The 88,676-nt window shown below is 62.8% G+C and carries 88 protein-coding genes, 1 tRNA gene and 1 pseudogene; 51 read left to right on the top strand and 39 right to left on the bottom strand.

Going from position 1 to position 88,676, the window contains the following annotated elements; genetic code table 11:
- The first annotated feature begins 332 nt into the window (after positions 1–332).
- From FJ418_RS26610 to FJ418_RS26585, 6 genes are all read left to right on the top strand, one after another.
- A complete protein-coding gene (locus FJ418_RS26610) occupies positions 333–1,553 on the top strand; it encodes a glycosyltransferase family 2 protein (protein WP_140870750.1) in 1,221 nt (406 codons plus the stop codon).
- Between the two features lie 95 nt (positions 1,554–1,648).
- The gene (locus FJ418_RS26605; RefSeq protein ID WP_140870747.1) at positions 1,649–2,338 is read left to right on the top strand and encodes a methyltransferase domain-containing protein; all 690 of its coding nucleotides are present in this window, start codon (positions 1,649–1,651) and stop codon (positions 2,336–2,338) included.
- Positions 2,335–2,724 carry a GtrA family protein gene (locus FJ418_RS26600; protein ID WP_140870744.1) on the top strand — a complete coding sequence of 130 codons (390 nt, stop codon included), beginning with the start codon at positions 2,335–2,337 and terminating at the stop codon, positions 2,722–2,724. Before FJ418_RS26605 ends, FJ418_RS26600 begins: the two co-directional genes overlap by 4 nt.
- Entirely contained in the window at positions 2,724–3,392 is a 669-nt protein-coding gene (locus FJ418_RS26595; RefSeq protein WP_181167097.1) for a class I SAM-dependent methyltransferase, read from the top strand. Before FJ418_RS26600 ends, FJ418_RS26595 begins: the two co-directional genes overlap by 1 nt.
- A gap of 12 nt (positions 3,393–3,404) precedes the next feature.
- On the top strand, positions 3,405–4,538 hold the full coding sequence (locus FJ418_RS26590; protein WP_140870736.1) for a glycosyltransferase family 4 protein: 1,134 nt from the start codon (positions 3,405–3,407) through the stop codon (positions 4,536–4,538).
- Between the two features lie 149 nt (positions 4,539–4,687).
- Entirely contained in the window at positions 4,688–6,379 is a 1,692-nt protein-coding gene (locus FJ418_RS26585; protein ID WP_140870733.1) for a glycosyltransferase family 39 protein, read from the top strand.
- 102 nt (positions 6,380–6,481) lie between these two features.
- Here the strand turns inward: FJ418_RS26585 and FJ418_RS26580 are convergent, their stop codons facing one another.
- Entirely contained in the window at positions 6,482–7,363 is an 882-nt protein-coding gene (locus tag FJ418_RS26580; protein WP_140870728.1) for a DMT family transporter, read from the bottom strand.
- 175 nt (positions 7,364–7,538) lie between these two features.
- On the opposite strand from FJ418_RS26580, the gene FJ418_RS26575 reads away from it, so the two are divergent.
- The gene (locus tag FJ418_RS26575) at positions 7,539–8,042 is read left to right on the top strand and encodes a hypothetical protein (protein ID WP_140646187.1); all 504 of its coding nucleotides are present in this window, start codon (positions 7,539–7,541) and stop codon (positions 8,040–8,042) included.
- Between the two features lie 4 nt (positions 8,043–8,046).
- On the opposite strand, the gene FJ418_RS26570 is transcribed toward FJ418_RS26575, so the two are convergent.
- Entirely contained in the window at positions 8,047–9,375 is a 1,329-nt protein-coding gene (locus FJ418_RS26570) for a DNA polymerase IV (RefSeq protein WP_140870723.1), read from the bottom strand.
- A gap of 65 nt (positions 9,376–9,440) precedes the next feature.
- Between FJ418_RS26570 and FJ418_RS26565 the strand changes: the two genes are divergently transcribed.
- From FJ418_RS26565 to FJ418_RS26550, 4 genes are all read left to right on the top strand, one after another.
- Positions 9,441–10,016 (top strand): GNAT family N-acetyltransferase, encoded by a 576-nt coding sequence (locus FJ418_RS26565; RefSeq protein WP_140870720.1) that lies wholly within the window; start codon positions 9,441–9,443, stop codon positions 10,014–10,016.
- Positions 10,017–10,110: 94 nt separating this feature from the next.
- Complete coding sequence (locus tag FJ418_RS26560) at positions 10,111–11,691, top strand: hypothetical protein (protein WP_140870717.1); 1,581 nt, start codon at positions 10,111–10,113, stop codon at positions 11,689–11,691.
- 55 nt (positions 11,692–11,746) lie between these two features.
- Positions 11,747–12,940 (top strand): hypothetical protein, encoded by a 1,194-nt coding sequence (locus FJ418_RS26555; RefSeq protein ID WP_140870714.1) that lies wholly within the window; start codon positions 11,747–11,749, stop codon positions 12,938–12,940.
- The gene (locus tag FJ418_RS26550; protein WP_181167096.1) at positions 12,925–13,275 is read left to right on the top strand and encodes a hypothetical protein; all 351 of its coding nucleotides are present in this window, start codon (positions 12,925–12,927) and stop codon (positions 13,273–13,275) included. Before FJ418_RS26555 ends, FJ418_RS26550 begins: the two co-directional genes overlap by 16 nt.
- 9 nt (positions 13,276–13,284) lie before the next feature.
- On the opposite strand, the gene FJ418_RS26545 is transcribed toward FJ418_RS26550, so the two are convergent.
- Complete coding sequence (locus FJ418_RS26545; RefSeq protein WP_140709619.1) at positions 13,285–13,938, bottom strand: hypothetical protein; 654 nt, start codon at positions 13,936–13,938, stop codon at positions 13,285–13,287.
- Complete coding sequence (locus tag FJ418_RS26540; protein ID WP_140709621.1) at positions 13,935–14,234, bottom strand: DUF3572 domain-containing protein; 300 nt, start codon at positions 14,232–14,234, stop codon at positions 13,935–13,937. Before FJ418_RS26540 ends, FJ418_RS26545 begins: the two co-directional genes overlap by 4 nt.
- Positions 14,235–14,476: 242 nt before the next feature.
- Between FJ418_RS26540 and FJ418_RS26535 the strand changes: the two genes are divergently transcribed.
- The gene (locus tag FJ418_RS26535; RefSeq protein ID WP_027166515.1) at positions 14,477–14,848 is read left to right on the top strand and encodes a response regulator; all 372 of its coding nucleotides are present in this window, start codon (positions 14,477–14,479) and stop codon (positions 14,846–14,848) included.
- A 33-nt stretch (positions 14,849–14,881) separates the two neighbouring features.
- Positions 14,882–16,255: a PleD family two-component system response regulator gene (locus FJ418_RS26530; protein WP_140783235.1), complete on the top strand. Its 1,374-nt coding sequence runs from the start codon at positions 14,882–14,884 to the stop codon at positions 16,253–16,255.
- Positions 16,256–16,937: 682 nt separating this feature from the next.
- On the opposite strand, the gene rpmG is transcribed toward FJ418_RS26530, so the two are convergent.
- The 8 genes from rpmG to FJ418_RS26480 all read right to left on the bottom strand — a co-directional run bounded on the left by rpmG (position 16,938) and on the right by FJ418_RS26480 (position 25,821).
- Positions 16,938–17,105: a 50S ribosomal protein L33 gene (gene rpmG / locus FJ418_RS26515; protein ID WP_006201775.1), complete on the bottom strand. Its 168-nt coding sequence runs from the start codon at positions 17,103–17,105 to the stop codon at positions 16,938–16,940.
- A 156-nt stretch (positions 17,106–17,261) separates the two neighbouring features.
- The gene (locus tag FJ418_RS26510; RefSeq protein WP_140858905.1) at positions 17,262–17,720 is read right to left on the bottom strand and encodes a hypothetical protein; all 459 of its coding nucleotides are present in this window, start codon (positions 17,718–17,720) and stop codon (positions 17,262–17,264) included.
- 93 nt (positions 17,721–17,813) lie between these two features.
- Positions 17,814–18,989, bottom strand: a complete 1,176-nt coding sequence (locus FJ418_RS26505; protein ID WP_140651175.1) for an MFS transporter — start codon at positions 18,987–18,989, stop codon at positions 17,814–17,816.
- A 20-nt stretch (positions 18,990–19,009) separates the two neighbouring features.
- On the bottom strand, positions 19,010–19,750 hold the full coding sequence (locus tag FJ418_RS26500) for an NUDIX hydrolase (protein WP_140870705.1): 741 nt from the start codon (positions 19,748–19,750) through the stop codon (positions 19,010–19,012).
- 91 nt (positions 19,751–19,841) lie between these two features.
- A complete protein-coding gene (locus FJ418_RS26495; RefSeq protein ID WP_140646176.1) occupies positions 19,842–20,285 on the bottom strand; it encodes a DUF983 domain-containing protein in 444 nt (147 codons plus the stop codon).
- Positions 20,285–22,591, bottom strand: a complete 2,307-nt coding sequence (rnr, locus tag FJ418_RS26490; protein WP_140870702.1) for a ribonuclease R — start codon at positions 22,589–22,591, stop codon at positions 20,285–20,287. Before rnr ends, FJ418_RS26495 begins: the two co-directional genes overlap by 1 nt.
- Positions 22,592–22,597: 6 nt before the next feature.
- Entirely contained in the window at positions 22,598–25,165 is a 2,568-nt protein-coding gene (gene topA / locus FJ418_RS26485; RefSeq protein ID WP_140870700.1) for a type I DNA topoisomerase, read from the bottom strand.
- 278 nt (positions 25,166–25,443) lie between these two features.
- Complete coding sequence (locus tag FJ418_RS26480) at positions 25,444–25,821, bottom strand: hypothetical protein (protein WP_140870697.1); 378 nt, start codon at positions 25,819–25,821, stop codon at positions 25,444–25,446.
- Positions 25,822–25,986: 165 nt separating this feature from the next.
- Between FJ418_RS26480 and FJ418_RS26475 the strand changes: the two genes are divergently transcribed.
- Positions 25,987–26,733 carry a cytochrome c biogenesis CcdA family protein gene (locus FJ418_RS26475; RefSeq protein ID WP_140651167.1) on the top strand — a complete coding sequence of 249 codons (747 nt, stop codon included), beginning with the start codon at positions 25,987–25,989 and terminating at the stop codon, positions 26,731–26,733.
- Positions 26,734–26,759: 26 nt separating this feature from the next.
- Here the strand turns inward: FJ418_RS26475 and FJ418_RS26470 are convergent, their stop codons facing one another.
- On the bottom strand, positions 26,760–28,139 hold the full coding sequence (locus tag FJ418_RS26470; RefSeq protein ID WP_140870693.1) for a hypothetical protein: 1,380 nt from the start codon (positions 28,137–28,139) through the stop codon (positions 26,760–26,762).
- On the opposite strand from FJ418_RS26470, the gene FJ418_RS26465 reads away from it, so the two are divergent.
- The 6 genes and pseudogenes from FJ418_RS26465 (at position 28,116) to FJ418_RS26440 (ending at position 33,956) form a co-directional block, all read left to right on the top strand.
- Entirely contained in the window at positions 28,116–28,553 is a 438-nt protein-coding gene (locus FJ418_RS26465; protein WP_140646170.1) for a nuclear transport factor 2 family protein, read from the top strand. The genes FJ418_RS26470 and FJ418_RS26465 overlap by 24 nt on opposite strands.
- 145 nt (positions 28,554–28,698) lie before the next feature.
- The gene (gene glmU, locus FJ418_RS26460; protein WP_140870690.1) at positions 28,699–30,066 is read left to right on the top strand and encodes a bifunctional UDP-N-acetylglucosamine diphosphorylase/glucosamine-1-phosphate N-acetyltransferase GlmU; all 1,368 of its coding nucleotides are present in this window, start codon (positions 28,699–28,701) and stop codon (positions 30,064–30,066) included.
- Between the two features lie 234 nt (positions 30,067–30,300).
- Positions 30,301–32,124 carry a glutamine--fructose-6-phosphate transaminase (isomerizing) gene (glmS, locus tag FJ418_RS26455; RefSeq protein WP_140870686.1) on the top strand — a complete coding sequence of 608 codons (1,824 nt, stop codon included), beginning with the start codon at positions 30,301–30,303 and terminating at the stop codon, positions 32,122–32,124.
- A gap of 171 nt (positions 32,125–32,295) precedes the next feature.
- Positions 32,296–32,588 (top strand): annotated as a pseudogene (locus tag FJ418_RS26450) (GIY-YIG nuclease family protein).
- Between the two features lie 231 nt (positions 32,589–32,819).
- Entirely contained in the window at positions 32,820–33,119 is a 300-nt protein-coding gene (locus tag FJ418_RS26445; protein ID WP_140709641.1) for a HigA family addiction module antitoxin, read from the top strand.
- Between the two features lie 84 nt (positions 33,120–33,203).
- Complete coding sequence (locus FJ418_RS26440) at positions 33,204–33,956, top strand: DUF502 domain-containing protein (RefSeq protein ID WP_140870682.1); 753 nt, start codon at positions 33,204–33,206, stop codon at positions 33,954–33,956.
- On the opposite strand, the gene recG is transcribed toward FJ418_RS26440, so the two are convergent.
- A complete protein-coding gene (recG, locus tag FJ418_RS26435; protein WP_140870679.1) occupies positions 33,908–36,016 on the bottom strand; it encodes an ATP-dependent DNA helicase RecG in 2,109 nt (702 codons plus the stop codon). The two genes, FJ418_RS26440 and recG, sit on opposite strands and share 49 nt — an antisense overlap.
- Positions 36,017–36,109: 93 nt before the next feature.
- Here recG and FJ418_RS26430 point away from each other — a divergent pair, with 93 nt between their 5' ends.
- The 4 genes from FJ418_RS26430 to FJ418_RS26415 all read left to right on the top strand — a co-directional run bounded on the left by FJ418_RS26430 (position 36,110) and on the right by FJ418_RS26415 (position 42,417).
- Positions 36,110–36,397, top strand: a complete 288-nt coding sequence (locus tag FJ418_RS26430; protein ID WP_140830531.1) for a succinate dehydrogenase assembly factor 2 — start codon at positions 36,110–36,112, stop codon at positions 36,395–36,397.
- 13 nt (positions 36,398–36,410) lie between these two features.
- Positions 36,411–39,908 carry a transcription-repair coupling factor gene (mfd, locus tag FJ418_RS26425; RefSeq protein WP_140870675.1) on the top strand — a complete coding sequence of 1,166 codons (3,498 nt, stop codon included), beginning with the start codon at positions 36,411–36,413 and terminating at the stop codon, positions 39,906–39,908.
- Between the two features lie 156 nt (positions 39,909–40,064).
- Positions 40,065–40,850: a DUF3995 domain-containing protein gene (locus FJ418_RS26420; RefSeq protein WP_140870672.1), complete on the top strand. Its 786-nt coding sequence runs from the start codon at positions 40,065–40,067 to the stop codon at positions 40,848–40,850.
- Positions 40,851–41,043: 193 nt separating this feature from the next.
- Positions 41,044–42,417, top strand: coding sequence for a 3-deoxy-7-phosphoheptulonate synthase class II (locus FJ418_RS26415; protein WP_140646160.1), 1,374 nt, complete (start codon positions 41,044–41,046; stop codon positions 42,415–42,417).
- Positions 42,418–42,518: 101 nt separating this feature from the next.
- Here the strand turns inward: FJ418_RS26415 and FJ418_RS26410 are convergent, their stop codons facing one another.
- Positions 42,519–44,099, bottom strand: a complete 1,581-nt coding sequence (locus FJ418_RS26410) for a glycosyltransferase family 39 protein (RefSeq protein ID WP_140870669.1) — start codon at positions 44,097–44,099, stop codon at positions 42,519–42,521.
- A gap of 193 nt (positions 44,100–44,292) precedes the next feature.
- On the opposite strand from FJ418_RS26410, the gene FJ418_RS26405 reads away from it, so the two are divergent.
- Positions 44,293–44,997, top strand: coding sequence for a hypothetical protein (locus FJ418_RS26405; protein WP_140646158.1), 705 nt, complete (start codon positions 44,293–44,295; stop codon positions 44,995–44,997).
- Between the two features lie 8 nt (positions 44,998–45,005).
- Here the strand turns inward: FJ418_RS26405 and FJ418_RS26400 are convergent, their stop codons facing one another.
- From FJ418_RS26400 to FJ418_RS26390, 3 genes are all read right to left on the bottom strand, one after another.
- Positions 45,006–45,770: an RES family NAD+ phosphorylase gene (locus FJ418_RS26400; protein WP_140870664.1), complete on the bottom strand. Its 765-nt coding sequence runs from the start codon at positions 45,768–45,770 to the stop codon at positions 45,006–45,008.
- Positions 45,730–46,107, bottom strand: a complete 378-nt coding sequence (locus tag FJ418_RS26395; protein ID WP_140646156.1) for an MbcA/ParS/Xre antitoxin family protein — start codon at positions 46,105–46,107, stop codon at positions 45,730–45,732. The genes FJ418_RS26400 and FJ418_RS26395 overlap by 41 nt, the downstream gene beginning before the upstream one ends.
- Before the next feature lie 64 nt (positions 46,108–46,171).
- Positions 46,172–47,242: a diguanylate cyclase gene (locus tag FJ418_RS26390; RefSeq protein WP_140870661.1), complete on the bottom strand. Its 1,071-nt coding sequence runs from the start codon at positions 47,240–47,242 to the stop codon at positions 46,172–46,174.
- Positions 47,243–47,565: 323 nt separating this feature from the next.
- Between FJ418_RS26390 and FJ418_RS26385 the strand changes: the two genes are divergently transcribed.
- Both FJ418_RS26385 and FJ418_RS26380 read left to right on the top strand, forming a co-directional pair.
- Positions 47,566–47,985, top strand: coding sequence for a GFA family protein (locus FJ418_RS26385; protein WP_140783251.1), 420 nt, complete (start codon positions 47,566–47,568; stop codon positions 47,983–47,985).
- A 78-nt stretch (positions 47,986–48,063) separates the two neighbouring features.
- Complete coding sequence (locus FJ418_RS26380; protein ID WP_140627450.1) at positions 48,064–48,423, top strand: diacylglycerol kinase; 360 nt, start codon at positions 48,064–48,066, stop codon at positions 48,421–48,423.
- Between the two features lie 14 nt (positions 48,424–48,437).
- On the opposite strand, the gene FJ418_RS26375 is transcribed toward FJ418_RS26380, so the two are convergent.
- Positions 48,438–49,037 carry a DedA family protein gene (locus tag FJ418_RS26375; RefSeq protein WP_140870657.1) on the bottom strand — a complete coding sequence of 200 codons (600 nt, stop codon included), beginning with the start codon at positions 49,035–49,037 and terminating at the stop codon, positions 48,438–48,440.
- On the bottom strand, positions 49,034–49,597 hold the full coding sequence (locus FJ418_RS26370; protein WP_140870654.1) for a DUF1003 domain-containing protein: 564 nt from the start codon (positions 49,595–49,597) through the stop codon (positions 49,034–49,036). The genes FJ418_RS26375 and FJ418_RS26370 overlap by 4 nt, the downstream gene beginning before the upstream one ends.
- 91 nt (positions 49,598–49,688) lie before the next feature.
- On the opposite strand from FJ418_RS26370, the gene FJ418_RS26365 reads away from it, so the two are divergent.
- The 5 genes from FJ418_RS26365 to FJ418_RS26345 all read left to right on the top strand — a co-directional run bounded on the left by FJ418_RS26365 (position 49,689) and on the right by FJ418_RS26345 (position 56,229).
- Positions 49,689–50,402 carry a DNA-3-methyladenine glycosylase I gene (locus tag FJ418_RS26365; protein WP_140870652.1) on the top strand — a complete coding sequence of 238 codons (714 nt, stop codon included), beginning with the start codon at positions 49,689–49,691 and terminating at the stop codon, positions 50,400–50,402.
- Positions 50,403–50,483: 81 nt separating this feature from the next.
- Positions 50,484–52,163 (top strand): NAD+ synthase, encoded by a 1,680-nt coding sequence (locus FJ418_RS26360; RefSeq protein WP_140870649.1) that lies wholly within the window; start codon positions 50,484–50,486, stop codon positions 52,161–52,163.
- Between the two features lie 20 nt (positions 52,164–52,183).
- Positions 52,184–52,591, top strand: a complete 408-nt coding sequence (locus tag FJ418_RS26355) for a GNAT family N-acetyltransferase (RefSeq protein WP_140783256.1) — start codon at positions 52,184–52,186, stop codon at positions 52,589–52,591.
- 369 nt (positions 52,592–52,960) lie between these two features.
- Positions 52,961–54,766, top strand: coding sequence for an ABC transporter ATP-binding protein (locus tag FJ418_RS26350; RefSeq protein WP_140870646.1), 1,806 nt, complete (start codon positions 52,961–52,963; stop codon positions 54,764–54,766).
- A 311-nt stretch (positions 54,767–55,077) separates the two neighbouring features.
- On the top strand, positions 55,078–56,229 hold the full coding sequence (locus FJ418_RS26345; protein ID WP_140870753.1) for a hypothetical protein: 1,152 nt from the start codon (positions 55,078–55,080) through the stop codon (positions 56,227–56,229).
- Between the two features lie 319 nt (positions 56,230–56,548).
- On the opposite strand, the gene FJ418_RS26340 is transcribed toward FJ418_RS26345, so the two are convergent.
- The 4 genes from FJ418_RS26340 to FJ418_RS26325 all read right to left on the bottom strand — a co-directional run bounded on the left by FJ418_RS26340 (position 56,549) and on the right by FJ418_RS26325 (position 59,523).
- A complete protein-coding gene (locus FJ418_RS26340; RefSeq protein WP_140646146.1) occupies positions 56,549–57,037 on the bottom strand; it encodes an NUDIX hydrolase in 489 nt (162 codons plus the stop codon).
- 199 nt (positions 57,038–57,236) lie between these two features.
- Entirely contained in the window at positions 57,237–57,737 is a 501-nt protein-coding gene (gene gpt / locus FJ418_RS26335) for a xanthine phosphoribosyltransferase (protein ID WP_095765134.1), read from the bottom strand.
- A gap of 124 nt (positions 57,738–57,861) precedes the next feature.
- A complete protein-coding gene (locus FJ418_RS26330) occupies positions 57,862–58,695 on the bottom strand; it encodes a universal stress protein (RefSeq protein WP_140651130.1) in 834 nt (277 codons plus the stop codon).
- A gap of 87 nt (positions 58,696–58,782) precedes the next feature.
- Positions 58,783–59,523, bottom strand: coding sequence for a competence/damage-inducible protein A (locus FJ418_RS26325; RefSeq protein WP_140870643.1), 741 nt, complete (start codon positions 59,521–59,523; stop codon positions 58,783–58,785).
- Between the two features lie 488 nt (positions 59,524–60,011).
- On the opposite strand from FJ418_RS26325, the gene FJ418_RS32455 reads away from it, so the two are divergent.
- The gene (locus tag FJ418_RS32455) at positions 60,012–60,176 is read left to right on the top strand and encodes a hypothetical protein (RefSeq protein ID WP_246683218.1); all 165 of its coding nucleotides are present in this window, start codon (positions 60,012–60,014) and stop codon (positions 60,174–60,176) included.
- A 181-nt stretch (positions 60,177–60,357) separates the two neighbouring features.
- The gene (locus FJ418_RS26315; RefSeq protein ID WP_140651124.1) at positions 60,358–60,630 is read left to right on the top strand and encodes a hypothetical protein; all 273 of its coding nucleotides are present in this window, start codon (positions 60,358–60,360) and stop codon (positions 60,628–60,630) included.
- 68 nt (positions 60,631–60,698) lie between these two features.
- Here the strand turns inward: FJ418_RS26315 and FJ418_RS26310 are convergent, their stop codons facing one another.
- The 3 genes from FJ418_RS26310 to FJ418_RS26300 form a co-directional block, all read right to left on the bottom strand.
- Positions 60,699–60,938, bottom strand: a complete 240-nt coding sequence (locus FJ418_RS26310; RefSeq protein ID WP_095765137.1) for a DUF2188 domain-containing protein — start codon at positions 60,936–60,938, stop codon at positions 60,699–60,701.
- A gap of 25 nt (positions 60,939–60,963) precedes the next feature.
- Positions 60,964–61,242 carry a DUF982 domain-containing protein gene (locus FJ418_RS26305; RefSeq protein WP_140646141.1) on the bottom strand — a complete coding sequence of 93 codons (279 nt, stop codon included), beginning with the start codon at positions 61,240–61,242 and terminating at the stop codon, positions 60,964–60,966.
- A 166-nt stretch (positions 61,243–61,408) separates the two neighbouring features.
- The gene (locus FJ418_RS26300) at positions 61,409–62,512 is read right to left on the bottom strand and encodes an NADH:flavin oxidoreductase/NADH oxidase (protein WP_140651118.1); all 1,104 of its coding nucleotides are present in this window, start codon (positions 62,510–62,512) and stop codon (positions 61,409–61,411) included.
- Between the two features lie 155 nt (positions 62,513–62,667).
- Here FJ418_RS26300 and FJ418_RS26295 point away from each other — a divergent pair, with 155 nt between their 5' ends.
- Positions 62,668–63,246: an NUDIX domain-containing protein gene (locus FJ418_RS26295; RefSeq protein WP_140870641.1), complete on the top strand. Its 579-nt coding sequence runs from the start codon at positions 62,668–62,670 to the stop codon at positions 63,244–63,246.
- Positions 63,247–63,311: 65 nt separating this feature from the next.
- Here the strand turns inward: FJ418_RS26295 and FJ418_RS26290 are convergent.
- Positions 63,312–63,397 (bottom strand) — tRNA-Leu (locus FJ418_RS26290).
- A gap of 156 nt (positions 63,398–63,553) precedes the next feature.
- Between FJ418_RS26290 and FJ418_RS26285 the strand changes: the two genes are divergently transcribed.
- Positions 63,554–63,805 carry a hypothetical protein gene (locus FJ418_RS26285; RefSeq protein WP_246683216.1) on the top strand — a complete coding sequence of 84 codons (252 nt, stop codon included), beginning with the start codon at positions 63,554–63,556 and terminating at the stop codon, positions 63,803–63,805.
- Between the two features lie 244 nt (positions 63,806–64,049).
- Here FJ418_RS26285 and FJ418_RS26280 read toward each other — a convergent pair whose 3' ends face one another.
- Positions 64,050–64,718, bottom strand: coding sequence for an outer membrane protein (locus tag FJ418_RS26280; RefSeq protein ID WP_140870638.1), 669 nt, complete (start codon positions 64,716–64,718; stop codon positions 64,050–64,052).
- A gap of 158 nt (positions 64,719–64,876) precedes the next feature.
- Between FJ418_RS26280 and ade the strand changes: the two genes are divergently transcribed.
- Complete coding sequence (gene ade, locus FJ418_RS26275; RefSeq protein ID WP_140870635.1) at positions 64,877–66,694, top strand: adenine deaminase; 1,818 nt, start codon at positions 64,877–64,879, stop codon at positions 66,692–66,694.
- 6 nt (positions 66,695–66,700) lie between these two features.
- Here ade and FJ418_RS26270 read toward each other — a convergent pair whose 3' ends face one another.
- Together FJ418_RS26270 and FJ418_RS26265 are read right to left on the bottom strand one after the other, a co-directional pair.
- Entirely contained in the window at positions 66,701–67,864 is a 1,164-nt protein-coding gene (locus FJ418_RS26270) for an alpha/beta hydrolase (protein WP_140870633.1), read from the bottom strand.
- Positions 67,865–67,970: 106 nt separating this feature from the next.
- Entirely contained in the window at positions 67,971–69,047 is a 1,077-nt protein-coding gene (locus FJ418_RS26265) for an alpha/beta hydrolase (RefSeq protein ID WP_140646134.1), read from the bottom strand.
- Between the two features lie 232 nt (positions 69,048–69,279).
- Here FJ418_RS26265 and ilvA point away from each other — a divergent pair, with 232 nt between their 5' ends.
- Positions 69,280–70,536 (top strand): threonine ammonia-lyase IlvA, encoded by a 1,257-nt coding sequence (gene ilvA, locus FJ418_RS26260; RefSeq protein WP_140870630.1) that lies wholly within the window; start codon positions 69,280–69,282, stop codon positions 70,534–70,536.
- Positions 70,533–71,093: a DUF1697 domain-containing protein gene (locus tag FJ418_RS26255; RefSeq protein ID WP_140870627.1), complete on the top strand. Its 561-nt coding sequence runs from the start codon at positions 70,533–70,535 to the stop codon at positions 71,091–71,093. Before ilvA ends, FJ418_RS26255 begins: the two co-directional genes overlap by 4 nt.
- Before the next feature lie 89 nt (positions 71,094–71,182).
- On the opposite strand, the gene FJ418_RS26250 is transcribed toward FJ418_RS26255, so the two are convergent.
- Together FJ418_RS26250 and gloA are read right to left on the bottom strand one after the other, a co-directional pair.
- Positions 71,183–71,470 (bottom strand): DUF2218 domain-containing protein, encoded by a 288-nt coding sequence (locus tag FJ418_RS26250; RefSeq protein WP_140870625.1) that lies wholly within the window; start codon positions 71,468–71,470, stop codon positions 71,183–71,185.
- 123 nt (positions 71,471–71,593) lie between these two features.
- Positions 71,594–72,034 carry a lactoylglutathione lyase gene (gene gloA, locus FJ418_RS26245; protein ID WP_140870622.1) on the bottom strand — a complete coding sequence of 147 codons (441 nt, stop codon included), beginning with the start codon at positions 72,032–72,034 and terminating at the stop codon, positions 71,594–71,596.
- A gap of 259 nt (positions 72,035–72,293) precedes the next feature.
- Here gloA and FJ418_RS26240 point away from each other — a divergent pair, with 259 nt between their 5' ends.
- From FJ418_RS26240 to FJ418_RS26225, 4 genes are all read left to right on the top strand, one after another.
- Positions 72,294–72,887 carry a cold-shock protein gene (locus tag FJ418_RS26240; protein WP_140646193.1) on the top strand — a complete coding sequence of 198 codons (594 nt, stop codon included), beginning with the start codon at positions 72,294–72,296 and terminating at the stop codon, positions 72,885–72,887.
- Positions 72,888–73,001: 114 nt separating this feature from the next.
- Complete coding sequence (locus FJ418_RS26235) at positions 73,002–73,496, top strand: DUF192 domain-containing protein (protein ID WP_140650966.1); 495 nt, start codon at positions 73,002–73,004, stop codon at positions 73,494–73,496.
- Positions 73,497–73,512: 16 nt separating this feature from the next.
- A complete protein-coding gene (locus FJ418_RS26230; protein ID WP_140650963.1) occupies positions 73,513–74,280 on the top strand; it encodes an alpha/beta hydrolase in 768 nt (255 codons plus the stop codon).
- A gap of 23 nt (positions 74,281–74,303) precedes the next feature.
- Complete coding sequence (locus FJ418_RS26225; protein ID WP_140650960.1) at positions 74,304–74,468, top strand: hypothetical protein; 165 nt, start codon at positions 74,304–74,306, stop codon at positions 74,466–74,468.
- Between the two features lie 34 nt (positions 74,469–74,502).
- On the opposite strand, the gene speB is transcribed toward FJ418_RS26225, so the two are convergent.
- Both speB and FJ418_RS26215 read right to left on the bottom strand, forming a co-directional pair.
- Positions 74,503–75,468, bottom strand: coding sequence for an agmatinase (speB, locus tag FJ418_RS26220; RefSeq protein ID WP_140783270.1), 966 nt, complete (start codon positions 75,466–75,468; stop codon positions 74,503–74,505).
- A gap of 94 nt (positions 75,469–75,562) precedes the next feature.
- Positions 75,563–76,168 (bottom strand): hypothetical protein, encoded by a 606-nt coding sequence (locus tag FJ418_RS26215; protein ID WP_140870619.1) that lies wholly within the window; start codon positions 76,166–76,168, stop codon positions 75,563–75,565.
- 121 nt (positions 76,169–76,289) lie between these two features.
- Between FJ418_RS26215 and cysE the strand changes: the two genes are divergently transcribed.
- Entirely contained in the window at positions 76,290–77,138 is an 849-nt protein-coding gene (cysE, locus tag FJ418_RS26210; protein ID WP_140870617.1) for a serine O-acetyltransferase, read from the top strand.
- Positions 77,139–77,288: 150 nt separating this feature from the next.
- Positions 77,289–77,492 carry a DUF3126 family protein gene (locus tag FJ418_RS26205; protein WP_027166457.1) on the top strand — a complete coding sequence of 68 codons (204 nt, stop codon included), beginning with the start codon at positions 77,289–77,291 and terminating at the stop codon, positions 77,490–77,492.
- 134 nt (positions 77,493–77,626) lie between these two features.
- Here the strand turns inward: FJ418_RS26205 and FJ418_RS26200 are convergent, their stop codons facing one another.
- Positions 77,627–78,214: a hypothetical protein gene (locus FJ418_RS26200; protein WP_140870614.1), complete on the bottom strand. Its 588-nt coding sequence runs from the start codon at positions 78,212–78,214 to the stop codon at positions 77,627–77,629.
- A gap of 344 nt (positions 78,215–78,558) precedes the next feature.
- Between FJ418_RS26200 and clpP the strand changes: the two genes are divergently transcribed.
- The 4 genes from clpP (at position 78,559) to hupB (ending at position 83,916) form a co-directional block, all read left to right on the top strand.
- Positions 78,559–79,194, top strand: a complete 636-nt coding sequence (gene clpP / locus FJ418_RS26195; protein WP_140646123.1) for an ATP-dependent Clp endopeptidase proteolytic subunit ClpP — start codon at positions 78,559–78,561, stop codon at positions 79,192–79,194.
- A gap of 291 nt (positions 79,195–79,485) precedes the next feature.
- Positions 79,486–80,760, top strand: a complete 1,275-nt coding sequence (gene clpX, locus FJ418_RS26190; RefSeq protein ID WP_140646122.1) for an ATP-dependent Clp protease ATP-binding subunit ClpX — start codon at positions 79,486–79,488, stop codon at positions 80,758–80,760.
- 275 nt (positions 80,761–81,035) lie between these two features.
- Entirely contained in the window at positions 81,036–83,447 is a 2,412-nt protein-coding gene (gene lon, locus FJ418_RS26185; protein ID WP_140646121.1) for an endopeptidase La, read from the top strand.
- Positions 83,448–83,643: 196 nt separating this feature from the next.
- A complete protein-coding gene (gene hupB / locus FJ418_RS26180; RefSeq protein WP_027166452.1) occupies positions 83,644–83,916 on the top strand; it encodes a DNA-binding protein HupB in 273 nt (90 codons plus the stop codon).
- Positions 83,917–83,985: 69 nt separating this feature from the next.
- Here the strand turns inward: hupB and FJ418_RS26175 are convergent, their stop codons facing one another.
- On the bottom strand, positions 83,986–85,008 hold the full coding sequence (locus tag FJ418_RS26175; RefSeq protein ID WP_140857107.1) for an aldo/keto reductase: 1,023 nt from the start codon (positions 85,006–85,008) through the stop codon (positions 83,986–83,988).
- Positions 85,009–85,184: 176 nt separating this feature from the next.
- On the opposite strand from FJ418_RS26175, the gene FJ418_RS26170 reads away from it, so the two are divergent.
- Together FJ418_RS26170 and FJ418_RS26165 are read left to right on the top strand one after the other, a co-directional pair.
- The gene (locus FJ418_RS26170) at positions 85,185–85,751 is read left to right on the top strand and encodes an SIS domain-containing protein (RefSeq protein WP_140870612.1); all 567 of its coding nucleotides are present in this window, start codon (positions 85,185–85,187) and stop codon (positions 85,749–85,751) included.
- A 3-nt stretch (positions 85,752–85,754) separates the two neighbouring features.
- Positions 85,755–86,498 (top strand): creatininase family protein, encoded by a 744-nt coding sequence (locus tag FJ418_RS26165; protein ID WP_140709720.1) that lies wholly within the window; start codon positions 85,755–85,757, stop codon positions 86,496–86,498.
- A gap of 47 nt (positions 86,499–86,545) precedes the next feature.
- On the opposite strand, the gene FJ418_RS26160 is transcribed toward FJ418_RS26165, so the two are convergent.
- Both FJ418_RS26160 and FJ418_RS26155 read right to left on the bottom strand, forming a co-directional pair.
- Entirely contained in the window at positions 86,546–87,463 is a 918-nt protein-coding gene (locus FJ418_RS26160) for a carbohydrate ABC transporter permease (RefSeq protein ID WP_140857105.1), read from the bottom strand.
- A 9-nt stretch (positions 87,464–87,472) separates the two neighbouring features.
- The gene (locus FJ418_RS26155; protein WP_140646116.1) at positions 87,473–88,588 is read right to left on the bottom strand and encodes a sugar ABC transporter permease; all 1,116 of its coding nucleotides are present in this window, start codon (positions 88,586–88,588) and stop codon (positions 87,473–87,475) included.
- Between the last annotated feature and the right edge of the window lie 88 nt (positions 88,589–88,676).

Here is an 88,676-nt window from a genome sequence, read left to right as displayed (position 1 = left end):
TCAGCACGAATCGTTCCATCAAAAGCTTGAATCACGACCAAGCCAAGATGGGAATCCTGAATATCAACAAACCTTAGCTCGCACTCGATTTTGTCATAGGCCGTCCCTTCCTTGGCGAAAGCGACCTGTCGATCTCACCGCCATCAGCGACTGGCCACGTTGGCATATCCTGATATGCCGCTCTACAACTGAAAACACCCAATTCGCTCCACGGCGCTTAACTATCATATATCATTGACTAACTTGTTCTTGCTAATGTTGCAGGACAGGCAGCGCAAACGCGGGGCATGCCTAAGTGGTCCTAAGACGACTGGGCTGGAGCGGGGGGCACGATGGTTGACAGGCCAGATTTTGCGACAATCGAGGTCGATCCGGATAGCTTGCACGCCGATGATGCGGGGACTCCCGTTGTGTCGGCCATCATCCCCTGCCTGAACGAAGAGCGCACGCTCGGCATCTGCATCCGCAAGGCCCTTGATGCCTTTGCGAGGCGGGGTATCAAGGGTGAGGTAGTCGTTGGGGACAACGGATCAAGCGATCGGTCGGTTGAGATTGCCGAAGCCCTCGGTGCGCGTGTCGTGCACCAGCGGGTCAAAGGATACGGCGCGGCGATCAGTGCGGCCGCTGAATCCGCACAAGGCAAATACCTTATCATGGCAGATGCGGACGACTCCTATGATTGGAGCAACATCGGTCACTTCATTGACGCACTGGACGATGGTGCCGAACTGGTCATGGGCGATCGTTTTGCGGGCGGCATCGAGCCTGGCGCCATGCCTGCGCTGCATCGATATCTCGGCAATCCGGTGCTTTCAACGATTGCCCGCTGGCTTCACCATTCTCCGGTACACGATTTTCATTGTGGCATGCGAGGCTTCACCCGGGATGCATTCCGCAGGATAGGCGCGCGCTCGCCTGGCATGGAATTCGCCTCGGAGATGGTCATCAACGCGCATCGCGCAGGCCTCTTGATCCGTGAGGTGCCGATAAAGCTCTATCCGGACAAGCGTGACCGTCCCCCCCATCTGCGTTCATTCCGCGACGGTTGGCGGCACCTGCGGCTGATCATAGCCCACGCACCGGATACCATGTACCTTATACCGGGAATGACCTTGCTGGTGGTTGGCATTGCTGGCCTTGCAATACTTGCTGCGGGACCTGTCCGGATTGGCGGGTGGTATTTCGGAATTCACTTCGTCGCGCTCTCCGCAACGGCGACACTGATTGGCCTTTCGGCGATCCTTTTCGGCATGTTGGCCAAGGTGGCGATCGCTATTTATCAACCGGTCCACCGAGGCCGTATAGTGCCCTGGCTGATGCGCGGCCGCCCGTTGGAATGGCTGGTCCTTTCCGGCGGCGTGCTTGCGGTGGCCGGCTTTGTCGCGGACGTTTTGCTGGCGCTGCATTGGATTTTTGTCGGCGGGCCAATGGAGCAGTCAGTGCACCTAACCTTTGTGATCACCACCGCCTGCGTGGCAGGCATGTCCATGGTGTTATCCAGTTTCGTGCTCAAGTTGCTGCTTGATACTTTGGACGACAGGCGTTTGTTTTGACTGTTCGCTTTCCGACATCGGTGAGGCCCTCGGCGTTCCGGAAAAGAGGGTAGTGTAGGACACGGCAGGTCGAGGTACCATTGAGAGCTGGCGGTATGAGGGAAAGCAGGGCCGTTCCGCGTATCTGGGATACGGACTGGCTGGTTTTGCGCGGGTTGGCGCGACTGTTGCGAGACGAGGCGCTGGCGCATGTCCGCCCTGGCACGCTGATGGTCGATCTCGGCTGCGGTGACATGCCCTACGCCGAGATGATGCTCCAGATGAAGATCGATTATCGCGGCGCCGATATTGGCGAAGGCAGCTTCCTGAAAATAGACGAACAGGGCCGTGTGCCGCTGTCTGATGGCGCCGCAGGAGCGGTGCTTTCAGTACAAGTGCTGGAGCATGTGCGCGACCTTGACACCTATTGCGCTGAGATCCGGAGACTGCTGCGCGACGACGGTGTGCTGCTGTTGTCGACTCACGGCACCTGGCTATACCATCCCCACCCCGAAGATCATCGCCGCTGGACACGCACAGGACTTGTCGTAGATCTTGCTGATCGCGGCCTCAAAGTCGAAGAGGTGCATGCGATCGCCGGGCCTTTGGCAACCACTACGCTGATCCGGCTGACGGGCTTTGCTTTCTTCCTTCGCCGTCTGCCGGTCATAGGCACAATTTCGGCATCGCTGCTTGCCCTGTTGATGAACCTGCGCGCTCAATTGGAGGACCGCATTACGCCCGCCCAAATACGCGATGACAATGCCTGTGTTTTCCTGGTCCGGGCTCGCAAGGCAGCGATATGAGCGTGCGCACGCCCTTGGCCTATGTCCTGATCGCCGGTATCTGCATTGCACTGCACAACGCCGTGATTATTTTGGCTGACAGGGCCGGGATACCGTTATGGCTGGCCGTGCTGTTGTCTTTCTGTGTCGTGGCGGGCACGGGATATGTGCTTCATAGCGTGTTCACTTTTCGCCGGCCATTAGCTTCCACGGCCTTGGTGCGTTACGTCGTTGCGATGCTCGCCAACATACCATTGGCTTTTGTCACCATATGGTTCTGGCATCAGCAGGTCGGCCTGCCGATGGTGTTCGCCTCGCCACTTGCCTCGGTCTGTATGCTGGCGCTGAACTTCCTGCTTGGTCGATGGGCCATTGCCTCGCCAAACCGTTGGATGACGAGGGGCTGATGACCTTGGCCACGGCAGTGCCCCCGATCGATCCAAGACTTCTGCAGAGCATCCTGTCGCGTCACCTCGCCATTTATCGGAACAAGGTGCCGACCTATCAGGCGGTCATGCTCGACAGTTTACGTGAGCTGTGGGACGATCACCATCGCAGCCTGCTCGATGTCGGCGGCGGCACTGGGGTGATCGCCCAAGCCATGGCTGAACTCTTTCCGGTAGATGAAGTACAGACAGTGGACATGGTTGACCGTTTCTGCTCCTCGCTAAGCGTGCCGACCAGACAGTACGACGGCAAAACCCTACCTTTTGCGGACCGCACTTTTGATGCAGCGACGCTTAACAATGTAGTGCATCATGTGCCAGTCGCAGCACGTATGGACTTGCTGCGAGAAATCCGGCGCGTCGTCGATGGTCCGCTCTACATAAAGGATCACGAAAGCCGCGGAATGCTGGACAACCTGCGTCTCATTGCAATGGACGCCATAGGCAATATCCCATTTGGCGGGATGATCTGGGCGCGCTATCTGACACGCACAGAATGGGAGAGGCTAGCAGCCGAAAGCGGCTACCGCATTGCCCGTCGCGCCGTGCCAAAGCGATATCGGAAAGGCATCCATCGACTGTTGTTTCCCAACAGACTCGAGGTGACGATGTGCTTCGAACCAGCTTGATGGACCAGCCCATTGCGTATTCTGACGGTCAGCCATTTCTATGAAGCTCACGGCGGCGGCATAGAGCGTGTGGCCGGGCATTTGTGCCGACAATTCAGATATCTAGGCGTTCAGGCAGCTTGGGCGGCCAGCGATGCCGATCCACCGCCAGTGGCCGACGTCGAACCGCTGCCGCTCGCCTGCATCAATCCCACAGAGAGGGTCATGGGCCTGCCAATGCCGCTGCCTGGCGCGCGGGCGATCCGCGCGCTGGCCCGCGAAGTGCGTCGCAGCGATGCGGTGGTGGTGCACGACGCTTTATACGTCACTTCGATCCTGGCAGTGCTGATGGCGAAGGCGTATCGCAAGCGCGTCGTTCTGATCCAGCACATCGCCGATATCCCCTTTTCTTCGCGCATGCTCCGCTCGTTGATGGCGCTGGCAAACATCGTCGTTACTCGCCCTATGCTGCAGGCGGCTGATGCACTTGTGTTCATTAGCGACACCGTGCGCCATGAGCTTGTGGGCACCCCGGCGCGCATTCCCCATCAGTTGCTGTTCAATGGCATCGACAGTGCAATTTTTCACCCCGCCGGAGGCATGTCTTCCGTGCCGGAAGCTCTGGCAGGGATCGCAATTCCGCCGGATTTTCGCCGAGTTCTTTTTGTCGGTCGCTACGTAGAGAAGAAGGGATTGGCGGTGCTGCGCGCTTTGGCTGCGTCCCGACGGGATATCGTGTTTCTATTGGTCGGTAGCGGTCCGATCCACCCACGCAAATGGGGGCTCGGCAATGTTTATGATCTTGGCGCCCAGAGCCCTCAGGCTCTGGCCGAACTTTACCGAGGTGCTGACCTCCTGCTGTTGCCGAGTGTGGGAGAGGGCTTTCCGCTCGTCATACAAGAGGCAATGGCTTGCGGGTTACCTGTCGTGTGTGGAGAGCCAAGCAACCGCGCGGACCCTGGCGCCACCGAATGGTTGTGCGGCATTGCCATCGATCTCACCGATCCCGAAGGCTCGGCCAGGCGTTGCAGCGATGCTATCGACAGCCTCGCCTTCACCTCCGCGGAGCGCGCCGCCATGGCTCGCTATGCGTTAGCTCAATATGAATGGGGCAAAATCGCGCGCGGTGTGCTGACTTTAGCGCGGGGAGGAGCGGACCAACTCTGATCCAGTTCGCTATCGTCAATGCGTGTCGTATCTGCATCCGGCCAGGCTGGGTCTCTGGCTACAGGCATCGAATAGGGACCCAGTCGCGTAACTTAGCCAATTTTTTTAATTAGCGTCGCTTATATCTGAGGTTCATTAAGGGCGTTTGAATGCAATCAGAAGCAGGTTTAGCTGATCTACTCGGTGGGGGATCGCACCGCCTAACGGTCTTTCTTTGCGCCTTGATCGCAGTGAAAATCGTCTTGTTGTTTGTGCTGGCTTGGAATTGCCGTTTCGTCATGGACGAATTCGGCCAGCTTGGATATGCGAAGTATCTGTTTAATGGCTTGTTCGCCGCAGTGCAGCCAAGCAAGGCGGTCGGTTCCACCGCCTTTTACAAGCTGGCTCACCTGATCGGCTGGGATGCCACGTCCATACTTCTTGTCGGCCGCATACAGACCGCACTGATAGGGTGTGCGATCGTCACCATGGTCTACGCTTGCGCCCGCGCGCTTGGAGAGGACCGGATCCGTGCCTTGATCATCGCCCTCGTCCTCCTGTGCTTCTCGAATTTCATGGAACGGGCCTTTCGCACAATCGCCGAACCGCTGGCTGTGTTCTTCGCGGCGGCATCGCTGCTGGTCGTGCTGCGGGCACGTGAGTTGAGGGGAGGGCAGCTTGTCGCCGCCGGCCTCTTGAGCGGCCTGTCATTTCTCACGACACAGAAATCAATCTACTTCAATCTTGCGCTTGGGCTTGGCCTGGTCGCCGACGCTGCTTTGATGAGGCGCTACGCCGAAGGCATTGCCCGCGGCACATGGTTCGTGTTGGGATGGACTGTTTCCATAATTGTTTATTGCTTCATCTTCGGCGGCGTCGACCCTGTTCCGATTGCCAAGAGCCTCTTTTTTGGCCCTGTCGAGCTTGCGACGCGTGGGGGCGATGAATACGGAGGCTTGAGGCAGTTCGTGTTGCAGACGCTCGGGCGGAACTATGTTCTCTATGTCGCCTGTTTCTCCGGCATGGCCCTGTCTCTGACGCAGATCATGACACTCTATGAACGGAGGCGAATTGCCCTTATCTTCTCCGTCGTTATCACGGTCCTGGTCTTCCTCCACAATCAGCCGTGGCCTTACGTTTTCATCATGGCGTTGCCATTCATGTCGCTATGGTCGTTGACATTGCTCGACGGCCTAGCAACTCGCATTCTTTACCAGCGCCTTGCTTGGATAGCGCTGGTCACGGCCATGGTCATAAGCTTCGTTGCCAATCTGCTCTACCTTCGCATCGACAACGCAGCCCAACTTGAACTGGTGGCGCGTGCAGAGTCTTTGCTTGCACCGAGCGAGCGGTATTTCGATGGCATAGGAATGCTGCCCAATCGGATGGAGCCGTCAACCTTGTGGCTCGATAAGCACTATGTGCTCAAGACCTTGCGGGAAAGCGGCCACTCCGAAGCGTACAGTGTCTTGAGCAAGTCTCCGCCAAAGCTGATCCTCTGGTCGTACAGGATGGACTATATCTACCCGGTGGTCGCGCCTCTGATCTTGAACAGTTACGTCCGTGTTGCGCCAAACCTTAGGATCGCCGGTTTCCGCCTTTATCCTGGTGAGCGAAAGATTTTCGAGGTTCCGATTGCTGAAAACTATGCCCTATATGGCGCCGATGGAACACCCTTGCCGGGCCAGGTCGAAATCGACGGCACCGTGGCTGATCCACCGTTTCACCTCACGACCGGGCCAAAAACCGTAGCATTGCGAAAAGTTGCAGGCGAAGCATTGCTGCTGCCGACGGGCTCGTATGCCGGACATTTCAAGGCCGGCAGCGACAACGACTCTCTATTTGGTGATGTCTATAATTGAGCGCCGCTCTTACTGACGGACGAGTGACCGTTGTCGTATCGAAGTCAGCCGCCGGGTCGTACCCGGCCGAACCAGGTAGCCGACCAACGAATAGCCTGATAGCTATGATGCCGCGACTTCGGCCACTTGTGGCGTCTTCTTCTGCAAATTGAGCAAGTTGCCGGCGAGGATCAGGGCGGCGCCGCCGGCGGTGAAGACGTCGATCTGCTCGTGATAGAGCAGCCAGCCGACCAGCGCCGACAGCGGCACGCGCAAAAAATCCATCGGCGAGATGATCGTGGCGTCAGCGTGGGTGAGAGCGCGGGCCAGGCAGAAATGCGACGACATGCCGGTGAAGGCGATGACGAAGATCCACGGCCAGAGCCCTGGCGAAGGGTTGTGCCAGCTATAGAGAGCGGGGATCAAGCCAACCACCGACTGGATGATCAGCATCCAGAAGATGATGCGCACCACGCTTTCGGTTTTGGTCATCGACTTCACCAGCACCATCGAGATGCCGAAGCAGACTGCGGCGCCCAGGACGACGACGTGGCCGGGGTCCATCGAACCGGCGCTTGGGCGCACGATGACGACCACGCCGATCAGACCAAGCACGATCGCCGTGAGCTTCGACCGGGACAGTCTTTCCCCCAGAAAGCTGACGGCGAGGATCGCTGTCCAGATCGGCGTGGTGAACTCGATCGAGATCAGCACGGCGAGCGGAATGAGCGTCAGCGCGTAGAGCCAGGCGGCCTGGCCGGTATAGTGGATCATGTTGCGGGCGACATGGGCGAACGGACGCTCGGTGCGCATCGCGGCAAAACCGCCGCTCATCATCACCAGCGGCAAAAGGATGAAGAAACCGATCACCGAGCGCAGCTCCAGCACCTGGAAGACGTTGAGCTCGGCTGTCGTTTCGCGACCGGCAACCGACATCGCCAGCATCGAGGCGATTGACAGAGCCATCCAGAACGCGGCTTTTGGGATCGAGGAAGCGGGCGCCATTTGGGGCCCTATCGCAAACCCGGACCCCGGCCGCAACCGTTAGCGGCGTCATTCCACTGGGCCAGCGGATCGGGTGTGAAAAAAACCGTCATCGCCGCGGCGGAACCTGGCGCCTGGGCACCAGTTAAGTCCACGCTTCCATCGGAAGGCTATGATCGCAAGAGGGGACGTCTTGATGAAATCGACTGCTGCTTTGCTGGCCGCCGCCTGTCTTTTCTGCTCGACGGGCGCGCATGCAGACGAGGCGGCTTTCCTGCGCTCGCTGCAGGGAAAGTTCTCCGGCAAGGGAACGGTCAGGATCAGGACGAACACGCCGGTGATGAACATCAATTGCACCTTCACCTCGGACGCGACGGCGGACTCGCTGTCGCTTGACGGCACCTGCCGCGCGCTGCTGATCATGTCGCGGGAAATCCGCGCCGACCTGAAGGTCAGCGGGGAGAGCTACACCGGCAGCTATATCGGCTCGCGCAGCGGGCCTGCCGGGCTCAGCGGAAGCCGCAAGGGCGATGCGATCAACCTCGACATCCATTGGGCGAAAATCGTCAATGGCGACCGCGACGCGGAGCTGACGGTCGAGAAGATCGGGCCGGACAATATGCGCATGACGGTGACCGACATGGATCCGGCAACCGGCAAGATGGTGGTGACGAGCCGGATCGACCTCAAGCGGACCTGACCCCTCAATCCTCCAGCGGCTCGGGCGGATTGGCGGCGCGGCCCTTGCCGAATGTGTAGCCGGTCTCGACGGCTTTCCTGCCGAACTTGTCGCGCAGCGTGTCCATCGCGCCTTCCGCCAGCGCGCGCTTGCGCGACTGCATGTCGACCAGGTCCGGCGGATCGGCCTTTTCGTCGTCAGAGAGGTCGCTGACGCCGATGCCGAGCAGGCGGAATTTTGTTCCGTCGGCCTCGCGGCGCAACAGATCGAGGCCGGTCTGGAAAATGCGGTCGGCCAGGCGGGTCGGGTCGCCGAGCTGGCGGTTGCGGGTGCGGAGCTTGAAATCCTGCGTCTTCAGCTTCAGCACCACGGTGCGCCCGGCAATGCCTGATTTCTTCAACCGCGCCGAGACCTTTTCCGACAGGCCGCGAAGCACCGGCACCAGTTCCGCCAAGGCGGCGATATCGGCGTCGAAGGTGGTTTCGGCAGAGACGCTCTTGGCATCGCCGCCGGGGTCGACCGGGCGATCGTCCTCGCCACGCGACAGGCGATAGAGCCGGTCGCCCATCACGCCGTAGCGGCGCATCAGGTCGCCGCGCTCCATGCGCTGCAGTTGCGCTATCATGCGGATCCCGTCGCGCTCCAGCGTCGCAGCAAGCGCCTTGCCGACGCCCCAGATCATCGTCACCGGCTGCGCGGCGAGGAAGCTTGGCGCCTCGGCTTCGCCGATCACCGAAAAACCGCGCGGCTTGCGGAAATCCGAGGCGATCTTGGCCAGGAACTTGCAGTAGGAGAGGCCGGCCGAAACGGTGATGCCAAGCTCCTTTTCCACCGTCTGCGCGAAGCGCGCCAGCACCAGCGCCGGCGGCATGCCGTGCAGCCGCTCGGTGCCGGCCAGGTCGAGAAAGGCCTCGTCGATCGACAGCGGCTCGACCTGCGGCGTCAGCGCCAGCATCAACGCGCGGACCTCGCGCCCGACGCCGACATATTTTTCCATGTCGGGCGGGATCACCACCGCTTCGGGGCACAGTTCGAGCGCCTTGAACATCGGCATGGCCGAGCGCACGCCCTGGATGCGGGCGATGTAGCAGGCAGTGGAGACGACGCCGCGCCGGCCGCCGCCGACGATCACTGGCCTGTCCTTCAGTGCCGGGTTGTCGCGCTTTTCGATCGCCGCGTAGAAGGCGTCGCAGTCGATATGGGCGATCTTGAGCCGGTAGAGCTCGGCGTGGCGGACAAGGCGCGGGCTGCCGCAGCGATCGCAGCGACGCGTCTCGGAGCGCTGGAAAGCCAGGCAGTCACGGCAAAAACCGTGTTCGGGATTGTTGACAGGAGCCGCCATCGCTGCGAACATAAAGAGAACAGATGCAATGGTACGACAGCGCAAGGCTGGCAACAAGCTTGGCCTGGGGAGAACGCATGAGCACGACCATAGCACCGCTGACCCCCGAGCGCTGGCCCGATTTCGAGGACCTCTTCGGCAAGCAGGGCGCCTGTTACGGCTGCTGGTGCACGCATTTCCGGCTGGCGCCGGCGCAACGGCGCGCCAGCGACAAAGAGCGCAACAAGGATCTCATCAAGGCGCGAATCGAAACGGGCCCACCGCCGGGGCTTTTGGCGCTCGAGGACGGCAAGGCCATCGGCTGGATGCAGATCGGGCCGCGCGCCGACGTGCCCGAATGGAACAATCAGGGCAGGGGCTCGGCGCCGGTCGATCCGGCCGATGCCGGCGATCCGGACGTGTGGGCGATCTCGTGCTTCTTCATTCGCGTCAAGGCAAGGGGAAGGGGTGTCACGCATCGTCTCGTCGAGGGCGGCATCGCCTTCGCGCGCGAGAACGGCGCGCGGCTGCTGGAAGCCTGCCCGATCGACCTGTCGCGCGATTCGCGCTCGATCGGGCTTTTCGTCGGCTCGTCACGGGTGTTCGAGAAGGCCGGCTTCCAGAGGCTTGTCGAACGCAAGCCCGGCCGGCCGCTGATGCGGCTGGTGCTTTAGCCGGATGCGCTTTTGGCTTACAGTCGGAGTCTTGCGGCTGTAACGCTTCTTGCCTACCAGAAGCACAATCCTTCCGAGATCACGGAGAACCGACGTGAAGCGTATTTTGCCACTTGCCTTTGCCCTTGCGCTCAGCGCGCCGGCTTTTGCCCAGACTGTCGACAATCAGGGCGCCAAGGAGCTGTCCGACAATCTGGCGCGTTATTTCGGCAAGCAGGCGTTCGACAAGGGCGTGCTCAAGGTTTCGGTCGAGGGCGACGCCTACAAGATCGCGTTTGACGTCAAGTCGCTCGTCAATGCGCTGCCGGAGCAGAAGCTCCTCAAATTCGACATGGCGCCATATGCCTTGATGGTGAAGCCGCGCAGCGACGGGTCCTGGGACGTCTCGTCGAATTTCTCCCAGGGTGCGTCCTTCGAGTTCGATGGACCGGAAGGCCGTCAGAGCATGGAATTCACGATCAAGGACGGTAAGCTGACCAGCGTCTATGATCCGGCGCTTGCCGCCTTCACCAACGCCACCAGCTCGTTGGCCGGGATGACCATGATGTCCCGGGAAGCCAAGCAGCAGGCCGATGTCTCGACCGGCGCCGGCACCGCCACCGTCACGGCGACCAAATCCGCCAATGGCGGCGTCGACTTCACGGCCACCCAGAAAGTTTCGGACTTCGTCGAGAAGATCAAGATCGACGATCCCAACAGCGGAATGAATTTCCCGCTCACCTTGAAAACGCCGGAACTTTCGGTGGATGCAAATGGCAAAGGCGTGCGGACGAAGCCACTGCTCGACCTGCTTGCCTTTGCCGTGGCCAACGAGGACGAAGCCAAACTCAAGGCGAACCAGGCTGAGCTCAAATCGCTCATGCTGGCCGCGCTGCCCATCTGGGAAAGGGTCGACGGCAACTACGGCTTCAAGGATTTCGAGGTGGAGAGCCCTGTCGGCAAGTTCGGGGCCGCGCAATTCAGCACCGCATTCGGCATGGACGGCGTCTCCCAGAACGGCAAGGTCGACTACAAGATCAAGGCTGCCGGCCTGACAATTCCGCGGCAGACCCTGCCGGAATGGACCGTCCCATTGCTGCCAACCGACATCGATCTGAACTTCGGCGGCGCCAATATCGATCTCGATACGATGGCGAAAAAGGCGATCGAAGCCTTTGATCTCAATAAGAATCCGCCGCTGTCGGATGAATTCGGCAGGGCTCTGGTCGCCGATTTCAAGGCCAAGAATCCGAAGGTCGTGATCGGGCACAGCACGGTGAAGAACGGCGATATCGAGGTCGCGCTGGAGGGTGAGATGACTTTTCCCGGCGAGAAGCCCGACGCGACCGTGACCATCGACGTCGCCCGCTACGACAAGATCGTCGATGCCCTGAAGGAAGCGGCCAAGAGCGATGAGCAGATGGCGCAAGCCTTCCCATTTGCGCTGGCCATCAAGGGATTTGGCAAGACACTGCCGGATGGCCGCCTGGAGTGGGTGATCGACACGAAAGCCGACGGTTCGGTCAAGGTGAACGGCGCCATGCTGAAAGGCCCGGATGCCGCCCAGGGCGATAGCGGCGAGCAGAATGACGGTGCCGACATGAACGACAATTCGAGCGGCGATGACAACGCAACCAGCGATGACGACTCGGACGGAGGCGATAATGGCGGGCCGGGCGCGAAGCTGCAGCCTTAGCGGGGCGTTAGGCCCTCACCGCGCGGGACCCTGATCTCATCAAGAGGAGAATATTGTGAGCCGTGCGTTGTCACTCGCCCTGCTGCTTGCGTTGAGCGCGCCGGCTTTCGGCCAGACCGTCGACAGTCAGGGGGCAAAGCAGCTTTCAGACAATCTGGCGCGCTACATCGGCAGAGCGGCGATCGACGAAGGCATCCTGAAGGTTTCTGTCGACGGCGATGCCTACAGGATCGGCTTTGACTTCGGCGCATTGCTCAAGAAGAACCACAGCAACGATCCGCTGACGTTCAATCTTGAGCCTTTTGCTCTGCTGGTGAGGCCACGCAGCGACGGAACCTGGAGCCTGTCATCCGATATCACGCCTGATGCGTTTCTCGATGTCGGAGGCCCCGGCGGGGCGCGCCTGTCGGTTTCCGGCGCCACATTCAGCGCCGTCTACGACCCGGCATTGGTGGCCTTCACCAGCGGGGCAAGTTCGATTGCCGACACGAAGCTGGTATCGAGGGATCCAAAAGACCCTGTCGATCTAAGCATCGGCGCCTTTACCTCTAGCTTGAATGCCAGCAAAGCTGCGGCCGGCGGCATTGATTTTACGATGAATCAGACGGCCGCTGACTTCGTCGAACACTTCACTTACGACGCGGATGAGATCGGCGTGAAGGTCCCGGGCACGCTCAGTTCGCCGAAAGTGTCGGCGGAGATTAGCGGCAAGGGGGTGCACTCGAAGGCGCTTCTCGAGCTTTTGGACTTCGCCCTCGCCAATCGCGATGATGCATCGCTGAAGATCAAGCAAGGGGAACTGAAGAAGCTTTTGACCAATGCGTTGCCGTTGTGGGACCGATTGGAGGAAAGCTACCGTTTCCACGGTTTTACCGGCGAAAGTCCGGTCGGCAAATTCACTGTGGCGGACCTCAGCGCACGGACCGGCATTGACGGGATTTCGAAAAATGGGAAGGTAGACTACACCATCAAGATGGCAGGCTTGACGCTGCCCGAGCGGTCTTTGCCAAGCTGGAGCGTGGCCTTGCTGCCCACCGATGCCGAATTGCAGTCAGCGGCGTCAACATCGACCTCGACAGCCTCGCAAGGAAAACAATCGAGGCCTTTGATCTTGCCAAGGATCCACCTCTGTCCGATGAATTTGGCGAAGCCCTGGCCGCCGATTTCATGGCCAAGACCCCCAAGATCGTGCTTGACCATAGTACAATCAAGAACGACAGCGTCGAAGTCGCTATGGAAGGCGAGGTGACGTTCCCGGGAATGAAACCGCAGGCCAGCGTAATTGTCGATATAGCGGGTTATGACAAGATCGTGCAGGCTGTTCAGGAAGGCGCCGAGACTGATCCGCAAGCTGCGCAAGCCTTCCCTGGCTTGCTCGCCATCAAGGGTTTTGCAAAGACGCTGCCGGATGGTCGCTTTGAATGGGTGGTCGACGCCAAGGCTGACGGCTCGGTCATTGTCAACGGCGCGATGTTGAAGCCGGCCGATGCTGTTCAGGATAACCCCATTATCGACCCAAGCGATGCTACCGTCCCGGACAATGACCCGGACGGCGGTGACAATGGCGCGAAGCTCCAGCCCTGAGCGTCTGAGCTAAAGCCCGAGAGCGCTGGCGATTTTTGGCGCCGCATCCCGCCAGTCCTCGACCGAGATGATGTCTTCCGGCGTTGGCGGCAAGAAGGCGCGCAGCGCGTTGTCGGCCATCAAATGGAAGAGGTGGGCATCCGCGACGGAATTGCGCGCCGAGATCAGGTTGGAGGGCTGGTCGTCGACGAAGGCGACGGACCGGCCCTTGACGCCGCGCAGCTTCGCGATTGCCGGTCCCTTGGCCATTTCCGTCGTCAGCAGCGGATAATTGAGCCCCAGCGCATCGAGATGCGCGCGGCGCACGTCGCGGTGCTTGTGCGGCATGGCGGTCAGCATGACGATCTCGGCGCTTCGGCCGAGCATCGCCAGGGCATCCGCGGCGCCGTCGGCGATGCTTTGCCAATCCGCCTGGGCATCGAAGAATTCGCCCAGGAGCGCCGTCACCTCGGGTTGCTCGATCAGCCGGCCGGTTGCCGTCTCGGCGATGTTGCCGGTCAATCGGAAGGAAGCGAGCGTCAGGCCGAAACCGCGCGACTTCAGGTAGTGCGGAAACGGCCGGATGAATTCCAGCACGACGTCGTCGACGTCGAGCACCAGCAGCGGCCGGTCATCGGCGGCAAGTTCTTCGATCTGCCGCGCCGTCTCGGGATCATCGCTCATGTCGAACGCTCGTGGTCGTCGTTGCCGAGCGGGAGCGCGCGCAGCGCCTTGCCGACGGCGGCTGGCGGGGTACCGGTCTCGTCGGCGAAGCGCAGCAGCGTCGGCTCGTGGGCGAGGATGAACTGCAGGACGCCGGCGAGGAAGCCGGGCTCGGCTGCGGCCCTCCGGATCGAGTTCGCCTCGATGCCTGTGATCGCCAGGAAGCGGGGCAGAAGTTCGGGATCGGCGGCGACGAAGCCCAGAGCCCTGACGGCAATGGTTTCCGCTTCCTCGCGCATTGACGCTGCGTTCGCCATCATTACCTTTGGAATGGTGGATTTTTTTTCGAGTCTCCTTCCGCAGTAACGGCAAGCGTCGCTTGCGGCAAGCCTCCGCTCTTTCCCGTACAACGTCCGAAGGTGGAATTGGTGCAGCTTTCCAACCTCCGGTTTCCGTTTCGTCAATCATATTGGGCTAGAGTGGAAAAGGGTTGGGTGCGGTCCGAAGGGGACGCATTGCGACGGCCTTCGGTTTCGAGGGCGGTCGGGACGGGAAACTGATGGCTAAGAAGGTCATGATCGTCGAGGACAATGAGCTTAACATGAAGCTCTTTCGGGACCTCATCGAAGCCAGCGGTTACGAGACGGTTCGCACGCGTAACGGGCTGGAGGCGCTGGATCTCGCGCGCCAGCATCGGCCGGACCTGATTCTGATGGACATCCAGTTGCCCGAAGTCTCCGGCCTGGAAGTGACGAAATGGCTTAAGGAAGACGACGAGTTGCATTCGATCCCGGTCATCGCCGTCACCGCCTTCGCCATGAAGGGCGATGAGGAGCGCATCCGCCAGGGCGGCTGCGAGGCCTATATCTCCAAGCCGATCTCGGTGCCGCGCTTCATCGAGACGATCAAATCCTATCTGGGCGACGCCTGATGCCCGAGACCAGCAGAGCCGGAGTTTGTTGAGATGACCGCGCGGATCCTCGTCGTCGACGATATCCCCGCCAATGTGCGGCTGCTGGAGGTTCGGCTGCTTGCCGAGTATTTCGAGGTGCTGACGGCCAGCAACGGCCTGGATGCGATCGAGACCTGCGAGAACGGCAAGGTCGACGTGGTGCTGCTCGATGTCATGATGCCGGACATGGACGGGTTCGAGGTCTGCAAGCGCCTGAAGAGCGATCCGGCGACCTCGCATATCCCCGTCGTCATGATCACCGCGCTCGACCAGGTGTCGGACCGGGTGCGCGGCCTCGAGGCGGGCGCGGACGATTTCCTGACCAAGCCGGTCAACGACCTGCAACTGATGACGCGCGTGAAGAGCCTGGTCAGGCTGAAGTCGCTGACCGACGAATTACGGCTGCGCGCCTCGACGACGCGCAATATCGGCATCGAAGAGCTTCTGAGCCGCGATTTCGCGACCGAGGACGCCAAGCCGAGGGTGCTGCTTGTCGACGAGCGCAAATCTTCCGTCGAACGCATCCAGAAGATGCTGCGCAACAGCGCCGAGCTGGATGTCGCGACCGATCCGAATGCCGGGTTCTTCCAGGCGGCCGAGGCGGCGTATGAATGTGTGCTGGTGTCGACCGCCTTCTCAAATTTCGATGCGCTGAGGCTCTGCTCGCAGCTGCGTTCGCTCGACCGCACCCGCTTCCTGCCGATCATGCTGCTCGCCGACGAGGGCGAGGAGGGCCGCATCCTGCGCGGGCTGGAACTCGGCATCAACGACTACCTGATCCGGCCGATCGACCAGCACGAGCTGACAGCGAGGCTGCGCACGCAGGTGCGGCGCAAGCGCTACAACGACCAATTGCGGGCCAGCGTCGCCCAGACGATCGAGATGGCGGTGATCGACGGGCTGACCGGGCTGCACAACCGGCGCTACCTCGACAGCCATCTGCAGACGCTGTTCGACCGCGCCGTGGCGCGGCGGCGGCCACTGTCGGTGATGATCACCGATCTCGATCGCTTCAAGTCGATCAACGACACCCATGGCCATGACGGCGGTGACGACGTGCTGCGCGAGTTCGCCCGGCGGCTGCGCAAGAATGTGCGCGGCATCGATCTCGCCTGCCGCTTCGGCGGCGAGGAGTTCGTCGTGGTGATGCCGGACACCGACGGCGCGGTCGCCGAGAAGGTCGCCGAGCGCATCCGCGCCGAGATCGCGCAGGCGCCTTTCGCGATCGGCAACGACGGCAAGATGATCGAGGTCACGGTCAGCGTCGGGGTGTCGTCGGTCCTGAAAGGGACGGACAGCGTCGCCGCGCTGATGAAGCGCGCCGACCTGGCGCTCTACGAGGCCAAAAGCGGCGGCCGCAACCGGGTGGTCGCCAAGGCTGCCTAGGCTGTGTTGATATTCAGGTGATGCCGGCCTGCGAACGATGGTTTCCTGCGCTTCCGGTGCTCACGTACTTTAAGTAAAGTACGCTCCGCTCCGGTTCGCGGAAACCAACGTTCTCGGCTCGGCCTGACCTGAATCTCAACACATCCCAAAAACGCGTCGCGATCTTTCACACCCAGCACGCGCCTGTCTTTGTCCCGAAACCGGTTTCCACTCTCGGGAGACATGCTCGGCAAAAAGGCGAACGATTCTCGGCCGTCCCAACAGGGTTACGAATTTACCTTAACCCAAGCGATTCGCGAGCGGTGGTTAAGAAATGGTTGATTTTTATAAGGTCTTGCGCAAATCTGCGATGCATAGACAGAAGCCGAGGCCGGCGCGAGGGTAGACGAGCCGGCTCGATCCAAAAAATACCCCATGATGCTCAGGTCCGCCGCATCTCCTGGGTCCGTGGGGTCGGCCGGCCGGCGCTGGCGCATAGTGGCCTCCTCGTACCGCTGCCAAACGCCGACCGGCCCCCTTTTCTCAAAAACCGACATCGGAAGCTTGCGCAGACAGTCGTGCAGGCTCCCCAGCCGTTCGGTCTTTCCGTCTGCCGGGAAACCGTGTCGGACTTTTCCTGGAATTGCTCCAAAACAAAAACGCCGCCCGAGGGGCGGCGTTTTGATTTCTCGGGATAACCAGATTACTTGATCTTGGTTTCCTTGAACTCGACGTGCTTCTTGGCGACCGGGTCGTACTTGCGGAACGAGAGCTTGTCCGTCTTGGTACGGCTGTTCTTGCTGGTGACGTAGAAGAACCCGGTGTCGGCGGTCGACAGAAGCTTGATCTTGATGTTTGCGGCTTTGGCCATGATTTTCGTCCGTTAATGTTCGTGGAGTTTTGGCCGCTGGAGCACGGGGAAAACACCCGGACGCGGGAAACTTGGCGCGACACATAAAGAACGCGCCCGGAAAGTCAAGCCCGGGCGCCTTCCCTGCCCCATTTGGACATGGCCGATCTCGCCGCTTCAGGCGTTCTCGCCGACCCGCTGAGCCGTTTTTTTCCAGTCGCCCGTGGTGTTCCACCAACGGTTGGGATTGGCATGGTCGTCAAGACCCTTGGAACGGCTGGCGAGCAGCGGTTGGATGCGGATGACGGGCTCCTGATAGGAGTGGGCCTGGAATATCGCCTCGACGACACGAGCGGCGAGCGGCTGGTCGTCGGCGATCTCGAACGACACTTCAACGGTGCCGGGCCGCCGGCGCAATTCCGTCTCGGCGCCCGCGGCGGCGCCCTCGAGCGGCCGATAGCGCTCGACGCCTTGCGCCGACTGATAGGCGTTGCTGTCATATTTGCCCATGCGCAGCGGCGTGATCGCCACCACCGCCTCCATGATGCGCTCGACATCGGCGGCCGGCGCCTGGAATGTGACGAGCAGAAGCAGTTCCATCCTGAGGGATTTGGTTTCAAAGCCGCTGTCGATCATCGCAATTCTCCTACTTCGCGCTGGAGACAGGGTATAGCAGGGGTGCTGCTGACACGGTGATGTCAGGATGCCCGACGCTTCAGCGGCATTTGCCTACAGAATCTTGCGCACCAGTCTGACCAGGATCAGAGCCATGTAGGCAGCGAAGAAAAAGGCCAGAGACCAGCCGAAGCCGGATGGACCGAAGGCATCCATGCCGATGCCGATCGCCTGCGGACCCAGCACCATGCCGACACCATAGCAAAGCACGAAGGCAGCATTGGCGGATGCCAGTTCATGGCCGGACAGCTGCGAGCCGAGATGGGCAAGGCCGATCGTGTACATGGCGGCGACGACGCCGCCCCAGACGAACAGGAGGGCCGCCATCAGATGCCAGTTCTGTGCGAAGAACGGCATGAAAACCGTGCCGATGAGGCCGACCGTGGCGCAGGCCAGCAGCAGGTAGCGCCGGTCGGAAACGCGGTCGCTGATCATGCCGATCGGGATCTGCAGAAGCACATTGCCGAGCCCGATCATTGTCAGGAGCAGCGCGGCGTCGGCTTCCGAATAGCCGATACGGCTGCCATAGACGGGGAAGAGCGAGAAACCGCCGGTCTCGACGGCGCCGAAAACAAGCACGGCGAAGGTCGCGGTCGGCACCAGCCAGATATAGCGCAGGAAGTGGCTGGTCTCGCTGTCGGCGACGATGGTCGGACTCTCGTTGCGGGCCGCCAGCACCGGAATAGCGGCAAGCGTCACCAGCACTATGGTGACGCCGAACGGCAGGAAGCCCGTGCTGCCGAGATGGGCGAACAGCCAGGGTCCGGCGGCAAAGCCGAGCGACAGCACGGTGGCGTAGATGCCAAGCACAAGGCCGCGCCGGTTCGGCGGGGCGGAGGTGCTGATCCAGAATTCCGACAGGATGAACAGCACCGTCAGCGAGATGTGCAGGGCGACGCGGAGCGGAAACCACATCCAGAAATCCGGCGCGAAATGGAAGCCGACAAAGGCGAGCGCGCCGATGGCAATCATCAACAGCATGGTCCAGGCGACGCCGAGCCGCATGGCAAGCGGGGTGGCGAGTGGCGCGCCGGCAATCGAGGCGAGACCGGCGACGGCCGTGTTGAGGCCGATCATCGAAGCGGAATGGCCGCGGCTTTCCAGAATGACGCTGAGCAGCGGCATGCCGAGGCCGATGGCGATGCCGACGACGCTGATCGAGGAGATCGCCGCGATCATCGGCAGCCAGTGTACGCGTTCGTCGCCCTGTTCTTGGGTATCGACCGTCATGGGATCAAAATGCTCTGCTTCTAAAGGACTTCGCGGACAAAGCGGTTGCGGACGAGCCGGAAGAACGGCACGGCGCCCCCCGGCCGCAGCAAGGGATCGTCGGCAAGCCGACCTTCCAGTTCTTCCAGGATCATGCCGGTGATGTCGGGGATGTCGGCCTTGCGGGCATCGGCAAGCGGCAGCCAGACGAGTTCTTCGAGCTCGTTGGTCGGACCGCCGCCGGGCAATTCCACGGCAACGTCGTGGCGCCAGGCGCTGAAGAAACGCGTATCGAAACGGCGTACGCGATTGGGCGGGGTGATGGCGCGGGCGATGAAGCGGAGCACGTCCAGCGAGGGGACCACGCCATGTTCGGCGAAACCCTGCCAGTCGCGCTTTGCGGTCGAGAAGGCGCCCTTGCGGCCGATCAGCAGGCCGGCTTCCTCATAGGTCTCGCGAATCGCCGACAGGGCGATTGCGCGCGCCCGCGTCGCGCTCGCGCGGCCAGGGCCTGAGACCAACCTACTTTCTTCCTCATCGGGCAGAGGGGCGGCGACGGGAATGCGGCTGTCGGCGGGATCGGTGCGGCCGCCGGGGAAGACGAATTTCCCGGGCATGAAGGCGTGCCCGGCATGGCGCCGGCCCATCAGCACCAGAACGTCCTTGCCCCGGCGATCGAGCAGAATGAGGGTCGCGGCATCGCGCGGACGCAGTGCCCGGCCGTTGCGCACGGCCAGGCCCTTATCGAGCTTGTCGACATCCGCCTTGGTCATTCGTTCCATGCGCTCGACCTAGCGGAAACTTCCCGGATGCGAAAGTGGCTTGCGCGTCGCGGCCTTTGCACCAGGGCCGGCAGCGGCGCGACCTGGCTTATCAATGGCTCTCGAATTCGTCTTTCTCGTCGCCGAAGCCGTGCATATAAAGCGCCCATTGCAGGCCGATGACGGCGCCCTTGACCGGCTGCAACAGCACGAGCGCGAGAATGATGGTCAACGGCACCCAGATCAGCGCGTGCTGCCAGGTCGAGAGCGTGGTGGCGGCCTCCACCGCCATGAACGAGCCAACCACGATATGGCCGACGATGACGATGACCAGATAGGCAGGCAGGTCGTCCGCGCGATGGTGGTGCAGTTCCTCGCCGCAGACCTCGCACTTGTCCACGGGCTTCACGAAAGCGTGGAACAGCTTTCCCTTGCCGCAATGCGGGCAACGGCCGAGCATCCCGCGCTTGATCGCCGTCCACAGCGGACGCGCGACGCGGCCTGAGTGGTGCTCGCCGCCGAAAACCTGTTCTTCCACCCGCAAATCGCCTGGCATCATCTTCTCCTGCCGCGCGGACCGACGCGCGATTGCGACGCGCGGGCGCGGCCTTTGGCCTTGTGGAACGACCGCTTTGAGCCGGGCAGGGGCTTCGGGTCGGTCAGCATCTCGAAACGCATCGCACCGGCCATCGGCGCGACCTCGATCAACCGGACTTCGACGCGGTCGGCAAGCTGATAGCCTTTGCCGGTGCGTTCCCCGAACAGCGATCGGGCGGTTTCGTCATAGATATAGTAGTCGCCGCCCAGAGTTGACACCGGAATAAAGCCGTCGGCGCCGTACTGCGGCAATTGGACAAAGAGCCCCGCCTTGGTGACGCCGGAGATGCGCGCGTCGAACGTGTCGTTGACGCGCTCGGCGAGATAGGCGGCGATCAGCCGGTCGACCGTATCGCGCTCGGCGGCCATGGCGCGGCGTTCCGTGGCCGAGATCAGCGCGGCGGCCTCTTCCAGCCTGTCCGCCTCCTGCTGCGTCAAGCCGCCGGGACCCAGATCAAGCGCCGCGATCAATCCGCGGTGCACGATCAGATCGGCATAGCGGCGGATCGGCGAGGTGAAATGCGCGTAGCGCCTGAGGTTGAGGCCGAAATGGCCGATATTCTTCGGCGAATACTCGGCCTGGCTCTGCGAGCGCAGCACCACTTCGTTGACCAGCGCCTCGTTGTCGGCGCCGCGCACCCGCTCCAGGATGCCGTTGAATTGGCTAGGCCGCATCTGCGCGCCGCGCGCCAAGGACAGGCTGAGCGTTTGCAGGAACTCGCGCAGCGATTCCTGCTTGGCGAGCGACGGCGCGTCATGGATGCGATAGACGAGCGGCTCTTTCCTGCCCTCCAGGGTTTCGGCGGCGGCAACATTGGCCTGGATCATGAACTCTTCGATCAGCTTATGCGCATCGAGTCGCTCCGGCACGGTGACCCGGTCAACCGTGCCGTCGGGCTTCAACAGGATCTTGCGCTCCGGCAGGTCGAGCTCCAGCGGCTGGCGGGCGTCGCGGCCGCGCTTTAGCACCGCGTAGGCGTCCCAGAGCGGCTTCAGCACGCCATCGAGGATCGGCCGCGTCTTGTCGTCGGGTACCCCGTCGATCGCGGCCTGCGCCTGCGGGTAGGAGAGCTTGGCGGCCGACTTCATCATGACGCGGTGGAAGGAGTGCCTGAGCTTGCGGCCTTCCGAGGAGAAGGTCATGCGCACGGCGATGGCCGGCCTGTCCTCGCCTTCGCGCAGCGAGCAGAGATCGTTGGAGATGCGTTCGGGCAGCATCGGCACGACGCGGTCCGGAAAATAGACCGAATTGCCGCGCTTCAAGGCTTCGCGGTCGAGCGGCGTGCCATAGCGCACATAGGCGGCGACATCGGCGATCGCCACCGTGACGACGACGCCTCCGGGATTCTTCTCGTCCGCGTCGGGCGTGGCGAAGACGGCGTCGTCATGGTCCTTCGCGTCGGCCGGATCGATGGTCACCAGCGGCAGGTTGCGCCAATCCTCGCGGTGATCGAGCGTCGCCGGCTTCACCGCTTCGGCCTCGGCAATCACGTCCGCCGGAAAGACATGGGGAATGTCGTGGGCGTGGATGGCGATCATCGAGACAGCCTTCTCGCTGCTCAGCGATCCCAGCACCGCCAACACTTTCGCCCTGGGCAGTCCGTAACGGGATGCGCGCGCCGGCTCGACCTCGACGAGGTCGCCGTTCCTGGCGCCGTTCTGGAATTCCTTGTCGACGATCAGCTCTGGCTGGCGCCGTTCGACCGGCTCGATGCGCAACGTGCCATCCTTCAGTACGCGGAAGACGCCGAGCACCGCATCGCTGCGCTTCTCGAAGATCTTCATCACCCGCCCGGTATAGGCGGGGCCTGAGGGATCGTCGGTCGGGAAGGTTTTTGCGAGCACACGATCGCCGATGCCGGGCACCGGGCCGTTGGCGCCGCGCGAAATGCGAATGGCGATGACCGGCGGCGAGCCGTTGCCAGTGTATTCGTTCGGATGCGCCAGAAGCATGCCGTCGTCGTCGCGGCCGAAAATGTCGAGCACCGCGACATGAGGCACGGCGCCCGCGCGGGTGAGGCGCTTGCGCTCCTTGTTAAGGAGGCCCTCGTCCTGCAGGTCGCGCAACAGGTCTTTCAGCCAGATGCGGTCCTCGCCACGCAGCGCGAAGGCCTTGGCGATCTCGCGCTTGCCGGAGCGGTCGGGATTTTCGGCGATGTAGCGCAGGATTTCGTCGCGAGAAGGTCGATAGTCGTCTTTGACCTTGGCCCTGGTGTCGGCGTGGCGCGGATCGCCGTGGCTTCTTCCGGAGATCCTGCGCGCCACGTCCCGCTACCCCTTCTTCGCCGCCCTGCGGAAGAGCTTTTTGCCGCCTCCGCCCTTGGCCTCTCTTTCGGCAATCAGGGTGAGCGCCTCTTCCATCGTCACCGATTGCGGATCCTTGCCCTTGGGCAGCGTCGCATTGACCTTGCCGTAGTTGACATAGGGCCCGTATTTGCCGTCGCGCACGACGATCTTGCCGCCGCCATCGGGATGGTCGCCAAGCTCCTTGAGCGCCGCGGCGGTGCCGCCATTGCGGCCGCCCTTGCCCTTCTGCTGTTTCTCGGCGATTACCGAGACGGCGCGGTTGAGGCCGATCGAGAACACGTCCTCGATGCTTTCCAGATTGGCATAGGTGCCGTCATGCAGCACGAACGGGCCGTAGCGTCCGAGACCGGCCGAGATCATCTTGCCAGATTCGGGATGTTTTCCGACGTCACGCGGCAGGGCCAGCAGCGCCAGCGCCTTTTCGTGGTCGATCGACTCGGGCGTCCAGCCCTTGGGCAGGCTCGAGCGCTTGGCCTCCTTGCCTTCGCCGCGCTGGATATAGGGGCCGAAACGGCCGCTCCTCAGCGTGATTTCCTCGGCGGTGTAAGGATCCTTGCCGAGCAGCTTGACGCCGTCCTCCCCATTGCCGTTCTCGCCGTTGGGATTGGCGGCGTCGCCGAGCTGGCGGGTGTAGGAACACTCCGGATAGTTCGAGCAACCGACGAAGGCGCCGAATTTGCCGAGTTTCAGCGAGAGGTTGCCTGAGCCGCATTTCGGGCAAATGCGCGGGTTGGAGCCGTCCTCGCGTTCCGGGAAGACAAGCGGCGCCAGTTCTTCGTTGAGCGCATCGAGCACGTCCGTGACGCGCAGTTCCTTGATGTCGTCCACCGCGCCGGAGAAATCCTTCCAGAAGTCGCGCAGCACGTCCTTCCAGGCGAGCTTGCCGTCGGAAATCTCGTCGAGCTTTTCCTCGAGCGAAGCGGTGAAATCATACTCGACATAACGCTCGAAGAAGCTTTCGAGGAAGGCAGAGAGCAGCCGGCCCTTGGCCTGCGGCACCAGCCGGCGCCGGTCGATGGTGACGTAGTCGCGATCCTCGAGCGTCTTCAGAATCGCGGTGTAGGTCGACGGCCGGCCGATGCCGAGCTCTTCCAGCTTCTTGATCAGCGACGCCTCGGAGTAGCGCGGCGGCGGCTCGGTGGTGTGCTGGGTGGCGTTGATCGCCTGGCGGGCGAGCTGCTCGCCGGAGCGGATCTCGGGCAGACGGCGGCTCTCCTCGTCCTCCGCGTCCTCGTCCTTCTGGTCGGTATAGGCGGCGATGAAGCCGTCGAAGCGGATAACCGAACCGACGGCGCGAAGCTCGGCAGTGCGAGCGCCGTTGACCGCCTCGATCTCGACCGTGGTGCGTTCGATCTCGGCCGGCTGCATCTGGCTGGCGATGGCGCGCTTCCAGATCAGCTCATAGAGGCGGGCCTGGTCGGCATCGAGATACTGCCTGACCGATTGAGGCGTGCGGTTGAAATCGGTCGGGCGGATCGCCTCGTGCGCTTCCTGGGCGTTCTTGGCCTTGGTGGTGTAGTAACGCGGCTTTTCCGGCAGGTATTTCGCGCCGAACTCGCTGACGATGGCGCTGCGGGCAGCCTCGATCGCCTCGGGCGCCATCTGCACGCCGTCGGTTCGCATATAGGTGATGAGGCCGGCGGTCTCGCCGCCGACATCCATGCCTTCATAGAGCTTTTGCGCCACCTGCATGGTGCGCGTGGCCGAGAAGCCGAGCCCGGAGGAGGCGGCCTGCTGCAGCGTCGAGGTGGTGAAGGGCGGGCCGGGATTGCGTTTTGTCGGCTTGGCCTCGACCGACAGCGCCTTGAAGGTCGCGCCTTCCAGCATCGCCTTGATGTCGTCGGCCTGAGCCTTGTTGGCGATGTCGAGCTTCTGCAGCCTCTTGCCGGCAAAGGCGGTCAGCCGCGCTTCGAAACTGTCCTTGCGCGGCGTGTCGAGGATGGCAGCGATCTGCCAGTATTCCTCGCGGATGAAGCGTTCGATCTCGGATTCGCGGTCGCAAACCAGGCGCAGCGCCACCGACTGGACGCGGCCGGCCGAGCGGGCGCCCGGCAGCTTGCGCCACAGCACCGGCGAGAGCGTGAAGCCGACGAGATAATCGAGCGCACGGCGGGCGAGATAGGCGTCGACCAGCGGCGCGTCGATCTGGCGCGGATTGGCCATGGCATCGAGCACCGAGGCCTTGGTGATGGCGTTGAAGACGACGCGGCTGACCGGCTTGTCCTTCAGCGCGCGCTTCTGCTTCAGGACTTCCAGCACATGCCAGGAAATCGCTTCGCCCTCGCGATCCGGGTCGGTGGCGAGGATCAGCCCATCGGCATCCTTGACCGCCTTGGCGATGTCGGCGAGGCGCTTGCCGGACGCGGTGTCGACCGACCAGGACATGGCGAAGTCCTCGTCGGGCCGCACCGAGCCGTCCTTGGCCGGCAGATCGCGGACATGGCCGAAGGAGGCCAGGACCTTATAGTTCTTGCCGAGATATTTGTTGATTGTCTTCGCCTTGGCCGGCGATTCGACGACGACGACGTCCATGAGGTCTCTTAATCAGCTGTGAGGTGGCGGAAGAACTCCGCGACGCACGACGAAATCCCACTCTTTTCGTCGCTCACATGGCCGTGCTTTTGCAATCGGTCAAGGGGAGGCGGCCAATTTGGGAAGCGGCCGCCGGCAATACACTCTAAGAGTGTATGGCAAAGATCACATTTTTGGGGATGGATGCATGCACGCCTCAAACCGGGCGGGCGACCGGTAAAAGAGGACCGGCTGCCGGATCAAGGGAGCCGGCAACCGGAGCATTCAACAGCGTTGCCTCAATCTGCCTTGACGACGTGCCAGGCGCCGGCAACGCCTTCGCCGGTCATGTCGCCGGCCTTCTTGTCCTTGACGAAGGTATAGACCGGCTTGCCGTCATAGGCCCACATCTTGCTGCCGTCGGTGCGGTCGACGATCGTCCATTCATCGTCGGTCTTGGCGCCGGCCTCGGCCTTCAGCGGCGGCCAGTTGGCGGCGCATTTGTCGTAGCAGCTGGATTTGCCCTTCTTGTCCTTGTCGAACGTGTAAAGCGTCATGCCTTTGGCGTCGGTATAGATCTTCTTGCCGCCGACTTCAGCTTCCTTCCATGCTTCGGCGGCATGGGACGCTGCGGTGCCGAGCAGAAGGGCGGCAAACCCGAGTGCGATCGATTTCATGACAATCTCCCTGAGAACGAGCGCACGGCAATCGCACGCCTATTCCGACAACGCATTGGCGCGGCTATTTCTTCCTTGGCGAAGCGGCGACGTGCCACACAATGGTGATTGGCAGGCGCGCGCCTGCATCGCTATATCGACGCCAGCACAATCGGGACTCATTGGATGGCATTGGACATCGGCTATGTCAGCGCGGTCGGAGCAGGGGCGATCTCTTTCCTGTCGCCTTGTGTGCTGCCGCTGGTGCCGCCCTATCTCTGCTACATGGCCGGCGTTTCGGTCGACGATTTCCGCGGCAACCAAAGCGTGACGGCAAAGGAAGGCGCGCGTGGCGCGCTGCTCTACGCTTCGCTCGCCTTCGTGCTCGGCTTTTCCTCCGTCTTCGTGGCGCTCGGGGCCGGCGCCTCGACCATCGGCCGCCTGCTGCGCGTCTGGCAGGAGCCGCTGGCGATGGCGGCGGGCGTGCTGATCATCATCATGGGCCTCAACTTCCTCGGCATCCTGCGCATTCCGCTCCTGTCGCGCGAGGCGCGCTTCCAGTCGCAGGGCAAGCCTGCCAGCATGATCGCGGCCTATGTCATGGGGCTGGCCTTCGCCTTCGGCTGGACGCCTTGCATCGGCCCGGTGCTGGGGCCGATCCTGACTTTGGCCGGCGGGCGCGAGACCGTTGGCGAGGGCGCGCTGCTGCTTGCCGCCTATTCGCTGGGTCTAGGCATCCCGTTCCTGATCGCAGCGCTGTTTTCCGGTGCCTTCATGCGTTTCCTCGGCAAATTCCGCGTCCATCTCGGCCGTGTGGAAAAGGCGATCGGCGCGCTGCTGGTCGTCGCCGGCGTGTTCTTCCTGACCGGCGGCGTGCAGAGCGCGTCGTATTGGCTGCTGGAGAATTTTCCGGTGCTGGGACGGCTGGGGTAGCGGTCCGGCGCCCGTTTTGTGAGTCGTCAGAAATGAGGCTCGACACGCTGGAAAACGCAAATGGTCTTGAACCCATCAGCAAGCGGCCGGACGAGGACAGCGGTGGGGCGCTGGTCCCGGTTGGAAGGTTGGGCCAGCAAGTAAAGCCGTCCATCGATCCGCTGCGTATCGAAGTGCACGTAGCGCCGGCTTACATTCGGGTAGAGGCGGGGGAGTTGGCCTGATATGACGCTCCATCCCGAGGGCAATTCGTCCGAAAACGTGTCGCCGTCGTCAAGCATACTCTCTTTCAGGACTGTCGATGGATCAGCTGCGAGCGGCGCCAAGAGCATGACATCGCCGTCGAAATAATGATTGGTTCCACTCCAGCGGACAAGCTTGCGACGCACGCCGGGCGAGACCTCGATCGTCGCCACCTTGATGTCGAGATCTTGCTGCGCGGTGTCCGTGGGAAAGACGTTGGCGTTGTCGTTCGTGGAGGTGCTGACGTTCTCAAATCCTCCCTGTCGAAGATGCAGGAATTTTCGACAAAGACGCAGCTCAGTCGTTCCATGCGCCAGCAATATGGTGCCAACTGGTGGCCGGCGACCCGGCGGCGCATATTCGACGCGATCGACCTTGTACCGGTTCAGTTGGAAAGGCTCATCCAGGCAGACAATGGGTCCCTTGTCCGGCGCCTCGTCTCCGGCGACATGACAATAGCTAAGCCGATCCGGCCTGATCACCATCCCGATCAGCCAGCGCTTTTTGTCCGTCGCGTAGCCAGGCTTCCACTCTTTGCGCGAAAAAATCTTTCGCTTCGCAATCCAAAGGCTGAAGAAGGCTGGCGGATCGGCGCCGCCCTGACCATACCCAAAAGCCTGGTCTTGCCCATCACGGAGGCGGATCGTCCAGCCATTGACCATGGTGCAATTCGATCGACCCGTGGTAGGCGTCGCCGATAATCCCTGATCGACGCTGGTGGGCAGTCGGCGATACCCGACCGGATCTTCGTCAATCGTCAGCGTAAAGCGGATCAGCGCGACGTTACCGCCGGGTTGGCAAACAACCTCGACATGCGGAGTGGTGTAATCGGCCCGAGCCGTGCCCGCACAGATCGATATGAAAATGAAAAATATAAACACGGCGAAAGCTTCAAAGCCGTGGCTCAACATCTGAAGCCTTTCCTTCAGTGCACGCCGGCGCCATAAACGGGGCGGCCAGATGATGATGACGACGGTATCTAACACAAACTTTTTCCCGAAATTTCTGCAATACCAAGGACCACTGAGAAACTGTTGGAAAATTTTGTGCGTGGGCGGTTGGCTTGATACCCAGATCGGAACGATGCCGAAAAGCCGACGCTGCCGAATCGCAAGCACAACACCGATAGCGAGGCGATAATGGTAGCCAAGGCGGACGTGCAAAAGTTCTTCAAGACCTACGAGAAGGTCTACAACGACGCGATCGCCGGCAATGTCGACATGGACGATTTTGGAGCGATGTATTCGACCGGATTTGTCTCGGTCACCCCGGCTGGCGTCATGGTCGGCGAGAACGGCAAGAAATTTCAAGATACGATGAGGAAGGGTTTTGAAGCCTATCGGGCGATGGGCAGCAAGACGATGACCTGCAAGGATGTCTCGGTGACGGCCATCGATCAGGACCGTTGCGTGGCCAAGGTAGAATGGTCGGGCGAATACGAACGCAAGGACAAAAGGCTCGTGACCATCGATTTCGAAGTCGATTATCTCGTCGAAAGGCGCGAAGGCAGCCTGAAGGTGTTTGGCTGGATCGCCGGTGACGAGCAGGCGGAATTCAACAAGCACGGGCTGTTGTAAGCTCTGCCCGTCGGATTTGGTCGTGGACCAGCTGATTAAGAGTCAGCCGCTCCACCATCTCACCGGAATTTAACCGCATTGGTGCAGCATAGCGCCAATGCTAAATGTGCCTTGATTCCAAACCTTTTCATACGGTTGCCCCTACATGAGCCAGAGATCCTGCCTGTCCGTCATCCTCGCCGCCGGCGAAGGCACCCGCATGAAAAGCGCTACGCCCAAGGTGCTGCATGCGATTGCAGGGCTGCCGATGGTGGCTCACGTGGTGAGGGCCGCCGAAGGGGCTGGCGCGACCGCCGTGGCGCTGGTGATCGGCCACGGCGCCGACGAGATGCGCAAGGCGGCGCAGCAATTCGCGCCCAAGGCGGAAACGTTCGTGCAGGAGAAGCGGCTCGGCACCGCGCATGCCGTGCTTGCTGCTCGCGAAGCGATATCAAAGGGTTATGACGATATTCTCGTCATGTTCGGCGACACGCCGTTGATCGATGCGCACGCGCTGGCGGCTGCGCGGCAGAAGTTGGCGGAGGGCGCTGCCGTCGCCGTCATCGGCTTTCGTCCGCCAAGCCCGACCGGCTACGGCCGTTTGATCGAAAAGGGCGGCAAGCTCGTCGCCATCCGCGAGGAGAAGGACTGTTCCGAGGCGGAAAAGAAGATCGGCTTCTGCAATGCCGGCATGATGGCGGTGGCGGGCAAGCATGCGCTGCGGCTGCTCGACAAGGTTGGCAACAAGAACGCCAAGGGCGAGTTCTACCTCACCGACATCGTCGAGATCGCCAGCGCGGAAGGCCTCGATGTGGTGGCGACGGAAGCCAGCTTCGAAAGCGCGCTCGGCATCAACAACCGGGCCGAGCTTGCCGAGGCGGAATCGATCTGGCAGGCGCGCCGGCGGCGCGAGGCCATGCTTTCCGGCGTTACGCTGATCGCGCCCGAAACTGTCTATTTCTCGCACGATACCGAAATCGGCGCCGACACGATCGTCGAGCCGAATGTCTGGTTCGGCCCAGGCGTCAGGATCGCGTCGGGCGCCAAGATCCACGCTTTCAGCCATATCGAGGGCGCGACGATCGCCTCGAACTGCGATGTCGGGCCGTTTGCGCGGCTCAGGCCCGGCGCCGATCTTCGAAACAAGGCAAAGGTCGGTAATTTCTGCGAGGTCAAGCAGGCGACGATCGAGGAGGGCGCCAAGGTCAACCACCTGACCTATATCGGCGACGCGCGCGTGGGTGCCGCGGCCAACATCGGCGCGGGCACCATCACCTGCAATTATGACGGCTACTCGAAATTCTTCACCGACATCGGCGAGGGGGCCTTTGTCGGCTCGAATTCCTCGCTGGTGGCGCCTGTCACGATCGGCAAGGGCGGCTATATTGCCTCCGGCAGCGTGATCACCGAGAGCGTGCCGGACGACGCGCTGGCCTTCGGTCGCGCCCGCCAGAAGACGATCCCCGGCAAGGGCAAGGAGCTGCGCGAGCGCTTCGCCTCGGCCGCCGCGGCGAGGAAGAAGGCGGCGGAATGATTTTCAGCGCTTCCTTGCGGAGGCGGTTGCAACTCGGTCAGATATGAACGAGTGGAAACCAGGGCCCTGAAAACCCGAGCGGTTCAGGTAACCGGATTGCAAGCGCAGTCTGGCATTGTGCACTGGCAAAGAACCGTTCCGCTGACACGGAACGAAACGCAAAGTGACTTTCGCGGCAAGCCGGCAGTCCCTAGATAACGCCGGGTTTTCCGCTCGGAATCGGGGGCAATCGCCATGTGCGGTATCGTTGGAATCGTCGGCCGAAGCCAAGTCGCGCCGCTCATCGTCGATGCGCTGAAGCGGCTTGAATATCGCGGCTACGACTCGGCCGGTGTCGCCACCATCGAGAAGGGCGAGCTCGGCCGCCGCCGCGCCGAAGGCAAACTGATCAACCTCGAACGCCGGCTGAAGGACGAACCGCTCGACGGCACGATCGGCATCGGCCACACGCGCTGGGCGACGCATGGCGTGCCCAACGAGACCAACGCGCATCCGCATTTTTCCGAAGGCGTCGCCATCGTCCACAACGGCATCATCGAGAATTTCGCCGAGCTGCGCGACGAGCTCACGCGCGACGGCTACAGCTTCGCCTCGCAGACCGACACGGAGGTCGTCGCGCATCTGGTGGCGCGCGAGCTCGCCAAGGGGCTGAAGCCCGTGGAAGCCGCGTATGCGGCGCTGAAGCGGCTCTCCGGCGCGTTCGCGCTGGCGATCATGTTCAAGGGCGACGAGGACCTGATCGTCGGCGCCCGCAATGGTCCGCCTCTGGCCGTCGGCCATGGCGATGGCGAGATGTTTTTGGGCTCGGACGCGATCGCGCTGGCGCCCTTCACCAACTCGATCACCTATCTCGAGGACGGCGACTGGGCGGTGGTGCGCCGCGAAAGCGTTGCGATCTACGACATCGACGGCAACAAGGTCGACCGCAAGCGCCAGCAATCGCTGTCGACCAGCTTCATGGTCGACAAGGGAAACCGCCGGCATTTCATGGAAAAGGAAATCCATGAGCAGCCGGAGGTGATCTCGCACACGCTGGCGCATTACGTGGATTTCGTCTCGGGCGTGTCGAAGCCGCTCGACCTACCGTTCGACTTCGCCAAAATCGGCCGCCTGGCGCTCTCGGCCTGCGGCACCGCCTATCTCGCCGGGCTGATCTCGAAATACTGGTTCGAGCGCTATGCACGGCTGCCGATCGATATCGATGTCGCCTCGGAATTCCGCTATCGCGAGATGCCGCTGTCGGCCAACGACGCGGCCTTCTTCATCTCGCAGTCTGGTGAGACGGCCGACACGCTGGCCTCGCTGCGCTATTGCCGCCAGGCCGGCATGAAGATCGGCGCGGTGGTCAATGTGCGCGAATCGACCATGGCTCGCGAATCCGACGTCGTGCTGCCGACACTTGCCGGGCCGGAGATCGGCGTCGCCTCGACCAAGGCTTTCACCTGCCAGCTATCCGTCTTGGCTGCGCTCGCGGTCCGCGCGGGCGTGGCGCGCGGCACGATCTCGCGCGACGAGGAAAAGCGGCTGGTGCGCGAGCTTTCCGAAGCGCCGCGCTTCGCCACCCAGGTGCTGAAGCTCGACGAGCAGATCGAGCGGATCTCGCGCGAGCTCTCGCGCTACAAGGACGTACTCTATCTCGGCCGCGACACCAATTTCCCGCTGGCGATGGAAGGCGCGCTGAAGCTGAAGGAGATTTCCTACATCCACGCCGAAGGCTATGCCGGCGGCGAACTGAAGCATGGGCCGATCGCGCTGATCGACGAGAACATGCCGGTGATCGTCATTGCGCCGCATGACCGCATCTTCGAAAAGACGGTCTCGAACATGCAGGAAGTGGCGGCGCGCGGCGGCAAGATCATCCTGATCACCGACAAAAACGGCGCGGCGCAGGCGGGCATCAAGACGATGGAGACGATCATCCTGCCCGAGGTCCCGGAGATCATCTCGCCGATTATCTACGCCCTGCCGATCCAGATGCTGGCCTATTTCACCGCCGTCTTCATGGGTACCGACGTCGACCAGCCGCGCAATCTGGCGAAGTCGGTGACGGTGGAGTAGGTTTCGCTACCGTTGCAAGTTGCGGATGACGCCAACGGCCCCACTTCGTCATCCACGGGCGGAGCAGGAGCGAAGCTCCTGCGCAGACCCGAGGATCCATTCCGTGACGCAAGCCAAAGAATGCAACCCATCAGAATGGTCGCGTGATCATCCATCCGTTATCCTTCATGCATGACGGGTTATGTTTATATGACTGCGAGCAAGAAGCGCGGCACCATCTACATCGGGGTCACAAACGATCTTAGCCGTCGGATGCCGGAGCACAGACCGGCGAAGGCTCGCGCTTTACCGGGCGCTATGGTGTGCAACGCCTGGTCTGGTACGAGGAATATTTCGACATCCGAGACGCCATCCAACGCGAGACATCGCTGAAACGCTGGCCGCGCCAATGGAAGATCGAACTAATCGAGAAGGCTAATCCAGAGTGGTTCGAGCTTTTCCGCGGCACGGGTGGTAGCGCCTAATTCTGCAATGATTTGATCCGCCGCAAACGTCACGGAATGGATCCTCGGGTCTACGCGCGTCGCTTCGCTCCTTGCTCCGCCCGTGGATGACGAAGGAAAGGATGTTTCGGCTAATCGTGAACGGAAGCAGCTTCCGTTTGGAACGTAAAGAGCTGTGATCTTGGCTCTCTATCATAGCATGGTACATGTCGCGAGGAGGGCCGCCCGCCTAACCTTTGAGGATACTGGGTTATGCTCAAGTTTGCACGCCCCATCCACCCCGGAGAATTCCTGCGCGAGGAGTATCTGGTGCCGCTCGGCATGAGTGCCGGCGTGCTTGCGAAGAAGCTTAATCTTCCGCGCACCCGGATCGAGCGCATCGTCAAGGAGGAGGTCGGTCTTACTCCGGATACGGCGCTTCGCTTCGCCAAGTTCTTCAACACCACGCCCGAGTTCTGGATGAACTTCCAGAAGGCCTACGAGTCGGAGATCGAAGCGAGCAAAATAGCATCGGAACTCGAGAAGATCGTGCCGCTGGATACAGCGGCGTGACCAGCGCTCTTTAAAAACTTCGCAGTTCCAAACCGGCTCGCGGTTCACTAATCTCAGCGTTGCAACCTGCGCCGCGGTGAACCCATGTCCGACGCCCTGAAGACCTCTGGCATGACCCGGCTGAGGAACTATTTCCTGACCGGCTTCGTGGTCTGCGCGCCGCTGGCGATCACGGCCTACATCGCCTGGTCGCTGATCGGTTGGGTCGATTCCTGGGTGAAGCCCTACATTCCGGTTCGCTACAATCCCGACACCTATCTGCCGTTTCCGGTTCCGGGCTTCGGGCTGATCGTGGCGCTGGTGCTGATCACGCTGATCGGTTTCCTGACGGCGAATATCGTCGGCCGCGCCATCGTCAATTTCGGCGAACGGCTGCTTGGGCGCATGCCGCTGGTGCGCGGCATCTACGGCTCGCTGAAGCAGATTTTCGAGACGGTGCTGTCGAACAAGGGCGACATGTTCCGTCAGGTGGGCCTCGTCGAATATCCGCGCAAGGGCGTGTGGTCGCTGGTCTTCGTCGCCAGCGAGAAGGAGACCGAGATCAATCAGAAGCTCGATCAGGAAGGCGATCCGCTGATCGCGGTGTTCATGCCTTGCACGCCCAATCCGACCACCGGCTTCCTGATGTATGTGCACAAATCGGAGATCGTGCCGCTTGACATGTCGATCGAGGACGGAGCCAAGCTGATCGTCTCGGCCGGCATGGTGGCGCCGGAGGTCAAGGCCAAGCTGGTGACGCTGAATGGCGAACCGGTCGAAGGACCGCTCGCCAATCCGCCGCTCGGCCCTCAGCCGGCGCGCAGCAGCCGCACCGCCTCGTCGCGGCCGAACAGGTAAAGCAGCAAGCGCAGCGCCTCGCCGCGCTCGGACTGCAATTCCGGGTCGCGCGACAGGATCAGCCGCGCATCGTCTCGTGCCGCTTCCAGCAGATCGGCATGGAATTCGATCCGCGCCACCTGGAAGCCGGGCGTGCCGGACTGCCTCGTGCCCAACAATTCGCCTTCGCCGCGCAGTTTCAGGTCTTCCTCGGCGATCTTGAAGCCGTCCTCGGTCTCGCGCATCACCGAAAGCCGGCGTTTGGCCGTCTCGCCGAGCGGCTCCTTGTAGAGCAGCACGCAGGAGGACGGCTTGTCGCCGCGCCCGACCCGGCCGCGCAACTGGTGCAATTGGGCAAGGCCGAAGCGTTCGGCATGCTCGATGACCATGATGGTCGCGTCGGGCACGTCGACGCCGACCTCGATGACGGTGGTGGCGATCAGGATGCGCGTTTCGCCCTGCTTGAAGGCGCGCATCGCTTCGTCTTTCTCCGCACCCTTCATGCGGCCGTGCACCAGTCCGATCCGGTCGCCGAACAACGGTTTCAGCGAAGCGAAACGGTCCTCCGCCGACATCAGCTTGATCTCTTCGGATTCCTCGACCAGCGGACAGATCCAATAGATCTTCTGGCCTTCGGCGACCGCATCGCGCATGCGTCCGACCAGTTCGTCCAGCCGCTCCATCGGCAAGGTCACGGTGCGGATCGGCTGCCGGCCGGCCGGCTTCTCGGTCAGCTTCGAGACGTCCATGTCGCCGAAGGCGGTCAACACGAGCGTGCGCGGGATGGGTGTGGCCGTCATCACCAGCATGTCGGGCGCGTCGCCCTTGGCGGTGATGGCCAGGCGCTGGTGGACGCCGAAGCGGTGCTGCTCGTCGACGACGGCCAGCACGAGATCATGGAACGTCACGCTTTCCTGGAACAGCGCATGCGTGCCGACGACGATGTCGATCGCGCCACTGGCAAGACCGGCAAGAGTCTCCGTGCGTTCGCGGCCCTTTTCGCGCCCGGTCAGGATGGCAAGGCGCAGGCCGACTTTCTCCGCCAGCGGCGCGATGGTCGCCAGATGCTGGCGCGCCAGGATTTCGGTCGGCGCCATCAGCGCCGCCTGGCCGCCGGCCTCGACCGCGCGCGCCATGGCAAGCAGCGCCACCACCGTCTTGCCCGAGCCGACATCGCCCTGCAGCAGGCGCAGCATGCGTTCGGGATCGGCAAGATCTGCGTTGATTTCGCCAAGCGCGAATTCCTGGCTGGGTGTGAGCTTGTAGGGCAGGGCCGCGCGCAATTTCTCGACGATGCTGCCGTCGCCGACCAGCGGCCGTCCTGACAGGCGTCGCACCTTTGCCCGCACCAGCGCGAGCGACACCTGACCGGCCAGCAATTCGTCATAGGCAAGGCGCCGCCAGGCCGAGCCTTCGACGGCGACGTCGATCGGATCCGCCGGATGGTGGACACGGGCGAGCGAATCGCCAAAGGCGGGGAAGGTCTGGCGCCGCATGAAGGCGTCGTCCTGCCATTCCGGCAATTCCGGCAGGCGGCCGAGCGCCTGGCCGATCGCCCGGCGAAGCACCTTGGCCGACAGCCCGGCGGTCAGCGGATAGACAGGCTCGACCAGGGGCAGCCCGTCGGCCTCGCTGACCAAAGCGATATGATCTGGATGGACCATGGTCGGGCGGCCGTTGAACCACTCCATGCGGCCGGACACGACGACATGCTCACCGACCGGCATTGCCTTTTCGAGATAGGCGGCATGGGCATGGAAGAAGGTCAACGCGACCTCGCCGGTGTCGTCATGGGCGTAGACCCGGTAGGGCACCGACCTGTTGCCGCGCGGCGGCGGCTGGTGGCGCTCGACGCGCACTTCGAGCGTGACGATCTGGCCCTCGGCCGAAAGCGCGATGCCGGGCCGGTTGCGGCGGTCGATCACCGTGTTGGGCAGAACGAACAGAAGGTCGGCCGCGCGCGCGGCGCGGTCGCCGAGATCGGCCGGCACCACACGCTCGATCAGCAGACCGACTTTCGGGCCGACGCCGGCAAGCGAGGTAATCGGAACGAACAGGGGATCGAGAATGGTGGGACGCATCGTGTCAGCTTATGTCGCGACGGCGGCAGCGCAAAGGCTGACACCGCCCTCTATCCACGCTATATGCGCCGCTTTGGACAGGGATGCGGCGACATGACCGGAACACAGCGATCAAGCGAGGGGCTGGACGCCCGCCGCCGCAAGCTTCTGTTCCGATCCTGGCATCGCGGCATGCGCGAGATGGACCTGATCCTCGGTTCCTTCGCCGACGCCGAGATCGGTGCCTTGACCGGCGATGAAATCGACCAATATGAGAGGCTTCTCGAAATCCCCGACACCGAATTCCTGCCGATGGTCACCGGCGAACGCCCGGTTCCGCCGGGTATCGACTGCGCGGTTCTGCGGAAGATCCTGGCGTCGCGCCGGACCATGACATTTTGAAAAACGCATATTCATGAGCCTCATTCCTTCCATTGGCCTGCCCAAGGGCCGCGCCGGCCAGTTCATCGTCGACGGCGTCGCCGACGGCTACGAAGCCTTCGCCCTGGTGCAGACGGCGCAGGAGATCGCGCCCGACAAGCCGGTGCTGTTCGTCGCGCGCGACGGCCAGCGGCTGCCGGCGATCATCGAGGCGCTGGCCTTTGCCGCGCCCGGCCTGCCGGTGCTGGAGCTGCCGGCATGGGACTGCCTGCCTTACGACCGCGTCTCGCCCGGCGCCGATGCCGCGGCGCGACGGCTCGACGCGCTTTCCGCCATGATCGCGCTGGCGAAGAAGCCGCATCGCGCGGTGATCCTCACCACCGCCAATGCGCTGTTGCAGCGCATCCCGCCGGCCGAGCTGATCCAAGCGCAGACTTTCCATGCCAAGCCGGGCAACCAGATCGACATGAACGCGCTGATCGCGCGGCTGGAGATCTCCGGCTTCGAGCGCGTGCCGACGGTGCGCGGCCTTGGCGAATTCGCGGTGCGCGGCGGCATTCTCGACCTTTTCGCGCCGGGCTGGAGCGAGGCGCTGCGCCTCGATTTCTTCGGCGACACGCTGGAATCGATCCGCGTCTTCGACGTGGCGACACAGCGCACCACCGGGCAGCGCAAGTCGATGTCGCTGCAGGCGATGAGCGAGGTGGCGCTGACGCCCGAAACGATCAGCCGCTTCCGCCGCTCCTATATCGAGGCTTTCGGCGCACCCTCGCGCGACGACGCGCTCTATGCGGCGGTCAGCGAAGGCCGGCGCTTCGCCGGCATGGAGCACTGGCTGCCCTTCTTCTACGAGCGGCTGGAGACGGTGTTCGACTATCTGCCGGATGCGCCTGTCGTCTTCGATCATCTGGCGCATGAGGCGCTGGCCGAGCGTCACACGTTGATCCTCGACCACTACGAGGCGCGCCGGAAACAGGCCGACAGCGCGCTGAAGGACGCCGTGCCCTACAAGCCGGTGGCTCCGGACCTGCTTTATCTGTCGCCGGACAATCTCAAGACTTCGCTCGGTCCGCGCGAAGACATCGACTTCACGGTCTTCGACGCGCCGGATGTCGGGAGCAAAAAAGTGTTCCATGGCGGCTCGCGTCAAGGCCGCAGTTTTGCCGAGGAGCGCGCCGACCCGAACATCAATGTCTTCGACGTCGTCGTAAAACACATTGCCGACGAGCGCGCCGCGCGCCGCCGCGTCATCGTCGCCGGCTGGACGGAAGGCTCGCTCGACCGCCTTGGCCAGATCCTCGCCGAACATCACCTCGGCAACCTGAAGCCGCTCGCGACGCTTGCCGACGTTGAAAAACTGGAACCGGGGCAGGCGGGTCTTGCCGTGCTGCCGCTCGAATCCGGTTTCGAGACCGACGAGATGGTCGTCGTCGCCGAGCAGGACATCCTCGGCGACAGGCTGATCCGGCGTTCGAAGCGCAAGAAGAAGGCTTCCGACTTCATCGCCGAGGCCTCGTCGCTGTCGGCGGGCGACATCGTCGTCCATGCCGACCATGGCATCGGCCGCTTCATCGGCTTGCGCACCATCGAAGCGGTCGGTGCGCCGCATGACTGCCTCGAAATCCATTATGCCGGCGACGACCGGTTGTTCTTGCCGGTCGAGAATATCGAACTTCTGTCGCGCTATGGCTCCGATTCGGCCGAAGCGACGCTCGACAAGCTGGGTGGCGGCGCCTGGCAGGCGCGCAAGGCGCGGTTGAAGCGGCGCCTGCTCGACATGGCCGGGCAATTGATCCGCATCGCCGCCGAGCGGCAGATGCGTGCAGCGCCCGCTATGATCCCGGCCGAAGGGCTTTATGGCGAGTTCGCGGCGCGTTTCCCCTATGAGGAGACCGACGACCAACAGACGGCGATCGATTCCGTCATGGATGATCTCGGCGCCGGCAAGCCGATGGATCGGCTGGTCTGCGGCGACGTCGGCTTCGGCAAGACGGAAGTGGCGTTGCGCGCCGCCTTCATCGCGGCCATGGAGGGGTCCCAGGTCGCGGTCGTGGTGCCGACGACGCTGTTGTCGCGGCAGCACTTCAAGACCTTCTCGCAGCGCTTTTCGGGCCTGCCGATCCGCATCGCGCAGGCATCGCGCCTGGTGGGCTCAAAAGAATTGGCGGAAACCAAGAAGGGCATTGCCGAGGGCACGGTCGACATCGTCGTCGGCACGCATGCGCTGCTTGGGTCTTCGATCTCGTTCAAGCGTCTCGGCCTGCTGATCATCGACGAGGAGCAGCACTTTGGCGTCAAGCACAAGGAACGGCTGAAGGACCTCAAGTCCGACGTGCATGTGCTGACGCTGTCGGCGACGCCGATCCCGCGCACGCTGCAACTGGCGCTGACTGGCGTGCGCGAACTGTCGCTGATCGCGACGCCGCCGGTCGACCGCATGGCGGTGCGCACGTTCATCTCGCCCTTCGATCCGCTGGTCATCCGCGAGACGCTGCTGCGCGAGCGCTATCGCGGCGGCCACTCCTTCTATGTCGTGCCGCGGATCAGTGACCTTTCGGAAATCCATGATTTCCTGAAGGAATCCGTGCCGGAGCTGAAGGTGGCGGTGGCGCATGGCCAGATGCCGCCGGGCGAGCTCGACGACATCATGAACGCCTTCTACGACGGCCAGTACGACGTGCTTCTGTCGACCACCATCGTCGAATCCGGGCTCGATATCCCGACCGCCAACACGCTGATCGTCCATCGCGCCGACATGTTCGGCCTGGCGCAACTCTACCAGCTGCGCGGCCGCGTCGGCCGTTCCAAGGTGCGCGCCTATGCGCTGTTCACGCTGCCGGCCAACCGCAAGCTCACCGATACGGCCGAGCGCCGGCTGAAGGTGCTGCAGTCGCTCGATACGCTGGGCGCCGGTTTCCAGCTCGCCAGCCACGACCTCGACATCCGCGGCGCCGGCAATCTTTTGGGCGAAGAGCAGTCGGGCCATATCAAGGAGGTCGGTTTCGAGCTCTACCAGCAGATGCTGGAAGAGGCGGTGGCCGAGGTGAAGGATACCGGCGAGGCGCAGGACGGCGGCTGGTCGCCGCAGATCGCGGTCGGCACCGCGGTGATGATCCCGGAAAGCTACGTGCCGGACCTGCAGCTTCGCATGGCGCTCTACCGGCGCCTCGGCGATCTCGAAACCACCGAGGAGATCGACGGCTTCGGCGCCGAGCTGATCGACCGGTTCGGGCCGCTGCCGGAAGAGGTGACGCATCTGTTGAAGATCGTCTTCATCAAGGCGCTCTGCCGCAAGGCCAATGTCGAGAAGCTCGATGCCGGGCCCAAGGGCGTCGTCATCCATTTCCGCAAGCGCGAGTTCCCCAATCCGGTCGGGCTGGTCAAGTTCATCGGCGAGCAGGGCTCGCTGGCCAAGATCCGCGCCGACCATAGCGTCGTCTTCATGCGCGACTGGCCGAATGCCGAAAAACGCCTGGCGGGATCGGCGGTGGTGATGACGCAACTAGCCCGGCTCGTCGACAAGGCCGCATAGGCACGTGAACCAGGCTTGCGGCCTGTTGCAGCGGCAGGCGCACCCTCGCAAGGAAATAGTAACCCACCCGAAAGAACGTGCGCACTTGCAGGGCGTGCGACGATTATGACCATTGCAGTATTTGTACTTGAGAGGTTCAATAGGCCAATCTAATCATTGCTGCAGGGGCTGCTTATGAACCCGCAAACTTTCGATGAATACTGGCTCGGTTACCTTGCCGGCCATTCAAAACCTTCAACCCGCTTTATCCATTACCTCGGCCTCTTCTTTGCGCCGATCGCCGGCGTCGCGGCATCCTTCCTCGTGACGTGGTGGGCCTTTCTGGTCATCATTCCCGTCTTCTACCTTGCGGCGTTGTTCACCCATCCCCTGCTTGAGCACAACAGCAACAAACCTTTCGCGGAACCGGCCCTTGTGGAGCGCCATTGCGCTGCTTCGCATGCTCGCGCTCGATTTGACGGGCGGTCTTGGCCGCCAGCTCAGCCGTCTGAAGGACGCCGGCAGATAGGCATGGAAACGGCGGTTGTAGCTGCCTGTTCAGCCGTGCTGATGCTTGGCGCCGGATTCCATGTCTACTGGGCCTTCGGCGGCCGCATCGGCGCCGGCGTTTCGCTGCCTCAACGCGAGGACGGCGGCCCGGCGGTGAAGGAGACGGCCGTCGGCGCCCTGGCGGTCGGTCTGGTCCTGGCGCTGGTCCTGCTTCTCCTTCTTGGTTTCGCCGGCCTGATCCGCCTGCCGCTGCCGCACTGGCTGCTGAAGACGGCCCTCATCCTGTGGGCGGCCGTATTCACCCTGCGGGCATTGAGCTGGTCGCGATATTTCGGGCTGTTCAAGCGGGTCAGGAACACGCGTTTCGCCAGATACGACAGCCTGCTTTACAGCCCATCTTGCCTGTTGTTGGGGCTGGGCTTGTTCCTGCTCGCGCTGGCGGACACGGCATAGCGAGGCGGTGGAACCATTCGCCACTGCTGAAAAACCCGGCTAGAATAGGCAATCGGCTTCGTGTAAGGAGCCGCGACCTCGTATCGAGGCTGGAATGGCGGGCAAGCGCGTTCGCCGGTTTGTTTTGACGCAATTCCGACGGAAATTTCACAGTTTTCCCGGGGTTGCTCCGAAAGGGCGTTTGGGTGCAGCGATGACGAAATGGTCGCCGAATTCGTGGAGAGCAAAGCCGATCAAGCAGGTCCCGGCGTATCCGGACCTTGCCGCTCTGAAGGCCACGGAAGCGCAGCTTGCCACCTTCCCGCCGCTGGTTTTTGCCGGTGAGGCGCGCAAGCTGAAGAAGCAACTGGCGGCGGTGGCCGCCGGCGAAGCCTTCCTGCTCCAGGGCGGCGACTGCGCCGAGAGCTTCGCCGAGCATGGCGCCGACAACATACGCGACTTCTTCCGCGTCTTCCTGCAGATGTCGGTGGTGCTCACCTTCGCCGGCGCGCAGCCGGTGGTGAAGGTCGGCCGCGTCGCCGGCCAGTTCGCCAAGCCGCGCTCGTCCGACAACGAGACCAAGGCCGGCGTGACGCTGCCAAGCTATCGCGGCGACATCATCAACGGCATCGAGTTCGACGCCAAGTCGCGCATCCCAGATCCTGCCCGGCAGGAGATGGCCTACCGCCAGTCGGCCGCGACGCTCAACCTTCTGCGCGCCTTCGCGCAGGGCGGCTATGCCAGCCTGGAGAACGTGCATCGCTGGATGCTGGGCTTCGTCGCCGACAGCCCGCAGGGCGAGAAATACGGTGCGCTCGCCAACCGCATCACCGAGACGATGGAGTTCATGCGCGCGGTCGGCATCACCTCGGAAACCAATTTCGCGCTGCGCGAGACGGATTTCTACACCAGCCACGAGGCGCTGCTGCTCGGCTATGAGGAAGCGCTGACGCGCGTCGATTCGACCTCCGGCGACTGGTACGCGACCTCGGGCCATATGATCTGGATCGGCGACCGCACCCGCCAGCCGGATCACGCACATATCGAATATTGCCGCGGCATCAAGAATCCGCTCGGCCTGAAATGCGGCCCGTCGCTAACGCCGGACGGCCTCATGGAACTCATTGACCTGCTCAATCCCGACAACGAGCCGGGCCGCCTGACGCTGATCGCCCGCTTCGGCTCGGACAAGGTCGCCGAGCACCTGCCGAAGCTGGTGCGTGCGGTCAAGAAGGAAGGCCGCAACGTCGTGTGGTCGTCCGATCCGATGCACGGCAACACGATCGAGGCGGCGGGCTACAAGACGCGGCCGTTCGACCGCATCCTCAAGGAAGTGCAGACCTTTTTCGAGGTGCACCGCGCCGAAGGCACGCATCCGGGCGGCATCCATGTGGAGATGACCGGCAAGAACGTCACCGAATGCACAGGCGGCGCCCGCGCCATCACGGCGGAAGACCTGCAGGACCGCTACCACACCCATTGCGACCCGCGCCTCAACGCCGATCAGGCGATCGAGCTCGCCTTCCTCGTCTCGGACCTGCTCAAAAAGAGCCACCCGGTGCAGCACAAGCAGGCCGCCATCGCCTGAACGGGGCCTGATGCCGGATCATCATCGGAGGCGCTGGCGCGAAGCCGGCGCCTTTTCAATTTGGGCAGATAGGTTTCAACCGCCGGCTATTCGGGGTCGACTCATTCCGGATCGGGCAGTCCGGGAGGATTGCCCGGGAAGCTGGTTCTACCGGGCGGAATGACGGCAAAGTTGATCTCCAGGGGCGGTCCCTTGAGCGACCAGTTGAATGCCACCGTCTTGACCGGCAGGCCAGCGGTCCAGGCCTCCTGTTGCGGAGAAAGTTTCCAGCCGCGCGGCCATACGAGCAGCATGCCCTGATCCCGCAGCCGCTGGTCCGTGATCCAGGGGGCGAGACGCCTGTCGAGGGTCGTGAAAATCGAAGGCTGGTCCGGGGCTTCCAGTCCGGCAAGCCTGGCCGTGCCATCGTCGCCGCCGACAATGCCCAGCGGCGCGGACACCGCCTCGTGCCAGATTGCATCGGCTGTCAGCGAAATCGACCGCGCCGGCCAGCACATTGGCTGCAGGCGGCCGAGTATGTTGCAACTGGTCCAGCGGGTCGCCGCATAGGCGCTCGACACGCCGACCACGCATAGCAGCGCCAGCACCGCCAGCCGGCGCAATTCCGTTGGTCCCAGCCGCCGGCCCAGAAGCGCGATCGCCAGGACGCCGACGAGATTGTACATCGTCGCGCCCCAGGCTTCGCCGGTTCCGGTAAACAGCGACGCGACCATGATCAGGAGCGCCGGCCCTAGACCTATCCATGCCAGGTAGACAACCGCGCGCCGCTCGGGAGCGGGGTAGGCCGGCAACGGGTCTTGCACGGGCCTGGGCTGCCGTCGCAACAGGCCGGAAATAGCCAGAACGACGGGAACAGCAGCAAGCCCGGCAAGCTGAACGCCGATATAGTAAAGCCGGGCGCGGTTGGCGATCACCCAGGCGTTACGATGCTCGGCATAGGTCAGCGGCAGGAAATCGAGGCGGACGAGTTCCACCGCCAGCGGCGCCACGATGCCAAGAAAAACCGCGAGGCCGAGCCACGGCCATGGCGTGGCGAGCCGGCTTCGGGCACGGGTGTCGCACAAAATCCAGATGCCGCCGAAGGCCAGCAGCAGAGCCGTCGAGAACTTGGCGTAGAGCCCAACGCCGGCAACGAGGCCGAGGGCGAGCCACCAGCCCGGCCGCCCGTCGCGCGCCGCGCGCCATAGCAGCCAAGAGGTCGCGGCCCAGAAAGGCATCTGCGCGTAGTCATGGTTGAATTGCGGGGTGGGCCAGCCGAAGAAATAGATCGCGGGCATCAACAACACGGCGGCGAGCGCACGGGTCGGGCCCATGATGTCGCGCGCGAGCAGATAGACCAGGACGAAAGTCGTCGAGACCATCAGCTGCGACAGCATGTATTGCGGCCAGCGGAACGAGCCGGTCAGGAGATGGCTGATCTCGAGCAGCCAGCAGGGGAGCTGTGGGTGCTTGTAGGTCAACAGCACCCATTCGCGACCCCACAGGAAACCTTCGACGACGTCGCGTGGCGGTCCAACATTGACGATCGCCGGCATCACGGTCCAGCAGGCGATCTGGATCAGGCACAAAAGCGCCAGCAATCGCCATGGGTGCCGGACCAGGCTGTTCCAGATCGAAGACAGATCGTCTTCAGCCGCGGCCGCGGCAGGCCAGACATTCACGGATTCGCTGGTTCTCGACATGCGGGCCTAAAATCACACCGGTGGATTGCTGAACAGTCCGATAGCAAAAGCTTACGAAAATGTATGCTGCCGCAACATTGTAAAGCCAAGATTGCTATGGAACCCGTCGCCGGCGCTTCGGGCAGGGACCGCCGGCTGATCGTTGCCGGAGCCGGCCCAGGGGCGCCGCCGTTCCAGCAATACAGGTGCCTCCATGCGCCACCAGCATGCCGTCATTCATCACCGCGGGCTCGATTTCTGGTCGGCGCGCGCCGCGGTTCTCGTCATCATCTGCCTTCAGCTTCTGGTCATCAACAACCTGTCCTTCGGTCCGCGCTGGCTCGCCCCGACGGTGGAAGCGGCGCTGCTGGTGCCCCTGTCGATCGCGACGGCCTGGACGCAAATGGCGACGCGCAAGGCAGTCGATCACGAGCATTGGTACGCGATCGGCCAATTGCGCCTCTATATCCGCCGCACGGCATTGGTGATGACCGGCGTCATCAGCATCATGAATTGCGGGTCGCTGGTTTACCTGGTGCGGGCGCTGCTGGAAGGGCATGCCGGCGCCGGCACGACGCTGCTCGTCGACGCGCTCAACATCTGGGTCACCAATGTGATCGTCTTTGCGCTGTGGTTCTGGAGCACCGACCGGGGCGGTCCGCCTACCTGTGGTCTGGTCAAGCGTGCGCAGGCCGACTTCCTGTTCCCGCAAATGACGCTGCCCGATCGCGAGATACAGGGCTGGCTGCCGGGTTTCGTCGACTATGTCTTCCTGGCCTTCACCAATGCCACGGCCTTCTCGCCGACCGACACCTTGCCGCTCACGCAGCGCGCGAAGCTGCTGATGATGGCCGAGGCGATGATCTCGCTGTTGACGATCGCGCTGGTGGCCGCGCGGGCGGTCAACATCCTGGCCTAACAGGAACTTCAGCGGCGCTCCCAGCGCATGACGGCCAGTCGCGAATCGGCAAAGGCGGTGCGTGAGAATTCGAGCCGCTTGTCCGGGAATTCGCAGATTGCCTGCAGGCCGAAAGAGCCGATCCGGATGCGCCAGGTCTGCGGCTCCAGCGGCTTGGCCTTGGCAAAGCCCTTGCACGTCAAAAGCGCGATGTTGGCGCCCTTCGGATCGCGCACCGAGCGATAGCGGATCGCCTGCAGTTCGGCCTCGCGGGCGACATCGGCGATCGCCTGACAGGCGGTGTAGTCGGTGGGGTGCGTCCAGGCCTTCTCGTCGCGATCGAGCGGCGGCCGTGCCAGGTCGATCGCGCGATCGCATTTCATCGCGGCGGCGAAGGCGGTGTATTCCGCGGCGTCGTTCGGCCATGGTGTCGCCGGCGATTCCGCGAAGAACAGCAAGCGGTAGAAGGCCATTTCCGCCACCGCCGTCAGCACCGTCTCGGCGGCATAGTAGACGCCTTTGGTCTTGCCGGCGCGGCGGAAGCGCGAGCCGTACGGGTAGACGGAGCCATAGCGAAAAGGCGTCGCCAGCAGGTAATGGAGATGGCGGCATTCCATCGGGATCTGCGGCTTGGTGTCCTCGATGAGGTCCTCCAGCAGCGCCTGCTCGTCGAGTGTGTCGACGAGCTTGAGGGTCGAGACACGGTGCTGCGCCTCGACCATCCGCCAGTATTTGCCTTCGAGCTTGACGGCCTCAGACGAGAGCGCGCCGGGAGTCCAGGTAGGCAATGACATCGACAAGTCCGGCAATCGTCAGGATTTTCTCGAGCGGCGTGCCGTCGAGCGTGGTGTTGGGGCTCTTCAGCCACGCCCGGGCGACGGTCTCGTCGCCGCCGACGATGGCGTCGAGCGAGCGGAACAGGCGAACGAACAGCACCGCCAGCTCGAACGGCTTGGTGCCGCGTTCAAGCAGGAATTCCTGCCGGCGCATACGCGAGACCGTCGCTTCCGACACGCCGATGACCAAAGCGAGCGTCCTGGCGGTGATGTCGAGCAGGTCGGCCGCGCGCAGCGTGGCCTTGGTGATGACGGCGTTTTCGGCCGCCGTCGCGGCCGCGACTGGACGTTGCATGAGCGCACCCTTTTCATTTCTGTGGAAAATATAGTCCACAAAAATTCGTCTGGAAAGAGGCGTGTCAGTCTTTCTTGTAAAGCAGCCAGCCCTTGGCGGGGCGGCCCGCCGTCGTCGAATGCCTGGTGACGCGGTTGCGGCCGCCGACCTTGGAGCGATAAAGTGCCCGGTCCGCCTTGGTGTAGAGGTCTTCGGGGCTTTCCGCCTCCGAAGCCATGCAGATACCCAGCGATACGGTAACGGTGCCGTAGTTGATGCCGCTCTGGCTGCTGGCGAACGGGGTCTGCTCGATGAGCGCGCGGATGCGCTCGGCGATCTCGTAAGTGGCTTCCTCGCTGGCGCCCTCGACGATAAGCGCGAACTCCTCGCCGCCGGTGCGCGCGACAAATATGTCGGAACGCACGCTGGACTGGAAGATCTCGGCGATGATCTGGAGGATCCTGTCGCCGACCGGATGGCCGTAGCGATCGTTTATATCCTTGAAATGGTCGATATCGGCAAGGATCAAGGCGTTGAACAGGATGCCGCAATTGCTGTTGTAGATCCGGGTGATCTCCTTGTCGAAGGCGCGGCGGTTCCACAGCTGCGTGAGCGGATCCGTGTCGGCCAGCCGCTTGTATTCCTCGAGCTTCGACTTGACGCTTTCAAGCTCGGCCGTCTTTTCGCTGAGCGTGCTGGCGATCTGGCGGCCGTGGTCGATCGTCGAGTTGGTGGCGGCCGACATCGCGCCGGCGATCTTTTGCAGGAGCTCTTGAGAAAGCAGGCTGCGATTGCTTAGGCCGCTCGATGTCTCGTCGAGGATGCGGCCGTACTTCTCGATATGCGAGTGCTCATTGCGCAACAGCATGGCAATGTCCTCAAGCTCCTTGGCCACCATCTCGCGGGCGTGCTCGACAATGGTGGGGCCGTGGTGCTGCGGGAAGAAGGTCCGCCCGATGCGATCGAGGTCCTCTTGGGTGGGACGGTTGCTCAACGAGACGACGGCAAGGCTGATCTCGCGATTGCTGCCGCTCAGCGCCTCGTAGAAGATTTCATAGTTGCGCGGCAGGCCGAGCACGCCGAGCTGTCGCATCGTCGCCACGACGGTGCTGGCGATGTCGGTATTCCTGTCGGTCGAAATGGCTGCCGGCTGCATGTTGTTTTCACTTCCCCTTCAGTGCGACCGGAGACCTGCCACCGCCGGGAGTCGCTTACGCGGGGATTTGAATCAGAATTGCGGTTGCGATGGCGCGTCCCCAACACGACCATTGCTTGTGGGAAGCATAAATGCGGTCCCGCTAAAGTTTCCTTAATAGCCGGCATTTCCTCATTGTCTCTGCTACCACAGGGTGCAAAGCGGGTGCAGGCGCGGCTTCTGAAACGCGTCGCTCCGGTGTCGCATTTGCCGGTGCCCAGCCATTTCAAAACTGAAATTCTATTCCGCAAAGAACGGGACAGATGATGTCGACGGAGGCCGGAATGGACGAAAACCATAGCGGATCGTGCCTGTGCGGGGCGGTGCGTTTCAGGACGAGCGGGCCGTTGCGCGGCGTCGTCTATTGCCACTGCTCGCAGTGCCGCAAGCAGAGCGGGCATTTCTACGCGGCGACCAATGTTCCAGATGCCAATATCGCGATTACCGGCGCGGAAAACCTCACCTGGTACGAAGCCTCCGATTTTGCCAAGCGCGGCTTTTGCAAGACATGTGGATCGGCGCTGTTCTGGAAGCCAAGGGACAACGCGTATGTGTCGGTTCTGGCCGGGTCTTTCGACGAACCGACGAGCCTACAGGGCGACTGCCACATCTTCGTCAGCGACAAGGGCGATTATTATTCGATCGAGGATGGGTTGCCGCAGTTCGAGAAATCAACGCCGTCGATAAAGGTCGCGGACGGATGAATTTTGCGGCGGCTGCCTTATTCCCTTGATCCCGCCATTGCGATATCCCCTGCCGGTGACTCGCAAAGGGGCAGAGGCATGCAGCGGCTGATCGATGCTTTCATCAATTCGGTGCGGGCTTTCCGCAAGCTGGCCGCCCACGAAAAGGCGTTCCAGCAGGAATTGCTGTTGCTTGCTCTTGCCTTGCCGGCCGGCTGGTTCATCTCGGTCTCCTGGCGCGGCTATGCCCTGCTGATCGGCGCGGTGCTGCTGCTGATCATGGTCGAAGTGCTCAACACCGGTATCGAGGCGGCCTGCGACGCGATCTCGCGCGAGTTCCACATCGACATCCAGCTTGCCAAGGATTGCGGCTCGCTGGCGGTGCTGATTTCGATCGTGATCGCCGGCGGCGTCTGGGGCGTCGCCCTCATCGAACGCCTTGTCGGCGCGCCGATCTGATCCTCGCGGATTGATCACGATCCCGCCCGGTTTTCCCTGGCGCGTTCGCGCTTCGCGAAGTGATGGCCTACCAACCAGGCGACCACGGCGACAACGATGCCGACCCCAAGGGCGATGAGCAGGCGCTCATGGCGAGCAAACGCCTCGCCCACCATGTGCTCCGCGCCCAGGCCGAAGACATAGCCTATGCCGCTGAACAGGGCCGCCCAGGCCGCGGACGAGATGGCATTCAGGATGACGAAACGCGGCATGGACACGGTCGACAGGCCGGCGGCGATGCCGCCGACCAGGCGCATGCCGTAGATATAGCGGTTGGTCAGCACGAAAATATTGGGATGGGTGTTGAGCAGGCGGTAGGCGCGGCTGAAGCCCGGACGCCTGCGCAACAGTCTCACATAGCGATGTTCGGCGAAGCTGCGCCCCATGGTGAAGAAGAAGGTGTCGCCGGCGAAGGCGCCGACAAAGGCGGCGAGGAAAGTCTGCCACAACACGAAAACATGCTGATGAGCGAAGAAGCCGCCGAGGATCGCGGCGCTTTCGCCTTCGGCGACGCAACCCAGGAAGACCGCGATCAGCCCATATTGCTCGATGAAATGGTGGATGGTCTCGCTCATTCTGTTGCGGACCGCGCCGACAGTTTTTCGTCGATACGCCTGATCTGCTCGGCCATGCGCAGGATTTCGTCACGCATGCCGATGATCTCGCTGTGGCGCAACTCGTCGAGCTTTTCATGCAGGGCCATGATCTCGATCTCGGCCTTCAGATTGACCTCGTAGTCATGCGCCGCGTCGATGCGGTCGCGCTCGGTCTGGCGGTTCTGCGACATCATGATCACCGGCGCCTGGATCGCCGCCAGCATCGACAGAACAAGGTTGAGGAATATGAAAGGATAGGGGTCGAAGGCGTCGCGCGTGAGCAGCCAGACATTGCCGACGGTCCAAATAACGAGAAAGGCAAGGAAGCCGAGGATGAACGACCAGGAGCCGCCGATCCTGGCGATGCTGTCGGCGACGCGGTCGCCATAGGTCTCGTGGAAGGCGACGGCCTTGTTGGTGTCGCGCGCGATGGTGGTGCGCTCGAGCGTCGACTGGAGCACGCGGCTCTCGAGCGGACCGAAACCGTCCGGCTTTCGCTTGAGCAAACGGTTCGCCATGTCCTCGACGATCTTGTTCATCTGCCTTCTCCTTCGGCCGGGCGTCGATAGAGGTAGAGGCTGCCGGGCCGGACGTGAAGTGCTAGATTGCGGCGAACAGGCGAGGAAAACGATGCTCGAATTCCAGAAAATCCACGCGCGGGCGGCAAAGCGCAAGGGCGGAGAGGCGGTACTCGCTCCGCTGCTTGGCCCGGCGCCCGACAACACTGCGGTGGCGAAAATCCCTGACGACCGCATTCTCTCGACCATGGCCGAGCGCATTTTCGCCGCCGGCTTCGTGTGGCGCGTCATCGAACAGAAATGGCCGGGTTTCGAGGAAGCGTTCCTCGGCTTCGAACCGAAGCGGCTCTTGTTCCAGCCGGACGACTTCTGGCACGAGCTGGCGTCCGACAGCCGCATCGTGCGCAATCCGCAGAAGATCAAATCGGTGCGGGACAATGCCGCCTTCGTCGATCGCGTCTCGAAGGAACATGGCAGCTTCGGCAAATTCATAGCCTCCTGGCCCGCGGACGATCAGGTCGGCCTGACCGCTTATCTGGCCAAGCATGGCAGCCGGCTCGGCGGCAACACCGGACAGTATTTTCTGCGCTGGATGGAATGGGACACGTTTGTCGTCTCCACCGACATGGCGGCGGCCTTGCGCGACGCCGGCCTCGATATCGCCGAGAACCCGACCTCGAAGCGGGATCTCGACAAGATCCAGGCACAGATCAACCGATGGTCGGCCGAGACCGGCCTGCCGCGCCGCCACATCTCGCGCATCCTGGCGATGTCGATCGGCGAAAACCGGTCGGCAGAGGCGTTGCGCGAGTACATGGGCGATTAGGCTGAGCGCATTCGTGCGCACCTTGGATTGGCACAAGCAATCGCCATTGCGGGGCGATTTCAGCCACGCTAAATCCGTTCCATGACCAAGACCGCTCCCGATATCCTGCGCATCGCCGTTGCCCAGCTCAACCCGACCGTCGGCGACGTTGCCGGCAATCTGGCCAAAGCGCGCGAGGCGAGGGCGGACGCGGCGCGCCAGGGCGCCGATCTGGTGCTCTACACCGAGCTCTTCCTTGCCGGTTATCCGCCGGAAGACCTGGTGCTGAAGCCGTCCTTCCTGAAGGCTTGCGAGAAGGCGGCGCAGGATTTCGCCAAGGACACGGCCGACGGCGGCCCCGGCGTCATCATCGGCACGCCGCTGAAGCGCAAGACCGGCACGCATAATTCCATCGTCTTCGCCGACGGTGGCAAGATCATCGCCGAGCGCTACAAGCTCGATCTGCCGAACTATGGCGAGTTCGACGAGAAGCGCGTGTTCCAGGCCGGACCGGAGCTGCAGGGGCCGGTCAATTTCCGCGGCGTGCGCATCGGCGTTCCGATCTGCGAGGACATCTGGGGCGACATCGCCGTCTGCGAGACGTTGGCCGAAAGCGGCGCCGAGATCCTGCTGGTGCCGAACGGCTCGCCCTATTACCGCGCCAAGATCGACGTCCGCCACCAGATCGTCATCAGGCAGGTCATCGAAACCGGCTTGCCGATGATCTACGCCAACCAGCTCGGCGGACAGGACGAGCTGATCTTCGACGGCGCGTCGTTTGCAATAGGTTCCGACAAGACGCTCGCCTTCCAGATGAGCCAGTTCGAGGACGCGGTCGACGTCACCACCTGGAAAAGAAAGGGAGACAGCTGGATCTGCTCGGAAGGTCCTATGTCGAAGATCCCCGAGCGCGAAGAGGCCGATTATCGCGCCTGCATGCTCGGCCTGCGCGACTACGTCAACAAGAACGGTTTCAAGAACGTCGTGCTCGGTCTCTCCGGTGGTATCGACTCGGCAATCTGCGCGGCTTTGGCCGTCGATGCGCTGGGCGAAGAGCGGTTGCGGACCGTCATGATGCCCTACCGCTATACGTCGAAGGATTCGCTGAAGGACGCCGAGGACTGCGCCAGAGCGCTCGGCTGCCGCTACGACATCGTGCCGATCTCCGAGCCGGTCGAAGGCTTCAAGCACGCGCTGACCCAGCTCTTCGAAGGCACCCAGGAAGGCATCACCGAGGAGAACCTGCAGAGCCGCGCCCGCGGCACGATCCTGATGGCGATCTCCAATAAGTTCGGCTCGATGGTGGTCACCACCGGCAACAAGAGCGAGATGTCGGTCGGCTACGCCACGCTTTACGGCGACATGAATGGCGGCTTCAACCCGATCAAGGATCTCTACAAGATGCAGGTCTATGCGCTGTCGCGCTGGCGCAATTCGCACGTGCCGCCGGGCGCGCTTGGACCCTCTGGCGAGGTCATCCCGAACAACATCATTGACAAGGCGCCGTCGGCGGAGCTGCGCGAGAACCAGACCGACCAGGATTCGCTGCCGCCCTATCCGGTGCTGGACGACATTCTGGAATGCCTGGTGGAGAACGAGATGAGCGTCGACGACATCGTCGCGCGCGGCCACGACCGGGCCACGGTGGCACGCGTCGAGCACCTGCTCTACATCGCCGAATACAAACGCCGCCAGGCGGCGCCCGGCGTCAAGATCACACGGAAGAATTTCGGCCGCGACCGCCGCTATCCGATCACCAACCGGTTCCGGGATCGCGGCTAGTCCGCGAGATTGCGCCGCGCATGCAGGATATCGAAATCAGTTTCGACCTGTCGCGGATCGATTTCCGGGCGACCTCCGACCAGCTCATGCAAAGCTATTGGGGAGCGTCGCGAACCGACGAGGCGAACCGTCGCGCCTTCGACAATTCGCTTTGCGTCGGCGCCTATCTCGACGGCAGGCAGGTCGGCTTCGCCCGCGCGATCACCGACTACACGGTCTTTGCCTATCTTGCCGACGTCATCGTCTGGCCGGAGCGTCGTGGGCATGGCATCGGCAAACGGCTTGTGCAGGCACTGCTAGATCATCCCGATATGAAGACGGTTTCTCATTGGAGCCTCACGACCAGCGACGCTCACAGCCTCTACCAGAAGTTCGGATTCCGGGCGGAAGGGCGCTACATGCGACTGGATCGCTCACCCGCTGCCTGAGGCTTGGCCACAACCCGCCGTTGTTGCAAATTCGTCTCAGTGCTTGGACCAGATGCCATTTCCGTGACGGGCCGACTTGGCGATCGGCTGATGCCTCCCTATAAGGGCGTTTCCGCGATTCCCTTCCGGGAGGACCGTATGGCAGGATTTGACATCGTTACGCGAGGCCGCGAGGCCTAGGTCGGCGCCGGCGCTCCGAGGGTTTCTCGGAGAGCCAGACGCGGAACAGGCGTTTGCCGCTGCCGGTCGCCGCCTTCGGGCGGGCGGCCTACCATACTGAACCTCCCGCTTTCAGAGACGCAACGCGCGGACGCGGGTTTTCCAATTTGATTTTACCGGGACCGGGCTCGTTTGCGCCTGGATGACATCATGGCTCGTTTCAAGATCGATCTGCGCGCGAGCGCCTTTCGCAGTGTGCTTGGTTTTACGTTCAGTCACTGGCGCCACCAGCCGTGGCGGCTTTCGCTCATCATGGGCGCCTTCCTGCTCTCGACGCTCGCCGACGTGCTGACACCCTTTTATTCAGGCCGCCTGGTCGATGCGGTGGCCAGCGGCGCCGGAACCGACGCAGTCGCCTGGAATGCGGCGATGACGGCGTTCTCGACCCTGATGGTGTTGGCGCTGGCAGGCGTCGTGCTGCGCAACGCCGCCTTCCTGTGGATCGTCGAGCTGACGCTGAAGATGATGTCGGACATTGCCGCCGATGCCTTCCATCGGGTGCAGCGCTTCTCGACGGACTGGCACGCCAACAGCTTTGCCGGATCGACGGTGCGCAAGATAACGCGCGGCATGTGGGCGCTGGACCTGCTCAACGACACGATCCTGATCGCGCTTCTGCCGTCGGTCGTCATGCTCGTCGGTTCGACGCTGCTGCTCGGCTGGTTCTGGCCGCTGATGGGGGCTGTGGTGGCCGCCGGTTCGGTGCTGTTCATCGCGGTCACGGCGATGCTGTCGCTCGGCTATGTCGCGCCTGCCGCGCGGCTCGCCAACAGCTGGGACACGCGGCTGGGCGGCTCGCTGGCTGACGCGGTGAGCTGCAATGCCGTCGTCAAGGGCTTCGGCGCGGAGGCGCGCGAGGAAGCGCGGCTGGCGCGCGTCGTCGCCAAATGGCGCCTGCGCACCGGACGCACCTGGATGCGCGGCACCGCCAACGGCACTACGCAAGGGGCGCTGCTGCTCCTGATGCGTGCGGCGGTGATCGGTCTTGCTCTCATGTTGTGGGCCTGGGGCCAGGCAAGCGCCGGCGACGTCGCCTTCGTGCTGACCTCGTTCTTCGTGCTGCAGGGCTATCTGCGCGACATCGGCACGCATATCCGCAACCTGCAGCGCTCAATCAACGACATGGAGGAACTGGTCGACTTCCAGTCCGAGCCGCTCGGCATCGAGGACCGCCCCGGTGCCCAGCCGATCCGGATCACCGATGGGCACATCGCCTTCGACAAAGTGACGTTCCACTATGGCAGTCACCTTCTGCCGCTCTATCGCGATTTCTCGGTCGATATCGGGGCCGGCGAGCGTGTCGGACTGGTCGGGCATTCGGGCTCGGGCAAGACGACCTTCGTCAAGCTGATCCAGCGGCTTTATGACGTGAATGCCGGGCAGATTCTGATCGACGGCCAGGATATCTCGCAGGTCGAGCAGGCGTCGCTGCGCAGCCAGATCGCCATCGTCCAGCAGGAGCCGATCCTGTTCCACCGCTCGCTTGCCGAGAACATTGCCTATGCCAGGCCCGGCGCCAGCCAGGCCGAGATCGAGCATGCGGCCAAACTCGCCAGCGCGCATGATTTCATCACCAACCTGCCCAAGGGCTATGGAACCCTGGTCGGCGAACGTGGCGTGAAATTGTCGGGCGGCGAGCGTCAGCGCGTGGCGATCGCCCGCGCCTTTCTGGCCGACGCGCGCATCCTGATCCTGGACGAGGCGACGTCGAGCCTGGATTCGGAATCGGAAGTGCTGATCCAGAGGGCGATGGAGCGGTTGATGATCGGGCGCACGACCCTGGTGATCGCGCACCGGCTCTCGACGGTGCGGGCGCTCGACCGGCTGCTGGTCTTCGATCGCGGGCGTATCGCCGAGGAAGGTTCGCATGACCACCTGATCCGGCTGAACGGCGGCATCTACCGGCGGCTGTTCGAGCGTCAGGCGCTCGAATTGACCAAGGGCCTCGTGGCCTGAGGAAAGGGGACTGCGCCCGGCTCCGGCCGGGCGCAGCCGGAGCATCGTCTTCGGAGCGATCCGCCTGCCAACTCGACTGTTACAACCGCCTTCACGTTATGCGGATATGGCTGCATAATGTTCTATTCAATTTTCTTTCTATACATTGAATATTTTAGTAGTTGCTCTCTTAAATTTGATCGTCTCGCGCTTTTTGAAGCAACATTTGTCGTATATTTACAGAAAAGCAAATCGGATGCGATAGACGCTGGCCTCCAGGATTTTTTGTTTCTGTAGGAATGCCGGTTGAACGGAGATTTTCTTTGGGAAGCATGACCGGCCCGGGAAAGGCGGCCGCGCCGTCGACGCTGGAATCCCAGCATGGCTCGGTTCGGCCTTTGGCCGCCGGGGATCTCGAGCACGTCGCCGCGCTATTCCTGATGAAGTTCCGCCATCGTCGCCTCCAGCGCGATCGCGCGATCGCGCAGACGGCCGACTACATGAGGGAGCTTTACCTTGATGGGGATGAGAGCAAGGCTCTTGTCCAGATCGATCCGCAGGGCCGCCTGGGTGGCTTCATGGGCGTTCTGAAAGCCCGCTACGAGCTCAACGGAAGCGCATTGAACGCGGCCATCATCGGTCCCTTCATGACCGACTCAAATACCGATCACGGTTGGGCCGGGCCGCAATTGCTGCGTACCCTGCATCAAGGCGAATTCGATCTCTACCTGACCGACTCCGCCAACCGCACATCCTTGGCCTTCGCGCGTCCGATGAAGTATCAGCTCCTGCCGGTGCACTGCCTGGAATGGACCTGTGTTTTCCGGCCGGGCGCCATGGCCGCCGCCGCGCTGCGCCGTAAATGGCCCGGGCTGCCCCGCCTTGCGCTCGATCCCTGCGTGAGAGCATTCGACGCTCTTGCAAGAAGAAGATTCGAGCCATCGGCCCAGCACTCGTCTTCCCAACGGATCCACCGGGAACCGATCGATGCGGTCCGATTTGCGGAGCGACTGCCAATCCTCATGACCGATTACTCCCTGCGACCGAGTTGGAAGGACGGCGAGTTGCCGCGGCTGCTTGCGCTGGCGGCCGAGAAACGAGCGGACGGGCCACTCCATTTCGGCGGGACCTACGACGAAACGGGCAAGATGCTGGGCTGCTACGCTTTTTATGGGCAAGCCGGCGGCGTCGCGAACCTGCTGCAAATCCAGGCGTCCGGATCCCACTGGGGCGCGACGCTGGATGCTCTCATCGCGGCGGCGCGGGATATGGGTTGCGTGGGCATTGCCGGGCAGTCCCAGAGCCGATTCATGCCGCAGCTCTTCGGCCACCAGCATGTGTTCTTCCGCTATGCCGGGGGAACGATGGTCCGCTCGCGCATTGCCGAGGTCGCGGAAGCGGTCCGCTCCGGCGACATCTTCATCGGCGGATTGATGGGCGATCGTTGGACCCGGCTCAGTTCCGATGATTTCGGCCGCGTCTGATGATCCTGCGATATGACGCCATTCCGGATGGAAGGCCACGGCGAAGTTAGTTCCCCAGAAGAGGGATTTTGACCCGTCGGCTCTGTTTGCGTTTGGCAGGGGCATGCGTTGGAGATTGGCCTAAACGCCCGTCGCGATCGTCATTCCAGGGCGAAGCAGGAGCGAAGCTCCGTCGCGAAGACCCTGGAATGACGAGGTTGGGGCGGCTTCGACAATCCCCGGCGTTTGCGCTGAAATCCTGCACAAGGCAACGACAGCCCTTCAAAATCCCTGTGTCGGGGAACTAGCCGCTTCACACTTTTCCTGAAATTGCTTTGAATCAGGCGAATTTGCGCGGCGCGGCGCAGAAGCTGGCGATGATCTGGCAAAGGTCGGGCTCGTTGACCATGCGGACGGCTTCGTTCGGGCCAACCCATTTGCGCGTTCGTGCGCGCTTCTCTTTCCAGCGATCCGCGACACGGTCGACATGCAGCGGAAAGACCAGGACCTCGCAAGGCACTTCCTCGCCGGAGGCGAGGACTTTGGCATAGAAATAGCGACCGGCTTCAAGATGCGATACCTTGCCGCGCAACCCGGCTTCCTCGCCTGCTTCACGGGCAGCCGCCTCGCAAAGCGGCTCCCTGGCCTCCGGCCAGCCCTTGGGCAGCACCCAGCGCCCGGTGTCGCGGCTGGTGATCAGCATGATCTCGACGCCGTTCTCGCCCTCGCGCCACGGCAAGGCGGCAACCTGCAGGCGACAAGGCGCGACGCCGAAGAGCCGCCGGACTCTTTCGGCCATCTGGTTGTGCGTCGTTGGCCTCGTCAACATGGTAAGAAGCTGCCCCAAGCCTCCAGAATCGTTTTGCCACCTTACGAATCTTAGGGCGAATTGTGGGCTTTAAAAGTAAAAAACTTCACTCCACCGGAAAACCCCACCAGAAAAAGTCAGTCTCGCAAAGTAGTCGTGCCCGTCAACTCGACTACGCGACGCCGTTTGAGGCAGATTCTCTGGAAAATATGATGGCCGTTCAGCCGGCGTGATCGTCCGCGATCGGCTTCTGATAAGTGAAGCCCATGTCCCAGGGAAAGTAGATCCAGGTGTCCTGGCTGACCTCGGTGACGAACGTGTCGACCAGCGGCCGGCCCTTCGGCTTGGCATAGACGGTGGCGAAATGCGCCTTGGGCATCATGGCGCGCACGATACCGGCCGTCTTGCCGGTATCGGTCAGGTCGTCGATGATGAGCACGCCGGCCCCGTCATCGGCGAGCAGCGGCGGCGAAATCTCCTTGAGAACCTGCAGCTGACCCTGGCTGGTATAGTCATGGTAGGAGGCGACGCACACCGTCTCGATGACGCGGATGCCGAGCTCGCGCGCGATGATGGCCGCGGGCACCAGGCCGCCGCGGGTGATGCAGACGATTGCTTTCCACTGTCCCTTGTTGGCGCCGGACAGCCGCCAGGAAAGCGCGCGGGCATCGCGGTGGAACTGGTCCCAGGAGACGGGAAAGGCTTTTTCGGGAAGGGACATGGTTCGCACTCCGCAAGGCGCGCCGTGGCGCGCAGAAACACTGGAATGCAGGCGGAATTAGCCGGAAAGCGCCAGGCTTGGCAAGGGCAGGGCCGGCGATGGCTGTGGACTCAGGAAATACACCCTAACGCGACAGGAAAGCCGCCACGTTCGTGGTGCGCAGCACCGTGCGGGTGACGCCGCCGAACAGAAGCTGGCGCAGCCAGGAGTGGCTGTATGCGCCTAGCACCAGAAGATCGGCGCCGGATTCTGCGATCCTGGCCTGAATCATGTCGTCAACCGAAGTGCCGCCGGATTTCTGCACGCAGACGCTGACATTGGCGCCGTGGCGAGACAGCGCCGCGGCGATCTCGGCGCCGGCGGCTTCCGGAGATTCATCCAGCGTCTCCGGCGGATCGATGACGAGAATGTCGGTCTTGTCGGCCTCGGCGATGAAGGGCAGGGCATCGAACGCGGCGCGGGCCGCTTCCTTGCTGCCGTTCCAGGCAAGCAGCACACGTCTGAAGGTGGTGACCAGCGGTCCGCCATGGGGCACGACCAGCACCGGCCGGCCGGCGTCGTAGACCAGCGTGTCGACGTCGGCGCTCGGGTCGCCGCCGGCATCGCGCTGCGCGGCGATGATCAGATCGGCGGCGCGCACGCTCGATATGCCGGTCAGCGCGCTGTCGCCGGAGAAGCTCTCCAGGCTTCGCCATTCGAAGGACAGGCCGGATTCCTCGATCCGCTGCAGGAAATAGGCCTGCAACTTGTCGGCGCGTTCCTTGTTCATCTCGGCCGAGACCTGCAGGAATTCGGTATCCGGGAAGCCGGTGGCCGACGTGTAGGGCACGGGAAGCGCCTCGGCATGGATGCCGACGAGGTGGCTCTCGAACCTGTCGGCCAGCGGAATGGCGCAATCGAGCACGCGCTCGGCGTCCTGTTCGTTCTGTAAAATGGCGACGATTGTCTTGAAGCGCATGACCGGTCCCTCAATTGTCTTGCCTGCGCATCCGCGCGGCAAAGGGAACGCCTCAGCGCGTTGACTGGTTCCAGCCGAACCGCCGGGTCAGCCCGCCTCCGCGAACCTCGCCACCATCGCCTCGACGTCCTTGCGGGCAGCCTCGAGGGCTTCCTCGCTGCGGGCGCGGACGACGAGCTCGGTCCAGAACTTTCCGTCGCCATATTTGGGGTACGAGCCGATGATGGTGTCGGGATGCGCTTTTTGGATATCGGCCAGCGGCCCGCCGATCAGGCCTTCGCCGAACGGGCAATGCACGGTGGCCGACAGCATTTTTGTGCCGGCCTTGAGCGTCGGCACCACATTGTCGAGCATGGCCTGGAAGATCGACGGCACGCCGGCCATGACATGGACGTTGCCGATGCGGAAGCCCGGCGCGACGGAGACCGGATTGTCGATGTGGTCGGCGCCGCGCGGCATGCGCGCCATGCGCTTGCGCGCTTCGGTGAATTCGATGCCGCGCCCGGCATAGCTTGCCTCGAGCAGCGCGTAGGCCTTGGCGTCGTATTCGCAGGGCACGCCGAAGGCCTTGGCGATGGAGTCGGCGGTGATATCGTCATGCGTCGGGCCGATTCCGCCGGTCGTAAAAACATAGGTATAGCGGGCGCGCACGGCATTCACCGCGGCAACGATCTCGTCCTCCTCGTCGGGGACGATGCGCACTTCCTTCAGGTCGATGCCGATCGCGGTCAAGATGTCGGCGAGGTGGCCGATGTTCTTGTCCTTGGTGCGGCCGGAGAGGATTTCGTCGCCGATGACGAGCATGGCGGCGGTGACGATTTCAGGCATGGCGGGCTCCGGGGCAAAAGGTCGCCTGAGATAACGCGGCCGGCGGTCGGCCGCAATGTGAAAGCCCGATATCCGCTTGTGGCGGCGGCCGTTGCGGATATGGTGCGGTCGGTCGGCCTGGGGTGAAAGCATGCTGATATCGGTTGTCTCGTGGCTGGTTGCCGGCTTGCTCGTTGCGGTGGCCATCGTCGTGCTTGCCCTGATGGTTGCGACCTGGCGGATCGCGGCAAAGGCCGAAAGGCTGGTGCCGGCTTGCGGGAAATTCGTCGAGATCGACGGCAACCGCATCCACCTTGTGGACGAGGGCGACGGCAAGCCGATCGTCTTTGTGCACGGGCTCGGCGCCCAACTCCACCATTTCCGCCACACGCTGTTCGGGCGCTTCGGCGCCGGCTACCGGCTGATCGCGCTCGACCGGCCGGGCTCCGGCTATTCGGTTCGAGCAAGCGGCGCCACCGGCCGGCATTCTGTTCGGCGCCGGCGACCGGGTGATCGCCGAGGCCATGCATGGCGAACCGATGCTGGACAAGATCGGGGGCCTCGATTTCGAACGGGTCGAAGGTCTCGGCCACATGCCGCAATTTGCGGACCCCGAACGGGTCGTCGGCTTTATCCAGCGTATCGCCGAGCGCGCCTTCGCCAAGGTGGATTGATTTCGGCCGGCGGCTACAGCAATGCCTCGCGGCTCTTCACGCGGCGTCACGCAAAAGTGTCGGACATTCTGTCCCACCCGGAATTTCCAGGGGAACCTTCCCACCCAACCCAGGGTTTCGTTTTTGTCGCTGTGGGGCTGCGGTCCCACGAACTTTGCGATCAAGAGAATGGAGAAATCCGATGCTTACAAGACTTATTGCAGCTTCGGCGCTGGTGCTGGCCATGGGTGGCGCGGCCATGGCGCAGTCATCAGATGACTGGTGGTGGTGGCACCGCGACCATCGTCCCGACGTGAGCGAGCAGGTGGATCCCTATACCACAGGCAGCATCAACGGAAGCTCCGGGCTGGCCACCTACGGGAGTACCGGTGCTATCGGGCCATGCGCCGACACCACACCCGGTCCGGATGCCAACTCGCAACAGAACGTCAACGACCATTATTGCGGAAAGTAGCGCCGCATAGCCACCGGCGGCCGGTCTGAGGCCTTACGGCTTCGCCGGTCGCGGGGCGGTTCCAATTCTTAGTCGGAGACTTCGGTCTGCGGCCGGTCGCGGCCGTCGGCAAGCTCGTCATGCCACGTGCCTTCGGCGTCCTCATATTGGATGCCGTCGGTGGTACCGGCGACCTGCTGCTCGGACGAGGCGATCTCGGCGGCGCGCAGCGCCTCCTGGTGCGTGCGGAAAGTCTCGGAAAACGTTGAGCCGACCTTGTAGGCCCAGCCGCCATCATGCTCGACGATCTTGTAAGTCAGCTTCGCCATGGAATCCTCCGGTTAAGAAGCATGCTCAGTGCAGCTTTCCGTCGGGCAGCCTGTCGTCGGGAACCAGAACTTCCGATTCCCTGGCCGCCTCGACAAGGGCGCGACGTGCGTCCGCTGTCGAACGATAACCTTCTAGCGCTTTGAGGCAAGTGTCGAGAGCATCACGATGGCGATCGCCGCGATTGAGCGGCCAAACGGTCATCAGGCACTCGGCGGCCTCGCGGGTGCTGCTTATATGGCGGTATTTGCCGACATGGCCGAGTTCGACCACCACCGGCTTTTCAAAGGGTTTGTTGTCCATCATGGCCGCCAACGTAAAGCGGCCAAATTGGTTGCAGTTGTGACGAGGATCCTGCGCCCAAACGTCTCAGGACCCTGCGGATTTCCGGTTTTGTTTTGACGCAATTCCGGACGGAAGGTCACGGCGAAGCCGCCGAGCCTGACCCTGTCGCACTTTTCCTGGAATTGCTTTAGCCGGCGGCCTTCATCCAATGCCGCATCGTCGTCACCGAGCGCGCCAGTTGCGGCGCCGGATGGATTTCCTCGCCGAAGGCCGCCGCCGCGCGCCAGCCCCAGCGCGGGTCGGCGAGGAATGCACGCGCCAGCGCCACCATGTCGGCATGACCGTCGGCAACGATCGCCTCGGCCTGGCTCGGGTCGTCGATCAGTCCCACGGCGCGCGTCGGGATGCCGGCGCCCTTGCGCACGGCTTCCGCCAGATGCACCTGGTAGCCGGGGCCGGGCGGCACCTGCTGCAGGGGCGAATTGCCGCCGCTGGAGCAGCACAAATAGGCGACGCCCTCGGCCTTCAGCGCCTTGGCCACCTCGATCGCGTCCTCGACGTCGAAACCGCCTGCGACCCATTCCTTCACCGAAAGGCGCGCCCCCAGCATCATGGACGGGGCGGCCTTCCTCACCGCCCTTGCGATTTCGAGAACGAAGCGCATGCGGTTTTCCAGCGACCCGCCCCAGCGGTCCGTCCGCTGATTGGAGAGCGGCGAGAGGAACTGGAAGATCAGATAGCCATGCGCGGCGTGCAGTTCGGCAAAGTCGAAGCCGGCGCGTTCGGCGCGCACCGCCGACTGCGCAAAACGGGCAATGAGTTCCAGGATCTCGTCATCCTCCAGCGCATGCGGCACATTCCAGCCCGTGTCATAGGCGATGGCGGAGGCCGAAACCGTCTGCCAGGGGTCTTCGCCAGGCTGCAGCGGACCGCCGCCTTCCCAAGGTTTGCGGTTGGAGGCCTTGCGGCCGGCATGGGCAAGCTGGACGCCGAATTTCGTGCCGGGCGCGGCGACGCGTCTGGCGGCGTCGAGCGTGCGCTTGGCGGCCGCCTCGTTGTCGTCGGAATAAAGCCCGAGGCAGCCGTGCGAGATGCGTCCGCGCCGCTCGACATCGGTCATCTCGACGGTAACCATGCCGGCGCCCGACATTGCCAGGTTCATCCAATGATAGAGATGCCAGTCGCTGGCCGAGCCGTCCTCGGCCGAATACTGGCACATGGGGGCGACCGCGATGCGGTTGGAGAAGGTGAGGCCGCCGAGGGTGATCGGCTGGAAAAGCGATGACGTCATGAAACGGGCTCCTGGGAAGATACCGCTATCTAGGCAGTCGCGGCGCGTCGCACCAGACACGAGCCGGTGAAACGCCCGCTGGACCAGTCGGTTTCCAGGATTGCGCAGGCGCCGGTTCACCGCTAACGCTGCCCGCGGGCAGCACGGAGGTCGTCATGGAAGATCGCATTCGCATCCGTTCCGAGGAGGTCCTTTCGGACGACTGGGCGGTGCTGAAGAAGACGGTGCTCGACTATCGCCGCCGCGACGGGCGATGGGAGACACAGACCCGCCAGACCTACGATCGCGGCGACGGCGCGGTGATCCTGCCCTTCGATCCGCAGCGCTCGACCGTGCTCCTGGTGCGGCAGTTCCGGTTCCCGGCTTACGCCGTGGGCCATCGCGAGCCGCTGATCGAGGCCTGCGCCGGCTTGCTTGACGAAAACGATCCCGAAACCGCCATCCGCAAGGAAGCGGAGGAGGAGCTGGGTTACCACCTGAAGGATGTCGAGCGGCTGTTTTCGCCGTTCATGAGCCCGGGCAGCGTGACGGAACGGCTCTGGTTCTTCACCGCGCGCTATTCGCCGGCCGACTGCATCTCGGCCGGCGGCGGCTCACCGGAGGAAGGCGAGGACATCGAGGTTCTGGAAATGCCATTGGACGAGGCGCTGGCCGGTATCGCCGACGGCCGCATCGTCGACGCCAAGACGATCATCCTGATCCAGCATCTGAAGCTCAATCCGATCAAGGTTTGACTCTGTCTCGGCTGCGATGCTTCGGCGTTCGGTGGCCTGCCAGCCGAAGCTCGAAGAGCGAGGGGTGGTGCGGACGACGGGAATCGAACCCGTACGATCAGAGATCGAGGGATTTTAAGTCCCTTGCGTCTACCAATTCCGCCACGTCCGCAGGCGTGCCCCTTTTCAAATGCCTGATATGAGCCGTCAAGCGATGTTTCCGATCGTCCGCAGTTTGCGCGGGCGGCCATCGCGCAGGTTTAATATTAGTGATGTTTAAAATACAAAGCTCTCCAAACCGATCTCATTAGCGTTTGTCTGCGAGCATGTGGCCGGCTTTGATGGTGGAACCATGCGTGGGGCGGGCTGGATCAGAGGGCTACGGGAGGCGGAGGCGCGGCAGCTGCGCTCCGAGATCGATCGGCTCGAGCGGGGACTGATCGAGGCCGCCAATTCGAAGGCCAAATGGAACCTGCATGAAGTCGCGCACACGCTGCGCTGGCAAAAAGCGCGGCTGCGGCGGCTGGAGGAATGCCTCGAGGCGATGCCGGAGGGAAAGACCGTCTCGCGCCGATCCTGACCGGTCGCCCGCAACCTTTCGGCGAAGCATATCAGCCATGTTCGTCCGCTAGGTGGCAAAGTGGCGCGATCGCGGAATTACGGATTGCTGAAGGAGCGCTAGGTTTGGCCACGCGGCGGATCGATCCGCCGAGGCCGGCGTCTATCAGGCCCCTACCCATTCCCCCGCCCCCTGCGGGCGCCGGCCACCTGAATTTTCAAGAGATGCTGGAGAGGTGTTCCGCATCGTCGCGGCGCCACAAGCCTCAGAATTTATAGCTGAAATTCACGCCAAGCGTCTGTAGCTTCACGTCCTGATCGCGGTCGGCGAAGGTGTCCGGCGCATCGAAATGCTCCTTGCCGAAATCGTAGTAGCGGTATTGCGCTCCGACGACGACATTGTTGGTCAAGGCATAGTCGACGCCGGCGCCGAGCGTCCAGCCGGTGCTGGTGCGGGTTCGGGCAAAGGCCGAGCCTGCCGCTGCCTGCGAGGTTTCGATGCCGGCGAAAGCGACGCCGCCGATGCCATAGATCAGCACGCGATCCATGGCGTAGCCGGCCTTGGCATTGATCGATCCGAACCACTTGACGTCGGTGCCGAATGTGTTTCCCGGCCCGGCGTCGGCGGTGCCGTCGATCGACGCGTAGTTGAGATCGGCCTCGGCGCCGATCACAGCCTGGTCGAACTGCCAGAGCCCCGCGACATGGCCGCCGACGAAACCGCCGTTGATGTCGGGCTTCACCGAAAATGGGCCGCCATCATCGCCGGTGATTTCGGACCGGCCCCAGCCATAGCCGGCCTGCATGCCGGCATAATAGCCGGTCCAGTCGAAGCCGGCTGCGGTCATCGGCAGATCGCTACCCAGATCCGCCGCCCGGGCAGATCCGGACAGCAGGGCAAGAAAGCCGGCACTGGCGAACGTCAGTCGACGCATCGAGCGCTCCGAAATGGCGGTTTCGAACAACTCCTCGCAACAGACTAGCTCCATTCGCCACGAAACGGAATTGCATCTCTGCAACAGTGGTTTACGACCTGACGCTCTGGCTCCGGACGCCGACATTTGCCAAAGTGGCCCATGCAGAGGACTCGCCGATGACGAACGCCAAGCCGACAAGCGCCGCAAAGCCAAAGCCGTGGACGGAGGTGGCGACACATCTGGTCGACGTCGCGATGGGCCGAAAGCCGGCCGATCTGGTCATCCGCAACGGTCGCTGGGTGAACGTCCATTCGGGCGAGATCATCCCCGGCACCGATATCGCGATCGCCGTCGGCCGTTTCGCCTATTGCGGGCCGAACGCCGGCCATGCCATCGGGCAGGGGACGAAGGTCGTCGATGCCGGCGGGCGCTATCTGGTGCCCGGCCTTTGCGACGCGCACATGCACGTCGAGAGCGGCATGGTGACGGTGACGGAGTTCTGCCGCGCGGTCATCCCGCATGGCACGACCTCGATGTTCATCGACCCGCACGAGATCGCCAATGTGCTTGGATTGCCGGGCGTGCGGCTGATGCATGACGAGGCGGTCGCGATGCCGATCAACGTGCATGTGCAGATGCCGTCCTGCGTGCCCTCGGCGCCGGGGCTGGAACATGCCGGCGCCGAATTGACGGTCGCCGACGTTGCCGAGGCCATGACCTGGGAAAACATCATCGGCCTCGGCGAGGTGATGAATTTCCCGGGCGTCGCCGCCAACGATCCGGTGATGTCGGGCGAGATCGCCGAGACGGTCAAGGCCGGCAAGACGGTCGGTGGGCATTATGCATCGCCTGATCTCGGCCTGCCGTTCCATGGCTATGTCGCGGGCGGGGCGGAGGACGACCATGAAGGCACGCGCGCCGAGGATGCGATCGCGCGTGTGCGCCAGGGCATGAAGGCGATGCTGAGGCTGGGGTCGGCCTGGTACGACGTCGCGGCGCAGATCAAGGCGGTGACGGAAGGCGGCATCGACCCGCGTAGCTTCATCCTGTGCACCGATGACAGCCATTCCGGCACGCTCGTGCATGAAGGCCATATGGACCGGGTGGTGCGGCACGCCATCAGCCAGGGCCTGAAGCCGGTGACGGCGATCCAGATGGCGACGCTCAACACCGCGCAGCATTTCAGGCTGGAGCGCGAGATCGGCTCCATCGCGCCCGGACGGCTCGCCGATCTGCTGATCGTTTCGGACCTTGCCCAGATGACCATAGATGAAGTCTATGCCCGCGGTGTCCGGCTGGCGAAGGGCGGCAAGCTGGAGATCGACATTGCGGCCTATGACTATCCGCAATCGGCGAAGAATACGGTCAAGCTCGGCAAGAAGCTCGCGGCGAAGGACTTCGACATTTCCGCGCCGCAGGGCGCCAACGAGGTGCGGGCGCGGGTGATCGGCGTGATCGAGAACCAGGCGCCGACGCGCGCTCTGGAAGCCGACCTGCCGGTCGAGGACGGGCTGGTCGCCATGGATCGCCGCAACGACGTCTGCCAGATCGCCCTGGTCGAGCGGCATCGCGGCACCGGCGGCGTCACCAACGCCTTCGTTTCCGGCTTCGGCTATGTGAAAGACTGCGCGATGGCGTCCAGCGTGGCGCATGACGCGCACCACATCATCGTCGTCGGCACCAACAAGGAGGACATGGCTTTGGCCGTCAACCGGCTGAGCGAGGTGGGCGGCGGCGTCGTGCTTTATTCCAAGGGCAAGGAACTGGCGCTGGTCGAGATGCCGATCGCCGGCCTGATGTCCGACGAACGCGCCGAGATCGTCGCGGCCAAGGCCGAGCAACTGACCGAGGCGATGCGCAAGGTCGGCTGCTCGCTCAACAACGCCTATATGCAGCACTCGCTGCTGGCGCTGGTGGTCATTCCGGAACTCAGGATCTCGGACGTCGGCCTTGTCGACGTGACGACGTTCCAGAAGGTCGATCTTTTTATCTAGGGCAAGTCATCCGCCGGTGGCGATGGTCAGCACCTTGAACGGCGTGGTGATGACGACCTCGGCGACCGAGCCGACCGCCTTGCCAAGGCCCTGGCCGATATTGTTGAGCTGCGCCGGGTCGGGCTCGTCCGAAGCAAGCCCGGCCGGCGTGCGCAGCCGGTTGCCCAGCAGTTGCACCAGGATCGGGTTGTCGGCGAATTTGGCATGGTTCAGGCCGCCGTCGCCGCCCTTGGCTTGGGTCAGGTCGACGACCGTCACGCCATAATTGGCGAGATCGGCCGCGTTGCCGTAGTCGCCGACGCGCGGCTTGTCACCGGAAATGAAGCTCGACAGCTTCAGCGCGCGGTCGTCGCCCGAAAGCAGGATGGCGAAGGGCTTGTCGGGCTTGCCGTAGCGGATCATCTGCTTCTTGAAGACATCGACGTCGATGTCGGGCGAGGCGAGGATGACATAGCCGAGCTTGCCGCCGAGATCGCGGTCGCCGGTGATGGCGAGCTGGCGCAGCGCTTCCATCGTCAGCCAGGTGCCCATCGAATGGGCGATGATGTCGATGCTCTTGACCTTCGTCTTGGCAAGCATCCGCAGCGTCGCCTCGAGGTCGTCGCGCGCGGCGGTCGAACTGTCCTTGTCGTAGATGTAGCCGGTCGCCTTGGCGCTCGACGCCCATGAGAACAGCACCGGCGTACCCGGATATTTGGTGTCGTGCGCGATCTGCGTGATGCGGTAGATGCCGTCGTCAAAACCGTTGTTGAAGCCGTGCACGAACACCAAGGCGCGGTCGCCGCGCATAGAAATGTCGGCGCCGACCGCCTTGGCGAATTGCCGCGCGTCGCCATAGTGGACGACATCGGTGGCGGTGAACTGCTTGGCCGGGTTAGAGTCGGCCGAGCCCTTGGCGCGCTCGATCGCGCCGACCTGATGGATCTTCGGCACGGTGACGTCGACGCGGGCATAGAGGGTGGTCAGCGAACGGTCGCCGTCGAAGACCTGGCGCGGATCCTTGGTCGCCTGCTGGCGGGTCGTGGCGACGAAGATCTCGTGTGTGCCGGCTATGTCGGAGGCAGGCGCCGCGACCGCCTTGCGGTTGAGCAGGTCATGCGTGGGACCGGCGCAGCCGGCGAGGGCGAGCGTGAAGGCAAGGCCGACAACGATCTTCACATGCACAGTCACCCGGGATCCCCCAAGGGCGGCAACCTCTCTTGCTACTCCGATAAAGCCAGAGAGCGGCCGGGTCCAGTTCAAAGTCCCTGCGGGCACGGAACCCGCACCGATACGGTTACTGCGCAGCCAACTGACGGATGCGGTCCGTCACATCACGATCGCTGGCAAAGCCATCGTCCTCGCGCAGCCGCTGTCCGATCATCTGCACCATCATAGGATTGTCGGCGAATTTGGTGTGGTTGAAGCTGTCAGCGCCCTTGACCTTGGAAAGGTCGACCACTGTGACGCCATAGGAGGCGAGGTCGGCGGCATCCCGATAATCGCCGACGCGCGGCCGCGAGCCGGCGATCAGGCCGGAGAGCCTCAGCGCCCGATCGTCGTCCGACAGGAGCAGGATGAAGGGCTTGTCCGGCTTGCCGTAGCGGCGCATCTGGCTCTTGAAGACGTCGACATCGATGTCGGGCGAGGCGAGCACGACGTCGCCGAGCTTGCCGCTGAGATCGCGGTCGCCGGTGATGGCGAGCTGGCGCAGCGTCTCCATCGTCACCCAGGTTCCCATCGAGTGGGCGACGATGTCGATGCGCCGGGCGCCGGTCTGCGCCAGCATCCGCAACGTCACTTCCAACTGGTCGCGGGCGGCGGCGGCGCTTTCCTTGTCATAGACATAGTCGGTGGTCTTGGCGCCGGAAGCCCAGGAGAACAGCACCGGCGTGCCCGGATAGCCGGAATCGTGGACGATCTGGGTCAGTCGGTAGACGGCGTCGTCGAAGCCGGTGTTGTAGCCATGGACGAAAACCATGACGCGGCCGCCACGGGCGTCGATGTCGGCGTTGAGGGCGCTGGCGAATTTCGGCTGCGTGTCGTAGCCGACGACTTCGGAGGCCATGAAATACTTCGTCGGGTCGTTCGACTTGCCGCGCGAACGGCGCTCGATCTGGCCGGTCTGGTGAATGGGGGGAACGGTGACGTTGACACGCGCATAGTTGAGCGTCGCCGAGCGTTCGCCGTCAAAAACCTTGTTCGGGTCGTCGGAGCGCTTGCGGGTCGTGGCGATGAAGATCGAGTGGTTGCCGGCGATCTCGGTCGCCGTCGTCGGCACGACGACGCTGCCCAGGATTTCCTGCGTCTGGTGGCCCGCGCAGCCTGCTATCAGCAGGGCAAAGGCAATGATCAGAATTGTCTTCAACCGCACGTCGACACTTTCACTGCAATTCCACCGCAGCCACAATTGGCTGTCCACCTCCGCGGAAACCTCCCGGACAGCCGAAGTGCGGCTAAAGTAAGTCGCGTCCAGCGGAAATCCGCTCCGTGCCGCGCGACCGTCATCGCAGTGTTGCGCGAAAGCCAAAAGGGCGGCAGGAAGGTCTGCCGGCACGGGACATGGCTGTCCTGGCGTACCGCCGAGACCAAATGAGGGACTTCTGTTGAACAGCTTCTCTTCTCGCGTCGCTGCTGCCGCCGAGGCGATCCGCGAAATCTTTCCGGAAACGCCGCTGCAGGAGAACGACTATCTGTCGAAGAAGACAGGCGCCCGCATCCTTTTGAAGCGCGAGGACCTGACGCCGGTGCGTTCCTACAAAATCAGGGGCGCCTTCAACTTCTTCCGCAAGACGCTCGCCGCCGGCAACAATGCCGAGCTGTTCGTCTGCGCCTCGGCAGGCAATCACGCCCAGGGCTTTGCCTTCGTCTGCCGCCATTTCGGCAAAAAGGGCGTCGTGTTCATGCCGGTGACGACGCCGCAGCAGAAGATCGACAAGACGCGGCTGTTCGGCGGCGATTTCGTCGAAATCAGGCTGGTCGGCGACTTCTTCGACGATTGCTATCGCGCCGCCTTCGAATTCACGGAGGCCGCCGGCGCGCATATGGTGCCGCCCTTCGACCACAAGGACATCATCGAGGGCCAGGCGACGGTCGCCTACGAGATCGCGGCCCAGATGCCGAGCGCCCGCGTGCCCGACATCGTCATGCTGCCGGTCGGCGGTGGCGGACTGGCTGCCGGGGTGACGCATTATTTCGCCGATCAGCATCGCGATCCGCGCTTCGTGTTCTGCGAGCCGGCGGGCGCGCCAAGCCTGCGTGAGAGCCTTGCCGGCGGCAAGCGGGTCAAGCTCGCCAAGGTCGACAATTTCGTCGACGGCGCCGCGGTGGCCGAGATCGGCCGGGAGCCGTTGCGCCATCTCAAGGACTTCACCGCCGATGCCGTCCGCCTCGTCCCGGAGAACCGGCTCTGCGCCACCATGATCGAGATGCTCAATGTCGAGGGCGTCGTGCTGGAGCCTGCCGGAGCGCTGGCGATCGACGCGCTCAAGGATTTTTCGCGCAAGGAAATCAGGGGCAAGACCATTGTCGCTGTCGTCTCCGGCGGCAATTTCGACTTCGAGCGGCTGCCGGACGTGAAGGAGAGGGCGCTGCGCTTCGAGGGGCTGAAGAAGTATTTCATCATCCGCTTCCCGCAACGGCCGGGCGCGCTGCGCGATTTCCTCGAAATGCTCGGCCCCGACGACGACATCGCCCGCTTCGAGTATCTGAAAAAGTCGGCGCGCAATTTCGGTTCGGTGCTGATCGGCATCGAGACCAAGGACAGGCGCAATTTCGACCTGCTGAAAGCCAATTTCGACGCCGAGGGCGTGCAATATCAAGACATCACCGACAACGAGACGCTGGCGGGGTTCATCATATGAGCGCAAAAAAGAGCACGGTCTTCGTTGCGCTGTTTTCCGGCATCAATGTCGGCGGCAACCGCATCGTCAAGATGGCGGAGCTCAAGGCCTTCTTCGAAAGCCTCGGTTTCGCCGACGTCGCGACCTATGTGCAGAGCGGCAATGTCGTGTTCCGGGCGAAGAAGGAGGACGCGGCGACGCTGACCAGGGAGATCGAGGCGGCCTTCGAGAAGAAATGGGGCTTTCATTCGCGCATCATGTTGCGCGATGTCGGCTGGTTCGAGCGGCTGGTGAAGGACAATCCCTATCCCGAGGTCGCCGGCGAACCGACCAAGCTCCATGCCTATGCGTTGGAGCGCGAGCCGACCGCAGAGGAGACACAGCGGCTCTCCGACAAATGCACCGGCCCCGAACGCTTCGAGATCAAGGGCGACGTGCTTTACCTGCATGCGCCGGACGGGCTCGGCAAATCGGTCTTCGCCAATCTCATTGCGCGCACGCTGAAGGTGCCGGGCACGGCACGCAACTGGCGCAGTGTGATGGCGCTGCTCGAAATGGCCGGCAAGGCCGGCGGCTGACCAATCATTGTGCGCAATTCCGGACGGAAGGCTACGGCGAAGTCGCCGAGCCTAGCCGCGAAGCACTTTTCCTGGAATTGCTTCGGAACTTAAGCGGCCTTTTGCCAGTCGAAGCTCAATTCCTCGCGGAAGGCGAAGCGCTTGATATGGTCGGCGACCACGCTCTCCAGCCGCCCCAGCGAAGCTTCGTCGTCGGCGGCCAGAGCGATGTGCAGGGCCTTGTCGTCGGCGTCCATCACGGTGCGGCCGATCGAGAGCTGGACGGCGCCGTGCTGCGGGTCGAACTCGACCGGGAATTTATGCGACCAGTGCTTGCAGAGCTGCTGCAGGTAGCGGCTGGCATGTTCGGTGGCGACATCGGCGCGGCTGATCGGCATGAAATTCTCCTGGCGGATGAAGAAACGCCAGCCTGGATGAGGCTGGCGCCAGTTGCAGATAGATAGGCAAGGCCTGGCGGAATGCCAGCGGTCGCCGGTCAAATCGGCGCCGGATCGCCCGCCTTACCAAGCCCCCGTGTTCGGCATCGAGGCCCATGGTTCGGCCTTGGCCTTGGCCGGGCCTTTCTGCAGCAGTTCGATCGAGATGCCGTCCGGCGAGCGGATAAACGCCATGTTGCCATCGCGCGGCGGACGATTGATGGTCACGCCATTGTCCATCAGCTTCTGGCAGGTGGCGTAGATGTCGTCGACCTCGTAGGCGAGATGGCCGAAATTGCGGCCGCCCTTATAGTCTTCCGGGTCCCAATTGTAGGTCAGCTCGACCAGCGGCGCCTTTTCGTTGATGCCGCTCTGCTCGTCTTCCGGCGCGGCGAGGAAGACAAGCGTGTAGCGGCCCTGCTCGTTCTCGTAGCGGCGCACCTCCTTCAGGCCGAGCTTGTTGCAGTAGAAATCGAGCGACTGGTCGATATCGGCGACGCGGACCATTGTGTGCAGGTAACGCATGGCGGCTTCCTCAAAGTGTTGGGTTGCGGGGCACCATAGGGGCCGTCCGGGGAAAGGGCAATCGTCCGACAATAGCGGCGGCGCGATCGATTTCAGGCCTCGCGATTTCGGATTCCGGAAGCGCCGGCAAACGACATTTCAGCCTTTCCGGTGCTGAACGGTGAAAAAAGGCACGTCAGCCCTTGCACACCCCGGAAGTCGCAGTGTTAATCTCTTGGCAAGAATCAGTTGCGGTTCAGTTGAAAAGGGGGGCATTCTTATGGGGGAAAAAGCCTCTTTTACGAGGCGGGACGGAAGCCTTGACGACGCCTTGCAGCGGGACAATGGCGGCGACCCCGCCGAGCTTGTCGAAATCGCCGGCGCTATCAAATGGTTCGACGTGGCGAAGGGCTACGGCTTCATTCTTCCGGACGACGGCGTCTCGGGCGATATTCTCCTCCATGTGACTTGTCTTCGAAGGGACGGCTTCCAGACGGCGCTCGAGGGCGCGCGGGTCGTCTGCCTGGTCAAACAGGGCGAGCGCGGCTTGCAGGCTTTCCGCGTCCTTTCCATGGATGCCTCGACGGCTGTCCACCCGGCAGAGCAGGAACAGCGCACCCACGTTACCGTCAACCCGGAGAGCGGCCTCGAGCGGGCCTTGGTCAAGTGGTTCAACCGCACCAAGGGTTTCGGCTTCCTGACGAGGGGCGAGGAGACAGAAGATATCTTCGTCCACATGGAGACGCTGCGGCGCTACGGCATAACCGAGCTCCGGCCCGGGCAGGTCGTGCTCGTCCGCTTCGGACGCGGCGACAAAGGCCTTATGGCCGCCGAAATCCACCCCGATATGGGCACCTTGTCGGTCTCGCACTGAGGGCTTCTCGACGCAGTCGAAAGGTCCCTTTGCCGCGGCGCGACCATCTTGTCCGAAAACCGGTTCCACTTGTCCGGATCATGGTTTAGGACGAGCGTCTGGACGAGGTAACCCATGGCTCATCGCAATTGGCTGACCGCGGGCGTATTCTGCGCCGCGATCGTTTTCGCCGCCTGTTTCATCGCTGCGAAGCCGAGTTCGGCGGATGCGATGCTGCTGCCGGTCGACCGGACGCCGCTTGTGGTGTCGACCGGTTCGGGCGAGCGTTCCTTCTCCATCGAGATCGCCGATACCTCCGCCGAACGCGAGGCGGGACTGATGTTTCGCCGGACCATGGCGGACGATCACGGCATGTTGTTCGTCTTCGAAAGAACGGATGAGGTGGACTTCTGGATGAAGAACACGCCGATGGCGCTCGACCTCATCTTCATCGGCCAGGACGGCAGGATCAAAGCCATCAAGCGCGGCGAGCCCGAATCCGAAGCGATCATCTCGCCGGGACAACCCGTGCGCTTCGTGCTCGAACTCAAGGCCGGCACAGCCGCCCGGGATGGCATCAAGGAAGGCGATCTATTGCGCCACCCAGCTATTGGCACTGGCGCCAACTGAAAAAGCAAATCTGCCGATGCAGTTCTTTTCCCATGACGGTTTCGAACTCGCCTATCTCGATCGCCAGCCGGCCTCGGGGCAGGGCGGCCCCGTGCTGATGATCCACGGCTTTGCCTCCAGCCACTATGTCAACTGGGTCTCGCCGGGCTGGTTCAAGACGCTGAACGACGCCGGCTACCGGGCGATCGCCTTCGACCATCGCGGCCACGGCTCGTCGTCGAAGAGCTATGACGAGGCCGACTACACGCCGCAGAAGATGGCTTCCGACGCGGCCGCGCTGCTCGATCATCTCGGTATCGAGCGCGCCCATGTCATGGGTTATTCGATGGGCGCGCGCGTCTCGGCTTTCCTGGCGCTCTCCGATCCGGAGAAGGTGGCGACGCTGGTGTTCGGCGGTTTGGGCATCGGCATGGTCGACGGCGTCGGCGACTGGGATCCGATCGCGGCGGCCCTGTTGGCGGAAGATCCGTCCCAAACCACGCACCCGCGCGGCCGCTCCTTCCGCGCTTTCGCCGACCAGACGCGCAGCGACCGTCGCGCGCTCGCGGCTTGCATCGCGAAGTCGCGCGAGTTGCTCAGCGAGGACGACATGGCGCGCATCGCCCAGCCGACCCTGATCGCGGTCGGCACGAAGGACGACATCGGCGGTTCGCCGGACGAACTTGCGGCGCTGATGCCGAACGCAAGGGCTTTTCACATCGAAGGACGTGACCACATGCTCGCCGTCGGCGACAAAAGCTTCAAGCAGCGCGTGCTCGAGTTCTACGCCGAAAACCCGCTCTAAGCCCGGCTTTTCAAGGAAAGCGATTGGGGCCGTTCCTGCTCGACCGGGCGTTGCGCTCGGCGTGGTCGCACGGCCCGCAAAGGCTTTGGCTTCACACCGATACCTATGATCATCCGGCTGCCCAGTCGGTTTACGGGCGCGCGGGATTCAGAGGCTACGCCGAGAGGATCGAGACCTTTCCGGATTAGTCGGAAGGCGCTGCGCGCCTTTTCTGGAATCGCCCTAGTCGCGGGCTCTCCTGTCGGCGAGGGATCTAGCCATGACGCACAGCAGCTCGAACATCATCGTTGCGCCGGCCAGCGCCGTCATGCCGGCAAGATCGAACGGAGGCGCGACCTCAACGACATCGGCGCCGGCGAAATTCAATCCGTCCAGCAATCGAACCATCTCCTGCGCCTCGCGCGTCGTGAAGCCACCGAGTTCCGGCGTACCGGTGCCGGGGGCCATGGACGGATCGATGCAATCGATGTCGAACGTCACATAGGTCGGGCTGTCGCCGACAAGATCGCGCGCTTCCTGCATGACGGAAGCGGCGCCGCGTCTGACGAACTCTTCCATATAGATGATGCGCACGCCCTGTGACGTTGCCCATTCGTGCTCGCCGGGCTCGTAGATCGAGCCTCTGATGCCGATCTGGACAACCCGCTTGGGGTCGAGCAGGCCTTCCTCGATCGCGCGGCGGAAAGGCGTTCCGTGCGTATAGGGATTGTCGCCGAAGTAACGATCGTTGGTGTCAGAATGCGCGTCGAAGTGAACCATGCCAACAGGCGCCTTGCGGGCCACGGCCCGCAGAACCGGCAGCGTTGTCAGATGGTCGCCGCCGGCGGCCAGCGGCAGGGCACCGTCCGCCACGATCGCGGCAATGCCGTCCTCGATGCGCTTCAACCCGTCCAGCAGGTTGATGGGATTAACCGACAGATCGCCTACGTCGGCGACATTGGCGATGCTGAACGGTTCGGTTCCCGAGACGTGGTGGACGCGACGCATCAGGCTCGACTGGTTCCTGATTTCGCGCGGGCCGTGGCGCGCGCCGGCCCGGTTGGTCGTGCCGCCATCCCATGGAATCCCGACAAGGGCGATGTCCAGCCCTTTCGCGGTCGGTACGGCCGGCAGCCGCATGAAGGTGGAAAGCCCGGCAAATCGCGGTACCTGCGCGGCGTCGACGGGTTGGTGGAAGCTGTTTTCCATGCTGGCGGCCATTCCGGAGCGGTTCACGTTCCGTAGTGATCGCAGGGCCTGGAATTCAGGCATAGGGGCAAAGCCCAGCGGGAGTATGGGCCTATCAGCGCTGGTCTTGCAGGGCTTGCAGGGAACGGCCGAGATTTTCCTTCGCCTGCGCCTCGAACCGATCCCGGAACTCCGTCGTATGGAAGATGTGCTGGCGGGCCAGGAAGCTCTTGAGGACGGCGGCTCGACCGGCGCGCCACATCGGCTCCTCCACCCAGCCATATTCCCGCCGGACCGCGTTCTCATAGGCATCGAAGACCGCAGGTCTGGCGCCGAGGATCGCCAGATCCATGTCGAGCAAAAGAGCTGCATCGTTGAGCGCGTCCTCGTCGCGGAACGGCGGCAACTGGTGGGTGGCGGTGGCGTTGATCATGGCCGCGATGCAAGCGAGGCGATGGGGGTTGGCGCGTCCGGCGAGCCTTTTCTCGGCCAGTTCGGCGCTTTTTGCCTCATTATCCTTGGCGCGGCTGTCATAGATGGCGTCGTGGAACCAGATCGCCGCTTCGACGGCCTCCGGGTCATCCAGAAGGTGCCGGTATTCGCTTGCCAGCGCCAGCATCGCTTCGATGTGAGCCAAGCCGTGATAGTGGCGATCCGCAGCCTGGTAGAGCGCTGCAAGCTCGCTTTTCAGCGCTTCGTCGATCAAGGGTTCGTTTTCCATCGTCGCTTGAATCTGCGTGAACCATGTCCATTTGACAAAGCACTAAGGAAAATTGAGTTCAACCGTGGTATGATCTAGCCTATATGTGCCGCCGCAGAATGAGTAAGGCCGGAGAGCGTCGATGAACAGCGTTACGATTGCCCGTCCCAGCATGGTGCAGCCGGTCGATCCGATCTGGCGGTCGATCCGCGACGAGGCGATGGAGGCCGTGAACCGCGATCCGCTGCTCGCGGCGTTCCTTTATTCGACCATCCTCAACCAGGAGAGCCTGGAAGAAGCGGTGATCCACCGGCTTGCCGAACGGCTGGCGCATCAGGACATAGGTTCCGATCTCATCCGCCAGACCTTCAAGGCGATGCTGGACGACGATCCGGAGTGGAGCACGACGGTTCGCGTCGACATCCAGGCCTATTACGACCGCGATCCGGCCTGCGACCGCTTCATCATGCCGGTTCTCTATTTCAAGGGTTTTCACGCGATCCAGACGCACCGGCTGGCGCATTGGCTGTGGAACCAGGGTCGCAGGGACTTCGCGCTCTACCTTCAGAGCCGTTCGTCCTCGGTGTTCCAGACCGACATCAATCCGGCCGCCCGCATCGGCAAGGGCATCTTCCTCGACCATGCCACGGGCCTGGTCGTCGGCCAGACGGCCGTCATCGAGGACGACGTGTCGATCCTGCACGGGGTGACGCTGGGTGGCACTGGCAAGGCCAGTGGCGACCGCCATCCGAAGATCCGCCGCGGCGTGCTGATCGGCGCCGGCGCCAAGATCCTCGGCAATATCGAGGTCGGTCATTGCTCGAAGATTGCCGCCGGTTCGGTGGTGCTGTCGCCTGTGCCGCACAACAAGACGGTCGCCGGCGTGCCCGCCCGGGTCGTGGGGGAAACCGGTTGCGACCAGCCTTCGCGGCAGATGGACCAGCTCCTGCCGTCGCAGAGCATGGACCACGTGGTCAGCTTCGACATCTGATTTCCGCCGTCGTCGGGAACCGCCGAAATCCGGCCGCCGGTTTTCGGCCGACTTGTCCTATGCAATTGTGCCGGCTTGCCTTTACATGGCCATTGTTGGCGTGTCAGAAGCGCCTTCCAACGCACGAGGCCGACATTTCGGAGAAGACTTTTGAAGCCTGACGAAATCAGAAAGCTGGACGCCTATTTCAAGCGCGTCTTCCAGAACCCCAAGCTGCAGGTCAAGGCGCGTCCGCGCAAGGAAGACTCGGCTGAGGTCTATGTCGGCGACGAGTTCCTCGGCATCGTCTTCAAGGACGAGGACGACGGCGACTATAATTTCTCGATGGCCATTCTCGACATCGACCTGGCCTAAGCCAGCAACAGCTCTGGCCGAGGCGCGGAACACCGCCGCCCGGCCGGTTGCAGCCCACAGGTGAAATTCCGCCTAGGGCTTTGTTTGACGCATTTCCGAACGGAAAACCGCGAAGCACTTTTCCTGAAATTGCTCTAATCCTGGCAGTGCCGCGGGATATGCACCCGCCGCCAACGGGTCGAGCCTTCCCGCACCACCACTCGCCGCGCCACCGTCCCGTATGAAGGCGGGATTTCCCGGATGCGGACTTGCTGCGGCCGCACCAGCACTTCGTGGGCAACCGCTTCATATTCCGCCGGCTGAACGACGCGCCGGACGCGCTCCGGCTGGACCACTACCGTTTCGGCGACGCGCGCGTAGCGGGCCTTGCGCCATACCTTGCACAGCACCTTGCGGCCGTGGATGACGCGCCACTCCCAGGCATAACCGCCATCGTCGACCTTGACCGTGTGGTAGACCGTGCGTGTCACCGCAGGCACCGTCTCATAGGTAACGCGCGCCGGGGCGATCTGGTCCACGCTTTGGTAGGTGCCGTAGATCGGCGCGTCGTAATCGACCGCCTGTCCGCCGGGGCTCACCATCACATCCTCGTAAACGGTGTCGTAGAGCGCCGGCCTGTGGATCGGCTCATAGCATTCGAGCGCGCGGCCGCCGGCGGCGGTTTCAGAGACGGTGGCAAGCATCGCGACTGCCGCCAGCGATGCGGAGCTTTTGCGGATCATGACATTCCCCCGTTGAAAAAGGACGCCTTCACAACGCAGGACTGTAGCGGAAGCTCCGGGGGCGGACAGCGATTTCAAGGCTTTTCGTTAAGCGGCGCGGTTAAGGAATTGCTACCTTGCGAATGGCTTTGGTCGCCAAGCTGGACCGGGCCCACCTCATGGGGGCAAGCCGCCCGTGCTTTGCAGGCTTGCCGCGCTTTACTCGACTTGACCAGATGGCTAGGAGAGGCGGCCTTGCGCTAGGGTGAGCCGACATCCTATTTAGGTCGTAACCAATCCAGAACGATTCCGCGCGATTGCTGATATACCGAGGCGCCGGAATCCATCTCCAACAAGGGTAGTCCATGAAGAACCCCGTTGAAACCTACATGAACCTCGTTCCGATGGTGGTCGAGCAGACCAATCGCGGCGAGCGTGCCTATGACATTTTCTCGCGCCTCTTGAAGGAACGCATCATCTTCATCACCGGTCCGGTCGAGGACGGGATGGCGACGCTGGTTTGTGCACAGCTTTTGTTCCTCGAGGCGGAAAACCCCAAGAAGGAAATAAACCTCTATATCAACTCGCCGGGCGGCGTCGTCACCTCGGGCATGGCGATCTACGACACCATGCAGTTCATCAAGCCGGCGGTGTCGACGCTCTGCATCGGCCAGGCCGCGTCGATGGGTTCGCTGCTTCTGACCGCCGGCCACAAGGACATGCGTTTTGCCACGCCGAACGCCCGGATCATGGTCCATCAGCCGTCCGGCGGCTTCCAGGGCCAGGCTTCGGACATCGAACGTCATGCGCAGGACATCATCAAGCTGAAGCGCCGCTTGAACGAGGTCTATGTCAAGCACACCGGCAAGAGCTATGACGAGATCGAGAAGACGCTCGACCGCGACCATTTCATGACCGCGGACGAGGCCAAGGACTTCGGTCTGATCGACAAGGTCATTTCCAGCCGCGAAGCCGTCGAGACAGCCACGGCTTCCGCCTGAGCATCGACGGCAAATGGCAGCATAACGCGGTTTTGGCGCGTCTTGCGGCATTTCGGCCACATTTGGCTGTTCCCACAGGCGTTGGGATTGCCTACGTTAAGGCTATGTTGATTTTCGACGGCTTAGCTTTGCGTGGGGTTGCTGCGAATCATTGCCGCGTTTTCTGATTTGTGTTTCGTACGGAATGCGCTGTGTGAGCCGGGACACTGGCGGTGGCGGATTCCCGCGATAGATTGGTGAGACGTCACTCAAAGCCAGACCACCGGCGGGCGTTGGTGAAAGGACAGAAAAATGAGCAAGGTCAGCAACGGCGGCGGTGATTCAAAGAACACGCTTTACTGCTCGTTTTGCGGCAAGAGCCAGCACGAAGTCCGCAAGCTGATCGCCGGGCCGACGGTCTTCATCTGCGACGAGTGCGTCGAACTGTGCATGGACATCATCCGCGAGGAGAACAAGACCTCGATGGTGAAGTCGCGCGAAGGCGTGCCGACACCGCAGGAAATCCTCAAGGTCCTCGACGACTACGTCATCGGCCAGCCCTACGCCAAGCGCGTGCTGTCGGTGGCGGTTCACAACCACTACAAGCGCCTGGCGCATGCCGGCAAGAGCAACGACGTCGAGTTGGCCAAGTCGAACATCCTGCTGATCGGTCCGACCGGCTGCGGCAAGACGCTGTTGGCGCAGACGCTCGCCCGCATCATCGACGTGCCGTTCACCATGGCCGACGCCACGACACTGACCGAGGCCGGCTACGTCGGCGAGGACGTCGAGAACATCATCCTGAAGCTGTTGCAGTCAGCCGACTACAATGTTGAGCGGGCGCAGCGCGGCATCGTCTATATCGACGAAATCGACAAGATCTCGCGCAAGTCGGACAATCCCTCGATCACCCGCGACGTGTCGGGCGAGGGCGTGCAGCAGGCGCTCTTGAAGATCATGGAAGGCACGGTGGCTTCCGTGCCGCCGCAGGGCGGCCGCAAGCATCCGCAGCAGGAATTCCTGCAGGTCGATACCGCCAACATCCTGTTCATCTGCGGCGGCGCCTTCGCGGGTCTCGACAAGATCATCTCGGACCGCGGCCGCAAGACCTCGATCGGCTTCGGCGCGACCGTCGCCTCGCCCGAGGATCGGCGCACCGGCGACCTGTTCCGCCAGGTCGAACCGGAAGATCTGCTGAAATTCGGCCTGATCCCGGAATTCGTCGGCCGTCTGCCGGTCCTGGCGACGCTGGAAGACCTCGACGAGCCGGCGCTGATCCAGATCCTGACCGAACCGAAGAACGCACTGGTCAAGCAATATCAGCGGCTGTTCGAGATGGAGAATGTCGACCTGACCTTCCACGAGAACGCGCTTTCGGCGATCGCCAAGCGCGCCATCGAGCGCAAGACCGGTGCCCGCGGCCTGCGCTCCATCATGGAAGCGATCCTGCTCGACACCATGTTCGAGCTTCCGGCGCTGGAAGGCGTGCGCGAAGTGGTGATCTCGGAAGAGGTGGTGTCCGGCAACGCCCGGCCGCTCTACATCTATTCCGAGCAGAAGGAAAAGAAGGGCAATGTCAGCGCCTGAAATGGCGTTTGACCCCATAATTTTCATGGAACGGCGCCCGCGTGGCGCCGTTTTGCTGTGAAAGGCGGGAAGGCATGCGATGGAACGGGTCGAGCGACCGTGTTAACCCTTGATCTTTGCCTCGGCTGCATCCACCTAACAGCAGAAGGCCGAGGCGCCGAATTCTGTGCTGTAAAACTCCCGTCACAAACGGTGGTAGGCGGAACGACACTCGGTCGTTAATATGAGATTCGCGGTTGGCTAAAATAAGCGTCCGCGACATGAAAGGTTGGACAATGGCCAAGATATCCAAGGCTTCCGGCGACGGCGTTTTCGCAGTCCTCCCACTGCGCGATATCGTCGTGTTCCCGCATATGATCGTTCCGCTCTTCGTGGGCCGTGAAAAGTCGATCAAGGCGCTGGAAGAGGTGATGGGTCAGGAAAAGCAGATCCTGCTCGCCACCCAGATGAATGCAGCCGACGACGATCCTGAGCCCGATGCGATTTTCGACATCGGCACGCTCGCCAATGTGCTGCAGCTCTTGAAGCTGCCCGACGGCACCGTGAAGGTTCTGGTCGAGGGCGCCTCGCGCGCCAAGATCGTCTCGTTCACCGACCGCGCCGATTTCCACGAAGCCCGCGCTACCGCGCTCGCCGAACCGGAAGAGGAAGAGGTCGAGATCGAGGCGCTTGCCCGCTCGGTCGTCACCGACTTCGAGAATTACGTCAAGCTGAACAAGAAGATCTCGCCCGAAGTGGTGGGCGCCGCCAGCCAGATCGACGACTATTCCAAGCTCGCCGATACGGTTGCCTCGCATCTCGCCATCAAGATCCCCGAGAAGCAGGAGATGCTCGCCACGCTTTCCGTCAAGGAGCGTCTGGAGAAGGCGATGGGCTTCATGGAAGCCGAAATCTCCGTGCTCCAGGTGGAAAAGCGCATCCGTTCGCGCGTCAAGCGCCAGATGGAAAAGACGCAGCGCGAGTACTACCTCAACGAGCAGATGAAGGCGATCCAGAAGGAGCTCGGCGAGGGCGAGGACGGCCGCGACGAAGCCGCCGAGATCGAGGCGCGCATCAAGAAGACCAAGCTCTCCAAGGAGGCCCGCGAAAAGGCGGAAGCCGAATTGAAGAAGCTGCGCTCGATGTCGCCGATGTCGGCTGAATCGACGGTGGTGCGCAACTATCTCGACTGGCTGCTGTCGATCCCGTGGGGCAAGAATTCCAAGGTCAAGCAGGACCTGGCCTTCGCCCAGAACGTCCTCGACACCGATCATTTCGGCCTCGACAAGGTCAAGGAGCGCATCGTCGAGTATCTGGCCGTGCAGAGCCGGCAGAAGAAGCTGAAGGGGCCGATCCTGTGCCTCGTCGGTCCGCCCGGCGTCGGCAAGACCTCGCTCGGCAAGTCGATCGCCAAGGCCACCGGCCGCGAGTTCATCCGCATGGCGCTCGGCGGCGTGCGTGACGAGGCCGAGATCCGCGGTCACCGGCGGACCTATATCGGCTCGATGCCCGGCAAGGTCATCCAGTCGATGAAGAAGGCCAAGAAGTCCAACCCGCTCTTCCTGCTCGACGAGATCGACAAGATGGGCCAGGACTTCCGCGGCGATCCGTCTTCGGCCCTGCTCGAGGTGCTCGATCCCGAGCAGAACTCGACGTTCATGGATCATTACCTCGAGGTCGAATACGACCTGTCGAGCGTGATGTTCGTGACGACGGCGAACACGCTGAATATCCCTGCGCCCCTGATGGACCGCATGGAGATCATCCGTATCGCCGGCTACACCGAGGACGAGAAGATCGAAATCGCCAAGCGTCACCTGATGCCCAAGGTGATCCGCGACCATGCCCTGCAGCCGAACGAATTCTCGGTCGGCGAGGACGCGATCCGCGGCATCATCCAGACCTACACGCGGGAAGCCGGCGTGCGCAGCCTGGAGCGCGAGCTGATGAAGCTCGGGCGCAAGGCGGTGACCGAGATCCTGCGGACGAAGAAGAAGACGGTGAAGATCACGGCGGACAACCTCGCCGATTATCTCGGCGTGCCGCGCTTCCGCTTCGGTCAGGTCGAGGCGGACGATCAGGTCGGCGTGGTCACGGGTCTTGCCTGGACGGAAGTCGGCGGCGAGCTGCTGACGGTCGAAGGCGTCATGATGCCCGGCAAGGGCCGCATGACGGTGACCGGCAATCTGCGCGACGTCATGAAGGAATCGATCTCGGCGGCGGCATCCTATGTCCGCTCCCGCGCTATCGATTTCGGCATCGAGCCGCCGCTGTTCGACAAGCGCGACATCCACGTCCACTTGCCGGAAGGCGCGACTCCGAAGGACGGCCCGTCCGCCGGCGCCGCGATGGCCACGGCCATCGTGTCGGTGCTGACGGGTATTCCGGTGCGGGCCGATGTGGCGATGACCGGCGAGATCACGCTGCGCGGCCGTATCCTGCCGATCGGCGGCCTGAAGGAGAAGCTGCTCGCGGCACTGCGCGGCGGCATCAAGAAGGTCCTGATCCCGGAAGAGAACGTCAAGGATCTGGCGGACATTCCGGACAATGTGAAGAACGGCATGGAGATCGTCCCGGTCTCGCGGGTCGGCGAGGTGCTCGCGCATGCGCTGACCAGGATGCCGGAGCCGATCGAGTGGGTCGAGCCGGTCAATGCGCCCGCTCCGGTCGACAGCGGCGACGATGCCGGAAAGTCGCTTGCTCATTAGTATTTGCTAACATTGCAGCGCACAAAGAGAGAGCCGGGCCTTGAGCCCGGCTTTTTCATGTGAAAAAGCCATGAAAAAATGGAAAAAAGCCCGGAATTCCGCGGTTTTCGGCTTGGGTTCCGGAGCGCTTCTTTCTAAAGTCCGTTTCCTGCCGGATGAGTCGTAAGTTCCGGTTTTCTCATGGAAGGGAATTTTTATGAACAAGAACGAACTGGTGTCCGCCGTCGCCGACTCCGCAAGCATTTCGAAGGCTGATGCGCAGTCAGCCGTCGATGCGGTGTTCTCCGTGATCACTGGCGAACTGAAGAAGGGCGGCGATGTCCGGCTTGTCGGCTTCGGAAATTTCACCGTGTCAAAACGCGCTGCTTCGACCGGCCGCAACCCGCAGACCGGCGCGGAAGTGAAGATTCCGGCCCGCACCGTGCCGAAGTTCTCGGCTGGCAAGGGCCTCAAGGACGCGGTCAACTAAGACCTTTTCTTTTAAGAGCAGAAAAGCCGGGCTTGCCCGGCTTTTCTTTTTTCGGCTGTTCGCAGCGGCTCAGGCAGTCGGCGCGTCGGCGCGCATCAGGCCTTCCTGTTTCAAATCCACCCAGAGCGCCGCAGGTATTTTGGTGTTGAGCAGCGCCCGGTTGCTTTCGACCTCGGCTGGCCGCTGGCCCCCGGGGATTACCGACATCACCGAAGGATGCTGCAGCGGGAACTGCAGGGCCGCCTCGATCAGGCGCACGTCGTGGCGCTTGCAGACGGCTTCGATGCGCGCCACGCGATCCAGGATCTCCTTCGGCGCCTCGCTGTAATTGTAGAAGGCTCCGAGCTTCGGTCCGGTCGCAAGCACGCCGGAATTGTAGGGGCCGCCCAGCACGATACCGATGCCGCGCTTCTGGCAAAGCGGCAGGAAGGATTGCAGCGCCTCCTGCTCGAGCAGCGTGTAACGGCCGGCGAGCAGGAACAGGTCGAAGTCGCCGCGTTCGGCGAGGGTTTGAGCGACCTGCCACTCGTTGATGCCGCCACCGAAGGCCTTGATGACGCCCTGGTCGCGCAGCGAAAGCAGCCCGTAATAGCCCGACGACATGAACTCCTCGATGCGGGCGTCGGAGGCCTCCTTGCTGCCATGGGTGAAGACGTCGACGTCGTGGACGAAGAGGATGTCGATGCGGTCGACGCCCAGACGCTCCAGCGAGGCCTCGAAGGAACGCATGACGCCGTCATAGCTGTAGTCGTAGACTTCCCGGCGCGACGGCGTGTCGAAGAACTTGCCGATGCCGGTGCGCTGGTCAGGCGCAGAGACGCGCATGATGCGGCCGACCTTGCTCGACAAGACATAGTCGTCGCGCTTCCTGCCGCGCAGGAACGGGTTGAGGCGGGTTTCAGACAGGCCAAGGCCGTAGAGCGGGGCCGTATCATAGTAGCGGCATCCGGTCGCCCATGCCGCCTGCAGGGTGGCGTTGGCGTCCTCGTCGGAGATGGCGCGGTAGAGATTGCCGAGCGGCGCCGTGCCGAAACCGAGCTCGGTGAAGGTGATGCCGCCATTGCCGATGCGGTCGAAATGCCGTGTCTTCATGTCTGACGATGTCCCGGAGCGATTTGTCTGACTTGACACTATCACGCTCGTGGCCCAGCAAAAGTGCCGAGGCTCGTTGGACAGCGATTTTCGCGGTGGTAGCATAAACAAAACAAGCCTTTCGCGGCAGCACATCACAAAGCCAAGCGATACCTCCGCAGGCAGGGTGAGCCATCATGACCAAAGCCGGATCAGGTATGTTCGCGACCGCGCTGAATGAGCTTGGCGCGGTGCTGGCGCGCACGGATGAAGCCCAAATCGACGCCGCCTGCGCAATGCTTGCCGGCGCCGGCAGGATCGCCGTCCATGGCTGCGGCCGCGAGGCGCTGCAGGTCAAGGGCTTCGCCATGCGGCTCTACCATCTCGGCCTGTCGGTCTCGGTCGTCGGCGACATGACCACGCCGCCATTGGGGCAGGGCGATGTCTCCCTGGCGAGTTCAGGGCCGGGCGAGACCACCACGGTGCTGACCTTGATGCGGGTTGCCCGCGCGGCTGGGGCAAAGGTGCTGCTCTTGACCGCAGAACCGGAAGGCAGCGCCGCGAAGTTTGCCGACTTCACGCTGCTCATCCCGGCGCAGACGATGGCCAGCGATCAGGGCGCCGCCCGAACCTCGGTGCTGCCGATGGGCTCGCTGTTCGAAGGCGCATTGTTCCTTTTGTTCGAAATCATGGTGCTGAAGCTCAAGGCGCTGACCGGGGCGACACCGGAAGCGATGCGCGCCAGGCACACCAATATGGAGTAGGGGATGCGCTACGAGCTGATGCTGCCGCACCAGATCCGCAAGGCGATCGAGGAGAACTGGCCGGTCGTTCTGCCGCTCGGCGTGCTCGAATACCATGGCGAGCACATGGCAGTCGGCATGGACACGCTGGCCGTCATCAAGACGGTGGAACTGATCGAGCAGGAGAGGGACATCGTCATTTTGCCGCCCTTCTACTACGGCGCGGCAAGCTATGCGGTGGCTCCGCCGGAAGGCAGCGGCTCGGTGCAGGTCGGCGGTCCGGCGCTTTCGCCTTTCGCGGAGGAATTGTTCTACGGCCTGCTGCGCATCGGCTTCCGCAACATCCACGCCATCATCCATCATCAGACCGAGAATTTCGCGGCCGGCATGCCGACCGATCTCGCCTTCAAGACCGCCGGCCGGCAGGCGATCTTTCGCTTCCTCGAAAAGGAGCGCGGCGAGGGCTGGTGGGGCTCGAACACCATGGCCGACTACTATGCCGGCCACGCCCAGGGCGAGAATGTCTTCAACTGGGTGCAGGTGCATCCGCTGATGCCAGCCGCGATGAACGGCAAATACCCGTTCGACCATGCCGGCATCGGCGAGACATCGCTGATGCTAGCCCTATGCCCGGAGGCGGTGGACGAGAAGCATTTCGCCGACAACACCGGCTGGTACACTAAAGGCGCCGCGGAAGCCTCCGCGGGTCTCGGCAAGATCGGCGTCGCCATGATCCTCGACCATTTGCGGTCGATCCTGCAGGCCTAGCTCTCCCTTCTCCCACAAGGGGTCACAAGGGGAGAAGGGGAAGGCGCCTATTTCACCGAGCCGGCCGTCATGCCCATGATCAGATAGCGCTCGAGCGCGATGCCGATGATCGCCAGCGGCGTGATCGCGGCCGTGGCCAAGGCCGCCATCGACCACCAGTTGATGCCTTGCGAGCCGGTCTGGCTCGCCACCATGACGGGGATTGTCTTGGCGTCCGTCGACGTCAGAAGGGCGGCGAAGAAATACTCGTTCCAACACAGCACCATCGCCAGGATGAATGCGGCGACCATGCCGGGCAGGGCGATCGGCATGACGATGCGGAAGAAGGCGCCCCAGATCGACAGTCCGTCGACCAAAGCGGCCTCCTCCAATTCGACGGGAATAGAGTTGAACTGGTCGCGCATGATCCAGATGACGATCGGCAGCACCATCAGCGTGTAGAGGAGCACAAGCCCAATGCGCGTATCGAGGAGGGCGACTTCGCGGTAGAGCACCAGGAAGGGGAGCGCCAGCACGACCGGCGGCAGGATCAGTTGCGACAGGAAGAAGAAAGAGATGTCCTCGTTCTTGAACCAGGCGAATTTGTAGCGATAGCGGGTGAGGCCATAAGCGGCGAGGCTGCCGATGATGATGGCGAGGCCCGATGCCCCGACAGAGGTGATGACGGAATTCATGAACCGTTTCAGAAATTCGTCGCGCACGGTCGATGTCTGGAAGATCGAATCCGGCGACAGGCCGAGCGAGCGCCAGCCTTTCCAGTCCGGCTGGAAGTCGACGAAGGGAATGAGATGCCCTTGCGTGACGTCGACCGCCGATTTGAACGAGGTGGTGATCGTCCAGTAGATCGGGAACAGACAGACGAAAGCCCAGAAGATAAGCGCGCCATAGATGAAGACGCGGCTGGCGATGAAGGCCGCCGGCGAGCGGATTTCGGAAACGGTGTAGTCGGTGGTCTGGACGCTCATGACGGCCGCTCAGTTGACGTTGCGCACGAAGCGACTGGCGAATTTCAGCAGCCAGGTCACGAACACGACGATGATGATGAGATAGGCCATGGCCAGCATGGTGCCGTAGCCGACATTCGAGCGGTCCCGATATTCGCGATAGATGAAGCTCGACACGGAATCGGTGGCGCCGCCGGGGCCGCCGGAGGTCAAGGTGATGATGATGTCGGCGAGCTTCAGCTTGAAGATGATGCGCAGGATCACGGCCGTCACCGACACCGGCAGCATCAGCGGGAAGGTGACCTGCCAGAAGGTCTGCCATGCGGTTGCGCCGTCGACGCGGGCGGCTTCCAGAACCTCGCGCGACATCGCCTGCAGGCCGGCAAGCAGCATGATCATCATGAACGGGATGAAGGTCCAGGCGTCGAGCATCATGATCGAGATGCGGGCGGTGATCGGATCGGAGAAGAAGGCGGGATTGTCCCAGCCGAGATGGCGCGCCAGCGTCGCCGCCGGTCCGAACCGGTATTCCATCAGCGACTTGCCGACCATCCAGGACACCGCGACCGGCGACAGCATCAGCGGCAAAAGGAAGACGACGCGGAAGAATTTGCGGGCGCGGATCTGCGCGTTGAGCAGCAGCGCCAGGCCGAAGGCGATGACATATTCGACCAGCACCGCGAGCACGTAGAGCACCATGTTGAACAGCGCATTGCGGTAGTAGGGATCGGCCAGCATCTGCCAGAAATTGTCGAGGCCGTTGAACCTGCGTCCGGTAAACGAGCTGAGGTTCCAGTCGGTGAGCGCGATGTAGAAGCCGAACAGGGTCGGGAAGATCACCATGGCGATGGTGAAGAGCAGCGCCGGCAAAAGGAACAGCGCGCGCTGCCCGTCCTCGCCACGCGTCAGCACCTGCCAGGCGCCGAGCGCTGCGCCCCACAAGATGTAAGCGTAGATCACCGGTCGCCAGGTGTCGAAACCGACCGTGGACATTTCGGTCTTGTAGAGGACCTGCACGATGATGATCGCCAGCAGGCCAAGCGTCGCGAGGGCCAGCAGGCCCCAGCCGAGGCGCTTGCGGCCTGCCGGGATCAGATCGGCCGGATTCGCCGGCCACGCATTCGCGGTCGAAATCTGCTCAGCCACGCCTCTCGCCTTCTAAGGTTTGTTGATATTCAGGATTCCCATCTTGGCTTGGTCGTGATTCAAGCTTTTGATGGAACGATTCGTGCTG

Origin of the sequence: Mesorhizobium sp. B2-8-3, assembly GCF_006440815.1 — a bacterium.
Taxonomy (GTDB): domain Bacteria; phylum Pseudomonadota; class Alphaproteobacteria; order Rhizobiales; family Rhizobiaceae; genus Mesorhizobium.
This window is presented reverse-complemented; position numbering and strand designations above follow the sequence as displayed.

Excerpts from the sequence above, each read along its gene's own strand:
- FJ418_RS26305 (WP_140646141.1), bottom strand. The coding sequence starts at position 61,242 with ATGATGGACAACAAACCCTTTGAAAAGCCGGTGGTGGTCGAACTCGGC.
- FJ418_RS26280 (WP_140870638.1), bottom strand. The coding sequence starts at position 64,718 with ATGCGTCGACTGACGTTCGCCAGTGCCGGCTTTCTTGCCCTGCTGTCC.
- FJ418_RS26340 (WP_140646146.1), bottom strand. The coding sequence starts at position 57,037 with ATGTTGACGAGGCCAACGACGCACAACCAGATGGCCGAAAGAGTCCGG.
- FJ418_RS26330 (WP_140651130.1), bottom strand. The coding sequence starts at position 58,695 with ATGCGCTTCAAGACAATCGTCGCCATTTTACAGAACGAACAGGACGCC.
- FJ418_RS26565 (WP_140870720.1), top strand. The coding sequence starts at position 9,441 with ATGAGCACGACCATAGCACCGCTGACCCCCGAGCGCTGGCCCGATTTC.
- FJ418_RS26395 (WP_140646156.1), bottom strand. The coding sequence starts at position 46,107 with ATGCAACGTCCAGTCGCGGCCGCGACGGCGGCCGAAAACGCCGTCATC.
- FJ418_RS26300 (WP_140651118.1), bottom strand. The coding sequence starts at position 62,512 with ATGACGTCATCGCTTTTCCAGCCGATCACCCTCGGCGGCCTCACCTTC.
- FJ418_RS26570 (WP_140870723.1), bottom strand. The coding sequence starts at position 9,375 with ATGTTCGCAGCGATGGCGGCTCCTGTCAACAATCCCGAACACGGTTTT.
- topA (WP_140870700.1), bottom strand. The coding sequence starts at position 25,165 with ATGGACGTCGTCGTCGTCGAATCGCCGGCCAAGGCGAAGACAATCAAC.
- FJ418_RS26610 (WP_140870750.1), top strand. The coding sequence starts at position 333 with ATGGTTGACAGGCCAGATTTTGCGACAATCGAGGTCGATCCGGATAGC.
- FJ418_RS26475 (WP_140651167.1), top strand. The coding sequence starts at position 25,987 with ATGGCATTGGACATCGGCTATGTCAGCGCGGTCGGAGCAGGGGCGATC.
- FJ418_RS26315 (WP_140651124.1), top strand. The coding sequence starts at position 60,358 with ATGCTTACAAGACTTATTGCAGCTTCGGCGCTGGTGCTGGCCATGGGT.
- FJ418_RS26255 (WP_140870627.1), top strand. The coding sequence starts at position 70,533 with ATGAGCGCAAAAAAGAGCACGGTCTTCGTTGCGCTGTTTTCCGGCATC.
- FJ418_RS26375 (WP_140870657.1), bottom strand. The coding sequence starts at position 49,037 with ATGAGCGAGACCATCCACCATTTCATCGAGCAATATGGGCTGATCGCG.
- FJ418_RS26585 (WP_140870733.1), top strand. The coding sequence starts at position 4,688 with ATGCAATCAGAAGCAGGTTTAGCTGATCTACTCGGTGGGGGATCGCAC.
- FJ418_RS26545 (WP_140709619.1), bottom strand. The coding sequence starts at position 13,938 with ATGAGCGATGATCCCGAGACGGCGCGGCAGATCGAAGAACTTGCCGCC.
- FJ418_RS26405 (WP_140646158.1), top strand. The coding sequence starts at position 44,293 with ATGCGCCACCAGCATGCCGTCATTCATCACCGCGGGCTCGATTTCTGG.
- clpX (WP_140646122.1), top strand. The coding sequence starts at position 79,486 with ATGAGCAAGGTCAGCAACGGCGGCGGTGATTCAAAGAACACGCTTTAC.
- FJ418_RS26550 (WP_181167096.1), top strand. The coding sequence starts at position 12,925 with ATGGAAGGCGAGGTGACGTTCCCGGGAATGAAACCGCAGGCCAGCGTA.
- hupB (WP_027166452.1), top strand. The coding sequence starts at position 83,644 with ATGAACAAGAACGAACTGGTGTCCGCCGTCGCCGACTCCGCAAGCATT.
- FJ418_RS26600 (WP_140870744.1), top strand. The coding sequence starts at position 2,335 with ATGAGCGTGCGCACGCCCTTGGCCTATGTCCTGATCGCCGGTATCTGC.
- FJ418_RS26170 (WP_140870612.1), top strand. The coding sequence starts at position 85,185 with ATGACCAAAGCCGGATCAGGTATGTTCGCGACCGCGCTGAATGAGCTT.
- FJ418_RS26310 (WP_095765137.1), bottom strand. The coding sequence starts at position 60,938 with ATGGCGAAGCTGACTTACAAGATCGTCGAGCATGATGGCGGCTGGGCC.
- FJ418_RS26165 (WP_140709720.1), top strand. The coding sequence starts at position 85,755 with ATGCGCTACGAGCTGATGCTGCCGCACCAGATCCGCAAGGCGATCGAG.
- FJ418_RS26385 (WP_140783251.1), top strand. The coding sequence starts at position 47,566 with ATGGACGAAAACCATAGCGGATCGTGCCTGTGCGGGGCGGTGCGTTTC.
- ade (WP_140870635.1), top strand. The coding sequence starts at position 64,877 with ATGACGAACGCCAAGCCGACAAGCGCCGCAAAGCCAAAGCCGTGGACG.
- FJ418_RS26390 (WP_140870661.1), bottom strand. The coding sequence starts at position 47,242 with ATGCAGCCGGCAGCCATTTCGACCGACAGGAATACCGACATCGCCAGC.
- FJ418_RS26510 (WP_140858905.1), bottom strand. The coding sequence starts at position 17,720 with ATGATCGACAGCGGCTTTGAAACCAAATCCCTCAGGATGGAACTGCTT.
- FJ418_RS26175 (WP_140857107.1), bottom strand. The coding sequence starts at position 85,008 with ATGAAGACACGGCATTTCGACCGCATCGGCAATGGCGGCATCACCTTC.
- glmS (WP_140870686.1), top strand. The coding sequence starts at position 30,301 with ATGTGCGGTATCGTTGGAATCGTCGGCCGAAGCCAAGTCGCGCCGCTC.
- mfd (WP_140870675.1), top strand. The coding sequence starts at position 36,411 with ATGAGCCTCATTCCTTCCATTGGCCTGCCCAAGGGCCGCGCCGGCCAG.
- FJ418_RS26575 (WP_140646187.1), top strand. The coding sequence starts at position 7,539 with ATGAAATCGACTGCTGCTTTGCTGGCCGCCGCCTGTCTTTTCTGCTCG.
- FJ418_RS26495 (WP_140646176.1), bottom strand. The coding sequence starts at position 20,285 with ATGCCAGGCGATTTGCGGGTGGAAGAACAGGTTTTCGGCGGCGAGCAC.
- FJ418_RS26230 (WP_140650963.1), top strand. The coding sequence starts at position 73,513 with ATGCAGTTCTTTTCCCATGACGGTTTCGAACTCGCCTATCTCGATCGC.
- FJ418_RS26530 (WP_140783235.1), top strand. The coding sequence starts at position 14,882 with ATGACCGCGCGGATCCTCGTCGTCGACGATATCCCCGCCAATGTGCGG.
- FJ418_RS26505 (WP_140651175.1), bottom strand. The coding sequence starts at position 18,989 with ATGACGGTCGATACCCAAGAACAGGGCGACGAACGCGTACACTGGCTG.
- FJ418_RS26345 (WP_140870753.1), top strand. The coding sequence starts at position 55,078 with ATGACCGGCCCGGGAAAGGCGGCCGCGCCGTCGACGCTGGAATCCCAG.
- gloA (WP_140870622.1), bottom strand. The coding sequence starts at position 72,034 with ATGCGTTACCTGCACACAATGGTCCGCGTCGCCGATATCGACCAGTCG.
- FJ418_RS26295 (WP_140870641.1), top strand. The coding sequence starts at position 62,668 with ATGGAAGATCGCATTCGCATCCGTTCCGAGGAGGTCCTTTCGGACGAC.
- FJ418_RS26430 (WP_140830531.1), top strand. The coding sequence starts at position 36,110 with ATGACCGGAACACAGCGATCAAGCGAGGGGCTGGACGCCCGCCGCCGC.
- FJ418_RS26540 (WP_140709621.1), bottom strand. The coding sequence starts at position 14,234 with ATGGCGAACGCAGCGTCAATGCGCGAGGAAGCGGAAACCATTGCCGTC.
- FJ418_RS26400 (WP_140870664.1), bottom strand. The coding sequence starts at position 45,770 with ATGTCATTGCCTACCTGGACTCCCGGCGCGCTCTCGTCTGAGGCCGTC.
- lon (WP_140646121.1), top strand. The coding sequence starts at position 81,036 with ATGGCCAAGATATCCAAGGCTTCCGGCGACGGCGTTTTCGCAGTCCTC.
- FJ418_RS26365 (WP_140870652.1), top strand. The coding sequence starts at position 49,689 with ATGCTCGAATTCCAGAAAATCCACGCGCGGGCGGCAAAGCGCAAGGGC.
- FJ418_RS26580 (WP_140870728.1), bottom strand. The coding sequence starts at position 7,363 with ATGGCGCCCGCTTCCTCGATCCCAAAAGCCGCGTTCTGGATGGCTCTG.
- FJ418_RS26605 (WP_140870747.1), top strand. The coding sequence starts at position 1,649 with ATGAGGGAAAGCAGGGCCGTTCCGCGTATCTGGGATACGGACTGGCTG.
- FJ418_RS26500 (WP_140870705.1), bottom strand. The coding sequence starts at position 19,750 with ATGGAACGAATGACCAAGGCGGATGTCGACAAGCTCGATAAGGGCCTG.
- FJ418_RS26240 (WP_140646193.1), top strand. The coding sequence starts at position 72,294 with ATGGGGGAAAAAGCCTCTTTTACGAGGCGGGACGGAAGCCTTGACGAC.
- FJ418_RS26325 (WP_140870643.1), bottom strand. The coding sequence starts at position 59,523 with ATGCCTGAAATCGTCACCGCCGCCATGCTCGTCATCGGCGACGAAATC.
- clpP (WP_140646123.1), top strand. The coding sequence starts at position 78,559 with ATGAAGAACCCCGTTGAAACCTACATGAACCTCGTTCCGATGGTGGTC.
- FJ418_RS26250 (WP_140870625.1), bottom strand. The coding sequence starts at position 71,470 with ATGCCGATCAGCCGCGCCGATGTCGCCACCGAACATGCCAGCCGCTAC.
- FJ418_RS26350 (WP_140870646.1), top strand. The coding sequence starts at position 52,961 with ATGGCTCGTTTCAAGATCGATCTGCGCGCGAGCGCCTTTCGCAGTGTG.
- FJ418_RS26410 (WP_140870669.1), bottom strand. The coding sequence starts at position 44,099 with ATGTCGAGAACCAGCGAATCCGTGAATGTCTGGCCTGCCGCGGCCGCG.
- FJ418_RS26480 (WP_140870697.1), bottom strand. The coding sequence starts at position 25,821 with ATGAAATCGATCGCACTCGGGTTTGCCGCCCTTCTGCTCGGCACCGCA.
- FJ418_RS26535 (WP_027166515.1), top strand. The coding sequence starts at position 14,477 with ATGGCTAAGAAGGTCATGATCGTCGAGGACAATGAGCTTAACATGAAG.
- cysE (WP_140870617.1), top strand. The coding sequence starts at position 76,290 with ATGAACAGCGTTACGATTGCCCGTCCCAGCATGGTGCAGCCGGTCGAT.
- FJ418_RS26235 (WP_140650966.1), top strand. The coding sequence starts at position 73,002 with ATGGCTCATCGCAATTGGCTGACCGCGGGCGTATTCTGCGCCGCGATC.
- FJ418_RS26595 (WP_181167097.1), top strand. The coding sequence starts at position 2,724 with ATGACCTTGGCCACGGCAGTGCCCCCGATCGATCCAAGACTTCTGCAG.
- FJ418_RS26160 (WP_140857105.1), bottom strand. The coding sequence starts at position 87,463 with ATGAGCGTCCAGACCACCGACTACACCGTTTCCGAAATCCGCTCGCCG.
- FJ418_RS26215 (WP_140870619.1), bottom strand. The coding sequence starts at position 76,168 with ATGGAAAACGAACCCTTGATCGACGAAGCGCTGAAAAGCGAGCTTGCA.
- FJ418_RS26355 (WP_140783256.1), top strand. The coding sequence starts at position 52,184 with ATGCAGGATATCGAAATCAGTTTCGACCTGTCGCGGATCGATTTCCGG.
- FJ418_RS26200 (WP_140870614.1), bottom strand. The coding sequence starts at position 78,214 with ATGATCCGCAAAAGCTCCGCATCGCTGGCGGCAGTCGCGATGCTTGCC.
- FJ418_RS26415 (WP_140646160.1), top strand. The coding sequence starts at position 41,044 with ATGACGAAATGGTCGCCGAATTCGTGGAGAGCAAAGCCGATCAAGCAG.
- FJ418_RS26360 (WP_140870649.1), top strand. The coding sequence starts at position 50,484 with ATGACCAAGACCGCTCCCGATATCCTGCGCATCGCCGTTGCCCAGCTC.
- FJ418_RS26370 (WP_140870654.1), bottom strand. The coding sequence starts at position 49,597 with ATGAACAAGATCGTCGAGGACATGGCGAACCGTTTGCTCAAGCGAAAG.
- FJ418_RS26380 (WP_140627450.1), top strand. The coding sequence starts at position 48,064 with ATGCAGCGGCTGATCGATGCTTTCATCAATTCGGTGCGGGCTTTCCGC.
- gpt (WP_095765134.1), bottom strand. The coding sequence starts at position 57,737 with ATGTCCCTTCCCGAAAAAGCCTTTCCCGTCTCCTGGGACCAGTTCCAC.
- FJ418_RS26445 (WP_140709641.1), top strand. The coding sequence starts at position 32,820 with ATGCTCAAGTTTGCACGCCCCATCCACCCCGGAGAATTCCTGCGCGAG.
- FJ418_RS26465 (WP_140646170.1), top strand. The coding sequence starts at position 28,116 with ATGGTAGCCAAGGCGGACGTGCAAAAGTTCTTCAAGACCTACGAGAAG.
- FJ418_RS26440 (WP_140870682.1), top strand. The coding sequence starts at position 33,204 with ATGTCCGACGCCCTGAAGACCTCTGGCATGACCCGGCTGAGGAACTAT.
- recG (WP_140870679.1), bottom strand. The coding sequence starts at position 36,016 with ATGCGTCCCACCATTCTCGATCCCCTGTTCGTTCCGATTACCTCGCTT.
- speB (WP_140783270.1), bottom strand. The coding sequence starts at position 75,468 with ATGGAAAACAGCTTCCACCAACCCGTCGACGCCGCGCAGGTACCGCGA.
- glmU (WP_140870690.1), top strand. The coding sequence starts at position 28,699 with ATGAGCCAGAGATCCTGCCTGTCCGTCATCCTCGCCGCCGGCGAAGGC.
- rpmG (WP_006201775.1), bottom strand. The coding sequence starts at position 17,105 with ATGGCCAAAGCCGCAAACATCAAGATCAAGCTTCTGTCGACCGCCGAC.